This window comes from Cupriavidus sp. 96C5-1 (assembly GCF_057798855.1).
In genome coordinates this window covers 55,800-140,090 of the sequence record NZ_JBYOJU010000027.1, presented here as the reverse complement: position 1 = coordinate 140,090, position 84,291 = coordinate 55,800, and the positions used below count along the sequence as shown (strand labels likewise).

Genomic DNA, 84,291 nt, shown 5'->3' with positions numbered 1-84,291 from the left:
TCGCCCACCAGGCCATAGTCGGCCACCGAGAAGATCGGCGCTTCGGCGTCCTTGTTGATCGCCACGATCACCTTGGAATCCTTCATGCCGGCCAGATGCTGGATCGCGCCGGAAATGCCGACGGCGATGTACAGCTGCGGCGCAACGATCTTGCCGGTCTGGCCGACCTGGTAATCGTTGGGCACGAAGCCGGCATCGACGGCGGCGCGGGATGCGCCCATCGCGGCGTTCAGCTTGTCGGCCAGCGGCGTCAGCACCTTGGTGTAGTTCTCGCCGGAACCCACGCCACGGCCACCGGACACGATGATCTTGGCGGCGGTCAGCTCGGGGCGGTCGCTCTTGGTCACTTCGCGCGAAACGAATTGCGAGATGCCGGCGTCGGCCACGGCCGGCAGGTTTTCCACGGCGGCCGAGCCACCTTCGGCAGCGGCGGCGTCAAAGCCGGTGGTGCGCACGGTGATGACCTTGACCTTGTCCGACGATTGCACGGTCGAGATCGCGTTGCCGGCGTAGATCGGGCGCTCGAAGGTATCCGGGCCGTCCACCTTGGTGATGTCCGACAGCTGGGCTACGTCCAGCTTGGCGGCCACGCGCGGCAGGATGTTCTTGCCGTAGGGGGTGGCGGGCGCCAGGATGTGGCTGTAGTCGCTGGCGATGGCCAGCGCTTGCTCGGCCACGTTCTCGGCCAGGCCGTCGCCGAAATACGGGGCATCGGCCAGCAGTACCTTGGACACGCCGGCGATCTTGGCGGCAGCGGCGGCTGCAGCAGCGGCGTTGGCGCCGGCCACCAGCACGTGGACGTCGCCGCCGCACTGGAGAGCTGCCGTCACGGTGTTCAGCGTGGCGCCCTTGATGGATTGGTTGTCGTGTTCAGCAATGACGAGTGCAGTCATGTTTTATCTCCTGGCGCGCTCAGATGACCTTGGCTTCGTTCTTCAGCTTTTGCACCAGCGTCGCAACGTCCGGCACCATCACACCCGCGCTGCGCTTGGGCGGCTCGACGACCTTGAGGGTCTTCAGCCGGGGCGCCACGTCCACGCCGAGATCTTCCGGCTTGACGGTGTCGAGCTGCTTCTTCTTGGCCTTCATGATGTTGGGCAGCGTCACATAGCGCGGCTCGTTCAGGCGCAGGTCGGTGGTCACCATCGCCGGCAGCTTGATCGACAGGGTCTCCAGACCGCCGTCCACTTCGCGCGTCACCGACGCCCGGCCATCGGCCACCACCACCTTGGAGGCGAAGGTCGCTTGCGGCAGGCCTGCCAGCGCGGCCAGCATCTGGCCGGTCTGGTTGGAGTCGTCGTCGATGGCCTGCTTGCCCAGGATCACCAGTTGCGGCTGTTCCTTGTCGACCAGCGCCTTGAGCAGCTTGGCCACCGCCAGCGGTTGCAGGTCTTCGTTCGACTCGACCAGGATGCCGCGGTCGGCGCCGATGGCCATCGCCGTACGCAGGGTCTCCTGGCACTGGTTCACGCCGCAGGACACGGCGATCACCTCGGTGACCACCCCGGCTTCCCGCAGACGCACCGCTTCTTCCACGGCGATTTCGTCAAACGGGTTCATGCTCATCTTGACGTTGGCCAGATCCACGCCCGTACCGTCCGACTTCACCCGGACCTTGACGTTGTAATCCACCACGCGCTTGACTGCGACGAGTACTTTCATGCGTATTCACTCAACTATTGACCAAACATGCGACCAAACATGCCAGGCGCGAATGGCCGCATGCGGGGCTGACGATGACACCAAGACACATGGACTGAAGTCTCCGGTTTTTCTTGGCTCTATATGAACCATTGGTTGATCCAATGATAGATTGTGGATGGATTGCACGTCAATGAATCAAACATCAGTGCTTCCCCTGAGGACGGCTGCGGCGAAGCCATGAGAATGGTGCGACCCGAGGCCGACTCAGATAGGTCATTGGTCATATCAATGGTCATGTCGGCTGCGCTATACTAGAATCTTCAAGGGACCGATAACGCGTTGCGAGAGCGCGTTTCGCGTGGGCAGACGAGGGTAAAGCAGTGGAAAGGCACCAGACCATGGACCAAACCGGGCAAGCAGCTGTTGCCGAAGAAGCAACCTTTGAACCGATCTCAGTCAGCCGCGCACTCGACGAGATCGCCAGACAAATCCGGCAAGAAGTCATGGCAGGGCGGCTGAAGCCGGGTCAGAAGCTCCCTCCGGAGCGGGAGCTTTGCGTGCGTTTCGGCGTTAGCCGCAACACTTTGCGCGAAGCCCTGCGCGCGCTCGAGATTTCCGGCATCATCGAACTCAAGAAGGGCGCTTCTGGTGGCGCGTTCATCAAGAAGGGCGACCGGGACGTCGTCATTACCGGCCTGCGGGACCTGTACTATCTCGGGTCGATCACCCCGGAGCAACTGACCGAGGCGCGAGTCATGCTTGCCGACCTGGTGGTTCGCGACGTTTGCGTGAAGGCAACTGAAGCGGACCTTGAGGCACTGCAGGCTAACGTGGCCGCTGCCGAGGCCGCGCAGAAGGCGGGCAACTTCGAAGAGCGTGCACGGATACATCTCGAATTCCATAGTCTTCTCGTCAAGATTTCCGGCAACCCCATCCTGATTCTCACGATGGAGGCTATCCTGAAAGTCATGGCCGAGTTCGTGGCCCAGATCGGCTATAGCGAGAACCGCTTTGTGCTCCCCTCGCGGCGCCGGCTTCTCAAACTACTGGCGGAGCGCAACGCGGACGAGGCCGCCAACGAGATGGCAGCTCACCTTCGGCGCGTGCACCGCTACTACCTGTCGCAGATCAAGAGTCAGGACTGAGTACCCTGCGCTTGCGCAGGGCTTCTTCCCTTTCGCTTTCACTGCGGCCTGCGCTGATGTATTCCGCCGGACAACGGACAAATTCGCCGTATCACATAGCTACTGGCGACAGGGTGCAAGTACCTGCTGCGGCCTGCCTCCTATGACAGGCGGCGACCGAGCAGCAGACGCCGCGTCCGTCAGCTGGCCTTCGCAATCCAGCCCGAGATGACCTGCCCGCACGTGAGCGGCCCCGACGCGCCGGTATGGGCGACCGACGAAGGCGTTCTCGAGAAGCGCGGCGCCGGCGCCGGATGAGGCACGCCGCCGATGTCGACGAACGCCTCGCGCGCCAGCAGGTGCGGGTGCTGTGCAGCCTCGCTCAGCGTCAGCACGGGAGCAAAGCACGCATCGGTATCGCCCAGCAACGCCGTCCATTCTGCCCGGCTGCGTTGCGCGAAGATCCGCGCTAGCTCCGCTCTCAGTGCCGGCCATCGGGTCCGGTCGTGTTGTGCGTCGCGCAGCGCCGGATCCAAGCCGATGCGCTCGCACAGCAGCGCGAAGAACTGTGGCTCGATTGCGCCGATGCAGACGTGTTCGCCGCCGGCAGCGCGGTACACCGCGTAGTATGGCGCGCCGCCATCGAGCATATTGTCGCCGCGGCGTTCGCTGTAGAGGCCACGCAGCCTGTGTCCCTGCGCCAGGCTCATCAGCGAAAGCGCGCCGTCGCAGATGGCGGCGTCCACCACCTGCCCGCGGCCAGAACTGCGCGCCTCGATCAGTGCGGCAAGGATGCCCATCGCCAGGTACAAGCTGCCGCCGCCATAGTCACCGACGAGATTGAGCGGAGGCACCGGGCCGCCATCTCGCTCGCCGATCGCGGCGAGGGCACCCGTGACGGCGATGTAGTTGATATCGTGACCGGCCGTCTGCGACAGCGGCCCGTCTTGTCCCCATCCGGTCATGCGGCCGTAGACAAGTTTGGGATTCAGCGCCGCGACGGTCTCCGGCCCGAGGCCGAGGCGTTCCATCACCCTTGGGCGGAACCCCTCGACCAGCGCATCTGCGTGGGTCAGCAGCGTCAGGACCTGATCCCGGTCCTTGGCGCTTTTCAGATCCAGCAGCACAGTGCGCCTGCCACGTCCAATGAGATCCTGCAGGTGAATGAGCCTGGCTCCGGGCCGGTCGATGCGGACAATGTCAGCGCCCATGTCCGCGAGCAGCATACAGGCGAACGGCCCTGGTCCAAGCCCCGCGAACTCAACGATCCGGACCCCCGACAGGGGGCCCTTCCTCAGTGAGGTGGTGTTTGTTTGATCCAAGATATGGCTCCATTCACCGGCGTCAACTGGCCTGTGCGCGAACCGGCGCAGCACCCAACGCACCTGAGCGCTCAAGTTCCGCGATTCGTGTTTCATCGTAGTGCAAGACATCGCGTAGCACTTCGGCCGTGTGTTCGCCCACCGCCGGCGCAGGCCGTGGGGCCACGGCAGGCGTTTCGGATAGCCTCATCGGCGATTCAATGTTGGGAATCCAGCCTTTCACGGGATGGGCAATACGGGTGGCCAGAGCGCGCGACTGCGCCTCGCCGGAGCGCAACGCCTCGCCAAGCGTTCGGACTTCGCCGTGTGGCACGGAGGCCGCACGCAGCTTGGCCTGCCAGTGGCTCCACGGCGCCGCCGCAAAAGCCTCATTGAGGATCCCGAACAGTTCCTCGCGATGATTCAGCCGATCGATGCTTCTCACCAGATCGGGACGAGCCGCGATATCCGGGCGTCCCAAGACATCGCCGAAAAGGCGCGCGAAGATCTTGTCGTTCCCGCAATGCAGGTAAAAGGGCCGGTCCGCCGCGCGAAACACCCCCGAAGGGCACGTATCCGGAGTGGAATTGCCGTGGCGCTGGGGATCCTTTCCGGTCAGCAGGTTCTGCATGCCGGCAAATCCCGTCATCATGACCGCGGTATCAAATAGCGAGACCTCGACAAACTGCCCCTTTCCGGTACGCTCGCGTGCCAATAGGGCAAGCAGCAGTGCATTGCTCGCCATCAGGGCCGTCCCCATATCCATGACCACCGGCCCGCTGCGCACACCGGGACGGTCAGGGTAGCCATTCATGGACATGTAGCCGCTCTCTGCCTGCACGACAGGGTCGAAGCCAAGTCGATCCGCATAGGGCCCCGTGCGCCCGTACGCGGACACGGAACAATAGATCAGGCGTGGATTGAGCTGCGCACAGCGCTCGTAGCCCAATCCAAGGCGCTCCATGACGCCGCTCGAAAAGTTCTCGACCACGACGTCCGCGGTCGCGACCAGGTCGAGCGCCACCTTCACACCCTCCTCGGTTTTGAGGTCAAGCGCGAGACTGCGCTTGTTCCGATTGGTCCAAAGGTACGGGCCGCCCTGCGCAGGCAGCGCCGGATCCAGTGGCGGGTAATAGCGGAAATCCTCTCCGCGCCCAGGACGCTCGATCTTGATCACATCCGCGCCAAAGTCCCCCAGGATCATTGTCGCCAATGGCCCGGCGATGAAGTGCGAAAAATCGACCACTTTCAGTCCGCTCACGGCACTTTCGCGTGGCTGAGCCGGCGCCTCACGCACTGGCAGCTCTTCGATACAGCTCTGGTTGAACATGGTCTCCTACCTCTGTTTTGTCAATGGCTCAACCAATGTAACGCAGGGGTCTGGCGTAGTCAACACGTAGACGCCGGCTTCCGAGTGGCATAACGATTTCATGCCGACGCCGTAACGCTTGCGGAAAACCATCATTTGACAGTTTACTCCGTTGGTTCTACCATTGAAAAAAATGAGGATGCCTCGGCGAGAACCAATCGGTTGGTTGCCGGTGCAAGCGGAGACAATGCAATGAGCGAGCCCAAACGCGTCGCGATCATCGGCGCGAGCGCCATACCGGTCGGAAGGCACCAGACAGCCGATGCGGAGGAGCTTCACACGCTGGAGCACGAGGTCCTGTTGCGGCTCGTACTTGAGGCGACGCGCGACGCCGGCGTGGACAAGCGTGACATCGAGAGCCTGGTCTTCACGCTGCCGCGTCCATACACCCGGCAGAAGTACCTGCACACGTTCATGATCGGCAAGCTCAAGCTGCCATGCCGGGGCACCGTGCTCGAGGTGATGGGCAATGGCATGACCGCCGCCCTGGCGCTTGATCAGGCGTGCAACGAAATCCTGCTCGGCAGGGCCAAGGTCGCACTGGCGCTCGGCATCAATATGGAAACGGCGGTTTCCGCGGCCGAGCATGCCATGAGCAGCATGCGGACGACCGGCGATGTCGACTTCCATGTTCCCGCAGGCTTCACGCCGATCTCGTGGTACGCCATGGACGCTGCGCGCTACATGCATGAGCATGGCGCCACGCAGGAGCAGCTGGCCGCAGTGGCCGTGAAGAACCGCTATCACGCTTCGCTGAACCCCCTGGCCCAGTACAGCAAGCCGATCACGACGCAGGAGGTACTGGCACAGCGCCCGATCGTCGAGCCCCTGGGACTGTATGACGTGCCGCCACGCGGCGACGGTGCGGCCTGCCTGGTGCTCGCCAGCGAGGAGGTTGCACGCGCTACCGGCCGCCCGTACGTGTTGATCCAGGGCCGGGGTTTCCAGCATGACGGCTCACACCAGATCAGCGACGTACCCAACGACATGATCGGCTTCGAGGCGGCACGGGCGGCTTCGGCGCAGGCATACGCCGAAGCGGGCATCACGGCTTCGGACCTTGATCTGGCGGAGCTCTATGCCCCTTGCACGATTGTCGAGATCCTGGTCAGCGAGGCGCTCGGTCTGGTACCGCGTGGCCGGGGATCGATTGCCGCACTCGACGGAGAGACCACGCTTGGCGGGCGGATTCCGATCTCCACGTCCGGCGGCCTGCTTTCGCGCGGTCATCCATCCTATGTCACGTCGCTCTACAACTACGTGGAGATCGCGGAACAGCTGCGCGGCCGCGCAGGCGAGCGCCAGGTGAAGGGCGCCCAATGGGGTGTTGCAACAGGGGAACTGGGCAACTACAACGCAGCGCTGGTTCACGTGTTCGAAGGAGTTCAATGATGCTCGAGACAGTCGACATTGGCGCCTCGCGTGCCTATCCGCCGCGCGTTTCGACGGCGACTGCGCCGTTCTGGAGTGCTCTTGCGCAAGGCCGCTGGATCACCACTGCATGCTGCGACTGCGGCAAGCAGACCTTCCCGCCACAGATCATCTGCCCGCATTGCTGGTCCGAAGCGCTCGAATGGACCGATCTCAGCCCGCGCGGGGTCATCTATTCCTGGACGCGCGTGCACGCCGCGCCCACCGTCTTCGCGGCCGAGGCCCCCTACAGCGTCTGCATTGTCGACCTGGATTGCGGCATACGCATTGCCTGCAAGCTGCTGGAAACCGAAGCAGCCGCGCCTAGTATCGGCATGGCCGTGGAGATGGTAAGGCTGCGCTACCAGGATGGCGATCTGTTTGCCGCCCGTGCCCTCCAGCGCTGATGACCGGGCTGGCGACCGCAGCGCGGCGCCGCCGTCACTGCCACAACGTTTCTTGTTCTTGTTGTTCTACATCGTCCCAGGAGTTATGCATGCGCGACACCCCATCGTCCATGAACACGGTCGACTGCGATTTGCTGGTGATCGGTGCCGGTGCCGGCGGCCTCTCCACGGCTGTCACCGCCCGCAAGCACGGCCTTGATGTCGTGGTCGTGGAAAAAGACAGCGTGTTTGGCGGGACCACCGCCTTTTCAGGCGGTGTGCTGTGGATTCCCGGCAATCCGGTCTCCCGGCGCGCCAATCAGAAGGACAGTCGCGAAGCCGCGCGCGCCTACCTTGCGGCGGAAACGGGATCTGCGTTCGACGCAGCCGCCGTCGATGCGTTCCTGGACAACGGCCCGAAGATGGTCGATTGGTTCGAGCGCGAGACCAGCGTGAAGTTCGTGCCGACGCTGTATCCCGACTACCATCCCACGCAGATCGGTGGCGTCGACGTCGGCCGCTCCATCCTGGCGGCACCGTTCGATATCCGCGAGCTGGGCAAGGACGTGTCGCGCCTGCGCCCGCCGCTATCGACCATCACGTTCATCGGCATGATGTTCAATTCGTCGAATGCCGACCTGAAGCACTTCTTCAACGTGACGAAGTCGGTGAAGTCGTTCTTCTATGTTGCCAGGAGGCTCGCAAGTCACCTCAAGGAGTTGGTGCTCTACCGGCGCGGCATGCATGTCACCAGCGGCAATGCGCTGGCGGCGCGCCTGGCGAAATCGGCGCTGGATCTCGGCATTCCCATCTGGACTGCGTCGCCCGCGCTCCGGCTTGTGATCAGGGACGGCGCAGTGGCGGGCGCGATCGTCAAGCGCGACGGCGGCGAGGTGGAAGTCCGGGCCCGACACGGCGTAGTGCTCGCCAGCGGCGGTTTTTCGCACGATATCCAGCGTCTGCGCAAGGCCTACCCGCATGTCGCGCGCGGCGGCGAGCACTTTTCGCCGGTGCCGGCCACCAACACCGGCGATGGCGCACGCCTGGCGGAGGAGGCGGGCGGCACGGTACCGCTGCGCTATCGCGACGCTGCGGCGTGGATGCCGGTATCAAAGGTACCGATGGGCGGCGGGCGCTACGTCGCGTTCCCGCATCTGCTGGACCGCTACAAGCCCGGCGTCATCGGCGTGTTGCGCAATGGCCAGCGGTTCACCAACGAATCGAATTCCTACCACGACGTGGGCGCGGACCTGATTCGCGCATGCGCAGGCCAGCGGGAAACCGCAATGTGGCTGATCTGCGACCACGCCACCATTTCGAAGTACGGGCTGGGCTACGCCAAACCGGCGCCGCTGCCCCTTGGCCCGTTGCTGCGTAAGGGCTATCTCAATCGGGGCGGTTCGCTCGCCGCGCTCGCGCAAGAATGCGGCATCGATGCCGCGGCGCTTGAGCAGACCGTGCGCGAGTACAACGCGGGTGCGCAGTACGGCGAGGATCGCCAGTTTGGCCGGGGCATCACTTCGTTCAACCGATACCTCGGGGATCCGGACCACAAGCCGAATCCCTGCGTGGCGCCCATCGCGCAGGGCCCTTTCTATGCCCTGAAGATAGTGATGGGGGATCTCGGTACCTTTGACGGCATTGCCACGAATGTGGAGGGTGCCGTGCTGCGCGAAGACGGCAGCGCCATTGCCGGCCTCTATGCCGTGGGCAATGACCGCGCCAGCATCATGGGCGGCAACTATCCAGGCGCAGGGATCACGCTGGGCCCCATCATGACATTCGGCTACATCACCGGACGGCACATCGCCCGCCTCGCGAATGCGCAGGCAGGCAGCGGGGCACCGCAGGCCGTACGCAGGGAGAAAGCGCATGCAGCCTGACAACGCACTCACCCTCGTCGACCACCGTATCTACACGATCCGGCTGCGCAGGATGAACGAGTTCCTGGATGTGTTCGGCAAGATGGCAATGCCCATCCTGCTCGAAACCCTGGGCAATCCGCTTGGCGCCTATGTCAGCCATGTCGGCCCGCAGAACCAGTTCGTGCACTTGTGGGGCTACCAGGATCTAGCCGACTTCGAGCGCCGTTCCCGTGCACGTGACGCCCACCCCGGGTTCGCCGAATACCTGACGGCCTCGGCGCACCTGATCGTCGCCCAGGAGACGCGGCTGATCCGTGCGGTCGCCATGCCCGGAGTAACGATTCCTACGAGCAATCGATAACGGCCGGCAAACCTGCCAGCCTGACAAAAGAAACTGGAGACACAAATGAATTTCCTTCCCCGCATCCCACGAATTTCACGCTGCCTTGCCGCCTGCTTTGCCGGCGTGCTCGCATCCATGGGCGTCTCGGTGCCCGCCGCCGCGGCGGACGCCTATCCGTCCAAGCCAATCACGATTGTGGTGCCGTACTCGGCAGGCGGGGCTAGCGATATCCAGGTACGCGTCATCTCCCAACAGCTGTCGACGATACTCGGGCAACCCATCATCGTCGACAACCGGGCAGGGGCGTCCGGCGCGATTGGCGCGGCCTTTGTGGCACGTGCCGTACCGGACGGCTATACCCTGCTGTACCCGAACAACGGCCTGTTGATTGCGGCGCTGCTCAACAAGTCCGCAGGGTACGATCCGCTCAAGGATCTCGCGCCCGTTTCGACGGTGACCACCATGCCGATGGTGCTGGTCGTGAACAAGAGCATGCCGGCCAACAATCTGCGCGAGTTCTTCGCCTATGCCAAGGGCCATCCGAACACGCTCAATTACGCTACCGCGGGCCCGGCTTCGTACGGCAACCTTGCCACTCACCTGCTTTCGCGGGCTGCCGGCCTGAGCATGACACAAGTACCGTACCGGGGGGAGGCGAACACCACGATGTCGGTGCGCACAGGCGAAGCGCAGGTGCTGTTTACCAGTCCGTCCGCAACGATGATGGGCCAGGTCAACGCAGGCAGCCTGAAGCTGCTGGGCGTGGCAAGCGCCGGGCGCTCTGAGGTGGCGCCCAATGCGCAGCCGATCAACGAGGTTCTGCCGGGTTTCAAATCGGAAATCTGGTTTGGTCTGATGGCGCCTGCCAGGACGCCGCAGCCTGTCGTCGACAAGCTCAATCAGGCCGTGCAACAGCTACTGAAGGACCCCGGCATTCGCGCCAGGCTCTTGGCCAATGCGGCAGTTGCGCAGCCTTCCACGCCGCAAGCGTTCGAGCAGATGCTCCGCGCGGAGCATGCCCAGTTCGCGGAAATCATCCGCAAGCACAACATCACGGCGGACTGAGCCGCCGGCACCGAATGCCGCCTGCACGACGTTGTCGTGCAGGCGGTACTGATGACAACCACGGCTGGAGCCTGCGCCGGTACCCCGGTCCTGGCGAAGTCACCTGACCCAGCTTCAACCTTCTGGAGTATGCAATGACGTTGATGAATATTGCCGGATTGTCGGACGAGCAGCGCATGATGCGCGAAGGCGTGCTCGACCTGCTTTCGCGCCACCTTCCATGGGACAAGATCCGCAAAATGGACGAAGCGCGTGAGTTCCCGCACGAAGCCTTCAATGCGCTGGCCGAAGCAGGCTATCTTGGGATTTTTTATCCCGAATCGCTCGGGGGCATGGGCGGCAGTTTCAAGGACATCGCCGTGTTCCTGGAGACGCTCGGCTACTACTACACCGGCATTGCCCAGGCCGTGACCACCACGGCAATCTATGCCGGCATGCATATCGCCAAGTTCGGTTCGCCGGAACTTCAGCAGGCTATCGTGCCTGGCATCATCGCTGGCAGGACCAAGCTGGCGCTGGCCATGTCCGAGCCGGGCACCGGCTCGGACGTGGCCGGCATCAAGACCAGCGCCCGCCGCGAAGGTGATGAGTTCGTACTCAATGGCAACAAGGTCTGGATCACCTGTGCCCACGTTGCGGACTACCTCGTCGTGATCACCAAGACCGACACCGGGGCAGATCGCCACCAGGGCATCAGCACGTTGCTGGTCGACGCCAAGGCTCCGGGGGTGACCATCAAGCCCTTGTCGATGCTAGGCCGGCGGACCTCGCATGCCAATGAGGTGTTCTTCGATAATGTCCATGTGCCTGCCAGCAACCTGATCGGCGGCGAAGGCATGGCATGGAAGAACATCATGAAGTGCCTGGGCCTCGAGCGCCTGGCGCTTGCGGCAATTTCGTCCGGTCATTGCTTCAAGATCACAGAGTACGCGCGCGATTACGCCAAGGACAGAATCCAGTTCGGCCAGCCGATCTCGAAGTTCCAGGTCATCCAGCACAAGCTTGCCGACATGCTCATCATGTCGGAGACGGCACGCCAGGCTACCTATCGTGTCGCGGAACTGCTCGACGGAGGCCATCCCGCCTTGCAGGAAACCTCCATCGCCAAGATCGTCGCCACCGATAACAACTTCAAGTGCGCTGACATCGGCCTGCAGGTTCTCGGTGGTGCAGGCTATTCGATGGAATACGACATGCAGATGTTCTTCCGTGACTCGCGCGTGGGGCCCATCGGGGGCGGCAGCAATGAGATTCAGCGCAACGTGCTGGCCAAGCTCATGGATCTGTGATGACAGCGCGTGGCGGAACTGCCCGCCTGCGGCAGGCGACGTCACGGGGCATTGAGGAGGAATCAAGATGAAGACACAGGTCGCGATCATCGGCGCCGGGCCATCGGGCCTGCTGCTAGGGCAGTTGCTGACCCGCGCGGGCATCGACAACATCATCCTGGAACGCCAGGCGCCCGAGTACGTGCTTGGCCGCATCCGCGCCGGCGTACTGGAGCAAGGTACCGTCGACCTGATGCGCGAGGCCGGCGTGAGCGAACGCATGGACGCGGAAGGGCTCGTGCATGAAGGCATCGAGCTGACGTATGGGGGACGACGCGACCGCGTGGACCTCAAGACGCTGACTGGTGGCAGCACAGTACTGGTCTACGGGCAGACAGAAGTGACTCGCGACCTGATGGAAGCCCGCAGGGCAGCCGGCGCCACCACGATCTATCAGGCTGCCAACGTCCGCCCCCATGGCGTGAAGGACGAGCAGCCTTATGTCACGTTCGAGCCGGACGGCGAAACGGCCCGCCTGGACTGCGATTACATCGCCGGCTGCGACGGCTTCCACGGTGTCTCGCGGCAGACCATCCCGGCGGAGGTTCAGAAGCACTACGAGCGCGTCTACCCCTTCGGCTGGCTGGGCCTGCTATCCGACACGCCGCCGGTCAGTCACGAACTGATCTATGCGCATCACGACCGAGGCTTCGCGCTTTGCAGCCAGCGTTCCCACACACGCAGCCGCTACTATCTGCAAGTGCCATTGACGGAGCGAGTCGAGGATTGGTCCGACGAACGTTTCTGGGAAGAGTTGAAGCGGCGCCTGCCGGAAGCGGTGGCCGACAAGCTTGTGACCGGCCCGTCGATGGAGAAGAGCATCGCGCCGCTGCGCAGCTATGTGGTCGAGCCCATGCAGTATGGAAAACTGTTCCTTGTCGGCGATGCCGCGCACATCGTCCCCCCGACCGGCGCAAAGGGCCTGAACCTTGCGGCCAGCGATGTCAGTACGCTCTACCGCATCCTGCGGCTGGTCTATCAGAAAGGCCGGACAGACCTGCTCGACAAGTACTCGGATATCGCGCTGCGGCGCGTCTGGAAAGCCGAGCGCTTTTCCTGGTTCATGACCAACTTGCTGCATGAATTTCCGGAGAACGAGCCATTCGACAAGCGCATGCAGCGGACCGACTACGACTACTTCACAAGCTCGGAGGCCGGGCTGAAGAGCATTGCCGAGAATTACGTCGGGTTGCCCTACGAGCCGGTCGAGTAAGCCGCCATGGTAGCCGGCGTCTACCGTTTAGCCGCGGTGCGCCGGCTAAACGGCATGGCCGGCACGCATCGCGTTCAGCGTAATCGCCGCGCCAGCCGGGCTGCGGGCGTGACGTATACGACGCGCATCGGCCATCGTGGCATTGTGATCAAGCGGCACGGATTCACACAGTGCGTGTTGCGTAGAACGAGACAGGTCCACTCGATCAGCCAGGCACGCGCGATCCATGGTGTGCCAGCTTCGTCCCGGAGGAGGGGGATTGCCACCGCAGCTACTCGTCCACCCAGCTGGCGACGTCCGGCAATTCCGCTCGCGTGGTACGGAAGCCATTTGCCGCATGTGCGTGGTCTGGGAAGCCAAATGAGACCCCGCAGACGATCAACCGGTCCGCCGACAGACCAAAGTGACGACGGACCAAGGCCGGCCGGGATGCCAACGCGGCCTGCGCCACGCAGGCGACGCCAAGGCCATGGGCAGCAAGCATGAAGTTGTTGACATAGCCGCCGCAGTCGATCGCGCCGTAGACGCCGAGCGCCTCATCCGTCGTGACAATGGCTACGTGTGGAGCGCCGAACAGCCGGAAATTCTCTGCTGCCTGTCTGGATGAGGCTTCCCTGTCGCCTTTTGCAACTCCTACGCTCGCATATAAGGCCAGCCCGCATTCCCGCCTGCGCTCCTGGTATATCCCCTGGTACTCGCGTGGCCACGGAAAATCCGGAGCAGCAGGCTCCCGCGCCACCCCATCAAGCATCGCCTCACGGAACCGGTCCGCGGCAACGCCACTCGCAATGACCATCTTCCAGGGTTGAGAATTACACCAGGATGCCGCTCGTTGTGCCAGGCGAAGGATTCGCTCAATCGTTTCGCGCGGCACCTGGTGCGGCAAGAATGCCCGGCAGCTGAAGCGGCCTGCGTGCAGGCGCTCAAGCGAGCTGAAATCTCCTTCCTGGACCGCGTTCTCCAGGCGTGAATCCGATGACATCGGTACCCTCCTCATTATGGCCAACCGCTCTACACTTGGGCGTCCGGAAAAAAACGTGGCACTGTGTGCAACACAGTGCCACGAACCCTTGCACCATGAAGGGAGATTCACGAGCGCTCCATCCGGTCGAGCGCCGCGTATGAACCTATGAGACTTCGGTGCCGATCCTGCGAAGTCTCACGACATTGAAAAGTGCTCAGAATTTGTGGCGAAAGCCGATCGTCGTACCGAATTGGTTCATGCCCGGATCGGTATTCCCAAAGCCTGCGGCGCCGGCGCCCAGGCCGAGGGCAGACGTACCTCTGTTCTTCGTATAGCCTACCGAAAGATACACATCGGTACGCTTTGAGAAGGCATAGTTGGCAAAGCCAACAAACAGCCATGGATCCGCATTCGTATTCTTGAAATCCTGATAGTAGGCGGCGCCCGCCAGGGAAATTGCCGGCGTTGCCTGCCATCTCAGGCCTAGCCACCAAAGATTGGAACCCTGATTCGCGGCGCCAGGTACTGCGCCGGGAAGCAACGCGCCATCATATGCCTTCGCCCATCGGTAGCCGGCGTAGGTCGCGACCGTGCCAGTGGCGTAGGTTGCGGCAAATGTCGCGCGCCGGGTCTTTGCATTGGGATTGACGGTCAAGGTGCCGGTATTGATCTCGTCATAGACACCACCGAAGCTGAACGGGCCCGTCGAGTAATCCAGGCGGATGCCATATTCCCGTCCCAGCTTGGGGTTGCCGGGAACTTCGCTACCCTCCGCAATCCCACTATCCGCGCCGAAGCTGTACATGGCCGCCGCGTTCAATCCGCCGAACGTGCCCACATACTTGACCGTATTGTCCGCACGCCCGACGAACCCGAGATCCTGGGTGAAGATGGAGTACCTTGGGGCCAAAACCATGGGGTCGAAATTGGCGATAAAGTCGAACAGCAGGTTTTGCTGCCGCCCTAGCAGAATGCTGCCCCATCCCCCCTGCAAGCCCACATATGCCATCCGGCCGAACAGCCGGTTGCCCTGGCCCGATTTTCCGGTGTCCGGATCAAAGCCGCTTTCCAGAACAAAGACGCCTTTGAGGCCGGCACCGAGATCTTCCGAGCCCCGGAGGCCCCATCGCGAACCGGAAATATTGCCTGCGGTTTCCCGAACGACGTCGTGCCCGCCGCCCGCCTGGTGATTGGCATATTCCACACCCACGTCAACGACACCATAGAGCGTCACGCTCGATTGCGCGTGGGCAGCCATCGAGAACAGCCCGCCAACGGCCGCAATGCATACTCTGGACTTCATTGCATCTCCTCCAATTGGGAATAGTCGATCCCATTTCGTTTTTTGTGTCTCCCATAGACCGCACTGGCGCCCGCTTGCCTCCGGGCGAAGACAGCCAACAGGAGTTGCATTCGAATCAACCTAGATTTTGTCGTTGGTTGAACCAATGAATTATAGAATTTACACGACGATGAGTTCTGCCGTCAAATGGGCGCGGTGAGTGTTGCTCACAGCCGACTTGCTGGTGCGAAGTAGAAAAGGGGTCTTGCGCCAAGGAGTTCGGGTGCCTGCACGAGGATTGGAACCATGGCAACCGTGGCCGCAGTGTCGAGTGTGGTGCCTGACAGTCTGAAGGCGGACCAATGTGTTGCACCCGAATCCAACTGGGCACGCTGAATACCGCGGTGACCGCCCATGCGGGTCAATCGAACTCAAACACCAGGACGAATCCAGGCATGGGCCGCTTGATGCGCTTGATTGCCCGATGGTCCTGCTCGGCGACGTTGTTCAGGTACTTGACCTGGCGAGAGACGATTGGGGTTTCCCGTTCGACGTTGATGGGGAGTGGCCAAAAGCAGGGGGGGAAACCGTGGGGTCTATTGTCTACTCAGACTACCGCAGCTTCCCATGCGCATCTCGATCCAAGCATGCGTTGAAGGGAAGGGTGTACAGCCCGCCGAGGTGATCACAGTCGGAGTGATCGAGCGCGCAGCCGATGGTGCGCCGGCATCCGGGTTGGGCTTGTACATTGGCGAGTCGCAAGAACTGCTGCGACAGCTTCAGGCCGTGGGCTTGACGGAGCTGGTCGACCAGCTCATCCGCGTGGTCGGTCGTTGTCAAAGGTTTTACTGTACTACCTGCAGGCCGCATAGCATGCCGCCCGCTCACTTGCCACAGCTCGCATGCGTCGCGTCTTCGCTGGGCGCAGCCCTGCGTGCGCCCAGCTTATCTGTTTTAGAATTTATGACGTATGCCTGCCATGGCACCGAGGCGCGTGGTGTTGCCGAACATATTGCCGCTGTTGTTGAAGTTGGGCGAACCGTTCAGCGCGATCCAGGCACCGCGCAATTGCGTGTAATCCACTGCCACATACACATCGGTGCGCTTGCTGAAGTTGTAGTCGAGCATGGCGGCGGTGGTCAGGCGCTTGCCGCCCTGGCCGGCGTGCTTGAGCCAGTCGTACTGTACGGTGCCGATCAGGCTGAGCGCATCGGTGATGTTCACGCGGGTGCCGACATAACCCACGTTGTTGCGGTAGTCGGCGACATCGAGGCGGTTGTTGGTGTAGCCGAGGTAATACTGTGCGCGGGCCGTTTTCCAGGTGCCGCCCAGCCCCCACACGGTCTGCTTGCTGGCCTGCGCTGCCGGCACGGCGCCGAAGAAGGCGGAGGAAACGTCATGCGTGACCTGGTAGACGGCGCCGACTTCGATCGGACCGGTGCTGTAGACCAGCGAGCCGGCGGTGGCGTTGCTGGCGGTGAAATTTCCGGCGACCTCGCCGAAGGTATAGGCGGCGGCGGCCTGCAGTCCGCCGAAGGACTTGATGTACTTGATGGTGTTGTCGTAGCGCAGGCCGGTGTAGTTGCCGCCCTGGTAGCCGACGATGGAGTTGTTGGCGAAAGCCATGGCCTCGTAGGAGGACAGGATCTCATGCGCGAGGGTGTATTGGCGGCCCAGCGCGAGCTTGCCGAAGTCGCCGTCGAGGCCGATCACGGCGGTGCGACCGAACAGGCGGCCGCCTTGCAGGCTGGCGCCGCTATCTGGACTGAAGCCCGATTCGAGGATGTAGAAGGCCTTCAGGCTGTTGCCGAGGTCTTCGGTGCCACGCAGGCCCCAGCGGCTGCCGGTGAGTTCGCCATCGGTCATCTCCCACTTGTTGTTGCCGGCGGCATTGGCATGGGTGGTGAAGCGGATGGTGGTGTCGATCAGCCCGTACAGGGTGACATTGGATTGCGCAAACGCAGGCTGAGCGAGTGCGCCCAGCGCCGCGAGCGGCACTAGCATTTTCTTCATGGAAATCTCCGTCCTCTTTTGTTGTTGCCATTTGCACGGGCTGTTTGAAGCAGCTCTGTGCCGGTGCCGGCATTCACCGGGATCATGAATCCCGCCGGCTCAGCGGGATTCGTGCGAGGGGGCCCGGCCGGCGTGCCGGGCGTTGCTTATGCCTGGCTCGGGCTCGCGCCAGCTGCTGCGGCCGAGCGCGGTGCCATGAAGTACAGCCAGGCCAGTGCGATGAAGTAGGCGCACGGGATCATGCTGAACAGCACCGAGTAGTTGTCATGGGTCCTGGTCAGGACGTAGCCGACGAGCTGCGTCATGAACATGCCGCCGATGGCGCCGATCATGCCGCCGAAGCCGAACACGGAGCTGACCACTTCCTTGGGCGTGTAGTCCATCACCATGCTCCAGATATTGGCGGTCCAGGCCTGGTGCGCGGCGATCGCGATCGAGATGGCGGCCACTGCCATCCACAGGCTGCTGGCGCCGGCGGCGAGCACGATCGTGGTGATGCAGATGGCAAAGACCAGCATCGACAGCAGTCGTGCCTTCACTGCGGCCATGCCGCGGCCGATCAGCAGCGACGACAGCGCGCCGCCGCCAATGCTGCCCACGTCCGCCATCAGGTAGATCACGATCAGCGGAATGCCCATCTGCGTCACGCTGATGCCGAGGTTGTATTGCTGGTTGAGGAAGGGCGGCAGCCAGTAAAGGTAGAACCAGAACACCGGCGCGGTGATGGTGTAGGCGAGGGCGAAGGCCCAGGTGCCGCGCATGCGCAGGATGCGCGAGTACGGCACCTTCTGCGGCGCCGGTTCCACGCCTTGCTGCACATAGCGCAGCTCGCCCTGGCTGACCCGCGGATGCTGCTCGGGATCGTGGTAGTTGCGTACCCAGAAGATCACCCAGAGCAAGCCGAGCGCGCCGATGCAGTAGAACGCGGCTTGCCAGCCCCATGCAACGAGGATCAGCGGCAGCATCACCGGTGCCACCATGGCGCCGACATTGGTGCCGGCGTTGAAGATGCCGGTGGCCATGGCGCGCTCGCCGGCCGGGAACCACAGCCGCGTGGTCTTGACGCAGGCGGGGTAGTTGGCGGCTTCGGTCAGGCCGAGGAAGAAGCGGCAGACCATGAAGCCGGCGGCCGAGACCGCGAGCCCGTGCGCGCCGGCCGCGACGCTCCACAGCAGCACCGCCAGCAGGAAGGCGCGCTTTACGCCCACCTTGTCGATCAGGCGGCCCTGCGCGGCAAAGCCGACGGCGTAGCCGACCTGGAACCAGAAATTGATGTTGGCGTAGTCCTGGGCGGTCCAGTTCATGGCCTTGGCCAGCACCGGCTGCAACACGCCCAGCGCGGCGCGGTCGATGTAGTTGAGCGTGGTGGCGAAGAACACCAGGGCCAGCATGCCCCAGCGGACCCTGCCTACGGCGAAGGCATTGCGCAGCTTTTGGCCGAAGGTGTTGGCAGGCGCGCCAGTCGCATGCGAGGCGAGGCGGGAATGGATCATGGGTTGTCTCCTGAAGGCGGCGATGCCGCGTTCCGGTTTGGGGAGGTGGAAGCCGGCAGTCTTGTCGCCACCGGTCAGTCGAGGTCTGGCGCGTCCGCTCTATCGGAGGCAGTCATGCATGTTGCTCGGATTGCGTGAGAGTGCGGTGGGGTTGCCGGGAGCCGGAGTGGGGTCGCGCGGCTCATCGCCCGATGCGCCATGAGCGCGTGAAACAGCATGCCGGGCGGCGAGATAGGCAAAGGTCAGGCCCGGGCCGATGGTGATGCCGGGGCCGGGATAGGCGCCGCCCATGATGGAGTGCATATCGTTGCCGCAGGCGTACAGGCCTGGAATGGGCTTCCCGGCGGCGTCGAGCGTGCGTGCGTCGGCATCGGTCAGCAGGCCGGTTGCCGCGCCGATGTCGCCAGGGTAGAGGCGGATGGCATAGAACGGACCTGTCGCGAGCGGGCCGAGGCAGGGATTGAGGCCGCCCTGGCTGGCGTCGCCGTTGGCGCGCTGATAGTCCGTGCTGCCGCGCCGGAAGGCGCGGTCCACGCCGGCTGCCGCGTCGTCGTTAAACGCCGCAACGGTCTGCTGTAGAACCTCCGGCTGCATCCCGAGCCGGGTGGCCAGTTCGGCAAGGGACGCCGCTTGTGTCAGGTAGCCGTCCTTGAGGAAACGGCCCAGGCCTTTGCCGCCCGGGCGGATCATGCCAAGCCCGTAGCGCTTGAGCGCGGGCGCGTCGCAGACCAGCCACGCGGGTACGCTCGGGCTGCTTGCGTTTGCCTCCTGCATGGCGATGCCGAACAGGTGATAGGACGTCGACTCGTTGAGAAAGCGTCGGCCTTGCTGGTTGACCGTGATCATGCCCGGCTTGCCGCGATCCATGATGAAGTGCGGAAACACCGCCGTGCTGCCGTCAGCGCGCCGGCGCACCGAAACGGGCGCCCAGAAGGCATGGCTGAGGCTACCCTCGCCATAGCGTGCCCCGGCGGCCAGGGCGAGGTCCTGCGCCGCGCCGGTATGGCCGGGTGCGCCGGGGCACCATTGCGCGTCGGCGCCGGGCAACAGGGCGGCCCGTTTTTGCGGGTGCCGGTTGAAGCCGCCGCTGGCGAGCACCACGCCGCCCTTCGCATGAATGGTCCGCTGGACGCCGTCCTGCGTCAGCACCACGCCATGGACGCCCCGGGCGTCCTGCCGCAGGGCAGCCACGTCGGTATCGGTGACGATGGATACGCCGCGCTCGGCAAGGGAGTGGAGCAGACGGGCGACCAGGGCATTGCCCATCACCAGGCGAGTGCCGCGCGAGTGACCCAGACGGTCCGCCAGGTGGCGCAGGATGATGCGCGCGGAATATTTGAAGGATCGCCAGGAGCGACTCAGGTTTAGCAGGTGCTGGATATCGTCCCGGTCCACCATCATGCCGCCCAGTACCGTGAACTCCGGAATCGGCGGCCGGACCAGCTTGAACAGCGGCCCGAGCTTGCGGCCGTCGAACGGGATGGGCTCGATCGCGCGGCCGCGGTGCACCGAGCCCTCCAGTTCGGACAGGTAGTCCGGGTGGAACTGGCGCACCTGGTATTGCACATGGGTGTGCCTTTCCAGCAGCGAGACCGCATGGTGGCCGTTTTCAAGAAAGGCCGTGCGCAATACCCGGGACGATCGCTCACCGACCGCACGGTCGAGGAAGCCCGATGCTTTTTCAACGGTGTCGTCGGGCGCTACCGCCAGCCCTTTCTCCGTCATCGGAATCCACGTGGTGCCGGCGGAGTAGGCGGTCGTGCCGCCCAGGTACGCCGTGCGCTCGACCAGCAGCACGCGCGCGCCATCGATGGCCGCGAACAAGGCGGCGGACATGCCGGCGCCGCCGGCGCCGATGACCACCACGTCAAAGCTTTCGTTTTCCACCAGCGCGGACAGTCGGGTGTGGATTGGCGCGGTCATCTCAGGTACCCACGAGGAAGTCGACCATCAGGTCACGCACACGGCCGAACATGTCGGCGCCGGTCATCGTGGCGCAGCCTTTGGCGCGTGCCGCGGCGATCAGCGGGGTCACCGCCGGCACCGTGATCACGCAGCCAACGAATGTGCTTGCCTCGAGCCTGTCGAGCGCAACCGGGCTGGGGTCGCTGTCTTTCATGCCTGCCGGCGTGGCATTGAGCGCGATATCGAAGCCAGCCGGGTCGGTGCTGCCGTGCTCGATGGTCGCCAGGTCCATGCCTGCCAGCCGGTCGATCAGCGTTGACCGGCGCACCTCGTCTTCGTCGTGGATGGCGAGCTTGCTCACCCCAGCCGTCACCAGTGCGTGCGCGATGGCCGAGCCGGCGCCGCCGGCCCCAACCAGCAGCGCGGTCTTGCCGGCGGGTTCGCAACCGTTGTCGCGCATGGCCTGGACAAAGCCCTGCCCGTCGAACATGTCGCCGTGCCAGCTGCCGTCCGCATTGCGCCGCATCACGTTGACGGTGTGAAGAAACGTGGCGCGGTCCGATGCAGTGGCGCAAAGGTCGAAGCAAGCGAATTTATGCGGCACCGTGACGATCAGACCGTCCACGTTCTTTGCCAGCGATGTGCCTGCCAGCCACGCTGATAGATCGGCGGGGGCCACGTGCGCGGGCATCACCATCGCGTTGTGGCCCCGCTCCTGGTAAGCCTGCGTCACGCCCGCAGGCGATTTCACCTGGGCGATCGGGTCGCCGACGATGAAATGAACCCGTGTGGCGCCGTTCAGTGTCTCGGTCATGGTGCTGTCTCTTCCTGATGTCTGTTTGTTGGTCAAGCTTTGTGCTGGTCGAATCCTAGACAATAATGGAATGCAATTCAAGTATTGAACATAGTTCATGTGTGGACTATAGTTCGACTCAACGATTAAGCAGAGACAGAAATGAATAGAGCGACACTTCGGGATGCAAGCCGGCCACTGGAGACCAGGTGGCCCGGGCATCCGATGCGCGCCAACACGTGGGGCCGGAGCCTTTAACGATGAACGGTGTCCTTGAGCGCACATTAGGCATACTCGAACTGCTGGCCCGGCATGGCGATGGCCAGGAGTTGGCGGCGATTGCTGACCAGATCGGCATGCCGCGCAGCGCCGCGCACCGCCTCCTGGGCGACCTGATCCGCTGCGAATATGTCCGGCAGACCCGGGACAAGGGCGAGTACATCCTCACGACGAAGCTGGTTTCCATGGGCCTGACCTATTTGAGCGAGACCGGCATCATCGATATTGCCCAGCCGTTGCTGGACCGCCTGGCGGAGTCCACGGGCGAACTGGTGCGCCTAAGCGTGATCGACGGCAAGCGGCTGACCTGGGTGGCGCGTGCCCAAGGGGCACGCCAGGGCCTTCGCTACGACCCGGACATGGGAGAGGACGCCCGCCTGAGCTGCTCTGCCTCGGGACTGGCGTGGATGTCGACGATGGGTGACGACGAAGCACTCGCGCTGGCTGCGCAGCAAGGCCTGGGCATGCCGCCAGCATATGGCCCCAACGCACCGTCGTCGATGCAGGCCATGCTGGAGATGGTGCATGCTGCCAATGAGCGCGGATTCGCCGTGACCCAGGAAACCTTTACGCCAGGGCTTAACGCCATCGCCGCGCCCGTGCGGCTGGAAGGCCAGGCTCCCATGGGGGTCATCAGCATCGCGGGCCCGACAGTGCGCTTTACCGAGGCGCGCATGCAGGCCCTGGGGCCTGCGCTGGTGTCGAGCGCCGCGCAGCTGGCGGCAGCCAGTGGTGCCTCTGCCTTCTTCAACCAGCACCTGCGCAAGCCCGCCAGCCGCAATGGGCTCAAACCTATCTATGCGGACTGACCCGTCCTCGCTGTCCTCCACCATGACCCCTGCATCCGCTGCGCCTCTCCCTTCCCATTGCGATCTGCTGGTCATCGGCTCCGGTGCTGGCGGCTTGTCCGTCGCCGTGGTGGCGGCCAAGCTTGGCCTCAAGGTGCTGGTGGTCGAAAAGGAGCCGGTCTACGGCGGCACGACCGCCTGGTCTGGCGGCTGGATGTGGATTCCCCGCAATCCCCTGGCTGTTGCCGCGAACATCATGGAGGACCTGGACCAGCCGCTGGCCTATCTGCGGCACGAGCTCGGCCCGCAGTTCGATGAAGGCCGCGCTCGCGCCTTTCTCGAGAACGGCCCACGCATGGTGGAATTCTTCCGCAGGCATACCGCGCTGGAGTTTATCGACGGCAATGCCGTGCCAGACTTTCACGGCAACACGCCCGGCGCCGCTATCGGCGGGCGCTCCGTTTGCGCGGCGCCCTTCGATGCCCGGCGGCTTGGTGGGCGGATCGAACAGCTCAAGCCCCCGCTGGCGGAAACCACGCTGTGGGGCATGGGCATCGCGGGAACGGAATTGCGGCATTTCCTCAATGCAAGCCGTTCCGCGAAATCATTCTGCTATGTCGCCGGGCGCGTCGTACGCTATTGGCGCGATCTGCTTGTGCACGGACGTGGCATGCGGCTGGTCAATGGCAACGCGCTGGTTGCCCGGCTGGCGGCATCGGCATTCGAAGCCGGCGTCGAGTTGCGCGTGTCGTGCCCCGCTCGCCGGCTGCTCAGGCAGGATGGCAGGGTGGTCGGCGCCGTGGTGAGCACGCCGCAGGGGGAGGCCGAGATTCATGCCGCGCGCGGTGTCGTGCTGGCTTGTGGCGGCTTTCCCCATGACGTGAAGCGCAAGCGTGAGCTGTTGCCGCATGCGCCCACGGGCGAGGCGCACTGGTCGGCGGCATCGCGTGGCAACACGGGCGATGGACTCACGCTTGGCGAAAGCGCCGGGGGAACGATCGCAAGGGATCTTGAATCGGCCGCGGCATTGGCGCCGGTGTCGCTGGTGCCGCGCCGGGACGGCACGGTGGCGCATTTTCCCCACCTGATCGAGCGCGCCAAGCCGGGCCTGATCGCCGTGGTCCGCAATGGCCGGCGTTTCACCAACGAAGCCGACTCTTATCACGATTTCATGCGTGGCCTGTTCAAGGCCACGCCGGCGGGGCAGCCCGCAGAAGCCTGGCTGATTTGCGACCACCGCTTTATCCGCCGCTACGGGATGGGCGCCGTCAAGCCCGCGCCCATGCCGATGCGAGCCTCGCTACGCTCCGGCTATCTCAAGCGTGGACACAGCCTGGCAGCGCTCGCGCAGGCATGCGGAATCGATGCCGATGCACTGCAGCGCACCGTGCAGCGCTACAACCGGCAAGCGCGCTCGGGAGCCGACCCGGACTTCGGCAAAGGCGAGACGCCCTACAACCGTGTGCAGGGCGACCCGAGCCTGGACGGGCTCAACCCCTGCATGGCGCCCATCGAGCACGGCCCTTTCTACGCCGTCCGGATCGTCGCCGGCAGCCTGGGCACCTTCGCCGGCCTGGTGACGAATGCCAGCGCGCAGGTCCTGGATGAGCGGCAGCAACCAATCCCCGGCCTGTATGCCGGCGGCAACGACATGTCCAGCATGATGGGCGGCAACTATCCGAGCGGCGGCATCACGCTGGGACCCGCCATGACATTCGGCTTCGTCGCCGCCTGTCACGCGGCCGGGCGGGATCCGGCATGCGTTGCCTGACCAGTCAGTTTTTCCCCGCAACCGAAACCTATCGTTTGGAGACCCGACACCCATGTACTACGAACTCGCCACCCTGACCCTGCCTTTTGGCACTGCCGCCCAGGCTGCTACGGCCGTCGAGGCTTTCACGGCCGCTCCCGACGCCGGCGGTGAACTGCTCGGCTGCTGGTTCACGGATATCGGTACCCTGAACCAGATGATCGTCCTGCGCGGCTTCGCCGAACTGTCCTTGCTTTCCGCGGAACGCGAGCGTACCCAGAAAAGCGACAACCCCTTCGGCTGCGGCACCGTGGCGCTGAGCCTGGAGCAGCATAGCTACAAGGGGTTCCCCTGGATGAAGCCCGTGCGTCCCAGCAGCCAATCCGGCATCGCCGGGCCGGTCTACGAGATCCGCACCTATGGCATCAAGCCGGGTGGCGTGCAGCCCACCATCGATCTGTGGGAGGAATACGTGCCGGCTCGCGAGAAGCTCTCTCCCTGCGTGACCGCGATGGTGGCCATCGACGGTCCGTTGAGATTCACCAACATCTGGGCTTACCCCACGCTCGATGCCCGCAGCAAGGTCCGGGCCGATGCCGTGGCCCAGGGCATCTGGCCGCCCAAGGGCGGCCCGGCGTGGCTTACCCCACAGATGAGCTCCACCATCGCGATGCCGACGGCGGTGTCGCCGCTCAAATAAGGATGGGCACCATGGTCCAGGGTCTAGGCATGGATTGGAATGAAATTCAACAATAGAATTTCATTGCTTTTTTGACTATGGTTCAAAGATCGCGCATGCTTTAGCTCCGACATCCTCATCACTGGAGCTTTTTTGACATGAATGGTGTTCTCGAACGCACTTTGGGCATTCTGGAACTGCTGGCCCGGCATAGCGAGGGACTGGAACTGGCGACCATCGCCGACCAGCTCGAGATTCCGCGGAGCGGGGCGCACCGGTTGCTGAGCGATCTGATGCGCTGCGACTACGTGCGCCAGACGCGGGACAAGGGCGAGTACATGCTGACCACCAAGCTCGTGTCGATGGGGCTGACTTACCTGAGCAAGACCGGGATCGTGGACATCGCCCAGCCCCTGCTGGATCGCCTGGCAGAGATCTCGGGCGAACTGGTGCGCCTGAGCGTGATCGATGGCAACCGGCTCACCTGGGTGGCGCGCGCGCAAGGTGCCCGCCAGGGCCTGCGCTACGATCCTGACATGGGCGAGGACGCCCGCCTGAGCTGCTCCGCCTCCGGGCTGGCCTGGCTGTCGACCATGAGCGACGACGCGGCCCTGGCGCTGGTCGCGCAGCAAGGGCTGGGTATGCCCGCGGACTACGGTCCCGGCGCGCCGGATTCGATGCAGGCGATGCTGGAAGCCGTACACGCCGCGCGCGAGCGCGGCTTTTCGGTGACACGGGAGACCTTCACCGCGGGGCTGAACGCCATGGCCGCGCCGGTGCAGCTGGCTGGCCAGGCGCCGCTGGGCGTCGTCACCATTGCCGGCCCGACCGTGCGCTTTGCCGAGGCGCGCATGCTGTCGCTGGGGCCTGACCTGCTCTCCATGGCGGCGCAGCTGGCGGCTGCCAGCGGTGCATCGGCCTTCTTCAGCAAACGGGCGTCGAAGCCCGACGGCCACGGTCTCAAGCCTATCTACGCGGCCTGACTGGCGACGCGGTTTCCATCGCGCCGCCCGTTCTCAGGTGCCGGGATAACCCGGTCCCCGCCATGGCTGGCTCAAAGCGCTTCCATCACGGCTGGCTTTCCCGGCCGGCCCGGAATCATCGATAGCATGTGATCCGAGATGCCGCCGTCCACCACGAGGTTGTGTCCCGTCACGTAGGATGCGCCAGCACTCGCCAGGTAGGCCACTGCGGCGCCGACGTCCTCCGGCCTGCCGACGCGGCCCAGTGGTACCAGCGCCTCGCGTTGCCGGAGCGTGGCGTCGTCCTGGTACACCGCTTCGGTCAACGGGGTGCGAACCATGCCAGGGCAGACGGTATTGACGCGAATGCCATCGGCCGCCCATTCCTGCGCAAGGTGGCGGCACAGCATGATGAGCGCCGCCTTGGCTGCCGAATAGGCGCCATAGCCCGGGTGCGGGGTTTGCCCCGACATCGACGCCACCGCCGTGATGCTGCCGCGCGTGCGCGCCAGCTGCTCGCGCGCCGCCTGGGCCAGCAGCCAGGCCGAACGGGTGTTGAGGTTAAAGGTGAGGTCCCACTGCGCTACCGGCAGGTCGGCCAGGCGCCCAGGCCCGGACGCCCCCGCGTTGCACACCAGGGCCGTCAGGTCGCCGCCCCGGGCATGTGCCTGGGCCACCAGGGACGCACATTGCGCGGGATCGGTGATGTCGCCGGAGACGCCGCTGGCCGCGGCGCCGGCGGCACGTATTTCCTCCACCAGGCGCTCCAGGCGCTCGCCGGGCCGCGAGGCGGCGGCGCTGAGGTGAATGGGCGCGCCATCGCGGCGGGCCTGCTCGATCAGCGCAAAGCAGATGGCACGGCCGATGCCGCCGGTAGCGCCGGTGACGAGGGCATGTCTCGGAGATGCAGTGTTCATGATGTGGATCGCGTCGTCCTGTGTCAGGTTGATGGATGGTCGGGACGGTCTTGCTTCCGGTAGTGGTCGAGCGTGGCCGCAATGCCTTGCGCCAAGCCCGTTCGCAGGCGCACCGGCAGCAGCGCATCCAGCCCGTCCTCGGTGATGCCGGGCGCGATGGTGAGCGGCGGCCCTTCTGCCTTCAGTTGTGCGCCGGGTATCTGGCGCCGGATCTCGGCCATGACTTCGTCCATCGTGGTCGTTTGGCCCACCAGGTTGTACACGCTGGCGCCCTGCGCCGGTATGAGCAGGGCCTGCTCGAACGCCTGCGCCACATCGTCCACGTAGATCAGGCCGGAGGCACCGGTATAGCCGATGGTGCATGCCTCGCCGCGCGCGGCCGCGCGGCAGGCGATACTGGGGCCGGCACTGACGCCGGTTTCCCGCCCGGGCCCGTATACGACGAAGGGCCGAAACCCGATGCTGGCAATATGGCGTTCGTGCCAGTAGGCGCGCGCCGCGCCCTCCACCGCGAGCTTGAAGGCGCCGTAGTGGGTGGCGGGCTGCGGATGCCGCGCGTCATGCGGACCATAGACACCCGCCGAGCTCGCATAGACCACCTGGCCGATGCCATGCGCGTGCGCGCCCTCGAAGACGTTGAGCGAACCCATCAGGTTGATTTGCGCGCCGCGCACCGGGTCGGCGCTGCAATCGGGCGTGAGCACGCCGGCCAGGTGGATCACGCCGTCACAGCCCTGCATGGCCAGGCGCACGGCGTTAGCATCGCGGATATCGCCAACCTGCCATTCCAGCCCGTGCGCAACGGGCCCCGCGATGTCCGCCACCGTGCCGCGGTTGGCATGGATGTCGAATACCCGCACGTCCGTGCCGCGGGCTGTCAGGCGGCGGATGATCCAGGCGCCGAGGAAGCCGCTGCCCCCGGTGATCAGTACACGCTTCATCGATGATTCTCCAAGGCCAGGGCGGGATCTCACATCTTGCAAAGCGGCGATGCGGCAGGGGTCAGCGACGGCTCGAAGCGCTTCTCGATCACGGGGCGCAGCACGCCATCCATGGTCTTGGCGCGTGCCACGAAGTTGGGCAGCACGAGCTGGTTGTCCTGCGCCCGCATGGTGACGCTGCCATAAACAGTATCGATCTGCGCGCCGCGCAAGGCCCGGCTCACCTCGGCGGGTTTCGTGCTGCCCGCCTTGCGCACGCCCGCGAAGATCACCTGCGCGCCGTTGTAGGCCTGGCCCTCGTTGTCGGTGGGCAGGCGGTTGAACCTCGTCTTCCATGCCGCGGTGAACGCCTTGTTGCGCGGCGTGTCAATATCCGGCGTGTAGGTGGTGGTGCCGAGGGTGTCCTTCAGCGCGTCGCCGGAGGCCTGGATCATGAAGTTCTGGATCAGCGCATGGCCGATCAGCTTCTTGGCCGGGATTAGCCCGAATTCCTGCGCCTGCTTGACGAAGGCAATGGCATCGCGGCCTACCTCAGCCACCCAGATCGCCTCCACGCTGGCGGCCTTGAGCTGGGCGATATAGGGCGAGAAATCCTTGGTGCCCATCGGCACGTAGAGCGACAGCGGCACGCTCTTGCCCACTGCCTCGGCGGCCTTCTTGAAGGATTCGCCCGAGTCGCGGCCCCACACATAGTCGGCGGCCAGGATAGCGAAGGACTTCTCCTTGAGGTCCCTGGTCCATTGGCCGATCATGGCGATGTCCATCGCGTCCGAATGGTTGGTGCGGAAGCTGCGCGCCTTGCAGGTATCGCCGGTGAGCTTGTCGGACTTGCTGGCCACGCTGAAGTAGGCGGCGTCCCAGCGCTCCAGGTTGGGGGCGATCGCCAGGGAGATGGAAGAGGGAATCGCACCGATCAGCAGGTTGTAGCCGTCGCGCGCGAGCTTCTCCGCCACGCGGCGCCCGGCGTCCGGCGTGCCTTCGTCGTCGGCGATCTGCACCTCGACCTTGCGGCCGTCCACGCCGCCGGCGGCGTTGGCTTCATCGATCGCGAACTGCACCGCGCGCAGCACTTCCTCGCCTTGCTGGGCGAAGACGCCGGACCTGGACGTGACCAGGCCGACCTTGACCGGGTCCTTGCCTTGGGCCAGGGCGGCCAGGGGTAGCGCCGCTAGGACGGCCAGGACCGAAAGCGAGGTCAGCGTGCGCTGCAGGGGTTTTATCTTGAACATGCTTTTGTCTCCTGATTTTCTGGGCCGGAAGCGGTCCGGCGGCCGTTGAACATGGAGGCCCGGGCTTTGGCTTGCCTTGGCGTGCTTCGGCCTCAGACCATGACGTGGGCTTCGAGGCGTTCCAGCCCGGTCCTGGAGTTTTCCACCGCGCCTTCGGCCACGACCGCGCCCTTTGCCATGGCGCAGTACCGCTGCGCCACGCGCACCACCAGGCTCATGTTCTGCTCGATCAGCAGCAGCGCGGTGCCCTGGTCGGCGACCCTGGTGAAGATGCTGGCGAGCTGGTCGACGATGACCGGCGCCAGGCCTTCGGTGGGCTCGTCGAGCAGGATCAGAGAGGGGTTTGCCATCAGCGCGCGGCCGACCGCCAGCATCTGTTGCTGCCCGCCCGAGAGCGCTGTGCCCGGCGTGTGCGCCCGCTCCTGCAGGATGGGAAAGAGCTGGTAGATTTCCGGCACCGTCCATGGGCCTTTGCGGCCCGCGGCGGCGCCCAGGTGCAGGTTCTCCTCGACGGTCAGGTTGGCCACGATGCGCCGGCCCTGCGGCACCACCACCACGCCGTGCTGGGCGGGCGCGTAGGGGCGCGGCCGCGCCAGGCGGTGCGTGCCCAGGTGGATCTGCCCGCCGCGCAGCGAGGCCAGCCCCAGGATGGTGTTGACCACCGTGGTCTTGCCCACGCCGTTGCGGCCGACCAGCGCCACACGCTCGCCGGCGGCAACGGTGAGGTTGAGGTCGTGCAGGATATGCGCCGTACCATAGAAGGCGTTGACGTTTTCCAGGTTGAGCAGGGCGGTCATGCGGCACTCCCGAGGTAGGCTTCGCGCACGCGCGGATTGGCGCGCACGGCGGCCGGTTCTCCGTCGGCGATCACGCGGCCCAGTTCGAACACGGTCACGGCATCGGAGATGCCGAACACCACGTCCATGTCGTGCTCGACCAGCAGCACCGAGACTTCCCAGCGCGTGGTCAGCGCCTTGAGGTGCTTGGCCAGGTCCAGCGATTCCTTGACCGACAGGCCCGCCATGGGCTCGTCCAGCAGCAGCACGCTGGGGCGGCCAACCAGCGCCAGCGCCAGGTCCAGCCGGCGCTGCTCGCCATAGCCCAGGTCTTCCGCCGTGACGGCTGCCAGCGGCAGCAGGTCGAGCTCCCTGAGCACGGCGTCGGCGTCGGCGCCGGAATCCGCCACGCCCATCTTGTGCGAGGCCAGCTCCACCTGCCTGCGCACCGGCATCTGGCCAAAGATGCTGGTGCGCTGGAAGCTGCGCGACAAACCGGTCATGCGGCGCTGGGTCGGGCCGAGCGCGGTCACGTCCTGCCCGTTGAGGTACACCTTGCCGCGCGTGAGGCGGCGGCGCCCGGTGATGGCGTCGATCACCGTGGACTTGCCGGCGCCGTTGGGGCCGATCAGGCCGCGGATCTGGCCGCGGCGAAGCGTGAGGGACACGCCGTCCACCGCCTTGACGCCGCCATAGTGGATGGCCACGTCTTCCGCCTGCAATACGAAATCGTTCATCGAAGTCTCCTCTCAGCTGGTGCGAACGGCGGCACGGGCCGGCTTGGCGCCGATGCGCTTGTTGCGCATGGACAGTCCCTTGAGGGCGCCCGCGATGCCGGCGGGCGAGAACACGATCACGGTGATCAGTGCGATGCCGAAAATGGCCATCCAGTGGTTGGCGTAGGCGCCCAGGATGTCCTTGGCCAGGAAGTACACGATGGCACCCAGCGCCGGCCCCCACAGGGCCTTGTAGCCGCCCACCACTGCCATCATCAGCGCCACGCCCGACAGGCTCCAATGCAGGTTCTCGGGCGAGACGAAGCCGGTGTTCAGCGCCGACAGCACGCCGGCCAGGCCGGTCACGGTGGCCGACAGCGCATAGAGGCCGGCGCGTGGTATCAGGGTGTTGATGCCGATGAAGCGGGCACGCTCCTCGTTGTCGCGCACGGCCTCGGTGATGCTGCCGAAGCGGCCGCGCAGCATCAGCGCGAGCAGCAGCATGACCACCACCAGGGTGACCCAGCACACCAGGAACATGGTGGCCGGCCGGAGCAATTGCGACTGCGGCACGCCGAACAGCGTGGCCGGCCATTCGATGTTCATGCCGTCGGCGCCGCCGGTGAGGCCGCGCGAGCGCGAGGCCATCAGGAAGAACATCTGCCCGATAGCCAGCGTCAGCATGCCGAAGGCCACGCCCGGCACGCGCACGATCACCAGGCCCATGACGAACGCCATCAAGGCCATGCCGGCCAGGGTGGCCACGATGGCGGCCTCCGCCGGCATCACCTGGAGTTGCAGGAGCAGGCCCAGGGCGTAGCCGCTGAAGCCGAAGTACAGGGCATGGCCGAAACTGGCCATGCCGTTTTGCTTCAGCAGCAGGCCCACGCCGCTGGCAAATACCGCGTAGATGACGGCTTGCGTCAGCAGGGACAGGATCGTGCCCGAGCTGACCAGGGCCGCGACGGCCGCCCCTGCCGCGAGCGCTGCCACAGCGCCAAGACTCATGTTTCTAGTGGACATGGTGTTATCTCCTCAGGTTCGGCTGCCGGCGAAGCCGGCCGGCTTCCAGATCAGCACGGCAACCATCAGCAGGAACGGCAGCAGCATTGCCGTATCGGGCAGGTAGACCGCGCCCAGCGCCTGGATCATGCCCAGTACCATCGCCGCCACGAACGCACCGGCAAGCGATCCGAGCCCGCCGACGACCACGACCACGAACGAGTCGATGATCACGTCGCTGCTCATCGATGGCGACAGTGACAGGAACGGCGCGGCCACCACGCCGGCCAGCCCGGCCAGGGCGGTGCCGAGCCCGACCACGCCGGCGCTCAGCAAATCGGTGTTGACGCCCTGCATGGCGGTGGTGGTGGGGTCGGTGCTGGCGGCGCGCACGAACAGGCCGGCGCGGGAATAGCGCAGCCACAGGCTCAGGCCCAGCGCGACCAGCAGGCCAGCGCCGATCACCGCGAGGCGGTAAGCGGGCACCGGCGTCCCAAACAGGTCGACCGACGCGCTCAACGCGGCCGGGGCGGGCACGGACAGATTGCTCTTGCCCCACACGGTCTGCACGAAATCCTCGATCACCAGCAGCAGGCCAAAGGTGACCAGCACGACGGAGAGCGGGTCGCGGTCCTGCAGGAGCCGGAAGCCGTAGCGGTCCAGCAGCACGCCCAGCACCGCCATCACGAGAGGCACGGCTAACAGGGCCACCCAGAAGTTGGTCTGCAGGGCGATCGAATAGCCCAGGTAGGCCCCCAGCATATAGAGCGAGCCGTGCGCGAAGTTCACCACGCGGCGCAGGCCGTAGATGAGCGCCAGTCCCGAGCACATCACGACCAGCAACGCCCCGTAGACCAGGCCATTGAATAGGTTGATTGTCAGCATCTTTCGTTTCCTCCTGGGCTCAGAGAGCCGGCAAGGCGTTGTCCGGCGCGCCGAACGCGGTCCAGCCACCATCCACGGGCAGCACGATCCCGGTGATGTAGCTGGCGGCGGGCGACGCCAGGAAGGCGATGGCCTCGGCGATCTCGGTGGGTTCGGCCATGCGGCCCATCGGCGTGCGGTGCGCGATTGCCTGGCCGTCGATCGCGCCCTGGCGTGCCAGTCCGGCCACCAGTTCGGTGCGCACATAGCCCGGCGCCACGGCATTGACGCGGATGCCCTCGCGCGCCCACTCGCTGGCCAGGGCGCGCGTCATGCCCAGCACGCCGGCCTTGGCCGCGCAGTAGGCATTACGGCCGGGGATGCCGCCCAGGCTGGCGATCGAGCCCAGGTTGACAATGGCGCCGCGGTTGCCGCGCGGGTCGCGCGCCTGCTCGCGCATCGTCCGCAGCACGGCCTGGCTCATCAGGAAGCAGCCCCGCACATGCACGGCCAGTACGCGCTCGAACGCATCGAGTGTCTGCTCCAGGGTGGGCCGGGCCTGGTCGCCGATCCCGGCGTTGTTGACGAGCGCGTCGATCCGGCCCATCCGAGCCACCGCCGCGCCGATGGCGCCATCCACGCTGGACTCTTGCGTCACATCGCAGGCCAGCCCCAGGTGGGCCGCGCCGAGTTCGGCCGCCCGGCCGGCCACGGCGTCGGCGCGCAGATCCAGCAGCACGATGCGCCAGCCATCCGCCGCCAGCCGCTGCGCCGTTGACCAGCCGATGCCGTCGGCCGCGCCGGTGACGATCGCCACCGGTCGGGTCTCGTCCGCCTGGGTTCGCTTGTCTTGATCGAAAGTGGGTTCCATGGCTCAGGCCGCTGCGTGGATTGCGAGGGCCAACTCCCGGCTAAAACCGGCATGGATGTGGGGCGCGGCGGCGCGTGCGGCGCCCTGGGTACGTGCCAATGGCAGTTGCATGCTTGTCTCCTGGTTGTTCTGTCCCCGAGCGGTTGAGCCCGGCTCGGGGTTTGCTGGATTGTGTTTTGCCGGGCGGTCCGGCGCGCCCACGATTCCGGCCTGGAACAGGACAATTCATGCACGACCGGATCAGGTTTTCCCTAGGGTTGGCATGCGTTCTGTGCAGCGAGAATCTGTAGCGTCTTCGAATTTGTTGGAATACTAGTCAAAAAAGGAATAGCATTCAACTATTGAATTTTATTCTGTTTGGACTGCCGTTTAGCAAACGACGGGGCCGACGACGAACAACGAGACGAACCACGAGCGCAGATAGCCCATGAACAAGACCCCCATCGCACTGATTGGCGCCGGCGCAATCGGCCGCACCCACATCGACCGCATCGGGCGCAGCGGTACCCTGCGGCTGGCGGCCATCGCCGACCCGACCGACGCAGGCCGCGCATTGGCGCAGAGCCTGGGCGTGCCCTGGTATGCGGACCACCTCGGCATGCTCGAGGGCGTCAAGCCGCGCGGCGCCGTGGTCGCCACGCCCAACGGGACCCATGTCGCGGTGGCCGCGGACTGCCTGGAGCACGGCGTTGCCGCCCTGGTCGAGAAGCCGGTGGCCGACACCGTTGCCGAGGCGCAGAGGCTGGTCGACGCCCAGGCGCGCACTGGCGTGCCGGTGCTGGTCGGCCACCATCGCCGGCACAACCCCATCAGCCGCCGCGCCCGCGAGATCCTCCAGTCCGGGCGGCTCGGCCGGCTGGTGACGGCCAGCGCCATGGCGACATTTCTCAAGCCCGACGCGTATTTCGAAGCGGCCTGGCGGCGGCAGGCGGGCGGCGGGCCAATCCTGATCAACCTGATTCACGACATCGACCTGCTGCGTTTCCTCATGGGCGAGATCGAGTCGGTGCAGGCCGCCAGCAGCAATGCCGTGCGCGGGTTTGCCGTGGAGGACACCAGCGCCGCCGTGCTGCGCTTTGCCAGCGGAGCGATGGGTACGGTGCTGCTGTCGGACGCGGCGGCGTCGCCCTGGTGCTGGGATTTCTGCTCCGGCGAACAGGAGGCATATCCGCGCCAGCAGGTGCAGTCGCACTTCATCGCGGGCACGCACGGCTCGCTTTCGCTGCCCGACCTGCAGTTATGGAACTACCGTGGCGAGCGCAGCTGGCATGCCGAGCTGACGCTGGAGCAGACCACCGTGCACCAGGCCGATCCGTATAGCCAGCAGCTGCAGCACTTCAAGGCCGTGATCGAGGGCAGCGAAGCGCCGCTCTGCAGCGCGCTCGACGGCCTGCGCACGCTGCAGGCCACGCTGGCCGTGCACGAGGCCGCGGTCAGTGCGAAAAGCGTGCGCCTCGAGGCCGGCAGTAGCCAATAGGCTGGCCCGCCTGATCTGTCTGAACACCCACGGAACCCATGCAGAACCCCCAATCCACGGTTTCACCACTGGACTGAGTGCCAGGAGAACGACCATGTCCCATAGCTATTCGCTTGCTTATCTCACTTCGAACACGCTCACGCCCCCGCAGGCAATCCAGCTCGCGGCCGAGTCAGGCTACCGCTTCGTCGGCCTGCGGCTGGCGCCCAATGCCCCGGGCGCGCCCCAGCAAGCCCTGATCGGGCGGCCCGACATACTGCGCGAAACGCTGGCGGCGCAGCGGGACACCGGCGTCGGCGTGTTCGACCTGGAGATCATCCGCATCGGCGAGGGCTTCGATCCGCGCGCCAGCCTGCCGCTGCTGGACGCCGGCGCGGCGCTGAAGGCGAAGGCAGTACTGGTGGCCGGGGACGACGCCGACACCGCGCGTCTGGCGGACAGCTATGCGCGCCTGTGCGAGCTGATGCTGCCCTATGGCATGACCGCCGACCTGGAGTTCATGCCCTGGACCACCGTGCCCGATGCGCGCGCCGCGTTGGGCATCGTCGATGCCGCCGGGCGCCCGGCCAATGCGGGGATCTTGGTGGATGCGCTCCATGTGGCGCGCTCGGGCACCAGCTTCGACGATCTGCGCGCGCTGCCGCGCGAACTGTTGCACTACGCGCAGATCTGCGACGCGCCGACCAGCGCGCAGCTCGGCCGCGCGTTCACGGTGGAGGAGATGATCCACACCGCCCGTTGCGAGCGCCTGCTGCCCGGCGAGGGCGGCATTGACCTCAGGGGCCTGTTCGCAGCCTTGCCGGCCGATTTGCCGGTGAGCGTGGAAGTGCCGAACGAGACCCGCCTGCCGCAAGTTGGCCAGCCCGATTGGGCGCGCCAGGCACTCGCCGCCAGCCGCGCGGTGCTCGAGCTGGGCGCTTGACGCACCGCCGCAACCCCACGCATGGGGCGACGCCCCGTCGCGGCCAAAACGACAACTGGAATGATGGAGAGAGACCATGGATTTTTCCCTGAACGAAGAACAGAAGATGATGATCGACACCGTGCGTCGTTTCATCGCCGAGGAACTCAGGCCGCTGGAAGCCGAGATCGAGGAGAACGGCTTTCTGGACCCGGCCAAGGCGCGCGCCGTCCACGAGAAATCGAAATCCCTGGGCCTGTATGCGCTCAATATCGCCCCCGAGCTGGGCGGCGGCGGACTGTCTGCCGTCGATCGCATGCTGTGCGAAGAGCAGTTCGGCCACACCACCGATATCCTGATCCGCCGCGCCTTCGGCAACGTGTATGAACCGCTGCTCGTCTGCAAGGGCGAACAGATCGCGCGCTGGCTCACGCCCTCGGTGCGAGGCGAGCGCACCTGCGCCATCGCCATCACCGAGCCGGGAGCGGGATCGGACGCGCAGGGCATCAAGACCCACGCCAAGAAGGTGGAAGGGGGTGGCTGGGTGCTCAATGGCGCCAAGCACTTCATCAGCGATGGCGACTGGAGCGATTTCTTCCTGGTCTCGGCCAGGACCGGCGACAAGGAAATCTCCATGTTCATGGTCGACAAGGGCTTGCCCGGTTTCTCCGTGGGCAAGGACCAGAAGATGATGGGCCTGCGCGGCACGCCGCATGTGGAGCTGTTCTTCGACAACGTGCCGCTTGAGCCGGCGGCGCTGCTTGGCGAAGAGGGCCAGGGCTTCAAGCTGGCCATGGGCGCGCTCAATGTGGTCCGGCTGGCGCAGGTCGGCGCGCGCGCCGTCGGCAAGGCCAGCCATGTGCTGGAGCTGATGGTGGACTATGCCGGCCAGCGCCAGCAGTTCGGCAAGGCGATCGGTGAGTTCCAGATGGTCCAGCAGATGCTGGCCGACAGCGTGATCGAGATCAATGCCGCGCGCTGGATGGTCCTGCACACCGCCTGGATGCTCGATTCCGGGCTGGATGCGCGCGAGCAGATCGCCATGGTCAAGGTGCATGCCGCAGAAACCCTGGGCCGCGTGGTGGATCGCGCCGTGCAGGTGTTTGGCGGCATGGGCTTTTGCAAGGAGCTGCCGATCGAGCGCTACTACCGCGATGCCCGCATCTACCGCATCTTTGACGGCACCAGCGAGATCCACCGCACCGTGATCGCCAGGAGCGTGCTGAGAAAGGGCGCGGTGCTGTTCGACGTGAACCGCTGAGGAGCCCGTCATGAGCAGCAGCAAATTCATGACGGCGGCGCAGGCCGCCGGGCTGATCCGCGACGGCGACACGGTCGGGTTGATGGGCGGCGGCGGCGGCCTGATGGAGGCGACCTGCCTGTTCGAGGCCGTGCAGGCACGCTTTCAGGAAACGGAGCATCCGCGCCACCTGACCGTGATCCACGCCCTGGGTATCGGCGACAAGAAGACCAAGGGCATGAACTGCTTCGCGCACGAAGGCCTGGTCCGGCGCGTGATCGGCGGGCACTGGGTATGGTCGCCATCGATGCAGCGGCTGGCCGAGGAGGAAAAGATCGAGGCCTATATCCTGCCCGGCGGCGTGTCCAGCCAGTTGATGCGCGAGATCGGGGCGGGGCGGCCCGGCCTGTTCACGCATGTGGGCCTGGGCACGGTCTGCGACCCGCGCCAGGGCGGGGGCAGGATGAACCGCAGCGCGAAGGAGGAATTGAGCGAAGTGGTGCGGATGGACGGGCGGGAATACCTGCGCTACAAGCCATTCCCGATCCACGTCGCGCTGGTGCGGGCGAGCGCGGCCGACGAGGACGGCAATATCAGCTTCGAGCACGAGGCTGCCAATCTGGATGCGCAGTCGCTGGCGCTCGCGGCGCGCAACAGCGGCGGCAAGGTGATCGTGCAGGTCGGAGAGCGGTTGCCAAGAGGGGCCCTGACGGCGCGCGAGGTTCGCATTCCGGCCGCGTGGGTCGATGCCGTGGTGGTCGATCCCGGACAGCGCACCAGCTACCACATTCCGTTCGATGCGGCCTTCAGCGGGGAGCTGACCGGCGCGGCCCGCGTGGCCAGCGAGGCCGAGGACCATGCGGCCGAACGCGCCGCCGCGCACGAGGCCTTCAGCGAGCGCCAGGCCGTCGCCCGCCGCGCCGCGGTGGAACTGTTCAATACGGGCAAGGTCCGCCCGGTGGTCAACTATGGCGTGGGCGTACCCGACGCCGTGGCCAAGCTGATCGCCGCGCGCAACGAGCAGCACCGCGTCTACCAGACCATCGAGCATGGCACCTACGGCGGCACCTTGATGGATGGCGTGCTGTTCGGCTACGCGCGCAACGCCAGCGCCATGCTGGACGCGGCCACGCAGTTCGATTTCTACGCGGGCGGCGGGCTGGACATCGCCTTCCTTGGTTTCGGCGAACTGGACCGGCAGGGCAACGTGAACGTGTCGCGCCTGGGCGGCCTGACGGTAGGCCCCGGCGGCTTTATCGATATCGCCCAGAATGCGCGCAAGGTGGTGTTCTGCGGCACGCTGGCCGCCAAAGGCGTCAAGCTGGCCACCGGCGATGGCAGGATGCGCGTGCTGGAGCAGGGCAGGGTGAAGAAGCTGGTGGCGCAGGTGGAACAGATCACCTACAGCGGCCCCCAGGGGCTGGTGCGCGGGCAGGAGGTGCTGTACCTGACCGAGCGCGCCAGCTTCCGCCTGACGCCGCAAGGGGTGGAGCTGTTTGAAATCGCGCCCGGCATCGACCTGCAGCGCGACGTGCTGGACCAGATGGACTTCGTGCCGCGCGTGGCCGCCGAGGTGGCGGTCATGCCGGCGTGGCATTTCACGGCCGGCATGCAAGCCTGAGGGCTGCCCGTCAGGGTTGGGCGGTGGACGTGAAACGGCCCAGGCTGGGCATGTCCACCGCCCGCACGAGGCGGGTTTCCTGCGCGGTGATCAGATGCCCGGACGCCGACAGGTATGCCGGGAAGTCCGGGTGCGTGTCGCGTGCCTTGCAGCGGCGCTCGTAGTCGGCCAGGTCCTGGTAGGCCCACAGGTGCACGAACTGGTTCAGCGGGCCGACATGACTCACATAGAAGCCCACCGGGCTGCCCAGCGTCTCCAGCAGGATGGGCATTGCCAGGCGGTCGAAGACCTCCAGGAACTCCGGCATCCTGCGCAGCGCGATGGTGTAGGTGCGGTGGTCGATCAGCGGCTTGTCCAGGTAGCTCATGTTCACGCTCATGTTCATGCTCATGGTTATGCCCTTGCTCCGGCCTGGTCGGCGAGATTGGCGATATGGTTGCCCGTGATGAACCCGAAGGTCATGTTCGGCCCGTGGGTGATGCCTGCGCCGGGATAGTTGCCGCCCATGATGCTGGCGCGGTCGTTGCCCACCGCGTACAGCCCGGCGATCGGGGTGCCGTCGCGCTTGAGGACTTCCCCGGCCACGCTGGTCCGGATGCCGTCGAAGGTGCCGAGGTCACCCACCACCACCTTGACAGCGTAGAAGGGACCTTTCCCGAGCGGCGCCACGCAGGGGTTGGGCTTGTTCTCGGGATCGGCAAGGTAGCGGTTGAACGCGCTGCGGCCGCGCCCGAAGGCCGGGTCTTCTCCCCGCGCCGCGCCCACGTTGTACTCGCGCACGGTCTCTTCCAGGCCTGCTGGTTCGATGCCGGCCTGCCGGGCCAGGTCCGCCAGCGTGCGGCCTTCGATCAGGTAGCCGTTGCGCAGGAGCCTGCCAAAGGGCATCGGCGCCGGCTTGACGAAGCCAAGGCCGTACTTGGCCAGGGCGGCCTTGTCGCAGACCAGCCACATGGCCGTCTCCTGCTGTCCTTCGCAGGCGCGGATCATGGCCGCGCCTACGTCGTGGTAGGAGTTGGACTCGTTGGTGAAGCGCCTGCCGTTGCGCAGTACGCCAATGATGCCGGGCTTGTAGCGGTCCAGCAGATGCGGGAACACGCCGAACTCGCCGTTGCCGTATGGCACGCGCGAAACCGGCATCCACGCGGCGCTGTCGCGGTAGCGGATGTCGGCGCTGCCGCCGGCGGCCTCCGCCATGGCCACGCCGTCGCCCGTGTTGCCGGCCGGTGTGGGCGAAAGATGCTCGCCCCCGCGCGCAACATGCGGGTAAGCCATGGCGATGCGCTGCACGTCATGCGGGAAACCGCCGCAGGCCAGCACCACGCCATGCCGCGCGCGCAGGCGCAGCTCGCCGCCTTCGCCCTCGGCACGCACGCCGACGGCCTTGCCGCCTGCCATCAGGATCTCTTTCGCCGCTGTGCCGGTCAGGATGGGCACGCCCAGGTCCAGCGCAGACTTCGCCAGCCGCGCCGCCAGCGCATTGCCGCTGGTCACGTTGATGCCGCGGCGGTAGAGCATGAGTTCCTTCATGTGGGTCGCCAGCCGCCTGGCCACATAGAAGAACGAGGTCAGCGATCTGGTGGCGCGGAAGAAGTGCTTGAGGTCGGCATTCGACGAGTTGAACATCATGCCGATGAAGGTGATGGTCTTGAGCGGCGGCTTGAGGCGTTGCATGTCCTTTCCCAGGCCGCGTATGTCATACGGGGCGGCCAGGATCGAGCGGCCCACGTCCACGCCACCTGGCGCATCGGGATGATAGTCGGGATAGAGCGTGGGGACGAATTTCATCTCCGTCTCGCGCTCGAAGAACGCCACCATCTCCGGGCCGTTCTCGAGGAACGCCTGGACGGCGGCCTCTTCGTAGAACGAGCCGGTCTCCTGCATCATGTAGGTACGCACGGCGTCAAGCGTGTCGGCCGGATTCTGCCGGCGGCCATGCGGGCTCATCGGAATCCACAGCACGCCACCGGACAGCGCGGTGGTGCCGCCGAACACGGCTTCCTTTTCCAGCACTACCACATCGAGACCGCGCTTTTTCGCGGTGATGGCGGTGGCCAGTCCGGCGGCGCCGGAACCGATGACGATCAGGTCATATTCAGTACGATGGGACATGGGATTCTCCTGTGCCGGGCTTCAGGCCTGGGCTGTCTGGTTGAAGCCGGGACGCGGGACCATGTCCATCAGCATGCTGGACATGCCGCCATCCACGGAGAGCTCGGCGCCATTGACATAGGCAGAGCGCGGGCTCGCCAGGAACGCGGCCACATCGGCGATATCCTGCGGCTCGCCGATGCGCCGGCTGGCGGTGACGGCCGCGCGGCTGGCTTCGAAGCCCGGCGCCTGGTAGAACGCGGCCGATAGCGCGGTGCGGATCATGCCGGGACAAATCGCGTTGCTGCGAATGCCATGCGGCCCCCATTCGGCCGCCATCTGACGCGACAGCAGCAGCACGCCCGCCTTGCTGGCGCTATAAGCGCCGCTGCCTGTCTGGGGAAACCGGCCTGAGATCGATGCCACGTTCACGATGCTGCCGCATGCGGCCTCGCGCATGGCTTGGGAAAATGCGCGCGCGCACAGCAGATAGCCGGTCAGGTTGACGGACAGCACCTGGTTCCAGTCGTCGAGACTCACGTCCGCCAGATTCCCGGAGCGCAGTACGCCGGCGTTATTGATCAGCGCATGGCAGGGGCCGAGTTCCGCCTGTACGTTCGCGGCGGCGGCGCGCACGCTGGTTTCGCTCGTCATATCGCAGCGCGCGAAAAGCGCGGTGGCACCCAGTGCGCGCAGATCGCGCGCCACGGCATCGCCGCGGTCCGCATCGAGATCCAGCACCGCGACGCGGGCGCCGGCCTGCGCCAGGCCGTGGGCGATGGCCTCGCCAATGCCGCTGGCGCCACCGCTGACCACGCAGACCCGGCCTTCGAGGCCAAGCCAGTGCGCGCTGGCTGTGTTACGGGATGTCATGTTGTCTCCTCTAGTCAGTGAGCGGAATTGTTGGCCGGCGACCGTGCCGCAAGATTGACGATTCCAGCCAAGAGCCGGACAATTCGTGCAAATGCGCAAAGGGCTTACGCCATGGCTAGGGTTATCCCGAATTATTCGCTCTACGGTGACCAGGCTCTTCCTGGCTGGCAGGTCACGTTCGATTTCGAGTGGATCCCGCAGCGCTCACGCCCATACAACTGGGACATTCGCCCGCATACGCACGACGCGTTCCTGCAGATCCTGTGTTTGCGCAACGGCTCGGCCGAGGTGCTGCTCGAGCAGGGGCGGGTACAGGCGCAAGCGCCCTGCGTGCTGCTGATTCCAGCACAAACCGTGCATGGTTTTCGGTTTTCTACCGATGTGGATGGCCCGGTGGTGACCGCTGCGCAGCGTCTGCTGGAGTCGATGGCGACCGTGGTCATGCCAGAGCTGCTGCAGACCATCCGCACGCCGGCGGTGATTTCGTTGGCCGGGATGGAGCGCGAGCTGGAGTCCCTGATGCCGCTGTTCCTGGCGTTGGAGCGCGAGTCGCGCGGCCAGGCTATCGGCCGGGTGGCCGCCGGCGTGTCGTTGCTGACCGCGTTGCTGGTGCAGATTGCCCGCCTGCGGCACATCGAGCAATCCGCGCCCATGAGCGCGAACTCGCGCAAGGCGGCCAAGATCGAAAAATTCCGCGCTCTGGTCGATGAGCATTTCAGGCAGCATCTGCCGATGCAGGCCTATGCGTCGCAACTGGGCATCACGCCTGGCCAGCTCACCCGCCTGTGCCGCGAAGTCCTTGGCATGTCGAGCCTGGACGTGATCAATGCACGGCTGATCCATGAAGCGCAGCGCGACCTGGTCTACACCCGCAACAGCATCAAGCAGCTGGGCCACACGCTGGGTTTTGCCGACGAGGCGTATTTTGGCCGCTTCTTCCGCAAGCACACCGGCCTCGCGCCGCGCGAATTCCGGGCGCGGGCGCTGGAGGCCATGCTGAGTCCTGACGCCGCCGGGATGCAGAAATTCACGCCGCCGACGCTATAGGGAGAACGTGCCAGGTACCGCCCACTTGAGGGGCGGTGAGTCTTCCGGCCGGCGCCAGCGCCGGTCGTACATTCGCATGCTGGCCTGCAGTGCATGCGGTTGGTCGGCAAGCACCAAGCGCACACTTCCCGGCGAGTATCCTCTGGCAACAAGAATGCAATTAATCGCCATGATTCCTATTCCACCGTTAAAGCGGGGCTTGGCAGGCCAATCCGGATACTCCTCGCATGTGACCACAAGGGGCCGTGGTTCAACTTTACAGGCACGCAGAGCCTGCTCCCGGCCACGACCTGCTCCAACAGGGATGTCAGCGTGCTCCCCTTCGCACAAGCGAGGCAGCTAACGAGGCTCCCCGTTGCCTGCCCACCTCACTGAGTTAGCGAAATCCAGCCGTTCCGATGAAGGCATCGATGGATCGGAGTCTGTCCATGCCGCACGCATGCATGCACGTTGGCTTGTTAGGGAATTGCCCGGCTGCCGCCAGGTAACCCGGTAATCAGCCTGCGGCCAGCGTGTCATTGAACTCGTTGACCCACGCATGCTCGTTCGGCCCTGGATTGGCACGCATGGCCACCGCGGGACCGACCAGTATTTCGTTGGCGTCGGCACCCAGTTGTTCGATCGTGCCGGCGATGAATGCGTCGAGCGGCATCGCGCGCGGTTCCTCGGTGCTGTTCAGTAACTCCGTGCGGACCCAGGGCGGCGCGATCTCGATGACCGAGACCTTGCTGCCGCGAAGCAGATAGCGCTGCGAAAGCGTGTACGAATGCAAGGCCGCCTTGGTCGCGCTGTACACCGCTGAAGTCGCCATGGGTACGAAGCCGAGCACCGAGCTGACGTTGGCCACGACGGCACCGTCTTTCGTCTTCAGATGCTCGATCAACGCCGAGGTCATCCGAATCGTCCCGAGCAGGTTCGTTGCGACGGTTGAGCTCAGCAAGTCATCATCGACCGGGCCGGCAGCATCATCGAGCAGCATGATGCCGGCGTTGTTGATCAGCACGTTCAAGCTGGAATGGTCGGCGATCAGCTGTTCAGCGACCTTCTTGATATCCGTTGGATCGGCAATATCGAGCGATACCGCGTGCATGCCGGGGTTAGCGTCGATGGTCGCCTGCAGACGCTCCGGGCGCCGGCCCGAGATAATGACCTGGTTGCCGAGCTTGTGGAGTGCTTCAGCGAGACCGCGGCCGATGCCAGAGCCGCCGCCGGTGATGAATACGGTGTTACCTGTGAGTTTCATGATGCCTCCTTGGGCGATGACGGTTGGACTCAGCGCGCGAAACTGTCGCCGAACATGGGCAGGCCACTCTTCGATTCGGCTTCCGTAGCCTCGTCTTGCAGCACGTCCCAATGCTCGGCGAGCACACCGTCCTCAATGCGCAGAATGTCCGCGGCGATCCATGCGGCAGGACGCCCGTGGCCGGAAAAGCGGCCGTGGATGATCACGTAGTCGCCATCCGCAACGATCACGCCCGGCTCGTAGCGCAAGCTCGGCGGCACGGCCTTGATGAGGTTGAACAGGCCGTCACGGCCCGGTTCGATATGCGCGCTGTGCTGGATATAGCCGGGCGACCAGAATCGCTCGGCGGCAGCGTAGTCGCGTTTGTTGAAGAGCGTGTCGAATGCCTCGAGCACGAGGGCCTTGTTGGCGGCTTCGGCGGTGGTCATGCTGGTTCTCCTGAGGTGCTGTATGGGCGTGGTGGCGCGTCATGCCCGCACGGCCTGGATGGCGGGATAGTCGACATAGCCCTCGGCCGTCGGTCCGTAGACCTTCGTCCAGTCGATGCCGGCAAGCGGCGCGTCGGCGGCGAAGCGCTTCGGCAGATCCGGATTGGCAATGAACGGGCGGCCGAAGGCGACCATGTCGACCAGTCCGGCCCCGATCAGCTCGTTGCCCCGTTCACGGTCGATATCGACATTGGCGATGATGTTGCCGCGATAAAGGTTGCGGAAATGGCGGAACATTCCGTCTCCGGCCAGCAAGGCCAGCGGCGTTGTCGACACGTCGGTCATGGCTCCCATCAGCAGCAGATGGGAGAGCCCGAATTCGTCAAGCCGGCCAATCACGTATTCGGAGGCGGCAAGCGTCTCGTCAGTGGAGACGAACGCTCCTGTTTCGGATGTTGCCGGCCCCGTCTTGATCCCGGTCCGGTGCGCCCCGGCGACCTCGGCCACCGTTTCCACGACCTCGAACAGGAAACGGGCCCGGTTCTCCATCGAGCCACCGTACTCATCCGCGCGCAGGTTGGTGCGGGCGTTGAGGAACTGGTTGAACAGGTAGTGATAGCCGCCCTGGATCTGCACGCCGTCAAAGCCCGCCGCGATCGCGTTGCGCGCTGCCCGGCCGAAATCGGCGACCGTGCGGCGGATGTCGTCCTTGTCCATGGGCCGCGGGACGACGGTGTCCTTCTTGCCGGTCGCCGTCACGCTCTGCTGCCCAGGGTTGACTGCTGACGCCGAAAGCGGTGCCTTGCCCGGGTGGAAATCCGGGTGCCCCAGCGAACCGGTATGCCAGAGCTGCGCAACGATCCGGCCTCCCGCGCGGTGCACGGCGTCGGTCACCACACGCCAGCCACGCACCTGCGCATCGCTCCAGAGTCCGGGCACGTCGGCCCAGCCGACTGCCTCGGAGCTGACAAAAATGCCTTCGCTGACGATCAGTCCCGCCGAGGCGCGCTGGGCGTAGTAGTCAGCATGCAGGGCGGTCGGAGCAAGATCGGGATTGGTCGCACGCATGCGAGTCAGTGGCGCCATGACGACACGATTAGGCAACTCCAGGTCCCCGAGCCGGATCGGGTTGAGCAAAGGCTGGTGACTTTCGATGTGCATAAAGGTACCTACGGGGTGAGATCATCGAAACACAATGGTGATTGACATTGAGTTTTGTCGACCGAATCCAAAATGTCAAGGTCAATCACCATTGTCTTTTCACGAGAGACGCTATACTTGAGATGACAACAGCACAAAGGCAAAGGAGTACTAAGCGATGGGCGTTTCGAAGCAGCAGGCGGTGGAGAACCGCAAGACCATCGTTGCGGCGTCGGAGAGGCTGTTCCGCGAGCACGGAATCGATGGTGTCGGCCTAAGCGCGCTGATGAAGGCGGCAGGTTTTACCCAGGGTGGCTTCTACAACCACTTCGAATCGAAAGAGGCGCTGGCGGCCGAAGTCGTGGCGACGGCGATGGGCAAGGCCAATCACGACCTGAAGGAAGCCATCGCCGCGCCAATTGCGCCGGGCGGCAACCGTTTGCGGCGACAGATCGACTATTACCTGTCAGGAACGCATTGCAGTGATATCGAGCATGGTTGTGCCGTTGCCGGCCTCACCGCGGACGTGCGCCGGCTGGGCCATGAGGCGCAGGTGCACTTTGCGAAGGGTCTGCAGGAAATGATCGACACCTTGACGAAGCTTGTCGCGGAACAGCGCGCGGGGAGCGGAGACGGCGACGAAACGCGCCGGGAGGCCATCGCGTTCTATAACGAGATGGTCGGCGCGGTCATCCTGTCCCGAGCGGTGGCCAGCGCAGATCCCCAACTCGGGGAGGAAATCCTGCGCGCGAGCCAGCAGATGCTTATCAAGGATCTCGCGCTACCAACCTGAGAACGAGCGCAGCGCTCGGCTACACACCGGACTTGGCTTTGAGCGCGAAGGTGTCGCCCGGGCGTATCTAAAGCTTGATGGCGCGTGGGCAGACCACGTACTGACATCCTTGATCAATCAATCCGGCTGACTGTCAATCCTGATGGTCAGCAAGAGTCGCCGGACAATCAAGATGGGTTTATCGGTTCCAGCGGCAGCGCCGAGCCGATGCGCACATGATGCCGGATGGCTTGCGGTCCCTCCACGCACACCAGGCACATGCGCTGCCGGCCCTCGCGCACGTAGAACGATGCGCTTTCCCCGGTCTTGACCGTCAGCTCCCGCAGCACCGGCGCCACCACTTCGGACACGTTGAAGGTGGCCTGGTAGCACGCGCCCAGCCAGCCGGCGGCGCGCCCGAGCCGCCAGCTGCCGTCCTCTTTCCTCCTTCCTCCTTCCTCCTTCTGAACCGGGTAGTCGTCGGTTGCCCGCGTGCGCGCGAGACGCAGCACTGTGGTCTTGTGAAAGCCGGTGCGGCGGCTTGGCTCGGCCAGTGTGCGTTGTGCGTCGCTGACACCGAAGGCTTCCAGGACGCGCAGCGCCCGCCGTGCCGCGATAGCGCCGCCGCCAGCCGCCTCGCCGGCGATGGGGGAATTGGAGGAGTTCATGGCGCGGAATGAGTTTCGCACAGTGAAACCGTATTGTACTCAGTGCAACGACCATCCAGAATCCGTTCCAACAAATAACGAGATCTGTTGCCATCCCCGAATCCAAGGAGCCATGCCATGAGCCTGCCCAACATCGTCAAATCCTTCGACCGCGTACCCGCCGACATCGTCGCCCAGGCAGCGAAATTCCAGCCCGCGATCCTGGCCGACGTGGCTGGCCGCCGCGGCGCGCTGCACGGCCGCATCAGGGCGTTGCGCCCGCACATGAAGCTGGCCGGCACCGCCTTCACCGTGGAAGTGCGCCCTGGCGACAACCTGATGATCCATGCCGCGATGGCGCTGGCCCAGCCCGGCGACGTGCTGGTGATCGACGGCAAGGGTGACCAGAGCAGCGCGCTGATGGGCACCATCATGATGAATGCATGCCGCCAGCGCGGCATCGCCGGCGTGGTGATCGACGGCGCGGTGCGTGACAGCCTGGAAATCGACGAAATGGACTACCCGGTGTTTTCGGTGGGCACCAACCCCAATGGCCCAACCAAGGAAGTGGGCGGGCGCATCGGCCACCCGGTCTCGGTGGGCGGCGTCACGGTCAACCCTGGCGATTTCATCTGCGGCGACGCCGATGGCCTGGTCGTGGTCGAGCGTGAAAAGATCGCCTCGCTGCTGCCGCTGGCCGAGCACAAGGAAGCGGCCGAAGCCCGCCGCATCGCCCAGATCAAGAAAGGCGAGACCAGCGCCCCGTGGTTGCTGGCCTCGCTCGTCACGGCCGGCGTGCTGAAAGCGGGAGAGGCACTGTGAGCACCGTGCTTAACAAGCCAGTCATCCTCGTCACGGGGGCCGACCTCGCACCACAGGCCTTGGCATTGCTCGGCGATTACGAAGTCGTCTACGCCGGCAAGACACCGCTGGCAGCCGACCTGGTGGCGCTGGCGCAGCGCCACGACCCGGTCGGCATCATCGTGCGCTACGGCGCCGTGACGCCGGAGATCATGGATGCCGCGCCGGCCCTGAAGGTCATCTCCAAGCACGGCAGCGGCACCGACACCATCGACAAGCCCGCCGCCGCCGCGCGCGGCATCGAGGTCACGGCTGCGGTTGGCGCCAATGCGGCCGCGGTGGCGGAACAAGCGATGGCCCTGCTGCTGGGCTGCGCCAAATCCGTCGCGCAACTCAACGAGCGCATGCATGCCGGCCACTGGGACAAGGCCACGCACAAGAGCGTTGAGCTGGCAGGCGCCACCATCGGGCTGATCGGCCTGGGCGCGATTGGCCGGCGCTTCGCCAGGATGTGTGATGCCATGGGCATGCGCGTGATCGGCTTCGATCCGTTTGCCGGGGATCTGCCGGACTATATCGAGCCGGTGGACCTGGAAACGATCTGGAGGGTGGCCGACGCGATCTCGCTGCATTGCCCGCTGACCAGCGAGAACAGGGCGATGGTCAACGCGCAAACGCTGGCTCGCTGCAAGCCGGGCGTGATACTGGTCAACACCGCGCGCGGCGGGCTGATCGACGAAGCGGCATTGTTGGCCGCGGTTGGCTCCGGCCATGTCGCCATGGCGGGCCTGGACAGCTTTGTTGTGGAACCGATGACGGTGCCCCACATCTTCCACGGCCAGCCCGGCTTTCTGCTCAGCCCGCACATTGGAGGCGTGACGAGCGCCGCGTACGTGAACATGGGCGTGGCAGCGGCGCGGAATACGCTGGATGTGCTCGCCCGTGCTGAGGCGCTGGCCAAAGCTGGCTAACGCGCTACGAAGCTGCCTGATGCGCAGGACGGCGCTGACGGGGGCGCGCAAAAGCCCCGGAAGGGCCTGAGGGGTCCCTCAAGGGGAGAAGGATGCAAAGCATCGTAGACGACGCGTAGCGCACACGAACGCGCGATTGACTCAAAAAATAGCAGGAGACAAGCAATGAATACCAGATCAACCCTCGCCCTGGCCCTTTGCCGCGGCGCGCTGGGTGCGATGGCGTGGATCGCCATATCCGTTCATGCACAGACCTGGCCCGCCAAGCCGGTGCGAATCATCGTTCCCTATCCGCCGGGCGGCGCCGTGGACGCCGTTACCCGCAAGATGGCCCAGCGCCTCACTGAGCAGACCGGCCAGAGCTTCGTGGTGGAAAACAAGGCGGGCGCCACCGGCACCATCGGCACCACGCAAGTGGCTCGCGCCCCGGCCGACGGTTATACGCTGCTTGCCAACGACACGACGTTCTCGCTGCTGCCCCATATCTTCAAGAAGCTGCCGTTCGACCATGCCAAGGACCTGAGACCGGTGGCAGCCTTCGTGTTTGCCCCGATGGCCGTGGTAGTCAAAGCGGACAGCAAGTTCAAGAGCATGAGCGATCTGGTGGCGGCCGCTCGCACAGGCGATGGCAAGGTGAGCTATGGCTCGGGCGGCTCCGGCACGACGCCGCATTTCGCCAGCGAGGCACTGGGCGTGGCGACGGGCGCTCATTTCATGCACGTGCCGTTCAAGGGCGCGGGCGAAGCCACGCTGGCGCTGCTTGGCGGCACCATCGACTACCAGATCGCTTCCACGCCCGGGGTCATTGGGCAGGTCAAGGGCGGCAGCCTGCGTTTGCTGGCGGTGAGCGGCGACAAACGCCTGTCCGCGTTGCCCAATGTGCCTACGTTTGCCGAGGCGGGCGTCAAGGGCTATGGCGTGGTCAACTTCACCGGCCTCTGGGCGCCCGCAGGCACGCCGGCGGCGGTGACGGATCGCCTGCAAAAGGAGGTGGCCAAGGCGATGGCGTCGCAGGACATGAAGACCTTTGCCGAGGGCATTGCAGCGGAGCCTGGCTATTGGGACGCCGTGATGTTCTCCCGGCAGCTCGCCGAACGCACGGCGTTCTGGGGCAAGATCGCGGCCAACACCGCGTTTGAAAAGCAATGAGCGCCGGCAAGTACGGGCGAAGCAACTCGCACAGGCGAGCCGTGCCGGATCACACCGCAAGCGCAGCCGTCATGCGGCGGGCCCGCAGGCACGGCATTGACGCGGTCCCGACTGCCTGCGCCCTGGCCATCGGCAAATGCTGCACAATTTTTATCCATGCACTGCGCACAGAAGAATTGCCATGTTCCTGCTGAATACCCCGGAGATCCGAGAGTTTGACGTTTTTTCCCCAATGCCGGAGCGCTATCGCCAACCGAGGCGAACGGCCTGGGCGGATGCCAACCAGGGCGGACGCGAGATCGACTCTTTCCTGGAAGGACCGGTATTCGACGGGGAGGGCAACCTCTATGTCAGCGATATTCCCAATGGCCGCGTCTTCCGCATCGACCAGGGGGGAGATTGGGACGTGGTGGCGCAGTGGGAAGGCGAGCCCAATGGCATGAAGTTCCTCAACGCGCGCGAGCTGCTGGTAACGGATTACCGCAATGGCCTGATGCTCGTCGACGTGCGCGTCGGCAGCGCAAAACCATACCTGGACCGCCGCAACACAGAGAACTTCAAGGGCGTCAACGACCTCACGTTGGATTCGCGGGGGAACATTTATTTCACCGACCAGGGACAGACCGGACTGCACGATCCCACCGGGCGTGTCTATCGCCTCACCGCGGCGGGGCGGCTGGAACTCCTGCTCTCCAATGTGCCCAGCCCGAACGGCATCGTGCTGTCACCCGATGAGAAATTCCTGTTCGTTGCGGTGACGCGGGGAAATTGCGTCTGGCGCATGCCCATCCTCGCCGATGGCGGCGTGTCCAAGACCGGGCAGTTCTTTACCTCCTACGGACCGAGCGGCCCGGACGGGCTGGCAATGGATGCATCGGGCCGGCTGCTGGTAGCGAACCCTGGACTGGCCTACGTGTGGGTGCTCAACCACCTCGCCGAGCCGGTACAGGTGCTGCGCGGCCCCGCAGGTCATTCATTGACCAATCTTGCCTTCGGCGGCGCCGAAGGCAAGACGTTGTTCGCGACTGACTCCACGGCGGGAGACATCCTGCGCATGGACATGGATGTGGCGGGCATGCCGCTGTGGCGTCGAGACGGAGAAACGACGTGACGCAACACTGGAAGCACAGCCCGGAGGACCCCTATCGGGTTCGGCGTGGACCTGTATCCCTGGAGCATGCGATGGCGTATGGCGGCGACCTGCCGGAAGGCACGGCATCCGAGTTGGCGAAATTGTCCCGACACCGCGGCGTTTCACGCGGTCCTGGTACGGAGAGCAACCGATGAGAACCCTTGGACAACGCCCGATTGCGAACGCCTGCGATTGCCACATGCACGTCTACGACAGCCGTTATCCGGTTGCAGGGACTGCAACGCTCCGACCACCAGATGCCCTCGTGTCGGACTACCGAGCTGTACAACGAGCGATGGGAACCACTCGTGCCGTAGTGGTCACCCCGTCGACCTATGGCACGGACAACAGGCCTACATTGGCCGCCCTCCGAGCGTTGGGCAAGGAGGCACGCGGCGTCGCTGTGGTGGACACCTCCATCACCGAGAGCGAGCTTGAGAGCCTGCATGCGTCTGGTATTCGGGGCATCCGGTTCAACCTCACGATGCCCGGGCCTGTAGACGCGGAGATGCTTGCGCCGCTTGCCGCGCGTGTCGCGCCTCTGGGTTGGCATATCCAACTCAACGTGCCTGCCGCATGGTTGCCTCACATGCAACCCCTGCTGAAGGCCTTGCCCGCTCGCATCGTATTTGACCACTATGGGCACTTGCCATTCGGCGGGCCCGAGTTTGAACCCGCGTTCGAGGTAATTGCAGGCCTGTTGGATGACAACAGGGCCTGGGTGAAGCTGTCTGGCCCTTACATTGAGTCGCGGGAGGGAGCGCCTGCTTATGGCGACGTCGCTTCGCTTGCGCGTCGCTATCTCGAACGCGCCCCGGGCCAGATGGTATGGGGATCGGACTGGCCGCATCCAACGATCATTGCCACCGGCCGCTCGTCACCGGACGACGGCGACCTTCTGGCGCTCTTCCGGCAATGGTGTGGCGACGATGCATTGGCCAAGGCAGTTCTCACCGACAACCCGCGAAGACTCTACGGCTTTGGCCTCTAGTGCCGATGCCAGATAACAGAAACCCATGGAGACCGTCCCAATGAAATTCAGGCATTTTCTTGTCGCCCTCTGCTTTCCCCTGCTGGCATGCACCACGCCGACTGTCTCGGCGCAGCCTGGCTGGCCTGATCGGGTGATCACCTATGTCGTACCGTATCCTGCCGGCGGCACCACCGATATTCTTGCGCGCCTGATCGCACAGAAGCTCGGCCAGGCCCTGCACACCACCGTGGTGGTGGAGAACCGGCCTGGCGCCACTGGCGCTATCGGCTCGGCCTTCGTGGCGCGTGCACCGGCGGACGGTTACACATTGCTGGGCGCGTCCACTGCGTCGCACGCAATCAACCCTGCGCTCAATCCGAAGCTGCCCTATGACGCCATCAAGTCCTTCGAGCCGGTGGTGATGATCGGTACCATTCCCAGCGTGCTGATCGTCGGTCCCAACAGCCCATACCGCACTGTGCAGGCGCTCTTGGCTGCCGCCAAGGCCAAGCCCGGCGCCGTCACCTTTGCCTCCGGCGGCAGCGGCACCATCCTGCAGATGTCCGGCGAGTTGCTCAAGGTGGAGCGCAAGGTCAGCATCACCCACGTGCCCTACAAGGGCGACGTGCCCGCCATCCAGGACGTGATGGCCGGCCACGTGGACTTCATGTTCGCGCCCACCGCCCCCATCCTGCCGCAGGTGCAGGCCGGCAAGCTCCGCGCGCTCGGCGTGGCCACCAAGACGCGCTTGGCCAGCCTGCCGGCGGTGCCGACAATGGCTGAGGCGGGTGTGCCCGGCTTCGAGGCAGAGCAGTGGCAGGCAGTGTTCGCCCCGGCCGGCACGCCGACGGCCATCGTGCAACGCCTGAATACCGAGATCAACCGTATCCTGAAGGACCCGGAAGTGGTGGCCCACCTGGACAAGCTGGGCGTCAAAGTGGTCGGTGGCACCTCGCAGCAGCTGGCGGACTACCAAAAGGCCGATATCGCGAAATGGTCTCGCGTGGGCAAGGCCGTGGGGGTGGCGCTGGAGTAAGCATGGTGCACGCAATTCCTTCCCAAGCGCTCGCTGTCTACCGGTCGGTGGCCGGCATCCTGGTGCGCAAGGATTTCGCCCAGCGCCTGCAGCAGCTGGGCGGCCGGGCGGGCGCGCTGGGGCCAGCAGCCTTTGATACCTTCATGCGCGGCGAGCGCGAACAGTGGGGGAAGGCGGTGAAGGCCTCTGGCGCAACGGCAGAGTAGCATTGGGATCGTCGTACCCGCTGTCCTTCAAGAACCTGGTCATTTCCTCCTGCAATCGCTTGGTGCGCGGCACGGCAGAAGCCCGTGGTTGCCTGCCAGGCTGGCCTGATGCAGCAACGACGACAGCTAGCGACGATGATCCTTTGGCTGCTTCCGTGCGATTGACCTTGCCGGCTCCCTTGTCATTGCTTCGAGCCCGCCTAGGGGGCCTGGCCGCTTCTGCCAATCAGGAACCATGTGTGCAGCTCACCGAGACCTTTGGCCACAATGGTACCGCGCTCCTCGAGCACGAACGGTTCCCTGAGCCGCTGCCGGGTAGCTTCCGTCACCTGTACGCGATCGGCCACGCCTTGGGATTCCATCCGGCTTGCGACATTGACGGCGTCGCCCCACAGGTCATAGATGAACTTGCGCCTGCCGATAACACCGGCGACTACCGCACCGCTGTTGATGCCAATACGCAACTGCAAACTGTGGCCGCTGCGTTCATTGAAGCGGGCCAGCGACTCAATCATGTCCAATGCCATATGCGCGGCACGCACGGCATGATCGGCCACAGGGACAGGCAGGCCGGCGGCCGCCATGTAAGCGTCGCCGATTGTCTTGATCTTCTCGAGCCCGCGGCTGTCGGCGATATTATCGAAGTCGGCAAATATCTCATTTAGTATTGCCACCAGGCTCTCCGGGCTCATGCCGGCAGAAAAACGGGTGAACTGAACGATATCCGCGAACAACACCGATACTTCCAGGAAGTTGTCGGCGATGATTGCTGGAGGGCTGCCGGCGATGAGGTCGGAGCGCGCCTTCAAGCGCTCAGCAATGGGGGACGGCAGCAGGTTGAGCAACAGTCGTTCCGACACCTTTTGCTCGTGAACGAGCTTCTCATAAAGACGCTTGAGCTCGTCACTCTGGCGAATGATCGTCTCTCGGCTGGCTTCCACTTCGCGCACCTTCTGCTCGAGGGCTTTGCCGTACCGCAACGATTCCCTGTGCAGCAGACGCACTTCCAGCATGTTGCGCACCCGCATCAGTACTTCGGCCAGATCAAAGGGCTTGCTGACGAAGTCCTTCGCACCGGCTTGCAGGGCACGCAACTTGTGATCGGGTTGGGCGGTGATCACGATGACGGGAAGGTAGCTGTCTGCCTCGACTTCCTTCAGGCCTTCCATGACCTGGAATCCGTCCATGCCTGGCATCTGGAGATCGAGCAGGATCAGATCGTAGCGATTCTTGCTGTGAAGCTCGCAAACCGCACGCGGATCCATTGTTGACGCGACGCAAATGTAGCCGGCCCCACGCAGCATCTGCACGAGCAACAGGACATTGGCCTCCAGATCGTCGACGACCAGGATTCTTGCCGCAAGAATGTCGGATGGGCTGATCATACGGAGCGCTCTGCTTCGTTAACGCTGAACAGTCCCTTTTCCAGTCAGTTCCAACACTGCGCTCAGTGCCTCCATGAATTCATTGAGCTTGATCGGCTTGGTCAGGTAACGAAAGAATCCCGCTTTGATGCCCTTCTCGATGTCGCGTGGCATCGCATTTGCGCTGAGGGCGATGACCGGAATGTGCGCCGTCCTCGGGTTTTCGCGCAGGAGTCTCAGCGCCTCGACGCCGTTGATGTCGGGCAGATGGATATCCATCACGATCACTTCTGGCAACGAAACGCGCGCGAGCTCGACGCCGAGAGCCCCGGTCACGGCGGTCAGCAGGCGCATATCGGCCCGGCGAGCGATGAGTTGCTCCAACAGCTTCAGGTTGGCGGGGTTGTCTTCGACATACAACAGGGTATGCACTGAAGAGCGGTTCTCTAATTGTGCGTTGGCCGGTACAGCTGGCTCGACGCTCTCACCTGTCATTTCCGGAGGGCGTGCAGCGACCAGTTCGACCCAGAATACGCTGCCCACGCCAGCCGTACTTTCGGCGCCGATGGTTCCCCCCATCAGCTCCGCCAGTCGCTTGGCCACCACGAGACCGATGCCTGTGCCCTCCTCGGGGCCGGCTTCCTGCCCGAGCCGGTTGAATGGCTGAAATAGTTGCGCCAGCCGTTCCGGTGCCAGCCCTGCGCCGGTATCGCGCACGCTGATGTGAATGCGGTCCCCGCCGGTTACGCTGCATTGCACCTCGACCGTTCCTTGGTCACGGTTGTATTTGATCGCGTTGGATAGAAGGTTGAGCAGGATCTGCTTAAGCCTGGTGCGATCAGCGCGGACAAAACAGGGGACATCAAGCAACGGGAAGCGCATGCGAATCCCTCGTTTCAAGGCCTGCTGCTCGACCATGGAGTGGCATTCTCGCAAGGCTTCAGCCAAGGATACCGGCTCTGGCGACAGTGCCGCCTGCCCGGCTTCGATCTTCGCGAGATCAAGGACCTCATTGATCAGTTCCAGCAGATGCCAGCCGGCTTTCAGAATCTGGTCGATGCTGGCCTGCTGCGAGGGCGTAGGCGGCGGAGCATCCGAGGCCATCAACTGCGCAAAGCCAAGGATCGCGTTCAAGGGGCTACGCAACTCATGGCTCATGCTGGAAAGGAAGTCTGATTTGGCGAGGTTAGCGCGTTCAGCCGCGGCCTGCGCCTGCTTTTGGTCCTCGATGTCAGTGCAGGTCGCAAACCACTTCACGATATTTCCATCGAGGTCTTTAAATGGCGCTCCGCGGGCAAGGTGGCATCGATAGGCGCCATCGGCGGCTCTTTTCAAGCGAAATTCAAGTTCATATTCGCATCCATTTGCAACGGCGCTCCTCCAGCGGTCGCTTGTGCCTTGCATATCATCCGGATGTATGACCGTTCGCCACGCACCGATTTGAGTTTGCTCGAGAGTAAGTCCTGTATAGGTGGACCATCGCTGGTTGCAGTAGTCGATCCAGCCATCAGGTTTGGCGGTCAGTACGATATGAGGGATGCCGTCGGCGAGCAATCTAAAGTGCTGTTCGCTCTCCCGAATGCGGGAGGCTGAGGAAGACAGCCTTGCCGATCGGTGCATGGGTTGCTTGCGCATGATCTGCCACCCGGAGCCGCCTGGACCATCCTCATACCAGGATGGAGAGACTGCCCAGGACGGGGCTCAAATCGGATTGAACGAGGGACTCTTGAGGAGGATATGCTCTGCCGTCGCCTTTGGTGAGCAATTTTGCTAGCCGCACAGTGATGTCTGCAAATCGGCACATTTCACAACGTCTTTGATCAAATGGAAGGAAGGCGCGCTTCATCCACCGTCGCGGGGTTGGATGCGGGCATTCAACCTTGGTGATCGCATCCCGGCCCCTCGAACCATGATTCAGTGGCACTAGCGCCAAAACGCAATTAATCGCCTGGATTTCAAACACCACAACAAGCGTGCGCTAGCACGGTGGGGATGGCCCACCGGCTCCGAACCAGTCTTCCTTGCCTGGTGCATCGAACGATCCACCCCCTGCTCAAGGCAGGCCTCGGCCATTTGTGGCTCACAAGGCCTGCTACGATATCCTCGAGCGGATCCAGAAGCGTCTGACCATTTCGCGACGCTGGGCCTCCCTTCGAAGGGAGGAAGCGCAAAAGAGCGGGGCGAAGGGCAGTTCCATGTCCTGTAGTCTCCAGGCAGGCGTGCACCTGGTCGGCGGCGGCCGGATGCAACTGCAGGCGGCATGCCACTCTAGCCATGGACGCGCAGGTGGGAGTGGCCAAACGCGGGGGCATCCTTCAAGCCTGAAAGAGGTGCCTCTGTCCCACTGCAGAAGGCACGACTTTCTCCTCCCCGAATGCGTCGACGAGCCTGTGGACAGCACGCCAGCCAGTGCAATGGCCAGGCACAAAGCATTTCAGATTGAACTGCTCCAGATCACCAATGGTCTGCGGGATCAATGTCTCGCTGGCTGAACCACTCAGATGGAAGCCTCCCATGACGCCCCATAGCGGTACTGGCGCTAGCTCCTCCTGAGCGCGATGCAGCACGTTGACGACCCCAGCGTGGGAACAGGCGGTAAAAACAATCGCCCCAAGGCCCGCCACGTTTACCGCCATCCATCGCTCATCTCTTATTAATGGATCCGGTAGCCAGGCGCCGTCGTTCGCCTGCGCAAAATGTCCAGGCAGTCCGTTCTCGTAGGACGTTCGTCGCGGAATCTCGCCACTGAGATGGAAATGCCCATCAAGCAATGTGCGTGCGTCATCGCTTGAGACAATCTCGGCTCCGGCCGCTGAGAGTTGCTCTTTAGATGGCACGTCGTCGAACGGGAGGAACTCTCCATCTCCTCCCGGCTTATGCACAGCTCGCGGTACGAACATGCCATCATTCACGTGTACCGGGACCTTGTGGCCACCATTTGCATCGGTGATCAACTGGAGCGCTGTCAACATTCCCCCGACATGGTCCCAGTGACCATGAGAGAAGACCGCTGCGTCAATATCTCCGAAGCGCAGACCAAGCCTGTCGCCGTTTCGTTTGATCGCGTAGCCTTCCGGGCCGCTATCAAACAGGACCGTATGCGTTTTGCCGTTAAGCGTGGTCTTAATCACCAGGGAAAGACCCCATTGCGCACAACATAGGCACCGCCCAGCCAATTGGGATGCACCGGCTCCCACAATGTTCGAAACCTCTCCAGTTACACGTCTTGGAACCGAGGAAAGTAGATCACTTACATTGTCGAGAAGAACAAGAACCTCACAGCTGTCAACCGCCTTGAGTAACACGATACTATCCTTCTTTAGATTTTAACTAATTATATTTTTTGAGTGATAAAGTTAAAAAATTATGCAAAACAATTAACAAAATCCTCTTGCTCTTTAGTAACGCAGCATTTCTGGATAGAAATATGCTTACCAGCAGATGCAGATAGCGATTGTACCTCATTCTGTCTCAATCAGGCTGGGAGTGTCACCACGTTTTGCCGATGCCGTTTCCTTCGTAAAATAAGGAAAATGCATCTTTCTGTATGATTTTCCTTCTCCGCTCGGATTAATAATTGCCGTCGTATTGAAACGGCGTTGTCGCATAAATCCGGATGTCTGAAAACGGCCTGACGTTTAGGTCACAGCGCTTAGGTCGCTGCTGAAAGCACCGCCCCGGGGTGTTCTGTGCCACATGCGGCGTCACCTTCATCTCCAGGCAAGCCTCAATGAACTCGTGCGCGTCATAGCCCTTGTCCGCGCCCACGGTGACTTCCACATCCAGGTCTTCCGTCACCTGCCTGGTATCGTTGAGCATGACCTTTGCGGCCTCGCGCTCGGCGTGTCCGTCCGCATTGGTCACCATGGCGCTCACCACCAGGCCATGGCGGTTGTCGCTCAGGGTATGACCCATGTAGCGCAACTCGCTGGCTGTCTTGCCCTTGCGGTAGAGCTTGGCATCGGGATCGGTCTTGGACTCGTGCGTCTCGTTGCTGCGCTTGCGCCCCTTGAAGTTGCCGCCGTCGTTGCCGTCCTTGTCGCCGCCATCCTTGCGCACGAAGCTCTTGTGGCCGGCCCACGCCTGTATCAGCGTGCCGTCCACGCTGAAGTGCTCACCCGACAGCCAGTTCTTCTTCTGCGCGATGGCCAGCACCTCGTTGAAACTCGATTACCGCATCATGCTTGATCAGCCGTTCGCGGTTCTTGGTGAACACGGTGGGCACCCAAACTGGATCGTCCATCGACAGCCCGATGAACCAGCGAAACAGCAAGTTGTAGTGCGTCTGCTCCATGAGCTGACGTTCGGAGCGAATGCTGTAGAGCACCTGCAGCAGCTTGGCCCGCAGCAACTTCTCCGGCGCGATGCTGGGCCGGCCACCCTTGATATCGGTCTCGTACATCTGCGCGAACAACCGGTCCATCTTCACCGGCGCCTGGTTGGCCATGGTGCGGATCGAGCGCAGCGGGTGGGATTTCGGCACGAAATCATCCAGCCTCCGCATAGTGAACAAACTCTCGGTGAAGGTGTCTGCGCCGCGCATGAAAGTAGGGTTGGATGGGATCCTCAAATCAACGCTTCAGGCAGTCGTCGCGCTGACGTCCGCTCGAGGTATTTCAGCGGCCTGTTAGGGGAAATACTGAGCGGGATGGCCTTTGGCCTGGTAGCTCGCCGTCGAGCCCGCGATGCCTTGCACCCTTACAGGTCCGATCGCGGGGCTCTTGAACTGCTCGTGGCAGGGAGATTCGGGCTTTCACGAAGCCCAGGGGGTGGTCTACATCATTTGGTGCGGCTGGCAAGGTCGGAGGGCGTCTGGCTCGACGACTAGCCGAAGGCACGCACCATCTGTCGTGGGGACGGCGCTAAAAAAATCGAAGATGCTCTCCGCCAAGTACTAGGCTGCGGAAGCAGAAAAACAGATCCCACTGCTCGAATGCCGGTTGGTCGCGAGACGTCCATGAGCCGGAGGCGTGATAGCTTGAGCCATTCACGCTGGCGGCCGGACGAGGCGCTCGCCCTGCGTGGAGACGCCGGTTCCAGGCTGAGCTGGACGTTCACCGGCGGTTCGTCAAAGCTTTATGCCTATGTGCACCGGGAAGTCACCTCGGCTGCAGCGGACTCGATCAGTTCCTCAGTCGAAACGGTGTGGCGACCGCTCCTTGGTCCGCTCATAAACTCGCTTATCCGTCCTTTCTTGTTCTCGAAGGCGAGCGCGGACCACTGGATCAGGCACAACATTGAGGAGACTGGACGGACGCAGGACATCCTTCCGGTAGTCTACGCCGCCCGCAGTCGCTCAACGGAGTAGCCGTAGAGAGGTGGAATCGGGCTTTGATTATCAAAACCGCACGGTACGTTCCGTGGGTGGCCGGGAGACGGGTGACCGCCCCGGCGACCCGGTGGGTACCGGGTAACCGGTATTCCTACCGCGATTCGTTCTACGCCTGGCGCCCGTTTGCCGGGGCCGCTGTCGCCCGCCAGCGTGCTTCACTGCGCGCCGGCCGGCTCGGTAAAAACCCCTAGCGCTTCGATCTTACCTGCCGATTGTTTAATTGCGGTACGGCTGCTAGTATCCGCTTTACTTACCGGCCGGCATGTAAAAATGATCGCGGTCGGTCGTTCGGAAACGGGCGATAGGACTGGTGTGGCGCAACGTACGGGGTACGAGAATGAGCTTGCAGGGATTGATGCAGCCGAGTCAGCTTCAGATTTCGGGATTGATACGGCACGCCGCCGTTCACCATGGCGACGTGGAGGTAGTGTCCTGGCTGCATGGTGGAGAGCAGCGTCGCAGCAACTGGCGCACCGTGGAGCGTCGCGCCCGCCGGCTGGCCGGCGCATTGGTGCGCGCCGCTGTCGGCACGTCGGACCGGGTGGTGACGCTCGCCTGGAATACCGATCGCCACCTGGAGTTGTACTACGCCGTGGCGGGCATGGGAGCGGTGCTCCACACGGTCAACCCCCGCCTGTTCCCGGAGCAGATCGTCTACGTCGTCAATCACGCGGCCGGCGAGACCTTGTGCTTCGATCTGGACTTCGCCGACCTGGTGGTCAGGCTGGCGCCGGATCTGCCGCACATCAAGCGCTATGTGGCGCTGTGTCGTGGCGAACAGTTGCCGGCGCTGGAGCTTCCGGGCTTGTGCGCTTACGAGGATCTGGTGGAGCAGGGCGGCGACGACTTCGCATGGCCGTCGCTGGAGGAAAACAGCGCGTCCTCTATGTGCTACACATCCGGCACGACCGGCAATCCAAAGGGCGTGCTCTACAGCCACCGCTCCACGGTCCTGCATGCATTTGCCGCGTGCGCGGCCGACGGCCTTGGCCTCTGCGCGCGTGACAGCGTGCTGCTCGCCGTTCCGATGTTCCATGTCAACGCCTGGTGCGTGCCCTATGCCTCCGCCATGTGCGGCGCCAAGCTGGTGCTGCCCGGCTCGGGCGTGTCGGGCGAGCGGCTCTATGCATTGATGCGCGACGAGGGCTGCACGTTCTCGATGGGCGTGCCCACTGTGTGGCTCGGCTTCTTCCAGTACATCGATCAGCACCGCGCTTCGCTGAACATCGGGGATATCGCTCTGCAACGAGTGGTCATCGGCGGCTCGGCGGCGCCGCGCGCTATCATCGAGCGGTTCGAGCGCGAGTTGGGCGTTTTTGTGATCCAGGCCTGGGGCATGACCGAAACTAGCCCGCTGGCCACGATCTCCAACCTGTTGCCGCACCATGCGGAACAGCCGCTGGCGTCGCGCTTCGACGTGCAGTGCCGCCAGGGTCGAGCCATCTTCGGCCTGGAATTCGAGATCTTCGACGGCGCCGACAAACCGCTGCCGCACGACGGCAAGCACGTGGGCGATTTGCGCGTGCGTGGCCCCTGGGTGCTGTCGGCCTACTATGGCAACGAACCCGGCTCGGCGCTCGATGCCAACGGCTGGTTCGGCACCGGTGATGTGGCCAATATCGATGCCGACGGATACGTGCAGATTACCGACCGCAGCAAGGACGTCATCAAGTCTGGTGGTGAATGGATTTCGTCGATCGATCTCGAGAACGTCGCCGTGGGCCATCCCAAAGTGCGCGAGGCGGCGGTCATCGGCGTGGCGCACAGCAAGTGGCAGGAACGGCCGTTGCTGATCGTCGTGCCCAAGAGCGGCCAGGCGCCGACCAGCGAGGAGATCCTGACCTATATGCAGGACCGCGTGGCCCGCTGGTGGCTGCCCGACGAAGTGGTGTTCGTGGACGAACTGCCGCACACCGCCACCGGCAAGCTGCTCAAGACGGCGCTGCGCGAGCAGTACCGGCAGCACCGGTTACGGACCGACCATGCCTGACGGGCGACGCGAGCGCCTAGTCTACCCCCCAAATATATACCGGAGACCCGCCGCGCCGCTCGGCCGGAGGGCGGCGCTCGCCCCGGTTACGTCAAATACAACAAGCCATGACAGGAGACAAGCGATGAGGATCGACCACAAGAACACCCTGCGCGCCACGGCGCTGCTGGCGCTGGCATTCGTCGGCACCGCACAGGCCCAGATCTCGGATGACGTCGTGCGCATCGGCGTGATGGCGGATATGACCGGCCCGTTCTCCGGGAACGGTGGTCCCGGCTCCGTCAATGCCGTGCGCATGGCGGTGGACGACTTCGGCGGCAAGGTCAACGGCAAGCCGATCGAGGTCGTGGTGGCCGACGACCAGAACAAGCCCGACGTCGGCACCAGCATCGCGCGCAAGTGGATTGAGAGCGAGAAGGTGGATGCCATCGTGGGCGGCTCGGCCTCGTCGATCGCGCTGAGCGTCAGCAGCATGATGCGGCAGCACGGCAAGCCGTACCTGCTGGCGGGCACAACGAGCGCGGACCTGACCGGCAAAGCCTGCTCGCCCATGAACGTGCAGCAGATGTTCGACACCTACGCCCTGACCAAGTCCGGCGTGCAGAGCCTGATCAAGCAGGGCATCAAGACGTTCTACTTCATCGTGGTGGACTACACCTTCGGCACGTCCATGCAGGAAGTGGCCACAAAGTTCATCGAGGCCTCCGGAGGCAAGGTGCTGGGAGCGGTCAGGCATCCGCTCGGCACGACAGACTTCTCGTCGTACCTGCTCCAGGCCCAGGCTAGCAAGGCGCAGGCCATCGTGCTGCTCAATGCCGGCACCGACCTGAACAACGCGCTCAAGCAGGCCGCCGAATACCGGCTGGGCAAGAACGGCCAGGTCGTCACGGTTTTCGGCATGACGATCAACAACATCACGGCGCTCGGCCTAGACGTGGCGCAGGGGCTCCAGTTCACAGCGCCGTTCTACTGGGACCTCAACGATGAAACCCGCGCCTGGTCGAAGCGGTTCATGGAGCGCAACAAGGGCGTGGTGCCGACCTACCTCATGGCGAACTCTTACAGTTCGACCATGCACTACCTGAAGGCCGTGCAGGCGACCGGCACCGACGAGGGCAAGGCGGTGGTGACCAAAATGAAGGCCACGCCGATGAACGACTTCAGCATGAAGAGCGTGAAGATCCGGGAGGACGGCCGGGTCATGCAGCCAGTGTACGTCGTGCAGGTCAAGGCGCCGGGCGAGTCTAAGAACCGTAACGACCTCTATCGCATCAAGGGCCAGATTCCGGCCGAGGAGGCGTTCCGGCCGCTGTCGGAAGGCGGCTGCGACTTCATCAGGAAGTAAGGACGCGCCGCCATGCCGACATTCGAGATTCTTCCAACCGGCCACGATCTGCTGGGCGAGTGCCCGCTGTGGGATACGCGCGACCAGTCCCTCTACTGGATCGATTCGCGCCGCCGCCTGGTGCGCCGCCTGCACGAGGCAAGTGGCACGACCGCCGAGTGGAGGTTGCCGCAGGAGATCGGCTCGATCGCCCTGTGCGAGAGCGGCCGGCTGCTCGTGGCGCTGGCGGACGGCATCGTGCGCCTGGATTTGCGCACCGGCGCCACGACGCCGATCGCGCCCGTGCGCCACGCGGCTGACGAGATGCGGCTCAACGACGGCCGGACCGACCGCGCCGGCCGCTTCGTGGTCGGTTCGCTCGTCAGGAGGCGCCATGAGCCGCTGGGCGCGCTCTACCAGTTGGGCGGAGATGCGCTGCGCGAGGTGGACCGGGGCTTCTGCATATCCAATACCACCTGTTTCAGTCCGGACGGCCGCTGGCTCTACTTTGCCGACAGCCTGACCCGGAAGATCCTGCGCTATCCATACGACACCGCGACCGGCGCGCTCGGCCAGCGCGAAGTCTTCATCGACACCGAACCGCTGCGCTCGGGGCCCGACGGTGCCACCGTCGACGCCGACGGCGGCCTGTGGGTCGCGCTGGTCCAGACGGCGCAACTGGCCCGCTTCCATGCCGACGGGCGCCTTGACAGGCTGATCGATTGTCCCGTCCCCTACGTGACCTGTCCCTGCATCGGCGGCAAGGACCTGGACACGATCTATCTCACCAGCATCCGCGACTCGGGGAACATGCTGCTCACCCACCACCCCGACGGCGGCGCACTGCTGGCCATCCGTGGCACCGGCGTGCGCGGGCTGCCGGAAGTGCGTTTCGACGACCGCGGGCTTTGACCATTCACAGGAGCAAGCAGATGACACAAGCATTCGAAGGGCGCGTGGCCCTGGTGACCGGCGGCGCGCGCGGCATCGGCCGCGCCATCGTGGAACGGCTCGCCGCCGGCGGCGCGACTGTGGGGGTGCTCGACCTCAAGCTCGACCTAGCGGAGGAAGCCGCCGCGGCGCTGCGTGATGCCGGCTTCCGGGCCGTGGCGTTCGGCGGCGACGTGGCGCAGCGCGATACGGTCTTCAACGCCGCCGCAAGCCTGAAGGAGGAGTTCGGCCGGCTGGACGTGATGGTCAGCAATGCGATGTGGGTGCGCTATGGCCCGATCGAAGCGATCACGCCGGAGGCGGTGCAGCGCATGGTTGGCACCGGCTTCAATTCGGTGATCTGGGGCATCCAGGCCGCCGCGGAGCACATGGAGGCGGGCGGCAGCATCGTCAACATCGCCTCGGCCGCCGCGTTCCTGGGCATGCCGGAAGCGATGATCTATTGCGGCGTGAAGGCCGGGGTGCTGGGGCTGACCCGCTCGGCGGCCACTGATCTCGGTCCGCGCGGAATCCGCGTCAATGCGGTGGCGCCAGGGTCCGTGCCCACTGAAGGCGTGAAGATCAACGTGGACCCGGAAAAGGTGAAGGTGCGGCTGGCCAAGACTCCCATGCGCCGCCTGGGCACGGTGGAAGACATCGCCGAGGCAGTGGCCTACCTGGCCAGCCCGCAGAGTAGCTGGGTCACCGGCGAATGCATCAAGGTCGACGGCGGGGTCACGCATGCCTTCCTCTGAAACGGAACTCCAGCCACAGCGAGGCATAGCGTGAGCGCCAGCGCCGACTACATCCTCCAGACCCGGGGTCTGAGCAAGCAGTTCCGGGGCTTCTACGCGGTCAAGGACGTCGATCTCAATGTCTGGCGCCATTCGGTCCATGCGCTGATCGGGCCCAATGGTGCAGGCAAGACGACCTGCTTCAACCTGCTGACCACCTTCCTCAAACCGACGGCCGGCTCGATCTGCTTCAACGGCCGCGCCATCGAGAACAGCGACCCGGCCACCGTGGCCGACAGCGGCCTGGTCCGCTCGTTCCAGATTTCCGCCGTGTTCCAGCACATGACGGTGCTCGAGAACGTGCGTGTGGCGCTGCAGCGCAAGACGCGCTGGAATTACGCGTTCTGGCGCAGCCAGCAGGTGCTCGGGTTGCTCGACGGACGGGCGCGAGAACTGCTCGACATGGTGGGTCTCGGCAAGTGGGCCGAGGTGCCGGCGTCGGATCTGTCCTATGGACGCAAGCGCGTGCTGGAACTGGCGACCACCATCGCGCTGGAGCCGGAACTGATCCTGCTGGACGAACCCATGGCCGGGCTCGGGCACGAGGATATCGGGCCGGTCGTGGAACTGATCCGGCGCGTGGCAAAGGGCCGCACGGTGTTGATGGTGGAGCACAACATGAAGGTCATCGCGGAACTGTGCGACCGGGTGACGGTGCTGCAGTCGGGCCAGATCCTGGCCGAGGGCAGCTATGACGAGGTATCGGTCGATCCGCGCGTGATCGACGCCTATGTGGGAGGTGCCCGTGGCTAAGGTCCTGACAGAATCAATTCCGCAATCCATCGCGCAACCGATTCCCGCATCCGCGCCCCGGGCCATGCTGCGCGTGTCGCACCTGACCGGCCACTACGGCGAAACCCAGGCGCTTCACGACATCAGCCTGGAGGTGCGGGAAGGCGAGATCGTCTGCCTGCTCGGGCGCAACGGTGCCGGCAAGACTACCACCCTGCGCGCGATCATGGGCATGCTGCGCAAGCGCGGCGGCACGATCGAGGTGCAAGGGCGGGCGACCGCCGGCCTGCCGCCCGAGGCCATCGCCCGCCTCGGTGTGGCGTATTGCCCCGAGGAGCGCGGCATCTTCGCCAGCCTGACGACCGAGGAAAACCTGGCGCTGCCGCCGGTGCTGCATCCGGGCGGATTGAGCATTGCGGAAATCTACGAACTGTTCCCCAACCTGCAGGTGCGTCGCCGCAGTCCGGGCACCCGATTGTCGGGCGGCGAGCAGCAGATGCTGGCGATCGCCCGCATCCTGCGCACCGGCGCCAAGCTGCTGCTGCTGGACGAGTGCACCGAGGGCCTGGCGCCGGTGATCGTCGACAAGATCGGACAGACCATCCGCATGCTGCGCGGGCGCGGCTTCACGGTGCTGATGGTGGAGCAGAACTTCCGCTTCGCGTCGGAACTGGCGGATCGCTTCTACGTGATCGAGGAGGGCGTCGTAGCGGACCGGTTCTGGCGGGCCGACATCGCATCAAACCGGGAGCGCATCGAGGGGCTGCTCGGTCTGTGAAGCACATGGGCCGAGGCAACAAGTAAAGGGGACCAGGAGCCCCGCACGGGAGACAAGACTGATGGATACGATATTTGGCGTTTCAGTGGCTGCCTTCATGGGGCAGGTGGTCATTGGGCTGATAAACGGCGCGTTCTATGCCCTGATGAGCCTCGGGCTTTCCATCATCTTCGGGCTGTTGCGCGTGGTGAACTTCGCCCACGGCGCGCAGTACATGATGGGGGCCTTCGTGGCCTGGGGCCTGTCCGAGTACCTGGGTCTCGGCTATGGCTGGGCGCTGGTTCTGGTGCCGCTGGTGGTGGCGGCCTTCGGCGTGCTGCTCGAACGCGTGTTCCTGCGCCACCTCTACCATGTGGACCACGTCTACGCGCTGCTGCTGACCTTCGGTGTGGCGCTGCTGATGGAAGGACTGTTCCGCCTGAAGTTCGGTGTCAGCGGGCAGCCGTATCCCAATCCGCTCGAAGGCGGGCTGGACCTGTCGATGACCTATGTGCCGTGGTACCGGGTGTGGGTGATCGGCGTCGCGCTCGGGGTTTGTGTGGGCACCTGGTTCTTCATCGAACGCACCAGGCTCGGCTCGTATCTGCGTGCGGCCAACGAGAACGCCATGCTGGTGCGCAGCTTCGGCGTCAACGTGCCGCGCATGCTGATGCTGACGTATGGCCTCGGCGTCGGCTTGGCGGGCTTCGGCGGAGTGATGGCCGCGCCGATCTACCAGGTCAGCCCGCTCATGGGCTCCAACCTGATCATCGTGGTGTTCGCGGTGGTGGTGATCGGCGGCATGGGCTCGATCCTCGGCTCCATCGTCGCCGGCTTCGGGCTCGGCGTGATCGAGGGCCTGACGAAGCTTTTCTATCCTGAGGGCGCCAGCATCGTCATCTTCCTGGTGATGATTCTCACGCTTGCCTTCCGCCCCAACGGCCTGTTCGGCCGCAACGACTAGGACGATCCCGATGACCCTCCTGCACCGAATCCTGCTGATCGCGGGCGTGGCGCTGCTGTGCCTGGCGCCCTTCGCGCTCTACCCGCTCTTTCTCATCAAGCTGATGTGCTTCGCGCTGCTGGCCGCGTCGCTGAACCTGCTGATCGGTTATGCGGGCCTGCTGTCTTTCGGCCACGCGATGTTCTACGGCGCGGCCAGCTACGTCACCGGCTACATGCTCAAGGCGTACGGCGTGGACGGCATGGTCGGGCTGCTGGCCGGCGTGGCCGTGGCGGCCTGCCTCGGCTTTCTCACCGGCCTGCTGGCGATCCGCCGCCAGGGCATCGCGTTCTCGATGATCACGCTGGCGTTTGCTCAGCTCATGTACTTCGTGGCGCTGCGAGTGCCGTTCACGGGCGGCGAAGACGGGCTGCAATCCGTGCCGCGGCCAATGTTCCTCGGTGTGATCCCGACCGAGGACAACCTGGCCATGTACTACGTGACGCTGGTGATCGTCAGCTTCGGCTTCTGGCTGGTTTACCGCACGGTTTACTCGCCATTCGGGCAAGTGCTCAAGTCGATCCGCGACAACGAGCCCCGGGCGCTGTCGCTGGGTTACCAGGTCAATCGCTACAAGCTGGTCGCCTTTACCTTGTCAGCCGCGCTCGCCGGGCTGGCTGGCGCCACCAAGGTCATTGCTTTGCAACTGGCCACGCTGGCGGATGTGAGCTGGACCACCTCCGGCGAGGCGTTGCTGATCTGCATCGTCGGCGGCCTGCAGACGCTGCTGGGACCCGTGGTCGGCGCGGCGGTCATCGTCTCCATGGAGCACTTCCTGGCGTCCGCGGCGGAGTGGGTGCTGATTATCCAGGGGGCGGTGTTCGTGGTGGTGGTGATGCTGTTCCGTAATGGCATCGTCGGCCAGATCCGGGCGTTCCTCGGCGAGCGGGCGCGACGCAGAGGCGCCGGCTCGGCGCCTGCCACGGCTGCGGTGCCCGGCCGTGCGTCGGCTGGAGAAGCATGATGGCGGGCCTGCTGCAGGGGAAGCTGGCCCTGGTGACCGGCGCGGCGAGCGGTATCGGCAGGGCCATTGCGGTGGCATATGCGCGAGAAGGCGCGCGAGTCGTCATCACGGATCGTGAGGCAGAGGCTTGCGCGGACACGCTGGCGCAGGTGCGGGGGGCCGGCGGCCATGGCTGGGTGTACGCGCTCGACGTGACCGACGCCGAGGCGGCTGTGCGGTTGGCCGCGCGGGTGGGGCAGGAGATCGGGCCGGTGGACATCGTGGTCAACAACGCGGGTGTCATCCTGCGCGAGGGCATGGACAGCCCGCATGCCCATGCGGCCATGCGCAAGGTGATGGACGTCAATGTCATCGGCGTCTTCAACGTCGTGCACGCCTGGCTGCCCGCGTTGCGGCGGACGCGCGGCAATATCGTCAACATCTCCTCCGGGGCATCGTTCCACGGGCAGCCCAACGCGGTCGGCTATTCGGCCTCGAAGGCGGCGGTGCGCCTGCTGTCGCAGTCGATGGTGGCCGACCTGGCGGCAAGCGGCATTCGTGTCAACGTCATCGCGCCGGGCGTTATCGTCACGCCGATGACCGACACAACCCGCGCCGATGCCGCGCGACTGGAGCGCTTCATGGCGCGCATACCCGCCGGGCGTCTCGGCAACGCCGAGGAAATCGCCCGGCCGGCGGTGTTCCTCGCTTCTGACATGGCCAGCTATGTCAATGGCGTGACGTTGCCGGTGGACGGCGGCTACCTGGCTGTCTGACGCGAGACGGCCGGGGCGCTCGTCCGGCCCCGGCGCCTCTCAAGCGCGTAGCGTGTCGGCGAGGTCGTGCATGTGCCGCAGGTAGCGGTCCCGGTTCGCGCGGATGCGATCGACGGCTCCGCCGAGGCCGAGCACCACCGGCCGCTCCTGCATGGTCACCGGCAGCATGACGCACACCGACGCGCCGCCGGGCAGCGGGATGTGCTCCGTATAGGCCGCGCCCACCGAGCGCGCTTCGTTCACCCGCCGCATGGTCTGTTCGGCCGGCTGGCGATCCTCCTTGCGCGCCGTGGCGATGTTCGCGCGCCGGATCAGCCTTTCCACTTCCTTGCCAGCGTGCGCGGACATCAGCAGCCAGCCCGCCGCCGACAGCGTGAGCGGTCGCAAGCTGCCTTCCACCGTGTGGAAGCGCAAGGCATGGGTGGACTGGATGACCCGGATGTATTGCAGATACACGTCGTTCTGCACGGCGATGGAGATCGTCTCGCCCGTTGCGCCATGCAGCTCGCGCATGACATCCAGGATCTGGCCCTGTCCGAGGAGTGCCTGGCTGATCCAGTCGCCGAGGGCGACTACGCGCAGGGTGGGGAAGTAGCAGCGCGTGGTCCGGTCGTAGTTCAGGTAGCCCAGCGCGGCGAGATTCTTGAGCAGCACCGTGCCGCTCGATAGCGGATAGCCCAGCGCCGCGCAGATTTCCTTGAGTTGGTGCGGACTGCGCTTGCGCTGGAAGTAGTCGAGGACTTCGAGCACCCGAATGGCGGACTTGACGGGTGAGACGCTCATGACAAGGCTCCTGGAAGTTTGGGTGCCAAATCGCCGATCTGATGACTTGATTAAATACCTGCCGGCCGGTAAGCTTTATGCGAAAGCATACCACCCGGACGCATTGTCCGGGTCATCAGCGATCCAACCAGGAGACAAAGTCGTGAGCTACAAGCATTTGCTGTTGTCCGTCGAAGACCGCGTTGCCACGGTCACCCTCAACCGACCGCCGGTCAATGCGCAGAACGCCGAACTGCGGGCCGAGATTACCGATGTGTTCGACCAGTTGTCCGATCGCGACGACGTTGCGGCCGTGGTGCTGACCGGCTCGGGCAACGTGTTCTCAGCCGGGGCGGACATCCGCGAGCGCCCGAACCTGGCCGACACGATCGGGGCCTACGGCCGTCACAACCGGCTGGTGCGCGAGACGTTCAATGCGGTGGTGGAGTGCAGCAAGCCCATCGTCTGCGCGATCAACGGGCCGGCGATGGGTGCGGGCTTCGGCCTGATCATGGCCAGCGACATCTGGGTCGCCGCCGAGGATGCGTATGTGTCGATGCCCGAGATCAACGTCGGCCTGGCCGGCGGCATGACCTACCTGCAGAGATACTTCAGCCAGTCGCGCGCGCGGCGCATGTTCTATACCGGCATGAAGGTCAGCGCTCAGGAGCTTTATCGCCTTGGGCTGGTGGAGGCGTGTCTGCCGCGCGACGAACTGATGCCGTATGCGATGGAGATTGCCCGCGACATGGCGTCGAAGAGTCCCACCGCGTTGCGGCTGGCCAAGGAGGCGGCGCGCATGACGGCTCTGATGCCCGCCCGCGACGCGTATCGCTACGAACAGGGGAATACCGTGGCGCTCTCGAAGACGGAAGACGCCCGCGAGGCGCAGCGCGCCTTCTTCGAGAAGCGCGCGCCGGTGTACGTCGGTCGCTGACCGGTCGGCCGGTATGTGTTAGTCTCCCGTTCTGATCGAGTCCGGAATTGGATGGACGGGAGATTTTTGAACGTGGAGGTTGATGCACATGGAAACCAGGCTGGAAGACAAGCCGACCCGGGCATCCGGGGGCGGTAGCCGCGACAGGCCCGAGGACCGGCAGGCGCAACTGCTGGAAATCGCCGGACGGCTGTTTGCGAAGAACGGCTTCAATGGCACGTCGCTGCGCGACATCGCGGAAGAAGCGAAGATCACCAAAGCCGCGCTCTACTACCACTTCCCGAACAAGGAAGCCCTGTACGACCGCATCGTGCTGTACGGGCTGGAAAAGCTGCTCGAAACGGTGATGGCGGCCACCGCGCCCCACAAGACCGCCGTCGAGAAGGTGCGCGCGTTCATGCTGGCATCGGCGGACTACTACACGCGGAACCGGGACTCCTGGATTACCGGCTCCAATGCGTTCCGCAACACCGACGACTCCGCGTCGCGGGCCAAGGGCCTGATGTTTCGCGACATGTACGAGCGGCACCTGCGCAATTGCATCGCCGAAGGCATCAAGTCGGGAGAATTCCGCGACGTCGATCCCGCCATCGCGGGCCGCCTGCTGCTGTCGACCGTCAACAGCCTGAGCGGCTGGCATCGGCCCGATGGCAAGATGACCGCCCAGGAGGTGGTGGAGCGGTACGTCGAAATCATCCTCGTCGGGCTGCGCGCGAAGTAGCGCGGCCGACATTGCGCGCGGTGCGGGCCTGGCCCGCTGCGCGCCGCGTCTCTTCATGAAACATGCCAGGCTTTTGTCGTCGGGCATGGCTGTCATGGCCTTCGCCATTCCGGCGTCGGGTTTCCCACCGGGCGGCCACAATCCCCATTTCTTTTCCTCTGTCTGCGGCATGAATGCCGGCTGAGTCCGCTTGTGCAAGGCTTCGGCCTGCATATGCGTTCGTCAGGGTTTGCCCCTATTAATTACCTGTCGGCCGTTAAGTAAGCTGGGTGTGTCTGTTCAACCACGTCACGCCCCGATGAATCGTCGTCATTTCACATTGCTCGGTTTGTCGCTGGCAGCGGCAGGCGTCAGCGCCAGGTCCGTGGCAGCCGAGTCCTTTCCCTCCCGTCCTGTTACCATCATCGTTCCCTACGTGGCCGGCGGGGCAACCGATATCCTCGCCCGCGCCGTCGCCGCTCGTCTGTCGGAGCGGTGGGGCAAGCCGGTGCTGGTGGATAACAAGCCGGGCGGCGGCACCTCGATCGGCACCGCGCAGGCCGCCCGTGCACCTGGCGACGGCTACACGCTGCTGATGACCGCGTTCGGCTACATCGGCAACCAGTTGATGCTGCCGAAGCTGCCCTACGACCCGAAGGCGCTGACGCCGCTGGCGATGGTGGCCGATAGCCCGAGCGTGCTGTACGTTTCCTCGCGGGTGCCGGTCACCAACCTGAAGGAACTGATTGCCTACGGAAAGGCGAATCCCGGCAAGCTCAGCTTCGCCTCGTCGGGCAACGGCTCGAGCCCGCACGTCGCGGCCGAGATGTTCGCCGGCATGGTCGGGATCGACATCGTCCACGCGCCATATCGTGGCAACGGCCCAGCCATCAACGACTTGGTCGGCGGTCAGGTCGACGCGCTGTTCGACTCCCCGGCCACGATGGCCTATGTGGCCACCGGCAAGCTCAGGGTGCTGGGGCACGGCTATTCGACGCCCAATCCGCGCCTGCCCGGCGTGCCGGCGATCGACAAGGCCGGAATTCCGTCATTGGCGAACTTCGAAGCCGGCGGCTGGTTCGGCCTATTCATTCCGTCGAGCACGCCCGATGCGCTCCAGCATCGCATTGCCAACGACATCCAGGCCGTGCTCGGACAGCGCGAGACGCGCGAAGCGATCTCCCGGGCCGGGGTCGATCCGCATGCGATGACCCGCACCGAATTCGCCGCCTACCTGCAACACGAAATGGATCGCTGGGGCCCGGTGATCCGCACCCGCAACATCCGCCCGGATTGACCTCCGGCCTTCCATCAGACCACCTTCCGAGCACCGTTGGACATGAGCACTCCCGACTCCACACTTGACGACGCGCCCGTGCGCGACGCGGCCTTTTATGAACGCTTCCGGCAGGAACTGCACGACTGGATGCACGCGCATTGCCCGCCGGAGCTGCGCGCTACGGTCCGCAGCAACCAGAAGCTCGGCCGCCAGGAGCTGTCGCAATGGCAGCGCATCCTGCACGCCCGCAGCTGGGGCGCGCCCAACTGGCCGCGCGAGCACGGCGGGACCGGCTGGGACTTGCAACAACGGTACCTGTTCGAGGAAGTCAGCGCGCAGCTCGACTGCCCGCCGCTGTATCACCACGGCCTCGGTCACATCGGCCCGGTCATCATGCACTTCGGCACCGAGGAGCAGAAGGCGCGCTACCTGCCGCGCATCGTCGATGGCTCCGAATGGTGGTGTCAGGGCTATTCCGAGCCGGGTGCCGGTTCCGACCTCTTTTCGCTCAGGACCGCCGCCGCGCGCGATGGCGACCACTACGTCATCAACGGCCAGAAAATCTGGACCTCGCACGCACAGGAAGCCGACGTGATGTACACGCTCGTGCGCACGTCGCAGGAGGCGCGCAAGCAGGCCGGCATCACACTGCTCGTCGTGCCGCTGAACACCCCGGGCGTACAGGTGCGTCCGATCCACACGATCGACCAGTGGCACCACGTCAACGAGGTGTTCCTGGACGACGTACGCGTGCCGGTGGTCAATCGAATCGGCGGCGAGGGCGAAGGCTGGAAGTGCGCCAAGTTCCTGCTCGATCGCGAGCGCCTGTCGCCGGCGACGGTACCGCGCCTGGCGCGCCAGTTGGAGCAGGTGTCGGAGATGATCGGCGAGCGGATCCGCGCCGAGGGCGCAACGCCCAACCTGCACGCGGCGCTGCGGCGTCTCTACCACGCACAGGCTTCGGCGATGGGTGCGCGCGAGATGTTGCTTGGCGCCATCCAGGAAGAGATGCAGGGCACGCTGGCCGCGTCGAAGTCGTCGGCCCTCAAGCTGCATTGTTCGGAGCTGTCGCAGGAGATCTCGAGCCTGGCCTACGACCTGTGCGCCGGTCAATATGGCCCGCGCCTGTTGCCGCAAACGCCGGCCGCGGACGGTTCGGACGATTTCGAGCCGGGCCGCCAACTGGTTCATACCTATCTGTTCTATCGATCGCGCACCATCGCTGGCGGTACCAGCGAGGTTCAGAAAAACGTCATCGCACGCGACCTTTTTGGAGCTTGACCCATGGCCTTCATTTCCACCCCCATGTTTCCGGGCGACCTTTATGACACCAGCCTGAAGCTGGCTGCAAGTCCCGAACGCCAGGCTCCCCGACCGGCCGGCGCCCCCCCGGCGAGCGCCAAGTGGCGCCAGATGCTGGAGCTTGGCTGGCAGGGCGTGATCGTGCCGGAGGCGGCCGGAGGCGTCGATGGCACGCTGGCCGACCTGGCCGCAATCGTCGAGGCCGCGGCGCGCCACGCGCTGGCCGTCCCGCTGATCGACCGCTGCGCCGTTGCGCCGACGCTGCTCGTGGCGGCCGCCGAGCAGCCGGGCGTGCGCGACCTGCTCGAAGCCGTCGTGTGCGGCACCGCCTCGGTGGCGGCGGTGGTCGACGCGACCGGCCGCTTCCCCGGCCGGCCCAGCGCGCTGCGCCTCGGGGACGATGGCAGGCTGTCGGGCATGCTGGAGGGCGTCGACGTCAGCGAACCGGCCACGCACCTGCTGTTCAATACGCTCGAAGCGCAGGCCGAGGACCCGGTCTTGGTGCTGCTGCCGGTCTCGGCGGCGGCGTCCCGTGCGCGTCACTACAGGGGGATGGACGCGCGCGTCAGCGCCGACTTCACGCTCGACGGTCTGATGGTCGACGCTTCGCAGATACTGCTGCGCGGCCCGGCCGTGATGGACGCGATCGCACGTGCCCAGCAACTCGGCAGCCTGCTGACGGGCGCACAGGCAGTGGGCGCGGCCGGTGCGATGATCGAGCAGACAATCGAATACCTCGGCACGCGTGTGCAGTTTGGCGTGCAGCTTGCGACGTTCCAGGCGCTGCGTCATCGCGTGGTCGAGATGTACGTGGCATACGAGAACGCCAGCGGACTCGTGAAGCGGCTGGTCGAGACGGGCCGGCCCGACAACCCCGGCAATGCGCGCGAGATCGCGCTGGCCAAATTCTACGTCGGCAATGTCAGCCGGATGCTGTCCGAAGTCGGCATCCAGTTGCACGGCGGCATGGGCATGACGTGGGAGACGCTGGTGGCGCGCCTGGCCATGCATTCGCTGATGGGCGGCATGCAGTTCGGCGACGCGGCGCAATGCCTGGACTGGCTGACCGCGCGGACAGTGTCCGAAGCCGTCGCCGCCTGAATGGCCGTCGATCTTTTCGATCTCCTCGATCTCCCTGTCCCAAGCTCTATCATTCCATGCACTCACTGTCTTCCCTATTTGCACCCGCATCGGTCGCTATCATCGGCGCCTCGTCCGACAGCGACCGCATCGGCGGCCGCGTCCTCCGCTTCCTGCTTGAAGCGTCCTTCCAGGGCCGGATCTATCCCGTCAACAAGCGTGGCGCGACGGAAATCCAGGGATATCCGGCGTACGCCAGCGTGAGCGACATTCCCGACACGATCGACCAGGCGGTCATCGTGGTGCCGGCGTCCGGCGTGGAGGCGGCGCTGCGCGACAGCCTCGCGAAGGGCGTCAAGTGCGTGCTGGTGCTGACCTCGGGCTTCGCCGAGACTGGACCCGAAGGGCGGGCGCTGCAGGACAAGCTGGTAGCAATGTGCCGCGACGCTGGCGTGCGCATGGTCGGTCCCAACGCGCTGGGCCTGCTCAACGTCGAGACCCGCTATTTCGCCACTTTCTCCACCGCGCTCAACGGCCTGCAGCCGCGTCCGGGTCCGATTTCGCTCGTGACGCAGAGCGGTGCCTTCGGCTCCTGCGCGTACGGCATGGCCACGCTGCGCGGCGTGGGCTTCAGCAAGATCGTGGCCACTGGCAACGAGGCCGACGTGGATGTGGCCGAATGCATCGACTACCTGGCCGAAGACCCCGCCACGCGTGTCATCTGCGCCGCGCTTGAGTCCTGTGGTGATGGCAACCGTTTGCGCCGCGCCTTGCTGAAGGCCGCGGATGCCGGCAAGCCGGTGTTGATCATGAAAGTGGGCCGTACCGAGCTGGGGGCAGCGGCCGCCAGCACGCACACCGGCTCGCTGGCCGGCAATGATGCGGTCTTCGACACGGTTTTTGCCGAGTGCGGCGCCTACCGGCCAGGCTCGATCGAGGAGATGCTGGACATCGCCTACCTGTGCGCGGTTACGGGTCGCCTGCCGGCCAATGCCGACATGGGCGTGATGACCTCGTCGGGCGGCATCGGCGTTCTCATGGCCGACCATGCGGGCGAACTGGAGCTGAACATGCCGCCGCTGACCGCCGCGGGCGTGCGGGCCGCGCGCGAGCTTCTACCCTTCGCCGTTGCCGCGAATCCGCTCGACGTCACGGCGCAGATCACGGCCGTTGCCGATGGCATCGGCCAGAGCCTGGACCTGATGCTGTCGCACGGCTCGTATGCGACCGTCTTCGCCTATCTGGCCCATGCCGGTCTGTCGCCGGAGCGGTTCGAGTCGACCATCTCGTCACTGGCAACCCTGAGGGAAAAGCATCCGGGCAAGGACATGATCATGGTCATGACGTCGGTGCCCGAGGTGAATTCGCGCCTGGAGGCTCTTGGCATACCCGTGTTCTGCGACCCGAGCCGAGCAGTGATCGCGCTGGCTGGCGCGGCCCGCATGGTGAAGCGCCGGCGTGCGCTATATCGCCTGCCCGTGCCAGGCAAGTCTGCGCGGCCGCTCGGCGACGTGGCCACCGAAGCGGCGGCCAAAGGCGTGCTCGCCGAGGCCGGCCTGCCGGTACTGCCCGAACGCCTGTGTGCGACCGGCGAGGACGCGGTGCGAGCCGCGCAGGAAATGGGCTTTCCGGTGGTGGCCAAGATCTGCTCGGCCGACATTGCGCACAAGACCGAAATCGGCGGCGTGATCCTGAACTTGCCCGATGCCGCTGCGGTGCGCGCGGCCCATGTCACGCTGCTGGAACGCGCGCGCGACGCCGCGCCCCATGCACGGATCGACGGCGTGCTGGTCGCGCCGATGTTAAAGGGCGGGGTGGAGACCATCGCGGGCATTCACATGGACCCGACCTTCGGTCCCATGCTGATGTATGGAGCGGGTGGCACGGCGGTGGAACTGTATCGTGACGTCGCGTTTGCATCGGCGCCGGTCGACGCGGAGCGTGCGCGTGCGCTGCTGGACCGGATTCGCTCGTCGGCGCTGCTGCGCGGGTGGCGCGGTGCGCCGCCGGCCGACGAAGCCGCGCTGGTCGAGGCGCTGTGCCGCCTGTCGGAATTCGCGGTCGCGCATGCCGACGAACTCGACAGCATCGATATCAACCCGCTTGTGGTGCGCGAGAAGGGCGCCTTCTGCCTCGACGCGGTGATCGCCAGGCGCGCGGGCTGAGTGCGGGTGTCGTCGTGAAACAGCCCTCGCGACCGGGCGTCGCGAGGGCTGTTTTCTTTTCCATCGCCGGGTGAAGCGCGAGGCTCGACGCCTCGCCCGCTGCTTTTCCCGCTGCTTCAGCGACCCTGGAACACCGGGGCGCGCTTCTCGGCGAAGGCGCGCATCGCCTCGCGCGAGTCTTCGGACTTGCTCAATTCGGCCGTCATGTTCTGCTCGAAGCGATAGCCGTCGCGCAGGGTCATGTTCTCGATCGTGGCGGCCGACTGCTTCGCCGTGCGGCTGGCCAGCGGACTCTTGGCCGCGATGCGCCGTGCCATGTCCATGGCGGTCGGCATAAGTTGGTCAGGGGCGACACAAGCCTCGACGATGCCGCGCCGATAGAACTCAGCACCGGAGATGCGATCGCCGGAAATCATCATGCGGCGGGTCAGCGAATGGCCGCAGATGCGCTGCGCATGGCGGCCGCCGCCCATCAGGCCCACGTCAACCTCGGGCAGCCCAAACACGGCGTTCTCCGAGCAGAGCAGGATGTCGCAGCAGGCCGCGATGCCGAGCCCGGCGCCAAGCGCCACGCCGTTGACGGCGGCGATCACCGGCTTCTTGCACTCCACGATGGCGTAGCCGATCTCGCGCGCCAGCCGGTTGTGTTCCCAACGCTCGCCGGCCTCGAACACCTTGCCCGCGCGTGCCTTGATGTCCGCGCCGGCACAGAAGGCCTTGCCGGCGCCCGTCAGCACCACCACTCGAACGTCGTCCAGGTCGTTGAAGCGGTCGAATGTGCTGATCATCTCGCGCATGAATTCGGCGTTGACGGCGTTGACGGGCGGGGCGTCCATCGTCACGACAGCGATGTGATCACGGATCTCGGTGCGAATCAGGGGCATGAGTGTCTCCAGGGGTGTTGGGATATGGTGAAATCAAGATACTTGCCGGCTGGTAAGGTGTCAATCAAGGAATACGCGAGGGAAAGGCGGGAGAGCGGCGTGGGGCCTTCAGGTCCGACTTTCCTCAAGCAAAAAACACATATGTGAAATTGAAAAATACGGGTAAATATCCAATTGCTAACTTGCCGACCGGTAGATAAGATCATCTCACATTGAGAAAAACGCCGAGGAGACAAGGATGGAAGCCGCGCTTTCCAGAGAACACAACAGTCGTCCTGCCGACATCCCCCAGGTCGGCCAGGCAGGCAGCAAGCGGTTGGACATGGTGGTGGTCGGCGCCGGCTTCGGCGGCATGTACGCGATCCACCGCTTCCGCGAAATGGGCCTGAAGATCCAGGCCTTCGAGGCCGGCGGCGACGTGGGCGGCGTGTGGTATTGGAACCGCTACCCGGGGGCGCGCGTGGACCTGCCCAGCGTCGACTACAGCTATTCGTTCTCTCCCGAGATCGAGCAGGAGTGGACCTGGTCGGAACAGTTCGCCGCACAGCCGGAACTGCTCGCCTATATCAACTTCGTGGCCGACAGGCTCGATCTTCGCAAGCACATTCGGTTCAATACCCGCGTGACGAGTGCGGTGTGGGACGAGGGCCGCAAGCTGTGGACGGTGACGACCGACCGGGGCGAAACGGTCGAGGCTACCTATTGCGTGATGGCGACCGGCCCGCTGTCGATTCCGAAAGAGCCGGAGATTCCCGGCATCGAGCGCTTCCGCGGCCAACTGCTGCGCGCCGCCAAATGGCCCCACGAGCCGGTCAGCTTCGCGGGCAGGCGGGTGGGCGTGATCGGCACCGGATCGACCGGCATCCAGATCGCCCAGGAAGTCGGCAAGGAAGCCGGCGAGCTGTTCGTCTTCCAGCGTACGCCTAGCTTCACCATGCCGATGCGCAACGTGAAGCTCGAAAAGGACTACGTGGCGGAGGTCAAGCGTAACTACGCCGGCATCCGCGAAGCGGCGCGCAATAGCGCGGTCGGCGGCGTGCGGCCGCAGTCCACGCGTGCATTCTTCAGCGTGACGCCGGCGCAGCGCCGCCAGTTGCTGGAAGACGCCTGGAAGAACGGCGGCCTCGCCATGCTCGGCACCTTCGCCGACCTGATGATCAACGCGGAGGCCAACGAGGAAGTCGCGGAGTTCGTGCGCGGCAAGATCGACGAGGTGGTGCAAGACCCCGCGACTGCCGAGAAGCTCAAGCCCCGGGGCTATCCGATCTTTGCCCGCCGGCCGTGCCTCGATAGCAGCTACTACGAAACATACAACCGGTCGAACGTTCACCTGATGGACTGCCTCACCGATCCGATCATGGAGATCACGGAAAAGGGCGTGAGGACGGAGTCGGGCGAAACCGAATTGGACGCGCTGATCTTCGCCACCGGCTACGACGGACTCACGGGTGCGCTGCTTGCCTTCGACGTGGTCGGCCGCCAAGGCCGGACGGTCACCGAGAAGTGGGCGGACGGAGCACGTTCCTGCTACGGGCTGATGATGGAAGGCTTCCCGAACTTCTTCATGACCACTGGCCCGAACGGTCCGTCGGCGCTCGCCAACATCATCCGCATCAGCGAGCACGACGTCGACTGGATCGCCCAGTTGCTGACGCACATGCACAGCGAGGGCCTGGCATCGGTCGAGCCGACGTGGCAGGCCGAGCAGGCGTGGATGGACGTCGTCCGCGCGCTGGCCCAGCGCACGCTGGTCTCGAAGGCCAAGACCTGGTATGTCGGCGCCAACGTCAAGGACAAGCCGCAGGGCCTGACGATCTTCACGGGCGGCTTTAACAAGTACCGCGAACATTGCGCGGCCGCCGCGCAGGACGGCTACCGCAATTTTGCATTTGGGCGCGCGGAGGAAGTCCTGACCGCCTGATCGCAAGGCCGGAGGGCAGACGCGCACACCGCAACCTCCGGCATTTTCCTCGCTAAATCCGTCGCATTCCAAAGTCGGCCGAATCGAGCCGACGGGATTGACTCGTCCCTGCTTTCCGGAGTCGAGATCTTTTTTGATTCGTCATCCATAACTAAACTGAGGAGACAAACGAGCATGAAGAAGGCAACCCTCGCGCCCCTGGCGCCTCTGGCATTGAGCCTGCTGGCCGGCGCGGCGCATGCGCAGTCGAACGTGATCCTCTATGGCGTAGTCGATTCCGCGATCGAGTACGTCAGCAACATCTCGGCGACCGTGCCCGTCATCGATCCGAAAACGGGCGTGATTACGCGGCAGCCAGGAGGCAACCGCTTCGGCTTGCAGACGGCCGGGGGCATGTCGTCGCCGCGCTGGGGCTTGCGCGGGGAAGAGGACCTGGGCAGTGGCCTGAAGGCTCAGTTCGTGCTGGAAAGCGGTTTTGGCATCGACGACGGCAAATCGCAGCAGAGCGGGCGCCTCTTCGGGCGCCAGGCGTTTGTCGGGCTGCAGAAGGACGGTGTCGGGACGATCATGCTGGGCCGCCAGTATTCGTCGCTGCTCGACGTGATGGCGAACTTCGTGCCGCTGGCGCTGTCGCCGTTGTACGAATCGACGCCGGCGCTGGCTGGTCCTCAGTTCCGCGAGGACAACACCGTGAAGTACAAGGGCGAATTCGGCGGCCTGGTTGCCGAGGCGCACTGGAGCTTTGGTGCCGGGACGGCCACCGCCGTCGGCGTGCCGCTGTCGGGTGGCGGCAATGGCGAAACGCCCGGCCACTTCCGCGATAACTCGGCGTACGGCGCAGGCGTGTCGTATAGCTCCGGCCCGTTCGGCATCGGCCTGGCCTACGACCAGTGGAATCCTGCCGTCACGGCCGGCAACGCGATGGCGTTCAAGAAGGCTGCCGTGGGTGCGCGCTACGCCATTGGTCCGGCGCTGCTGTTCGCCGGTTACCGCTGGGGACAGAACAAGGACGCGAGCGGTGACGTGACGCTGCTGCGCGACGACTACTACTGGATCGGCGGTGTCTACTCCGCGACGCCAGCGCTGAAGCTGACGCTCGCGTATTACTACGACAACCTCAAGACCGTGCGCTTCGGCTCGGCATTGCCGGCGACCAATCTCCCGAATCCGTGGCAAGCGACCTTTGTCGCGGACTACAACCTCTCCAAGCGAACCGACGTCTACCTGACGGTGGCCTATTCGAAGAATAGCGGTCTGAATTTCGGTAATTCGACGGACGGCTTCGCGAGCGGTTACTTCCTGGACGCGGGCAGCAACCACCAGGTCGGCGCGGCTGTCGGCATGCGCCACAAGTTTTGACCGCCTGACAGTATCTCCACCTTTGCCGGACCTGCGGGTCCGCGAGGATTGCGCCCCGGCCGGATCAGGCCGGGGTCCTTTTTCGTCGGACTTCGGGCGATGGTACATAGTCCAGGCCGCGCTCGGAGGGCGGGCGGCTTGCCGCGATCAGGTCCAGTCCTCGTCCACTATGCCGTCTTCCAGGAACCGGTCGCCCGGCATGAGCGGCGGGTGGCGGTACGTGGCCGGCGTGCGACTTAGCTTGACCGGCGCTCCCAGGCCCCGGTAGGCGTCTTTCCCCTCTCCCATCGTCACCACTATTTCCCGGTGCGCGGTGTGCGGATGCTGCAAAGCGTCTGCCACCGACAGCACCGGCGCACACGGCACGCTCTTCGCGGCGAGGTCGTCGGCCAGCGTCTTGCCGTCGTGCCCGCGCAGCAGCGCATCCAGTTCCGCCTTCAGAGCCACGCGCTTGACTGAGCGCGCTCCGGCGGTCGCGTAGCGCTCGTCGTCGTCCCGGGACCGCCGAGAATGCGCGAGAGATCCACGACGCGGATGCCTGCCGGCGCGCCAAAAAGCCTTGTCTGGTCGTTTCATGGAGATGCCTTGGGAGGACTGTGCGCCGGCGTGGATGGGGCTGCCAGGGCACGTTGACGTCAGATGGCCGGGCCGGACGTCATGCTGTCGGGCCCGGCCGGTGCGGGAAGCGTAAGTATGCGGGGGTAGAGGCCGCGATGGGGCGATCGAAACCCTATTGCAGATGCGTCGGCGAAATGCCGTGCTTGCCCGCATTGAAGTTGATGATCGGGTTCGCCTGATTGCAGGTGGTCTTGCGTATCTTTCCCACGATGAGGTCGTGCGTGCCCAGGGCCTCGGTGCAGACGATGTCGCATTCGATGCTGGCGAGGGCATCCGCCAGCACCGGGAGGCCGTGGTCGCCTTTGCGCCACTCGCCGGTCGCGAATCGCGCGGGCCCTTGCGGCGTCTTGGCGAAGTGGTCGATGACCGCGCGGTGCTCCTCGCCTAGCACGTTCGCCACGAAGCGTCCGGCGCGCAGCAGGGCGCCGCGTGCCGAGGCGGTTTGCTGCACGAAGAAGCCGACCATGGGCGGCGAGGCCGATACCGAAGTCAGGCTGGAGACGATGATCCCGGCCACGTGCTCGCCGTTGCCGGTGGTTACGGCACTGATGCCGGCCGGCAGCGCGCGCATGGCGGCCTTGAACTCGTCGACGGTCACGACCTCGTCGCTGTCGTTGACTGTGACGTGGGCGCGGATGTCGCCACGCTCGTCCACCCAGCCGTGGCGGGCCGCGCCGGCCACCATGGCCAGGAAGCCGGATTCCCACGCCGGATCGCCGGCGTGGCCAGACAGGAACCGGAGGACCGAAGGCGACAGGCGCAAGTGGCGCTCGTCTTCGCGCCGCCCGATGCGGGCGATGGCGCGCTCCAGGCGCTCATGCGGCTGCGGATCGACCAGTACGTCGAGTCGTTTGAATTCGGCCGGCTCGCGCAGTGTGATGGCGCCGGCATTGGTCAGGTGGATACGCATGGCATGGTCCTCAGGCGGCGATGCGGAGGCTGCCAACCTCCTTCTGGATGGCCGGAATGATGCGATCCCCCCACAGTTCGATCTGCCTGAGCATGGTCTTCTGGTCGAAGTCGCCAAGCTGGGTCTGCAGCGCGATGTGCTTGGGACGCAGGATGCGGATTTCCTGCAGCAGCTTGTCGATGACCTCGTTGACCGAGCCGACGGGCAGGTTCTTGCGCAACTGCTCGAACGTCGGATCGGTGTCGGACGGCACTTCCTTGACCATGTAGCCGTCGTCGCTCTGCGCGCGTCGGAACTTGAGGCTCTCAGAAATGCGGCGCTGGAAGCGGGCGCAATCGAGGTAGGCGTCGATCTCGGCCTTGTTGTTGGAGGCGTAGCCGCAGCGCAGGAAGCCGAACTTGACGTCGCGGTCGAGATCCTTGCCGTTTTCAGTGGCCACCGTTTTCAGGCGCTGGCGCAGTCCGGCGATGGCGTCGTTGCCGTTGAGCAGTGCCGTCACGAAGAGGTTGTGGTTCTCGCGCACGCCGCGCGCCAGCGTGACCGGGTTGCCCGAGGTGATCCACAGCGGGGGCATCGGGTCTTGCAGGCAGCGCACGGCGATGGAGCTGAGCGGGATCTTCAGGAACTCGCCATCATGCTCGAAGATCTTCTGCGTCAGTCCCTTGGGGATGACGTCGAGGAATTCATTGAAGATGGCGCCCGATTCGGCGATGTCCACGCCGAAGCGCTCGAACTCGAATTGCTGGTATCCCGAGCCGACGCCGAGGTCGAGCCGGCCGTTCGACACCGTGTCGACAAAGCCGACTTCGGCCAGGAAGCGCGCGGGGTGGTAGAGGGGGAGAATGCAGACGGCCGTGCCCAGGCGGATGCGGTGGGTTTTGGCGGCAGTGTGCGCCACCGTCATCAGTGGCGAAGGCGACAGCGAGTAATTATTGAAATGATGCTCGGCGTACCACGCAGTATGAAAACCTGCCTGCTCCGCCATGACGGTTTGCTCAATGGAGTTATTGATGACTTCCTTCGAGGTCTGGTGATAACCTCGCTGCTGGGCCAAGATAAATACGCCGAATTCCATGATGTTTCCTGAAATTGCCTGTGAAGGTTTCAGGGAATTCTAGGTACCGCAGGTTGCCGCCCGGAATATGGGAAAGTCGACGTTCTGTACTGCAGAAATTGGAGGAATGATGGACAGGCTTCGTGCCATGGAGCTTTTCCTGTCGATTTCCACGACGGAGAGCTTCTCGGAGACGGCGCGGCAGTTCGGCGTGTCGGCCACGTCCGTGTCGCGCATGATCACCGACTTCGAGAATGAGCTGAACGTCAAGTTGCTGATGCGCTCCACGCGCCAGGTGGTGCTCACCGAGGCGGGGCAGGAATATGCGCGGGAACTCGAGGGCATTCTCTGGAACATC

At 64.7% G+C, this 84,291-nt stretch carries 75 protein-coding genes and 5 pseudogenes (1 of these 80 cut by a window edge); 43 read left to right on the top strand and 37 right to left on the bottom strand.

Annotation, left to right across the window (positions count from 1 at the left end):
- A partial coding sequence (locus tag AC3FOF_RS26430; RefSeq protein ID WP_488726590.1) for an electron transfer flavoprotein subunit alpha/FixB family protein occupies positions 1 to 893 on the bottom strand: 893 nt, incomplete at its 3' end.
- Between the two features lie 19 nt (positions 894 to 912).
- Complete coding sequence (locus tag AC3FOF_RS26425) at positions 913 to 1,662, bottom strand: electron transfer flavoprotein subunit beta/FixA family protein (protein ID WP_488728289.1); 750 nt, start codon at positions 1,660 to 1,662, stop codon at positions 913 to 915.
- A gap of 380 nt (positions 1,663 to 2,042) precedes the next feature.
- Here AC3FOF_RS26425 and AC3FOF_RS26420 point away from each other — a divergent pair, with 380 nt between their 5' ends.
- The gene (locus AC3FOF_RS26420) at positions 2,043 to 2,789 is read left to right on the top strand and encodes a FadR/GntR family transcriptional regulator (protein ID WP_017226094.1); all 747 of its coding nucleotides are present in this window, start codon (positions 2,043 to 2,045) and stop codon (positions 2,787 to 2,789) included.
- A 179-nt stretch (positions 2,790 to 2,968) separates the two neighbouring features.
- Here AC3FOF_RS26420 and AC3FOF_RS26415 read toward each other — a convergent pair whose 3' ends face one another.
- Complete coding sequence (locus tag AC3FOF_RS26415) at positions 2,969 to 4,090, bottom strand: CaiB/BaiF CoA transferase family protein (RefSeq protein WP_488728288.1); 1,122 nt, start codon at positions 4,088 to 4,090, stop codon at positions 2,969 to 2,971.
- Between the two features lie 22 nt (positions 4,091 to 4,112).
- Positions 4,113 to 5,399: a CoA transferase gene (locus AC3FOF_RS26410; RefSeq protein WP_017226096.1), complete on the bottom strand. Its 1,287-nt coding sequence runs from the start codon at positions 5,397 to 5,399 to the stop codon at positions 4,113 to 4,115.
- 231 nt (positions 5,400 to 5,630) lie between these two features.
- Between AC3FOF_RS26410 and AC3FOF_RS26405 the strand changes: the two genes are divergently transcribed.
- From AC3FOF_RS26405 to pobA, 7 genes are all read left to right on the top strand, one after another.
- Positions 5,631 to 6,830 carry a thiolase family protein gene (locus tag AC3FOF_RS26405; protein ID WP_488728287.1) on the top strand — a complete coding sequence of 400 codons (1,200 nt, stop codon included), beginning with the start codon at positions 5,631 to 5,633 and terminating at the stop codon, positions 6,828 to 6,830.
- On the top strand, positions 6,827 to 7,255 hold the full coding sequence (locus AC3FOF_RS26400) for a Zn-ribbon domain-containing OB-fold protein (protein ID WP_276264167.1): 429 nt from the start codon (positions 6,827 to 6,829) through the stop codon (positions 7,253 to 7,255). Before AC3FOF_RS26405 ends, AC3FOF_RS26400 begins: the two co-directional genes overlap by 4 nt.
- Before the next feature lie 89 nt (positions 7,256 to 7,344).
- Positions 7,345 to 9,117, top strand: a complete 1,773-nt coding sequence (locus tag AC3FOF_RS26395) for an FAD-dependent oxidoreductase (RefSeq protein WP_488728286.1) — start codon at positions 7,345 to 7,347, stop codon at positions 9,115 to 9,117.
- Positions 9,107 to 9,460 carry an NIPSNAP family protein gene (locus AC3FOF_RS26390; RefSeq protein ID WP_017226100.1) on the top strand — a complete coding sequence of 118 codons (354 nt, stop codon included), beginning with the start codon at positions 9,107 to 9,109 and terminating at the stop codon, positions 9,458 to 9,460. Before AC3FOF_RS26395 ends, AC3FOF_RS26390 begins: the two co-directional genes overlap by 11 nt.
- A 45-nt stretch (positions 9,461 to 9,505) precedes the next feature.
- The gene (locus tag AC3FOF_RS26385) at positions 9,506 to 10,507 is read left to right on the top strand and encodes a Bug family tripartite tricarboxylate transporter substrate binding protein (RefSeq protein WP_488728285.1); all 1,002 of its coding nucleotides are present in this window, start codon (positions 9,506 to 9,508) and stop codon (positions 10,505 to 10,507) included.
- A gap of 134 nt (positions 10,508 to 10,641) precedes the next feature.
- A complete protein-coding gene (locus AC3FOF_RS26380; protein ID WP_017226102.1) occupies positions 10,642 to 11,796 on the top strand; it encodes an acyl-CoA dehydrogenase family protein in 1,155 nt (384 codons plus the stop codon).
- Positions 11,797 to 11,863: 67 nt separating this feature from the next.
- Positions 11,864 to 13,048, top strand: a complete 1,185-nt coding sequence (gene pobA / locus AC3FOF_RS26375) for a 4-hydroxybenzoate 3-monooxygenase (RefSeq protein WP_488728284.1) — start codon at positions 11,864 to 11,866, stop codon at positions 13,046 to 13,048.
- A gap of 271 nt (positions 13,049 to 13,319) precedes the next feature.
- Here the strand turns inward: pobA and AC3FOF_RS26370 are convergent, their stop codons facing one another.
- From AC3FOF_RS26370 to AC3FOF_RS26335, 8 genes and pseudogenes are all read right to left on the bottom strand, one after another.
- On the bottom strand, positions 13,320 to 14,030 hold the full coding sequence (locus AC3FOF_RS26370; protein WP_276266090.1) for a nitroreductase: 711 nt from the start codon (positions 14,028 to 14,030) through the stop codon (positions 13,320 to 13,322).
- A 196-nt stretch (positions 14,031 to 14,226) separates the two neighbouring features.
- Complete coding sequence (locus AC3FOF_RS26365; protein WP_488728283.1) at positions 14,227 to 15,315, bottom strand: porin; 1,089 nt, start codon at positions 15,313 to 15,315, stop codon at positions 14,227 to 14,229.
- Positions 15,316 to 15,739: 424 nt separating this feature from the next.
- Positions 15,740 to 15,853, bottom strand: a pseudogene (locus tag AC3FOF_RS26360) (IS6 family transposase); the annotation flags it as partial.
- 53 nt (positions 15,854 to 15,906) lie between these two features.
- Positions 15,907 to 16,134 carry a hypothetical protein gene (locus tag AC3FOF_RS26355; protein WP_488728282.1) on the bottom strand — a complete coding sequence of 76 codons (228 nt, stop codon included), beginning with the start codon at positions 16,132 to 16,134 and terminating at the stop codon, positions 15,907 to 15,909.
- 114 nt (positions 16,135 to 16,248) lie between these two features.
- A complete protein-coding gene (locus AC3FOF_RS26350; protein ID WP_488728281.1) occupies positions 16,249 to 17,307 on the bottom strand; it encodes a porin in 1,059 nt (352 codons plus the stop codon).
- 146 nt (positions 17,308 to 17,453) lie between these two features.
- Positions 17,454 to 18,800, bottom strand: a complete 1,347-nt coding sequence (locus AC3FOF_RS26345) for an MFS transporter (protein WP_488728280.1) — start codon at positions 18,798 to 18,800, stop codon at positions 17,454 to 17,456.
- A gap of 99 nt (positions 18,801 to 18,899) precedes the next feature.
- Positions 18,900 to 20,723: an FAD-dependent oxidoreductase gene (locus AC3FOF_RS26340; protein WP_488728279.1), complete on the bottom strand. Its 1,824-nt coding sequence runs from the start codon at positions 20,721 to 20,723 to the stop codon at positions 18,900 to 18,902.
- Between the two features lies 1 nt (position 20,724).
- Complete coding sequence (locus AC3FOF_RS26335; RefSeq protein ID WP_276268681.1) at positions 20,725 to 21,519, bottom strand: shikimate dehydrogenase family protein; 795 nt, start codon at positions 21,517 to 21,519, stop codon at positions 20,725 to 20,727.
- Between the two features lie 239 nt (positions 21,520 to 21,758).
- Between AC3FOF_RS26335 and AC3FOF_RS26330 the strand changes: the two genes are divergently transcribed.
- The 4 genes from AC3FOF_RS26330 to AC3FOF_RS26315 all read left to right on the top strand — a co-directional run bounded on the left by AC3FOF_RS26330 (position 21,759) and on the right by AC3FOF_RS26315 (position 25,977).
- Positions 21,759 to 22,586, top strand: coding sequence for an IclR family transcriptional regulator (locus AC3FOF_RS26330; RefSeq protein WP_276268680.1), 828 nt, complete (start codon positions 21,759 to 21,761; stop codon positions 22,584 to 22,586).
- Positions 22,587 to 22,608: 22 nt separating this feature from the next.
- Positions 22,609 to 24,336 (top strand): FAD-dependent oxidoreductase, encoded by a 1,728-nt coding sequence (locus tag AC3FOF_RS26325; protein ID WP_488728278.1) that lies wholly within the window; start codon positions 22,609 to 22,611, stop codon positions 24,334 to 24,336.
- Positions 24,337 to 24,388: 52 nt separating this feature from the next.
- Positions 24,389 to 25,015 (top strand): NIPSNAP family protein, encoded by a 627-nt coding sequence (locus AC3FOF_RS26320; RefSeq protein ID WP_276268678.1) that lies wholly within the window; start codon positions 24,389 to 24,391, stop codon positions 25,013 to 25,015.
- A gap of 137 nt (positions 25,016 to 25,152) precedes the next feature.
- Positions 25,153 to 25,977 (top strand): IclR family transcriptional regulator, encoded by an 825-nt coding sequence (locus tag AC3FOF_RS26315; RefSeq protein WP_488728277.1) that lies wholly within the window; start codon positions 25,153 to 25,155, stop codon positions 25,975 to 25,977.
- 71 nt (positions 25,978 to 26,048) lie between these two features.
- Here AC3FOF_RS26315 and AC3FOF_RS26310 read toward each other — a convergent pair whose 3' ends face one another.
- The 8 genes from AC3FOF_RS26310 to AC3FOF_RS26275 form a co-directional block, all read right to left on the bottom strand.
- Positions 26,049 to 26,873, bottom strand: coding sequence for an SDR family NAD(P)-dependent oxidoreductase (locus AC3FOF_RS26310; RefSeq protein WP_488728276.1), 825 nt, complete (start codon positions 26,871 to 26,873; stop codon positions 26,049 to 26,051).
- A 23-nt stretch (positions 26,874 to 26,896) separates the two neighbouring features.
- A complete protein-coding gene (locus tag AC3FOF_RS26305) occupies positions 26,897 to 27,814 on the bottom strand; it encodes an NAD-dependent epimerase/dehydratase family protein (protein WP_488728275.1) in 918 nt (305 codons plus the stop codon).
- 29 nt (positions 27,815 to 27,843) lie between these two features.
- Positions 27,844 to 29,043 (bottom strand): ABC transporter substrate-binding protein, encoded by a 1,200-nt coding sequence (locus AC3FOF_RS26300; protein ID WP_488728274.1) that lies wholly within the window; start codon positions 29,041 to 29,043, stop codon positions 27,844 to 27,846.
- A 92-nt stretch (positions 29,044 to 29,135) separates the two neighbouring features.
- Positions 29,136 to 29,840, bottom strand: coding sequence for an ABC transporter ATP-binding protein (locus AC3FOF_RS26295; protein WP_488728273.1), 705 nt, complete (start codon positions 29,838 to 29,840; stop codon positions 29,136 to 29,138).
- Positions 29,837 to 30,556 (bottom strand): ABC transporter ATP-binding protein, encoded by a 720-nt coding sequence (locus tag AC3FOF_RS26290; protein ID WP_017225752.1) that lies wholly within the window; start codon positions 30,554 to 30,556, stop codon positions 29,837 to 29,839. The genes AC3FOF_RS26295 and AC3FOF_RS26290 overlap by 4 nt, the downstream gene beginning before the upstream one ends.
- A 12-nt stretch (positions 30,557 to 30,568) precedes the next feature.
- A complete protein-coding gene (locus tag AC3FOF_RS26285) occupies positions 30,569 to 31,558 on the bottom strand; it encodes a branched-chain amino acid ABC transporter permease (protein WP_035809208.1) in 990 nt (329 codons plus the stop codon).
- A 12-nt stretch (positions 31,559 to 31,570) separates the two neighbouring features.
- Entirely contained in the window at positions 31,571 to 32,422 is an 852-nt protein-coding gene (locus AC3FOF_RS26280) for a branched-chain amino acid ABC transporter permease (RefSeq protein WP_017225750.1), read from the bottom strand.
- A gap of 19 nt (positions 32,423 to 32,441) precedes the next feature.
- The gene (locus AC3FOF_RS26275) at positions 32,442 to 33,272 is read right to left on the bottom strand and encodes an SDR family NAD(P)-dependent oxidoreductase (protein WP_488728272.1); all 831 of its coding nucleotides are present in this window, start codon (positions 33,270 to 33,272) and stop codon (positions 32,442 to 32,444) included.
- 427 nt (positions 33,273 to 33,699) lie between these two features.
- Between AC3FOF_RS26275 and AC3FOF_RS26270 the strand changes: the two genes are divergently transcribed.
- The 4 genes from AC3FOF_RS26270 to AC3FOF_RS26255 all read left to right on the top strand — a co-directional run bounded on the left by AC3FOF_RS26270 (position 33,700) and on the right by AC3FOF_RS26255 (position 38,511).
- Positions 33,700 to 34,749, top strand: a complete 1,050-nt coding sequence (locus tag AC3FOF_RS26270) for a Gfo/Idh/MocA family protein (protein ID WP_488728271.1) — start codon at positions 33,700 to 33,702, stop codon at positions 34,747 to 34,749.
- Positions 34,750 to 34,843: 94 nt separating this feature from the next.
- Positions 34,844 to 35,671, top strand: coding sequence for a sugar phosphate isomerase/epimerase family protein (locus tag AC3FOF_RS26265; protein WP_488728270.1), 828 nt, complete (start codon positions 34,844 to 34,846; stop codon positions 35,669 to 35,671).
- Between the two features lie 76 nt (positions 35,672 to 35,747).
- Positions 35,748 to 36,911 (top strand): acyl-CoA dehydrogenase family protein, encoded by a 1,164-nt coding sequence (locus AC3FOF_RS26260; RefSeq protein ID WP_488728269.1) that lies wholly within the window; start codon positions 35,748 to 35,750, stop codon positions 36,909 to 36,911.
- 10 nt (positions 36,912 to 36,921) lie between these two features.
- A complete protein-coding gene (locus AC3FOF_RS26255; RefSeq protein WP_488728268.1) occupies positions 36,922 to 38,511 on the top strand; it encodes an acyl CoA:acetate/3-ketoacid CoA transferase in 1,590 nt (529 codons plus the stop codon).
- Positions 38,512 to 38,521: 10 nt separating this feature from the next.
- Here AC3FOF_RS26255 and AC3FOF_RS26250 read toward each other — a convergent pair whose 3' ends face one another.
- From AC3FOF_RS26250 to AC3FOF_RS26240, 3 genes are read right to left on the bottom strand one after another with little or no spacing between them, the layout of a single operon-like run.
- Positions 38,522 to 38,902, bottom strand: coding sequence for an NIPSNAP family protein (locus AC3FOF_RS26250; RefSeq protein ID WP_488728267.1), 381 nt, complete (start codon positions 38,900 to 38,902; stop codon positions 38,522 to 38,524).
- A gap of 2 nt (positions 38,903 to 38,904) precedes the next feature.
- On the bottom strand, positions 38,905 to 40,620 hold the full coding sequence (locus tag AC3FOF_RS26245; RefSeq protein ID WP_488728266.1) for an FAD-dependent oxidoreductase: 1,716 nt from the start codon (positions 40,618 to 40,620) through the stop codon (positions 38,905 to 38,907).
- Positions 40,621 to 40,641: 21 nt separating this feature from the next.
- Positions 40,642 to 41,472 carry an SDR family NAD(P)-dependent oxidoreductase gene (locus AC3FOF_RS26240; protein ID WP_488728265.1) on the bottom strand — a complete coding sequence of 277 codons (831 nt, stop codon included), beginning with the start codon at positions 41,470 to 41,472 and terminating at the stop codon, positions 40,642 to 40,644.
- Between the two features lie 111 nt (positions 41,473 to 41,583).
- Here AC3FOF_RS26240 and AC3FOF_RS26235 point away from each other — a divergent pair, with 111 nt between their 5' ends.
- Complete coding sequence (locus AC3FOF_RS26235) at positions 41,584 to 42,519, top strand: helix-turn-helix domain-containing protein (protein WP_017231152.1); 936 nt, start codon at positions 41,584 to 41,586, stop codon at positions 42,517 to 42,519.
- Between the two features lie 496 nt (positions 42,520 to 43,015).
- Here the strand turns inward: AC3FOF_RS26235 and AC3FOF_RS26230 are convergent, their stop codons facing one another.
- The 3 genes from AC3FOF_RS26230 to AC3FOF_RS26220 are packed head-to-tail and all read right to left on the bottom strand — an operon-like array spanning position 43,016 to position 45,351.
- Positions 43,016 to 43,762 (bottom strand): SDR family NAD(P)-dependent oxidoreductase, encoded by a 747-nt coding sequence (locus tag AC3FOF_RS26230; protein ID WP_017231153.1) that lies wholly within the window; start codon positions 43,760 to 43,762, stop codon positions 43,016 to 43,018.
- Between the two features lie 29 nt (positions 43,763 to 43,791).
- Entirely contained in the window at positions 43,792 to 44,190 is a 399-nt protein-coding gene (locus tag AC3FOF_RS26225; RefSeq protein ID WP_488728264.1) for a nuclear transport factor 2 family protein, read from the bottom strand.
- A gap of 39 nt (positions 44,191 to 44,229) precedes the next feature.
- Entirely contained in the window at positions 44,230 to 45,351 is a 1,122-nt protein-coding gene (locus AC3FOF_RS26220) for an alkene reductase (protein WP_488728263.1), read from the bottom strand.
- A gap of 157 nt (positions 45,352 to 45,508) precedes the next feature.
- Between AC3FOF_RS26220 and AC3FOF_RS26215 the strand changes: the two genes are divergently transcribed.
- Complete coding sequence (locus AC3FOF_RS26215) at positions 45,509 to 46,123, top strand: TetR/AcrR family transcriptional regulator (RefSeq protein ID WP_488728262.1); 615 nt, start codon at positions 45,509 to 45,511, stop codon at positions 46,121 to 46,123.
- Positions 46,124 to 46,296: 173 nt separating this feature from the next.
- Here the strand turns inward: AC3FOF_RS26215 and AC3FOF_RS26210 are convergent.
- Positions 46,297 to 46,770, bottom strand: a pseudogene (locus tag AC3FOF_RS26210) (IclR family transcriptional regulator domain-containing protein); the annotation flags it as partial.
- A gap of 117 nt (positions 46,771 to 46,887) precedes the next feature.
- Here AC3FOF_RS26210 and AC3FOF_RS26205 point away from each other — a divergent pair.
- The 7 genes from AC3FOF_RS26205 (at position 46,888) to AC3FOF_RS26175 (ending at position 53,017) form a co-directional block, all read left to right on the top strand.
- The gene (locus tag AC3FOF_RS26205; RefSeq protein ID WP_276268661.1) at positions 46,888 to 47,571 is read left to right on the top strand and encodes an RraA family protein; all 684 of its coding nucleotides are present in this window, start codon (positions 46,888 to 46,890) and stop codon (positions 47,569 to 47,571) included.
- Positions 47,572 to 47,576: 5 nt separating this feature from the next.
- On the top strand, positions 47,577 to 48,521 hold the full coding sequence (locus AC3FOF_RS26200; protein WP_035818891.1) for an NAD(P)-dependent oxidoreductase: 945 nt from the start codon (positions 47,577 to 47,579) through the stop codon (positions 48,519 to 48,521).
- Positions 48,522 to 48,686: 165 nt separating this feature from the next.
- Positions 48,687 to 49,670: a Bug family tripartite tricarboxylate transporter substrate binding protein gene (locus AC3FOF_RS26195; protein WP_488728261.1), complete on the top strand. Its 984-nt coding sequence runs from the start codon at positions 48,687 to 48,689 to the stop codon at positions 49,668 to 49,670.
- 181 nt (positions 49,671 to 49,851) lie between these two features.
- Positions 49,852 to 50,781, top strand: coding sequence for an SMP-30/gluconolactonase/LRE family protein (locus tag AC3FOF_RS26190; protein WP_035818858.1), 930 nt, complete (start codon positions 49,852 to 49,854; stop codon positions 50,779 to 50,781).
- 172 nt (positions 50,782 to 50,953) lie between these two features.
- Positions 50,954 to 51,793: an amidohydrolase family protein gene (locus AC3FOF_RS26185; RefSeq protein ID WP_488728260.1), complete on the top strand. Its 840-nt coding sequence runs from the start codon at positions 50,954 to 50,956 to the stop codon at positions 51,791 to 51,793.
- Positions 51,794 to 51,833: 40 nt separating this feature from the next.
- Positions 51,834 to 52,811 (top strand): tripartite tricarboxylate transporter substrate-binding protein, encoded by a 978-nt coding sequence (locus AC3FOF_RS26180; RefSeq protein ID WP_017231163.1) that lies wholly within the window; start codon positions 51,834 to 51,836, stop codon positions 52,809 to 52,811.
- A gap of 2 nt (positions 52,812 to 52,813) precedes the next feature.
- The gene (locus tag AC3FOF_RS26175; RefSeq protein ID WP_488728292.1) at positions 52,814 to 53,017 is read left to right on the top strand and encodes a hypothetical protein; all 204 of its coding nucleotides are present in this window, start codon (positions 52,814 to 52,816) and stop codon (positions 53,015 to 53,017) included.
- Here the strand turns inward: AC3FOF_RS26175 and AC3FOF_RS26170 are convergent.
- The 5 genes and pseudogenes from AC3FOF_RS26170 to AC3FOF_RS26150 all read right to left on the bottom strand — a co-directional run.
- Positions 53,004 to 53,219: pseudogene (locus AC3FOF_RS26170) on the bottom strand (ISKra4-like element ISBusp5 family transposase); the annotation flags it as partial. The gene AC3FOF_RS26175 and the pseudogene AC3FOF_RS26170 overlap by 14 nt on opposite strands.
- The gene (locus AC3FOF_RS26165; protein ID WP_017231165.1) at positions 53,218 to 54,402 is read right to left on the bottom strand and encodes an adenylate/guanylate cyclase domain-containing protein; all 1,185 of its coding nucleotides are present in this window, start codon (positions 54,400 to 54,402) and stop codon (positions 53,218 to 53,220) included. The gene AC3FOF_RS26165 and the pseudogene AC3FOF_RS26170, both read right to left, overlap by 2 nt.
- Before the next feature lie 18 nt (positions 54,403 to 54,420).
- The gene (locus AC3FOF_RS26160; RefSeq protein WP_035818871.1) at positions 54,421 to 56,016 is read right to left on the bottom strand and encodes a PAS domain-containing hybrid sensor histidine kinase/response regulator; all 1,596 of its coding nucleotides are present in this window, start codon (positions 56,014 to 56,016) and stop codon (positions 54,421 to 54,423) included.
- Positions 56,017 to 56,696: 680 nt separating this feature from the next.
- The gene (locus AC3FOF_RS26155; RefSeq protein WP_488728259.1) at positions 56,697 to 57,686 is read right to left on the bottom strand and encodes an MBL fold metallo-hydrolase; all 990 of its coding nucleotides are present in this window, start codon (positions 57,684 to 57,686) and stop codon (positions 56,697 to 56,699) included.
- 367 nt (positions 57,687 to 58,053) lie between these two features.
- Positions 58,054 to 58,924, bottom strand: a pseudogene (locus tag AC3FOF_RS26150) (IS5 family transposase); the annotation flags it as partial.
- Positions 58,925 to 60,068: 1,144 nt separating this feature from the next.
- On the opposite strand from AC3FOF_RS26150, the gene AC3FOF_RS26145 reads away from it, so the two are divergent.
- From AC3FOF_RS26145 to AC3FOF_RS26105, 9 genes are all read left to right on the top strand, one after another.
- The gene (locus AC3FOF_RS26145) at positions 60,069 to 61,703 is read left to right on the top strand and encodes a long-chain fatty acid--CoA ligase (RefSeq protein WP_488728258.1); all 1,635 of its coding nucleotides are present in this window, start codon (positions 60,069 to 60,071) and stop codon (positions 61,701 to 61,703) included.
- 124 nt (positions 61,704 to 61,827) lie between these two features.
- Complete coding sequence (locus AC3FOF_RS26140; protein WP_017231172.1) at positions 61,828 to 63,048, top strand: ABC transporter substrate-binding protein; 1,221 nt, start codon at positions 61,828 to 61,830, stop codon at positions 63,046 to 63,048.
- Between the two features lie 12 nt (positions 63,049 to 63,060).
- Positions 63,061 to 63,939, top strand: a complete 879-nt coding sequence (locus tag AC3FOF_RS26135) for an SMP-30/gluconolactonase/LRE family protein (protein WP_488728257.1) — start codon at positions 63,061 to 63,063, stop codon at positions 63,937 to 63,939.
- 20 nt (positions 63,940 to 63,959) lie between these two features.
- Positions 63,960 to 64,712 (top strand): SDR family NAD(P)-dependent oxidoreductase, encoded by a 753-nt coding sequence (locus AC3FOF_RS26130; RefSeq protein ID WP_488728256.1) that lies wholly within the window; start codon positions 63,960 to 63,962, stop codon positions 64,710 to 64,712.
- A gap of 30 nt (positions 64,713 to 64,742) precedes the next feature.
- A complete protein-coding gene (locus AC3FOF_RS26125) occupies positions 64,743 to 65,504 on the top strand; it encodes an ABC transporter ATP-binding protein (RefSeq protein ID WP_017231174.1) in 762 nt (253 codons plus the stop codon).
- A gap of 64 nt (positions 65,505 to 65,568) precedes the next feature.
- On the top strand, positions 65,569 to 66,261 hold the full coding sequence (locus tag AC3FOF_RS26120) for an ABC transporter ATP-binding protein (RefSeq protein WP_017231175.1): 693 nt from the start codon (positions 65,569 to 65,571) through the stop codon (positions 66,259 to 66,261).
- A gap of 61 nt (positions 66,262 to 66,322) precedes the next feature.
- Positions 66,323 to 67,204, top strand: a complete 882-nt coding sequence (locus tag AC3FOF_RS26115; protein WP_017231176.1) for a branched-chain amino acid ABC transporter permease — start codon at positions 66,323 to 66,325, stop codon at positions 67,202 to 67,204.
- 10 nt (positions 67,205 to 67,214) lie between these two features.
- Positions 67,215 to 68,207 (top strand): branched-chain amino acid ABC transporter permease, encoded by a 993-nt coding sequence (locus AC3FOF_RS26110; RefSeq protein ID WP_488728255.1) that lies wholly within the window; start codon positions 67,215 to 67,217, stop codon positions 68,205 to 68,207.
- Complete coding sequence (locus AC3FOF_RS26105) at positions 68,204 to 68,962, top strand: SDR family NAD(P)-dependent oxidoreductase (RefSeq protein WP_488728254.1); 759 nt, start codon at positions 68,204 to 68,206, stop codon at positions 68,960 to 68,962. Before AC3FOF_RS26110 ends, AC3FOF_RS26105 begins: the two co-directional genes overlap by 4 nt.
- A gap of 39 nt (positions 68,963 to 69,001) precedes the next feature.
- Here AC3FOF_RS26105 and AC3FOF_RS26100 read toward each other — a convergent pair whose 3' ends face one another.
- On the bottom strand, positions 69,002 to 69,745 hold the full coding sequence (locus AC3FOF_RS26100; protein WP_017231180.1) for an IclR family transcriptional regulator domain-containing protein: 744 nt from the start codon (positions 69,743 to 69,745) through the stop codon (positions 69,002 to 69,004).
- Between the two features lie 142 nt (positions 69,746 to 69,887).
- Here AC3FOF_RS26100 and AC3FOF_RS26095 point away from each other — a divergent pair, with 142 nt between their 5' ends.
- The 6 genes from AC3FOF_RS26095 (at position 69,888) to AC3FOF_RS26070 (ending at position 77,187) form a co-directional block, all read left to right on the top strand.
- Positions 69,888 to 70,661: an enoyl-CoA hydratase/isomerase family protein gene (locus tag AC3FOF_RS26095; RefSeq protein ID WP_017231181.1), complete on the top strand. Its 774-nt coding sequence runs from the start codon at positions 69,888 to 69,890 to the stop codon at positions 70,659 to 70,661.
- A gap of 88 nt (positions 70,662 to 70,749) precedes the next feature.
- Complete coding sequence (locus tag AC3FOF_RS26090) at positions 70,750 to 71,382, top strand: helix-turn-helix domain-containing protein (RefSeq protein WP_017231182.1); 633 nt, start codon at positions 70,750 to 70,752, stop codon at positions 71,380 to 71,382.
- Between the two features lie 298 nt (positions 71,383 to 71,680).
- Entirely contained in the window at positions 71,681 to 72,658 is a 978-nt protein-coding gene (locus AC3FOF_RS26085) for a tripartite tricarboxylate transporter substrate binding protein (protein ID WP_035818881.1), read from the top strand.
- Positions 72,659 to 72,736: 78 nt separating this feature from the next.
- Positions 72,737 to 73,921, top strand: coding sequence for an acyl-CoA dehydrogenase family protein (locus tag AC3FOF_RS26080; protein ID WP_488728253.1), 1,185 nt, complete (start codon positions 72,737 to 72,739; stop codon positions 73,919 to 73,921).
- A 3-nt stretch (positions 73,922 to 73,924) separates the two neighbouring features.
- Complete coding sequence (locus AC3FOF_RS26075; RefSeq protein WP_488728252.1) at positions 73,925 to 75,043, top strand: acyl-CoA dehydrogenase family protein; 1,119 nt, start codon at positions 73,925 to 73,927, stop codon at positions 75,041 to 75,043.
- A gap of 56 nt (positions 75,044 to 75,099) precedes the next feature.
- A complete protein-coding gene (locus tag AC3FOF_RS26070) occupies positions 75,100 to 77,187 on the top strand; it encodes an acetate--CoA ligase family protein (RefSeq protein WP_488728251.1) in 2,088 nt (695 codons plus the stop codon).
- A 116-nt stretch (positions 77,188 to 77,303) separates the two neighbouring features.
- Here AC3FOF_RS26070 and AC3FOF_RS26065 read toward each other — a convergent pair whose 3' ends face one another.
- Positions 77,304 to 78,071, bottom strand: coding sequence for an enoyl-CoA hydratase/isomerase family protein (locus AC3FOF_RS26065; RefSeq protein WP_017229582.1), 768 nt, complete (start codon positions 78,069 to 78,071; stop codon positions 77,304 to 77,306).
- A gap of 238 nt (positions 78,072 to 78,309) precedes the next feature.
- Between AC3FOF_RS26065 and AC3FOF_RS26060 the strand changes: the two genes are divergently transcribed.
- Together AC3FOF_RS26060 and AC3FOF_RS26055 are read left to right on the top strand one after the other, a co-directional pair.
- Positions 78,310 to 79,992, top strand: coding sequence for an FAD-dependent oxidoreductase (locus tag AC3FOF_RS26060; protein ID WP_017229581.1), 1,683 nt, complete (start codon positions 78,310 to 78,312; stop codon positions 79,990 to 79,992).
- Between the two features lie 174 nt (positions 79,993 to 80,166).
- A complete protein-coding gene (locus AC3FOF_RS26055; RefSeq protein ID WP_488728250.1) occupies positions 80,167 to 81,351 on the top strand; it encodes a porin in 1,185 nt (394 codons plus the stop codon).
- 147 nt (positions 81,352 to 81,498) lie between these two features.
- Here AC3FOF_RS26055 and AC3FOF_RS26050 read toward each other — a convergent pair.
- From AC3FOF_RS26050 to AC3FOF_RS26040, 3 genes and pseudogenes are all read right to left on the bottom strand, one after another.
- Positions 81,499 to 81,843, bottom strand: a pseudogene (locus tag AC3FOF_RS26050) (CoA transferase); the annotation flags it as partial.
- Between the two features lie 238 nt (positions 81,844 to 82,081).
- Complete coding sequence (locus AC3FOF_RS26045) at positions 82,082 to 82,879, bottom strand: flavin reductase family protein (RefSeq protein WP_017229578.1); 798 nt, start codon at positions 82,877 to 82,879, stop codon at positions 82,082 to 82,084.
- 10 nt (positions 82,880 to 82,889) lie between these two features.
- Positions 82,890 to 83,954, bottom strand: coding sequence for an LLM class flavin-dependent oxidoreductase (locus tag AC3FOF_RS26040; RefSeq protein WP_488728249.1), 1,065 nt, complete (start codon positions 83,952 to 83,954; stop codon positions 82,890 to 82,892).
- Between the two features lie 127 nt (positions 83,955 to 84,081).
- On the opposite strand from AC3FOF_RS26040, the gene AC3FOF_RS26035 reads away from it, so the two are divergent.
- Positions 84,082 to 84,291, top strand: the 5' end (the start) of a protein-coding gene (locus AC3FOF_RS26035; protein ID WP_017229576.1) for a LysR substrate-binding domain-containing protein. The gene runs 729 nt beyond the window's last position; the window shows 210 of its 939 coding nt (coding positions 1-210); it begins with the start codon at positions 84,082 to 84,084; its stop codon lies off the right edge, out of view.

What these genes read in the sequence shown, in the direction of transcription:
- AC3FOF_RS26425 (WP_488728289.1), bottom strand. Translation starts at nt 1,662, where the DNA reads ATGAAAGTACTCGTCGCAGTCAAGCGCGTGGTGGATTACAACGTCAAG.
- AC3FOF_RS26420 (WP_017226094.1), top strand. Translation starts at nt 2,043, where the DNA reads ATGGACCAAACCGGGCAAGCAGCTGTTGCCGAAGAAGCAACCTTTGAA.
- AC3FOF_RS26410 (WP_017226096.1), bottom strand. Translation starts at nt 5,399, where the DNA reads ATGTTCAACCAGAGCTGTATCGAAGAGCTGCCAGTGCGTGAGGCGCCG.
- AC3FOF_RS26405 (WP_488728287.1), top strand. Translation starts at nt 5,631, where the DNA reads ATGAGCGAGCCCAAACGCGTCGCGATCATCGGCGCGAGCGCCATACCG.
- AC3FOF_RS26400 (WP_276264167.1), top strand. Translation starts at nt 6,827, where the DNA reads ATGATGCTCGAGACAGTCGACATTGGCGCCTCGCGTGCCTATCCGCCG.
- AC3FOF_RS26395 (WP_488728286.1), top strand. Translation starts at nt 7,345, where the DNA reads ATGCGCGACACCCCATCGTCCATGAACACGGTCGACTGCGATTTGCTG.
- AC3FOF_RS26390 (WP_017226100.1), top strand. Translation starts at nt 9,107, where the DNA reads ATGCAGCCTGACAACGCACTCACCCTCGTCGACCACCGTATCTACACG.
- AC3FOF_RS26385 (WP_488728285.1), top strand. Translation starts at nt 9,506, where the DNA reads ATGAATTTCCTTCCCCGCATCCCACGAATTTCACGCTGCCTTGCCGCC.
- AC3FOF_RS26380 (WP_017226102.1), top strand. Translation starts at nt 10,642, where the DNA reads ATGACGTTGATGAATATTGCCGGATTGTCGGACGAGCAGCGCATGATG.
- pobA (WP_488728284.1), top strand. Translation starts at nt 11,864, where the DNA reads ATGAAGACACAGGTCGCGATCATCGGCGCCGGGCCATCGGGCCTGCTG.
- AC3FOF_RS26370 (WP_276266090.1), bottom strand. Translation starts at nt 14,030, where the DNA reads ATGTCATCGGATTCACGCCTGGAGAACGCGGTCCAGGAAGGAGATTTC.
- AC3FOF_RS26365 (WP_488728283.1), bottom strand. Translation starts at nt 15,315, where the DNA reads ATGAAGTCCAGAGTATGCATTGCGGCCGTTGGCGGGCTGTTCTCGATG.
- AC3FOF_RS26350 (WP_488728281.1), bottom strand. Translation starts at nt 17,307, where the DNA reads ATGAAGAAAATGCTAGTGCCGCTCGCGGCGCTGGGCGCACTCGCTCAG.
- AC3FOF_RS26345 (WP_488728280.1), bottom strand. Translation starts at nt 18,800, where the DNA reads ATGATCCATTCCCGCCTCGCCTCGCATGCGACTGGCGCGCCTGCCAAC.
- AC3FOF_RS26340 (WP_488728279.1), bottom strand. Translation starts at nt 20,723, where the DNA reads ATGACCGCGCCAATCCACACCCGACTGTCCGCGCTGGTGGAAAACGAA.
- AC3FOF_RS26335 (WP_276268681.1), bottom strand. Translation starts at nt 21,519, where the DNA reads ATGACCGAGACACTGAACGGCGCCACACGGGTTCATTTCATCGTCGGC.
- AC3FOF_RS26330 (WP_276268680.1), top strand. Translation starts at nt 21,759, where the DNA reads ATGAACGGTGTCCTTGAGCGCACATTAGGCATACTCGAACTGCTGGCC.
- AC3FOF_RS26325 (WP_488728278.1), top strand. Translation starts at nt 22,609, where the DNA reads ATGACCCCTGCATCCGCTGCGCCTCTCCCTTCCCATTGCGATCTGCTG.
- AC3FOF_RS26320 (WP_276268678.1), top strand. Translation starts at nt 24,389, where the DNA reads ATGTACTACGAACTCGCCACCCTGACCCTGCCTTTTGGCACTGCCGCC.
- AC3FOF_RS26315 (WP_488728277.1), top strand. Translation starts at nt 25,153, where the DNA reads ATGAATGGTGTTCTCGAACGCACTTTGGGCATTCTGGAACTGCTGGCC.
- AC3FOF_RS26310 (WP_488728276.1), bottom strand. Translation starts at nt 26,873, where the DNA reads ATGAACACTGCATCTCCGAGACATGCCCTCGTCACCGGCGCTACCGGC.
- AC3FOF_RS26305 (WP_488728275.1), bottom strand. Translation starts at nt 27,814, where the DNA reads ATGAAGCGTGTACTGATCACCGGGGGCAGCGGCTTCCTCGGCGCCTGG.
- AC3FOF_RS26300 (WP_488728274.1), bottom strand. Translation starts at nt 29,043, where the DNA reads ATGTTCAAGATAAAACCCCTGCAGCGCACGCTGACCTCGCTTTCGGTC.
- AC3FOF_RS26295 (WP_488728273.1), bottom strand. Translation starts at nt 29,840, where the DNA reads ATGACCGCCCTGCTCAACCTGGAAAACGTCAACGCCTTCTATGGTACG.
- AC3FOF_RS26290 (WP_017225752.1), bottom strand. Translation starts at nt 30,556, where the DNA reads ATGAACGATTTCGTATTGCAGGCGGAAGACGTGGCCATCCACTATGGC.
- AC3FOF_RS26285 (WP_035809208.1), bottom strand. Translation starts at nt 31,558, where the DNA reads ATGTCCACTAGAAACATGAGTCTTGGCGCTGTGGCAGCGCTCGCGGCA.
- AC3FOF_RS26280 (WP_017225750.1), bottom strand. Translation starts at nt 32,422, where the DNA reads ATGCTGACAATCAACCTATTCAATGGCCTGGTCTACGGGGCGTTGCTG.
- AC3FOF_RS26275 (WP_488728272.1), bottom strand. Translation starts at nt 33,272, where the DNA reads ATGGAACCCACTTTCGATCAAGACAAGCGAACCCAGGCGGACGAGACC.
- AC3FOF_RS26270 (WP_488728271.1), top strand. Translation starts at nt 33,700, where the DNA reads ATGAACAAGACCCCCATCGCACTGATTGGCGCCGGCGCAATCGGCCGC.
- AC3FOF_RS26265 (WP_488728270.1), top strand. Translation starts at nt 34,844, where the DNA reads ATGTCCCATAGCTATTCGCTTGCTTATCTCACTTCGAACACGCTCACG.
- AC3FOF_RS26260 (WP_488728269.1), top strand. Translation starts at nt 35,748, where the DNA reads ATGGATTTTTCCCTGAACGAAGAACAGAAGATGATGATCGACACCGTG.
- AC3FOF_RS26255 (WP_488728268.1), top strand. Translation starts at nt 36,922, where the DNA reads ATGAGCAGCAGCAAATTCATGACGGCGGCGCAGGCCGCCGGGCTGATC.
- AC3FOF_RS26250 (WP_488728267.1), bottom strand. Translation starts at nt 38,902, where the DNA reads ATGAGCATGAACATGAGCGTGAACATGAGCTACCTGGACAAGCCGCTG.
- AC3FOF_RS26245 (WP_488728266.1), bottom strand. Translation starts at nt 40,620, where the DNA reads ATGTCCCATCGTACTGAATATGACCTGATCGTCATCGGTTCCGGCGCC.
- AC3FOF_RS26240 (WP_488728265.1), bottom strand. Translation starts at nt 41,472, where the DNA reads ATGACATCCCGTAACACAGCCAGCGCGCACTGGCTTGGCCTCGAAGGC.
- AC3FOF_RS26235 (WP_017231152.1), top strand. Translation starts at nt 41,584, where the DNA reads ATGGCTAGGGTTATCCCGAATTATTCGCTCTACGGTGACCAGGCTCTT.
- AC3FOF_RS26230 (WP_017231153.1), bottom strand. Translation starts at nt 43,762, where the DNA reads ATGAAACTCACAGGTAACACCGTATTCATCACCGGCGGCGGCTCTGGC.
- AC3FOF_RS26225 (WP_488728264.1), bottom strand. Translation starts at nt 44,190, where the DNA reads ATGACCACCGCCGAAGCCGCCAACAAGGCCCTCGTGCTCGAGGCATTC.
- AC3FOF_RS26220 (WP_488728263.1), bottom strand. Translation starts at nt 45,351, where the DNA reads ATGCACATCGAAAGTCACCAGCCTTTGCTCAACCCGATCCGGCTCGGG.
- AC3FOF_RS26215 (WP_488728262.1), top strand. Translation starts at nt 45,509, where the DNA reads ATGGGCGTTTCGAAGCAGCAGGCGGTGGAGAACCGCAAGACCATCGTT.
- AC3FOF_RS26205 (WP_276268661.1), top strand. Translation starts at nt 46,888, where the DNA reads ATGAGCCTGCCCAACATCGTCAAATCCTTCGACCGCGTACCCGCCGAC.
- AC3FOF_RS26195 (WP_488728261.1), top strand. Translation starts at nt 48,687, where the DNA reads ATGAATACCAGATCAACCCTCGCCCTGGCCCTTTGCCGCGGCGCGCTG.
- AC3FOF_RS26190 (WP_035818858.1), top strand. Translation starts at nt 49,852, where the DNA reads ATGTTCCTGCTGAATACCCCGGAGATCCGAGAGTTTGACGTTTTTTCC.
- AC3FOF_RS26185 (WP_488728260.1), top strand. Translation starts at nt 50,954, where the DNA reads ATGAGAACCCTTGGACAACGCCCGATTGCGAACGCCTGCGATTGCCAC.
- AC3FOF_RS26180 (WP_017231163.1), top strand. Translation starts at nt 51,834, where the DNA reads ATGAAATTCAGGCATTTTCTTGTCGCCCTCTGCTTTCCCCTGCTGGCA.
- AC3FOF_RS26175 (WP_488728292.1), top strand. Translation starts at nt 52,814, where the DNA reads ATGGTGCACGCAATTCCTTCCCAAGCGCTCGCTGTCTACCGGTCGGTG.
- AC3FOF_RS26165 (WP_017231165.1), bottom strand. Translation starts at nt 54,402, where the DNA reads ATGATCAGCCCATCCGACATTCTTGCGGCAAGAATCCTGGTCGTCGAC.
- AC3FOF_RS26160 (WP_035818871.1), bottom strand. Translation starts at nt 56,016, where the DNA reads ATGCGCAAGCAACCCATGCACCGATCGGCAAGGCTGTCTTCCTCAGCC.
- AC3FOF_RS26145 (WP_488728258.1), top strand. Translation starts at nt 60,069, where the DNA reads ATGCAGCCGAGTCAGCTTCAGATTTCGGGATTGATACGGCACGCCGCC.
- AC3FOF_RS26140 (WP_017231172.1), top strand. Translation starts at nt 61,828, where the DNA reads ATGAGGATCGACCACAAGAACACCCTGCGCGCCACGGCGCTGCTGGCG.
- AC3FOF_RS26135 (WP_488728257.1), top strand. Translation starts at nt 63,061, where the DNA reads ATGCCGACATTCGAGATTCTTCCAACCGGCCACGATCTGCTGGGCGAG.
- AC3FOF_RS26130 (WP_488728256.1), top strand. Translation starts at nt 63,960, where the DNA reads ATGACACAAGCATTCGAAGGGCGCGTGGCCCTGGTGACCGGCGGCGCG.
- AC3FOF_RS26120 (WP_017231175.1), top strand. Translation starts at nt 65,569, where the DNA reads ATGCTGCGCGTGTCGCACCTGACCGGCCACTACGGCGAAACCCAGGCG.
- AC3FOF_RS26115 (WP_017231176.1), top strand. Translation starts at nt 66,323, where the DNA reads ATGGATACGATATTTGGCGTTTCAGTGGCTGCCTTCATGGGGCAGGTG.
- AC3FOF_RS26110 (WP_488728255.1), top strand. Translation starts at nt 67,215, where the DNA reads ATGACCCTCCTGCACCGAATCCTGCTGATCGCGGGCGTGGCGCTGCTG.
- AC3FOF_RS26105 (WP_488728254.1), top strand. Translation starts at nt 68,204, where the DNA reads ATGATGGCGGGCCTGCTGCAGGGGAAGCTGGCCCTGGTGACCGGCGCG.
- AC3FOF_RS26100 (WP_017231180.1), bottom strand. Translation starts at nt 69,745, where the DNA reads ATGAGCGTCTCACCCGTCAAGTCCGCCATTCGGGTGCTCGAAGTCCTC.
- AC3FOF_RS26090 (WP_017231182.1), top strand. Translation starts at nt 70,750, where the DNA reads ATGGAAACCAGGCTGGAAGACAAGCCGACCCGGGCATCCGGGGGCGGT.
- AC3FOF_RS26085 (WP_035818881.1), top strand. Translation starts at nt 71,681, where the DNA reads ATGAATCGTCGTCATTTCACATTGCTCGGTTTGTCGCTGGCAGCGGCA.
- AC3FOF_RS26075 (WP_488728252.1), top strand. Translation starts at nt 73,925, where the DNA reads ATGGCCTTCATTTCCACCCCCATGTTTCCGGGCGACCTTTATGACACC.
- AC3FOF_RS26070 (WP_488728251.1), top strand. Translation starts at nt 75,100, where the DNA reads ATGCACTCACTGTCTTCCCTATTTGCACCCGCATCGGTCGCTATCATC.
- AC3FOF_RS26065 (WP_017229582.1), bottom strand. Translation starts at nt 78,071, where the DNA reads ATGCCCCTGATTCGCACCGAGATCCGTGATCACATCGCTGTCGTGACG.
- AC3FOF_RS26060 (WP_017229581.1), top strand. Translation starts at nt 78,310, where the DNA reads ATGGAAGCCGCGCTTTCCAGAGAACACAACAGTCGTCCTGCCGACATC.
- AC3FOF_RS26055 (WP_488728250.1), top strand. Translation starts at nt 80,167, where the DNA reads ATGAAGAAGGCAACCCTCGCGCCCCTGGCGCCTCTGGCATTGAGCCTG.
- AC3FOF_RS26045 (WP_017229578.1), bottom strand. Translation starts at nt 82,879, where the DNA reads ATGCGTATCCACCTGACCAATGCCGGCGCCATCACACTGCGCGAGCCG.
- AC3FOF_RS26040 (WP_488728249.1), bottom strand. Translation starts at nt 83,954, where the DNA reads ATGGAATTCGGCGTATTTATCTTGGCCCAGCAGCGAGGTTATCACCAG.